Genomic DNA, 110,860 nt, shown 5'->3' on the forward strand with positions numbered 1-110,860 from the left:
GTAACCCTGCCGGAAGGCACGGAAATGGTTATGCCCGGCGACAACATCTCTGTTGATGTGACGCTGATCGTGCCGATCGCAATGGAAGAGAAGCTTCGCTTCGCTATCCGTGAAGGTGGCCGCACCGTAGGTGCCGGCATCGTCGCTTCGATCATTGAATAATATTAAGGTTTTATGCAGGGACGCCTGTTATAGGCGTCTCCGCTAAACAAGGAAAAGATGAAATGAACGGTCAAAACATCCGCATTCGCCTCAAGGCGTTTGATCATCGGATCCTTGACGATTCGACGCGGGAAATCGTGTCGACTGCCAAGCGTACCGGTGCCAATGTGCGCGGACCGATCCCGCTTCCTACGCGGATCGAGAAGTTCACGGTTAATCGCTCGCCGCACATCGACAAGAAGAGCCGCGAACAGTTCGAGATGCGCACTCATAAGCGTCTTCTCGATATCGTAGACCCAACCCCGCAGACAGTAGACGCGCTGATGAAGCTCGATCTTTCCGCTGGTGTTGATGTCGAGATCAAGCTGTAAGGCTTGAGGACGGAAGGACGAACCGATGCGTTCAGGTGTAATTGCACAGAAACTGGGCATGACTCGCGTCTACAATGACGCAGGTGAGCATGTGCCGGTGACAGTACTCCGGATGGAGAATTGTCAGGTTGTGGCTCAGCGTACAGTCGAGAAGAATGGCTACACTGCCGTTCAGCTCGGTGTTGGCCTGGCCAAAGTAAAGAATACAACACAGGCACTGCGCGGTCATTTCGCGACGGCCTCTGTTGAGCCAAAGGCGAAAGTGGCTGAGTTCCGCGTTTCTGCTGACAACCTCTTGGATGTCGGTGTTGAGATCACGGCCGAGCATTACGTCGTTGGTCAGAAGGTTGATGTGACGGGTACATCGATCGGTAAAGGTTTTGCCGGTTCGATGAAGCGTCACAACTTCGGTGGTCACCGCGCCACACACGGTAACTCGGTAACTCACCGCGCTCACGGTTCGACCGGTCAGCGTCAGGACCCGGGTAAAGTGTTCAAGGGCAAGAAGATGGCCGGTCACATGGGTCAGACCCGCGTGACGACCCAGAACATCGAAGTTGTTTCGACTGATCTGGATCGTGGTCTTATTCTGGTTCGTGGTGCTGTTCCTGGTTCCAAGGGTGCATGGATTTTGGTTCGCGATGCCATGAAGGTAGCGCTGCCAGCTTCTGCTCCCAAGCCAGCTGGTGTTCGCCAGGCCGCAAACACCGCAGCAGCTGTGTCTGATGCAGAAGTAGCTCAGACAACCGAGGGAGCCGAATAATGGATCTCACAATTACAACACTTGAAGGCAAAGACGCCGGCAAGGTCAAACTCTCGGAAGAGATTTTCGGTCTTGAGCCACGCGACGATATCCTTCAGCGCATGGTCCGTTACCAGCTCGCCCGCAAGCAGCAGGGAACACACAAGGCAAAGGGTCGTTCGGAAATCGCACGCACCGGCGCCAAGATGTACAAGCAGAAGGGTACGGGCCGCGCCCGTCACCATTCGGCACGTGCTCCGCAGTTCCGCGGCGGTGGTAAGGCTCATGGTCCGGTTGTTCACAGCCACGATCATGACTTGCCGAAGAAGGTTCGCGCTCTTGCGCTCCGTCATGCCCTGTCTGCCAAGGTAAAGGCTTCAGAACTCATCATCATCGATGATCTGGCCTCTGCTGACGCAAAGACAAAGGTACTTGTTTCGCAGTTCGCCAAGCTGGGCTTCGAAAATGCGCTTCTCATCGGCGGTGCCGAGATTGATGCGAATTTCCGTCGCGCTGCTTCGAACATCCCGAACATCGATGTTCTGCCAATTCAGGGCATCAATGTTTACGACATTCTGCGTCGCGGCAAGCTCGTGCTTTCCAAGGCTGCAGTTGAAGCTCTCGAGGAGCGTTTCAAATGACCGATCTTCGCCACTACGACGTGATCGTCAGCCCGGTTATTACGGAAAAGTCGACCCTGGTTTCTGAACATAACCAGGTCGTCTTCAACGTAGCCCGCAAGGCAACGAAGCCGGAAATCAAGGCCGCAGTCGAAGCGCTGTTTCGCGTGAAGGTTACTGCAGTCAATACAGCTGTGCGCAAAGGCAAGGTGAAGCGGTTCCGCGGCATCGTCGGGCGCCAGAGTGATGTCAAGAAAGCAGTCGTGACGCTTGCCGAAGGGCAGTCGATCGATGTTTCGACTGGTCTCTGAGGGGCCGTGGAGTAAAGACAATGGCACTCAAACATTATAATCCAACCACACCAAGCCAGCGTCAGCTGGTGATTGTGGACCGTTCGGAGCTCTACAAGGGCAAGCCTGTCAAGGCTTTGACTGAAGGTCTTCATTCAAAGGGTGGTCGTAACAACTCCGGTCGCGTGACTGCACGCTATCAGGGTGGTGGTCACAAGCGCACATACCGCTTTGTAGATTTCAAGCGCCGCAAGCATGACGTGGCTGCCAAGGTTGAACGCCTTGAATACGATCCGAACCGGACCGCATTCATTGCTCTCATCCGCTACGAAGACGGTGAGTTGAGCTACATCTTGGCTCCGCAGCGTTTGGCTGTTGGCGACAGCGTTATTGCTGGCGCGCAGACAGACGTTAAGCCAGGCAATGCGATGCCATTGTCGTCGATCCCGGTCGGCACCATCATCCACAATGTGGAGATGAAGCCAGGCAAGGGCGGTCAGATTGCTCGCTCCGCCGGTACCTATGCGCAGCTCGTTGGCCGCGATCAGGGCATGGCAATCCTTCGCCTGAACTCAGGTGAACAGCGCCTCGTCCACGGTTCGTGCTTTGCCACGGTCGGTGCAGTATCCAATCCTGACCATGGCAATATCAGCCTTGGTAAGGCAGGCCGCAGCCGTTGGCTTGGCAAGCGCCCGCACGTTCGCGGTGTTGCCATGAACCCGGTTGATCACCCGCACGGTGGTGGTGAAGGTCGTACGTCCGGTGGTCGTCATCCAGTTTCTCCGTGGGGCAAGCCTACGAAGGGCAAGAAGACGCGCTCCAACAAGTCGACGGACAAGTTCATCGCTCGTTCGCGTCATCAGCGCAAGAAGTAAGAGAGGTAGTCTGAAATGGCTCGTTCAGTTTGGAAAGGCCCGTTCATCGATGGCTATCTTCTCAAGAAAGCTGAGAAGGTACGTGAGGGCGGTCGCAGTGAAGTTATCAAGATCTGGAGCCGTCGCTCCACGATCCTGCCACAGTTCGTCGGTCTGACCTTCGGTGTGTACAATGGTAACAAGCATGTGCCGGTCTCGGTCAACGAAGAGATGATCGGTCACAAGTTTGGTGAATTCGCTCCGACGCGTACCTATTACGGTCATGGCGCGGATAAGAAAGCGAAGAGGAAATAAAGATGGGCAAGGCTAAGGCTCCGCGCCAGCTTAAGGACAACGAGGCGAAAGCCGTTGCCCGTACGCTCCGTATCAGCCCTCAGAAGCTAAATCTGGTGGCGGCTATGATCCGTGGCAAGAAGGTTAACGCCGCTCTTGCCGATCTGGAATTTTCGCGCAAGCGGATTTCAGGAACGGTGAAAAAGACTCTCGAATCAGCTATTGCCAACGCAGAAAACAACCATGACCTGGATGTTGATGCTCTGGTTGTTGCTGAAGCCTATGTTGGCAAGTCAATCGTGATGAAGCGTTTCCACGTTCGTGGTCGCGGTCGTGCAAGCCGGATCGAGAAGCCATTCTCGCATCTGACGATCGTTGTCCGCGAAGTTGAGGAAAAAGGGGAGGCCGCATAATGGGCCAGAAGATTAATCCGGTTGGCTTCCGCCTTGGCATCAACCGGACCTGGGACTCGCGTTGGTACGCGAACACAGGTGAATACGGCAAGCTGCTGCATGAAGACCTGAAGATCCGCAAGTATCTGATGGACGAATTGAAGCAGGCTGCCATTTCCAAGGTGGTGATCGAGCGTCCGCACAAGAAGTGCCGCGTTACGATCCATGCTGCACGTCCAGGTCTGATCATCGGCAAGAAGGGCGCCGATATCGAGAAGCTGCGCCGCAAGCTGTCAGAAATGACAAACGCGGACACAACTCTCAATATCGTTGAAGTCCGCAAGCCGGAAACAGACGCAGTACTGGTTGCGCAGTCCATCGCTCAGCAGCTGGAACGCCGTGTTGCATTCCGCCGTGCCATGAAGCGTGCCGTTCAGTCGGCCATGCGTCTTGGTGCAGAAGGCATTCGTATCAATTGCTCGGGTCGTCTTGGCGGCGCGGAAATTGCGCGTATGGAATGGTACCGTGAAGGCCGTGTGCCTTTGCATACACTTCGTGCCGATATCGATTACGGAACTGCTGAAGCACACACCGCCTACGGCATCTGCGGCGTCAAGGTCTGGGTATTCAAGGGCGAGATCCTTGAGCATGACCCAATGGCCTCCGAACGTCGCGCTGTTGAAGGTGATGGTCATCAGGGTCAGAACCGTCGCCGCGAAAACGCTTAAAATAGCGTCTTTCCGGAAAGAGAATTTTGGAGTAGAGAACAATGCTGCAGCCTAAGCGCACAAAGTTCCGCAAGCAGTTCAAGGGCCGTATCCACGGCGCGTCGAAAGGCGGCACGGATCTTAATTTTGGTGCTTTCGGCCTGAAGGCCCTCGAGCCGAACCGCGTTACCGCGCGTGAGATCGAAGCCGCTCGCCGTGCAATTACCCGTCACATGAAGCGTGCGGGCCGTGTGTGGATCCGGATTTTCCCGGATGTGCCAGTAACATCGAAGCCTACCGAAGTCCGCATGGGTAAAGGTAAGGGTTCCGTGGACTACTGGGCTTCCCGTGTAGCACCAGGCCGCGTCATGTTTGAACTCGACGGCGTTCCGGAAGACGTGGCTCGTGAGGCTCTTCGCCTTGGTGCTGCCAAGCTTTCGGTCAAGACGCGCTTTATTCAGCGCATCGCAGAATAAGGGGTGGATGTTATGAAATCCGCAGAAGTCCGGGCCTTGAGCCTCGATCAGTTGAATGAAGAGTTGGCTGGCCTGAAGAAAGAGCAGTTTAATCTGCGCTTCCAGAAAGCAACCGGTCAGTTGGAAAAAACCGCTCGTGTCAGGCAGATCCGCCGTGATATAGCGCGCATCAAGACAGTCGCCCGCCAGAAAGCGGTCGAGAGCAAGGCTTAAGGAAGAAAACCATGCCTAAACGCATTCTGCAGGGCGTTGTCGTCAGCGACAAAAACGACAAGACCGTCGTGGTCAAGGTCGAGCGGCGCTATTCGCACCCGCTCCTCCAGAAGACTGTGCGCCAGTCCAAGAAGTACAAGGCGCACGACGAGAGCAACCAGTTCAAGGTCGGCGATGCCGTTTCCATTCAGGAATCGAAGCCGATTTCGAAAGACAAGCGTTGGGTTGTCGTAACAGACGCCCCGGCGAGTTAATTAACTATCTGTATGTAAGTACGCAACAATCGCGAGGGGCAAGGAAAGCCCAGTCCGGTTGAACAAGAAGAAGGCGGCTAGTCATGATTCAGATGCAAACAAACCTCGACGTCGCGGATAATTCCGGCGCCCGTCGTGTCATGTGCATCAAGGTGCTGGGCGGCTCGAAGCGGAAGTATGCTTCGGTCGGCGACATTATTGTCGTTTCGATCAAGGAAGCAATTCCGCGCGGCCGTGTTAAAAAGGGTGACGTGATGAAGGCTGTGGTTGTTCGCACAGCCAAGGACATCCGTCGCGCAGATGGTAGCGTTATTCGTTTCGACAAGAACGCTGCAGTCCTGATCGACAACAAGAAAGAGCCTATCGGCACGCGTATCTTCGGACCGGTTCCGCGCGAACTTCGCGCAAAGAACCACATGAAGATCATCTCGCTGGCTCCAGAAGTACTCTAAAGGAGCAGACGATGCAGAAAATCCGTAAAGGCGACCGCGTTGTCGTTCTTGCTGGTAAGGACAAAGGTCGTACCGGCGAAGTAATCAAAGTTTTGCCGAAGGATGAGCAGGCGCTTGTTCGCGGCATCAACGTTGTCAAGCGTCACCAGAAGCAGACACAGACTCAGGAAGCTGGCATTATTTCGAAAGAAGCGCCGCTCCATCTGTCCAATCTTGCTATTGCCGACCCGAAGGATGGCAAGCCGACCCGTGTTGGCTTCAAGGTCCTCGAGAACGGCGACAAGGTACGTGTAGCAAAGCGTTCGGGAGACCAGATCGATGGCTAATCCAGCTGCAAAGATCGAACCACGCTTGAAGAAGCAGTACCTTGAAGTGGTACGTAAGGATCTTCTCGAGCAGTTCAAATATGACAACGAGATGCAGATTCCACGCATCACCAAAGTTGTTCTTAACATGGGCGTTGGTGAAGCGACTGCTGATTCCAAGAAGCCAACTGTCGCAGCTGAAGATCTGGCATTGATTGCTGGTCAGAAGCCGGTTATTACCCGGGCGCGTAATTCGATCGCTACCTTCAAGGTACGTGAGAATATGCCGATCGGCACGAAGGTTACACTTCGTAAAGAGCGTATGTACGAATTTCTGGATCGTCTGATCACGATCGCGCTGCCGCGCGTTCGAGATTTCCGCGGTCTGAACCCAAAGAGCTTTGATGGTCGTGGCAACTTTGCCATGGGTATCAAGGAACACATTGTGTTCCCGGAAATCAACTACGATAAGGTTGATCAGATCTGGGGCATGGACATCATCGTTTGCACGACTGCAAAGACGGATGATGAAGCACGCGCTCTTTTGCGCGCCTTCAACTTCCCCTTCCGCCAGTAACGGCAAGCGTAGCGAGGTATTTGAAATGGCAAAGACTAGCGCAGTCGAAAAGAACAAGCGCCGTGGTTTGCTCGTCAAGCAGTTTGCTGCAAAGCGTGCTCGTTTGAAGGCAATCGTGATGGATCAGTCGCTTCCTCTGGATGAGCGCTTCCGCGCGACTATCCAGCTGGCAGAACTGCCACGCAATTCCACCAAGGTTCGTATTCGCAATCGTTGTGAAGTATCGGGCCGTCCGCGCGGTTTTTACCGCAAACTGAAAATGTCGCGTATCGCATTGCGCCAGCTGGGTTCGCTCGGCCAGGTGCCTGGCATCGTGAAGTCGAGCTGGTAAGGGAGAAGACAGATGTCTATGACAGATCCTCTCGGCGATATGCTGACACGTATCCGTAACGCAATCATGCGCAAAAAGGGCAAGGTTTCTACACCTGCTTCCAAGCTGCGCGCACGCGTTCTGGATGTTCTTCAGTCCGAAGGTTATATCCGCGGATACAGCCAGGTTGATTTCGAAAACGGCAAGTCCGAAATCGAAATCGAACTGAAGTATTTTGAGAATGTACCAGTAATCCGTGAGATTACCCGTATTTCGAAGCCTGGCCGTCGCGTTTACGTTTCGGTCAAGTCGATCCCGCAGGTTGCGAACGGTCTTGGTATTTCGATCCTGTCGACACCGAAGGGTGTGATGGCAGACCACGAGGCACGTGAACAGAATGTCGGCGGCGAATTGCTCTGCCGTATATTCTAAGCGCTGGCTGGAAAAGGTTTGAAAAATGTCTCGTATCGGTAAAAAACCAGTGGCAGTCCCAGCCGGCGTAACCGCCAGCGTTGACGGCCAAACCATCAAGGCCAAGGGCCCCAAGGGTGAACTGAGCTTTGTCGCCAATGACGAAGTTCTGGTCAAGTTCGAAGATAACGCCGTTCGCGTTGATCCGCGTGACAGCAGCAAGACCGCACGGTCGAAGTGGGGCATGAGCCGCACGATGATCGTCAACATCTTCACAGGTGTTAAGGACGGTTTTGAAAAGCGTCTCGAGATCAATGGTGTTGGTTATCGTGCGGCTATGCAGGGCAAGAATGTCCAGCTGTCGCTCGGTTTCAGCCACGAAGTGGTCTACCAGGTACCGGAAGGTATTACAGTTGCTGTGCCGAAGCCGACGGAAATCGTCATCACCGGCATCGACAAGCAGCAGGTTGGTCAGGTTGCCGCTGAGATCCGCGAATATCGTGGTCCAGAACCCTATAAGGGCAAGGGCGTGAAGTATGCGGGCGAGAAGATCGTTCGCAAAGAAGGTAAGAAGAAGTAAGGAATTCGTGTCATGGCATCGCCGAAAGAAATCATTCAGCGTCGCGCTTCGCGTGTTCGCCGCCAGCTCAAGGCGGTTGCCGGTGACCGTCCGCGGCTCAGCGTCCACCGTTCTTCGAAGAATATCTATGCGCAGATCATTGATGATGCGCGTGGTCACACTATTGCATCCGCATCCACTCTCGAAGCTGACCTTAAGGGCAAGCTGAAGACCGGTGCAGATTCGGATGCTGCGGCCCTGATCGGCAAGCTCGTTGCAGAGCGCGCTGTCAAGGCTGGCATCAAGGAAGTTGTCTTTGATCGTGGTGCCTATATTTACCACGGCCGTGTAAAGGCACTTGCTGAAGCTGCTCGCGAAGCTGGTCTCAGCTTCTAAGGCAAAAACTTTCGAGATCCGGGACTGCAGGGGCTTGTCTCCTGTAAGCCGGATTTCGCTACTATCATTCGTGCTACCGGAAAAGAAAAAGGAATTAGGAGCATGGCACAGGAAAAACGGAACCGCGAGGATCGCGGCCGCAACGAAGAGCGCGATAGCGAATTCGTTGACAAGCTAGTTCACATCAACCGCGTCGCCAAGGTCGTCAAGGGCGGCCGGCGTTTTGGTTTCGCAGCTCTCGTCGTCGTTGGCGATCAGAAGGGCCGCGTTGGTTTTGGTCATGGCAAGGCACGTGAAGTGCCGGAAGCTATCCGCAAGGCCACTGAAGCTGCCAAGCGCGAGATGATTTTCGTACCGCTGCGTTCAGGCCGTACACTTCATCACGATGTTCATGGCCGTCATGGCGCCGGCAAGGTTCTGCTTCGTGCAGCAACAGCTGGTACAGGTATCATCGCCGGTGGTCCAATGCGCGCTGTCTTCGAGACACTGGGCGTACAGGACGTTGTTGCCAAGTCGCTCGGCTCGTCGAACCCATACAACATGGTTCGTGCGACATTCGATGCCTTGAAGCACCAGATGCATCCCAAGGACATCGCTGCCCAGCGCGGTATCAAGTACTCCACACTGCAGGCTCGTCGCCGCGACGTGGTCGGTTCGGAAGAATAGGCCAGAAGCTGGCGCAGCAGGGCAGGGATCTCGGTCCCGCTGGCTGTAGACTAAAGGATATAAGTCATGGTTGAGAAGAAGAAGGGTAAGACGGTTACGGTCGAACAGATCGGCAGCCCTATCCGCCGTCCGGCAGAACAGCGTGCAACGCTTGTTGGCCTGGGCCTCAATAAAATGCATCGTCGCCGGGTTCTGGAAGATACACCTTCCGTCCGTGGCATGATTGCGAAAGTTCAGCATCTCGTCCGCGTTGTGGACGAGGCTTAAGAACTCCGGAGATTGATCAAATGAAACTCAATGATCTGAGTGAAAACGCAGGCGCCACCAAGGCTCGCAAGCGCGTTGGCCGTGGTATCGGCTCCGGCTCCGGCAAGACTGCCGGTCGCGGTGTGAAGGGCCAGAAGTCCCGTTCCGGCGTTGCCATCAACGGCTTCGAAGGCGGACAGATGCCACTTTACCGTCGCTTGCCAAAGCGCGGTTTTACCAACATCTTCATGAAGAACTTCAATGAAGTATCTGTTGGCCGCATCCAGACTGCTATCGATGCCAAGAAGCTCGATGCCAAGGTTGCAATCACGATTGAAACCCTGAAGGCTGCTGGCATTATCCGCCGTGCAAAAGACGGTGTCCGTCTGCTTTCCGGCGGCGATATCAAGGTTGCAGTGACGGTTGAAGTTGCTGGCGCTTCCAAGGCCGCGATTGAAAAGATCGAAAAGGCTGGCGGTTCGGTCAAGCTTCCTGCTGTTGCAGCAGCTGCAGAATAAATCTATGAAATGAGCGGCGGCCTTCCGGGTCGCCGCTTGTATCTTGTCTTGCCCGATCATATTTACCAAAAAAATCCCGCATTGTTCTTTTGGTAAATATGATGGGAAAATCCTGGTGCTGATGCATTCCTTATTCCGATTGGGAATGCTCGGCGCAGTAACGGCACATATCTGGGTAGGACCGTCAGTGCCTGACGGGCGCAGACCGGAGACTACTTATGGCATCAGCCGCTGAACAGCTCGCCTCCAATCTTAATTTCTCTGCTTTTTCCAAAGCCGAAGAGCTCAAAAAGCGCATTTGGTTTACATTAGGCGCATTGCTGGTTTACCGGCTCGGAACCTATATTCCGCTTCCCGGCATTAATCTTGGTGCCTATGCCCAGGCCTTTAATCATCAGGCGCAGGGCATTCTGGGCATGTTCAACATGTTTGCTGGTGGCGCGGTCGCTCGTATGGCGATCTTTGCGCTCGGCATCATGCCCTACATTTCTGCGTCGATTATCGTTCAGCTGATGACGTCGGTTATTCCGGCGCTTGAGCAGCTCAAGAAAGATGGCGAGCAGGGCCGCAAGGTCATCAACCAGTATACGCGCTATGGCACGGTGCTGCTGGCGACGGTTCAGGCTTATGCCATTGCTGTTGGTCTGCAGGGCAGTCAGGGCATTGTCACCAATCCCGGACCATTCTTCCTGTTTTCGACCGTTATCACCCTCGTTGGCGGAACCATGTTCCTGATGTGGCTGGGTGAACAGATTACAGCGCGCGGTATCGGCAATGGTATTTCGCTGATCATCTTCTCCGGTATTGTTGCAAACCTTCCACAGGCCATCTCTGGCACGCTGGAACTTGGCCGTACCGGCGCTTTGTCTACACCTATCATCCTTGCAATCATTGTTCTGACGATTGCAGTTATTGGTATCATCGTCTTTGTTGAACGTGCGCAGCGCCGTCTTCTGATCCAGTATCCGAAGCGTCAGGTGGGCAATCGCATGTTCCAGGGCGATACATCGCACCTGCCGCTGAAGCTCAATACGGCTGGTGTTATTCCTCCGATCTTCGCGTCTTCGCTGTTGCTTCTGCCTGCCACCATTGCCGGTTTTGCCAACAACCAGAACCTTCCGGGCTGGGCGACGACGATCCTTTCTTCGCTTGGTCATGGCCAGCCGCTCTACATGGCTTCCTACGCTGCGATGATCGTGTTCTTTGCCTTCTTCTACACGGCACTTGTCTTCAATCCCAAGGACACTGCCGATCAGCTGAAGAAGCATTCCGGCTTCATTCCCGGCATTCGTCCCGGTGAACGTACAGCCGAATATATCGACTACGTTTTGACCCGCATCACGGTTCTCGGCGCAGCCTATCTCGTATTGATCTGCATGCTGCCGGAGTTCCTGATTTCCTGGGCTGGCGTTCCTTTCTATCTCGGCGGTACATCGCTGCTGATTGTCGTGAGCGTCACGCTCGATACGGTTGCACAGATCCAGGGTCACCTGATCGCGCATCAATATGAGGGGCTTATCAAGAAGTCTAAGCTCCGTGGAGGGAAGCGGAACAGATGAGATTAATACTTCTCGGACCACCGGGGGCAGGTAAGGGAACTCAATCTCAGCGCTTGGTAGAGAAACTAGGGATACCGCAGCTCTCCACTGGAGACATGTTGCGGGATGCAGTCAAAGCCGGAACCGATGTCGGTTTGCGCGCCAAGGCTGTCATGGATGCCGGCAAGCTGGTATCCGACGAAATCGTCAATGCGATCGTTTCAGAGCGCATTGATCAGCCCGATGCAGCCAATGGCTTTATTCTTGATGGTTATCCCCGGACACTTGTCCAGGCCGATGCTGTGGGGGACATGCTGTCGGATAAGGGATTTGAGCTTGATTGTGTTATCGAGCTTGAGGTCGACGACAATGTGCTCGTCGAACGAATCTCTGGTCGTTATACCTGCGCCAAGTGCGGTACGGGTTATCACGACACCAACAAGCAGCCCAAGGTACCGGGAGTGTGCGACAAATGCGGTTCGACGGAATTCAAGCGGCGTCCCGATGACAATGCTGAAACGGTCCGCACGCGGCTCGAAGCATACTACAAACAGACTTCGCCCCTGATTGGCTACTACTATGCCAAGGGCAAGCTGAAGAAGGTCGATGGGATGGCAGACTTCGAAGAAGTCACCAAATCGATCGAGAAGATTTTGGCGGAACTTTAGATTCCGACAAAAATGTACGGGAGGAGTTGACTTTTCGAAGCGATTCCTTCAAAGACGGCGGAAATTCGCTTGGATATGAAGCGATCGGCGCCGATCCGGTAAAGCAGGTTCGGGGCTGATCGTTTGTGTTTGTCCCGGATATCATTTTCATCCCGTCATCTGGCCGGTCGCGTTGACTGCCCAGCTCTGCCGGTTAACAAGGAGAACAGACGTGGCTCGTATTGCTGGCGTCAACATCCCGACGAATAAGCGCGTTGTTATCGCGCTTCAGTACATTCACGGGATTGGTCAAAAATTTGCACAGGAAATCGTCGCTAAAGTCGGCATTCCTGCAGAGCGTCGTGTCAATCAGTTGACCGATGCCGAAGTGCTGCAGATTCGTGAAACCATCGATCGTGATTACCAGGTAGAAGGTGATCTGCGTCGTGAAGTTTCCATCAACATCAAGCGTCTGATGGATCTGGGCTGCTACCGCGGTCTGCGTCATCGCCGCTCCCTGCCAGTTCGTGGCCAGCGTACGCACACCAATGCGCGTACCCGTAAGGGTCCTGCCAAGGCAATCGCCGGCAAGAAGAAGTAAGATCACTCCGGCGCGGTTCGCTGCGCCGGTTCTGCTTTTGCAGAGACACAGTGCCGGTTTCGCACTTTAACTGAAACCATGGTGGAGCCTCTGGAAATACGGAGGCGTCGAGATCAACTGAAAGGACTACTATGGCCAAGGAAGCCACACGCGTTCGCCGCCGCGAGCGTAAAAATATTTCGTCGGGCGTTGCCCACGTTAATTCGACATTCAACAACACGATGATCACCATCACGGATGCGCAGGGCAATGCAATTGCCTGGTCCTCCGCCGGTGCGCAGGGCTTCAAGGGTTCACGTAAATCCACGCCTTTCGCTGCACAGATGGCTGCTGAAGATTGTGCCAAGAAGGCACAGGAACATGGCATGCGTTCGCTCGAAGTTGAAGTTTGCGGACCGGGCTCCGGCCGTGAATCTGCTCTGCGCGCACTCCAGGCTGCTGGTTTTACGATTACATCGATCCGCGATGTGACACCGATCCCGCACAATGGTTGCCGCCCGCGCAAGCGTCGCCGCGTCTAATCTGTTTCGACAAGATTTGGCCGTATGAGCTGAAATTCAGTTCCTCTACGGTTTCCACGCTTCATTGCCACGATTGGATGGTGGCATGGCAAGGATAGGGAAAAACTAGATGATCCAGAAAAACTGGCAAGAATTGATCAAGCCGAACAAGGTCGAGTTCCAGACCTCCGGCTCGAAGACAAAGGCAACTGTTGTCGCTGAGCCGCTTGAACGCGGCTTTGGCTTGACGCTCGGCAATGCTCTGCGCCGTGTGCTTCTGTCTTCACTGCGCGGCGCTGCCGTGACTGCCGTTCAGATTGATGGTGTTCTGCATGAATTCTCATCGATCCCCGGCGTTCGTGAAGATGTGACGGACATTGTCCTCAACATCAAGGAAATCGCTATCCATATGGAGAGCGACGGTCCGAAGCGCATGGTCGTCCGCAAGGAAGGCCCCGGCGTTGTAACGGCTGGCGACATTCAGACGGTTGGCGATATCGAAATCCTCAATCCGGAACACGTTATTTGCACGCTCGATGAAGGCGCTGAAATCCGTATGGAATTCACCGTTAACACCGGCAAGGGTTACGTTCCGGCTGACCGCAACCGTGCAGAAGATGCGCCAATCGGCTTGATCCCGGTTGATAGCCTCTACTCACCGGTTCGCAAGGTGTCCTACAAGATCGAAAACACCCGTGAGGGACAGGTTCTCGATTATGACAAGTTGATCCTATCGATCGAGACTGATGGTTCGATCTCCGGTGAAGATGCTGTTGCTTATGCAGCACGCATTCTGCAGGACCAGCTGGCGATCTTCGTCAACTTCGACGAGCCGCAGAAGGAAGTACAGCAGGAACAGGTCACTGAACTTGCATTCAATCCGGCTCTGCTCAAGAAGGTCGATGAACTCGAACTTTCCGTACGCTCGGCAAACTGCCTGAAGAATGATAATATCGTCTATATCGGCGATCTTATTCAGAAGACAGAAGCAGAAATGCTGCGCACACCAAACTTTGGTCGCAAGTCGCTGAACGAAATCAAGGAAGTTCTGGCTTCCATGGGTCTCCATCTTGGTATGGAAGTCCCATCCTGGCCGCCAGAAAACATTGAAGATCTCGCGAAGCGTTACGAAGACCAGTATTAAGAACCCGGGCTTTTGCCCGACAACAAAGCCCGGGCCGTGAGCCCGAAAAGAGAAATTGAAGGAGAAGGCTCATGCGCCACGGTAATTCAGGCCGCAAGCTTAACCGGACTGCCAGCCATCGTAAGGCGATGTTTGCCAATATGGCTGCATCATTGATTGAGCATGAGCAGATCGTTACAACGCTGCCCAAGGCTAAAGAAATTCGTCCAATCGTTGAAAAGCTTGTCACACTCGGCAAGCGCGGTGATCTGCATGCTCGTCGTCAGGCGATCTCGGCAATCCGCGATGCCAAGCTCGTAGCAAAGCTGTTTGACACGCTTGCTCCGCGCTATGGCCAGCGCAATGGTGGCTACATCCGCATCATGAAGGCAGGCTTCCGTACCGGTGACAATGCACCGCTCGCAGTGGTCGAATTCGTTGATCGTGATGTCAGCGCCAAGGGTTCCAAGGATTTGGCCCGCGTTGCTGCTGAACAGGCAAGCGAAGCTGAAGCCGCATAATCTGCGCTTTGCATTTGTGGATTTAAGGATAGGGGCCTTTACGGGCCCCTTTTCTGTTTTGCTATAACCTTCGCATAATTGAATTTTTGCACGGCCCGCGTTATATATGACCAGTTAAATGGTCAGGAGCGAGTGATGAGCACGGTTAATCTTGTCGAAGCAAAAGCGCATTTGAGCGATTTGATTGATCAGGTGGAAGCCGGGGAAACAGTGGATATTTTGCGTCGAGGCAAGTTGGTGGCCCGGTTGGTGCCAGCCAAGGCAGCGCGTAAACCTGTCGATGTTGCGGTTTTGCGGAAGCTTACGGAAAAGATGCCTGTACAGACAGAACCGGCTAGTGAGTTTGTGCGCAAAATGCGCGACGATGATCGCTACTGATGCTCTATATTGATACGTCGGTTCTTGTTGCAGCATTGACTGCGGAAAGCCAAACCGAGCGAATGCTTGATTTTCTCGGCGCACGGCACGCAGAGCCTTTGGCGGTGAGTGATTGGACCATCACCGAGTTTTCTTCAGCACTCTCGCTCAAGGTGCGTATGAAACAGCTGGAAGTGCAGCACCGGAACAGTTCCCTTGCAGCCTTTCATCGTCTGGTTCGTGAGTCATTTGAGACTTTGCCTATCGCGGGGGCACAGTTTCGCTCCGCTGCTCAGATAGCTGATCAATATGCTGCCGGGATAAGAGCCGGTGATGCATTGCATTTGGCTGTTGCTATTCATCATGGGGCCACCATCTATACTCTGGACCGCAAATTTGCCGAGGCGGCTGAAAATATGGGCGCAATGGCCAAGCTGCTTTGAATGTCTCAAATTTGCTTTGTTTCATGGCTGGTATCTCCTATGAAATTCAGCACATTGGATTGACAAGCTTTACTGATTCATCAGTACAGGAGATCGATATGAGTTCTTCCAGAATTGCACTATCAGCACGGACGCTTCTTATTTGCTCGGCACTTGTGTCCGGTATGACAGCGCCAGTTTACGCGCAAACGGCTGTTGATACGACAAAGCAGGTTCCGGCAACCCGTGCGGATACGCAATTGTCCTTTGCGCCGCTTGTCAAACAGACTGCGGGAGCGGTTGTCAATGTTTACGCGGCGCGTGAAGTGCAGCAGCGCTCGCCTTTCTCCGGTGATCCCTTCTTCGAACAGTTCTTCGGCGGCAAATTCAATGGCCCGCCACGTATTCAATCCTCGCTCGGTTCCGGTGTGATTGTCGATCCGTCCGGTATCGTTGTCACCAACAACCACGTTATCCGCGATGCGGAGACCGTGAAGATCGCGCTGTCAGACGGGCGTGAATTTGAATCGCGGGTTCTTCTCAAAGATGAATCGACCGATCTTGCCATTCTGAAGATTGATGCGAATGAGCAGTTTCCCGTCCTGCAACTTGCCGACTCCGATAAGGTCGAGGTCGGTGATCTCGTTCTGGCAATTGGCAACCCTTTTGGTGTTGGTCAGACGGTGACGAGCGGCATTGTCTCGGCACAAGCCCGCACCCGGGTCGGTATTTCTGATTTTGACTTCTTCATCCAGACCGATGCCGCGATTAATCCCGGCAATTCCGGCGGTGCCTTGATTGGCATGGATGGTAAGCTTGTCGGTATCAATACAGCGATTTTCTCCCGTTCCGGCGGTTCTGTCGGTATCGGTTTTGCCATTCCATCCAACATGGTGCGCGCCGTTGTCGACACGGCAAAGCAGGGCGGCGACACATTTCAACGCCCATATATTGGCGCGACGTTCCAGAACGTAACGTCTGATGTCGCCGAAGGTCTTGGAATGAAGCAGCCTTATGGTGCCTTGGTAACAAGTGTGGTCAAGGATGGACCGGCTGAAAAGGGCGGACTTCTGGTTGGTGATGTGGTTTTGTCCGTGGACGATTTCCGTATCGAAAATTTTGATGGACTTGGATATCGCCTGTCGACCGCAGGAATTGGCAAGACTGTGAAGCTTGGCGTTCTGAGCAGGTCCAAGGAAAAAGTGATTTCTCTGGTTCTGGAGAAGCCAAGGCCAGATGATCCAAGCAGCAAGGCGGTGATTCAAGGCAAGAACCCGCTTTCCGGCGCGCAGGTTATTACGCTCACACCAAGCAGTGCGACGCGCCTGCGTCTATCCGGCGACACCACAGGTGTTGCGGTCGAGAAGATTTTCCCCAATACCCCGGCGGCTCGCATTGGTTTGCAACCAGGCGATATTGTGCGCAAGGTCAATGGTCGCGATATCACCACGGTCGCAGATTTGACCGCAGTGATGTCCAGCTCGCCCGTATTGTGGCGTTTCGAGTTTGAACGCGGCGGTGCCATCATCCGCCAGATCATTCGCTAGATGAGGCTTGCAGGGCAATGACGGATCTATTTTCGGCGAAGGACGATCCGGCTTCGGACCGGAGCAGGCCGCTTGCCGACCGTTTGCGTCCGCGATCTCTTGGTGAAGTGACCGGTCAGGAGCACCTGACCGGAGCCGAAGGTGCCCTGACGCGCATGATCGCATCGGGCTCGCTGGGATCGATGATTTTCTGGGGCCCGCCCGGCACCGGCAAGACCACCGTCGCGCGTTTGCTTGCGGGCGAAACCAATCTTGCCTTCGAACAGATATCGGCGATTTTTTCCGGTGTGGCTGACCTGAAAAAGGTTTTCGAGATGGCGCGGGCACGAAAAATGTCCGGTCGCCAGACATTATTGTTCGTCGATGAGATTCATCGTTTCAACCGTGCCCAGCAGGATTCTTTTTTGCCAGTCATGGAAGACGGGACGATTGTTCTCGTGGGTGCCACGACGGAGAACCCATCATTTGAGCTTAATGCCGCTCTTTTGTCGCGGGCGCGTGTCCTTGTTTTTCATCCGCATGACGAAGCCAGCCTTATAGCACTGATGCAGCGCGCCGAGGAGCACGAAGGCAAGCCATTACCTCTTGATGAGGAAGCACGGGCGAGCCTCGTGCGCATGGCCGATGGCGATGGCCGGGCAATCCTGACGCTGGCCGAGGAAGTGTGGCGCGCGGCACGCGAAGGGGAAGTTTTCAATGTAGAGCGCGTGCAGCAGATCGTACAGCGCCGTGCTCCCGTTTATGACAAGGGGCAGGACGGCCACTACAACCTGATCTCAGCCCTGCACAAATCGGTGCGCGGTTCTGATCCCGATGCGGCGCTATATTATCTCTGCCGTATGTTTGATGCGGGGGAAGACCCACTGTTCATCGGCAGGCGTCTGGTGCGTATGGCAAGCGAGGATATCGGTCTCGCCGATCCGCAGGCTTTGGTTATCTGTAACGCTGCCAAGGACGCCTATGATTATCTGGGCTCACCCGAGGGTGAACTGGCTCTGGCGCAGGCTTGCGTCTATCTGGCCACTGCGCCCAAGTCGAATGCTGTTTATACGGCGTTTGCCACAGCGATGCGGGTGGCCAAAGAGAATGGGTCGCTTGTGCCGCCCAAACACATTCTGAATGCGCCGACAAAGCTTATGAAGGGTGAGGGTTATGGCAAAGGCTATGCCTATGATCATGATCAGCCCGAAGCATTTTCCGGCCAGAACTATTTTCCCGATGCCCTTGGCCGTCAGACTTTCTACAATCCACCCGAGCGCGGCTTTGAACGCGAAATCCGCAAGCGTATCGAATATTGGAACCGGCTGAGAGTTGAGCGCGGTGAGTAGTACCCTGCCAAATCGGTGATGTGTGGGGTCTTGGTTCGTGGTTCGTGGTTCGACAAGCTCACCATGAGGGAGAGGGGTGGTGAAGGGGAGCTATATTCTGCAACCTTTTGATCAGCAATCTCCGCGATTAGCCTTGCATCCTCGCTCTCCCTCATGGTGAGCTTGTCGAACCACGAACCCACGAACCACTGGTTTTGCAGCAAATCTTCCATTTGAGAATCAACAAAAAAGGCCGCTTCAGATGAAGCGGCCTTTTGCTTTTAAGTGCCCAGGTAAGCTTTTACGCGGCAGCTTCCGGCTTGCGGGGGAAGGGCGTGACATTGGTTGTGTCGTCGTCCAATTTGAGGCCACCGGCCTTGAGCAGCGCAGTGAAGCGACCGTTCTGATGAGCCAGCTCGTCAAAGCTGCCGGACTCAACGATTTCGCCGCGGTCCATGAAGAGCACAAGATCAGCATCACGAACCGTCGACAGACGGTGTGCGATAATGAACGTCGTGCGGTTCTGGCACAGCTTGTCAACCGCAACCTTCACGCGTGCTTCCGTTTCAACGTCGAGCGCGCTTGTTGCTTCGTCAAGTACGAGGATCGGCGCGTCCTTCAGGATGGCGCGGGCAATAGCCACGCGCTGACGTTCACCGCCGGAAAGCTGCGAACCACGCTCACCGACCATCGTATCAAAACCGGATGATTTCGACAGAATGAAATCGCTTGCATCGGCAGCAGTCGCTGCAGCTGCAACATCTTCATCGGTCGCATTCGGACGACCAACGCGGATATTATCCTCGATGCTGCGGTTAAACATGCCGGCATCCTGAAACACCGTAGCGATGGCATTGCGCAACGAGCGACGGCTAATCGTGCGTGTATCGATACCATCAACAAGCACACGGCCTTCCTTCGGGTCATAAACGCGCTGGAGCACGTTGATGAGCGTTGTCTTGCCAGCGCCCGTTGGGCCAACGATAGCGATTGTCTGACCAGCCTTGGCCTTAAACGAGACGTTCTTCAGGCCCTGAGTCGATTTGGCAAAATCGAATGACACGTTCTGGAATTCAACTTCGCCGCTGACATTGTCGATGTCGTGTACAGCCTTTGGCTCAGCCTGATAAGCAGCGGAGTCTTCCATCTCATAGAAGTCTTCGAGCTTGGCGCGAGCAGCAAAAATCTGGTTCACAAACGCGCTCAGCTGGTCAAGACGGCTGATCAACAGGGCAGCAAAACCGGTGAATGCGACGACCTGGCCAACATTCAACTGGTTCTGAATGACGAAATAGGAACCGAGGAACAGGACCACCACCATCGAAATTGTCGAGGCCATGCGGTTGATACCGGCAGCCAAAGCCCACCAGTTGAGAACCGGGTACTGCGAATCCAGCAACTGCTTCGTGTAGGACTGCAGCGCGCGCGTTTCTTCATCAATGCGGTTATAGCTCTGCAGAACAGAGATATTGCCCATCGAGTCCGTGACGTGGCTGAATGCCTGAATATGATGGCGCTCGACCTGTGCCTGACCATCCTTGGTCTTTGCTGTTACAACGCGGCTGACAATGACATAGACAACACCAAGAACAGCAAGAACCGAAGCCAGACGCCAATCCTGTGACAGGGCCATGGGAACAAGGCCCACGAGCGCAACAGCGGTTGCAAGATGTGTGCGCATGAATTCAAGCCAGAGGCTGAACAGGGTTTCAATAGCGCGCAAAAGCGTATGCATCGCATTGGAGGTGCCGCGCTGATGATGCCAGGCAAGCGGCATGCTGATCACGCGATTATAGGCTTCCGTCAACACTGACAGTTTACGGCGGTGTGCGAGCCTGTCAGCTTCACGCGATACCAGCACATTGGCAACGATGTGGAACAGGCCAACACCGGCCAACTGGCTGAGAGGCGGCCAGATATTGGATTTGACTGTAATCGCCTGAATGACGCGGCCCACAAGAACAGGCTCGAACAGCATTGTCAGGGCCAAGGCAACGTTGACCAAGCAGATAAACGTGGTCGCACGCTTTTCCGCCCCGAGATATTGGAGAGATTTCCAATAGATCTGTATCAATGACACTTTGCCACTCCGCTCGTTATGCCCGCTTCTGCGCACATTCCTCAATTTTTGACTCTGCATGAGGTGCTTGTGCGCTGCAATATTCAATGCTCTAAAGTTGTGTCAGTTCCGCGTCTGTTCAAGGAACATTTTTCTACGTCTGTTAACGTCCCGTGATGAGTCAAATATTTGACTTCAAAGAATAAACCGCCGGAGGTGAGGTAAAGTGAGCGCAATATTACTGGTTGCATCAGGTGGAGCTATCGGTTCGGTTGCCCGCTATCTCGTAGGCCTGCTGATGACCAGGATTTTGGGTGCAGCTTTTCCTTGGGGAACACTGACTGTCAACGTGGTCGGTGGCTTGTTGATGGGGCTGTTTATCGAGCTTCTGGCGCGGCGTTTCGATGGTTCGAATGAATTGCGCCTGTTTGTAGCCGTCGGTGTTATGGGGGGCTTCACCACCTTTTCCTCTTTCTCGCTGGATGTTGCGCTCCTATGGGAGCGCGGTGAAGTGTTTTCAGCGCTGATTTATGTGCTCCTAAGCGTGATATTGAGCATTGGTGCGCTGTTTTTAGGATTATGGCTCGCAAGAGCGGTCGCTTAGTGCTAAGCGCATGCCTGATTAGACAAGGTATGAATTATGGCAGTGGTAGAGCAGAAGACAGTTGACACCGGCGAGGCGGAAATGCGCCTCGATCGATGGTTCAAGGTACATTATCCGGGGTTGGGTTTCGGACACCTGCAGAAATTGCTGCGGTCGGGGCAGATCCGGGTTGATGGCTCACGCGCCAAATCGGATACACGCCTGCAGGCAGGCCAGTCGGTGCGTATTCCTCCTTTACAGGTGGACGCCAAGGCCGATGGCCAGCATTTGACTGGCAAGAGTATTCGTGGCCGCGAAGATGGCGATGTTCTATCCCAGATGCTGCTCTATGAAGACCCGAAGGTTTTTGTGTTCAACAAGCCTGCCGGTCTGGCAGTGCAGGGCGGCTCCGGCGTTAACAGGCATGTGGATGACATGCTTGAAGCCTGGCGCAACAAGAAGGGCGAAAAGCCGCGGCTTGTGCATCGGCTCGACCGCGATACGTCGGGCGTTCTTGTGGTTGCGCGCACACGTGGTGCCGCACAGGCACTGACTGCGGCTTTCCGCGAGCGTGAAACCAAGAAGACCTATTGGGCCCTCGTCAAAGGCATTCCGCGCAAGCGCGAGGACAAAATCACCACATGGCTGGTTAAAGAAACCACTCCCGATGGCGACCGCATGCGTGTTGCCCAGCACGGTGAACCGGATTCCGATCATGCGGTTTCCTATTACCGCGTCATTGAATCCGCGGGCCAAGTGCTGACATGGCTGGAAATGGAGCCTTATACGGGACGCACACACCAGCTGCGTGTTCACGCTGCCCATATTGGCTGCCCTATTATTGGCGATCCGAAATATTTTGAAGCTGATACAAACTGGTCGTTTCCCGGTGGCATTCAGAACCGCCTGCATCTGCATGCGCGCCGTATCCGTATTCCCAATCCGTCCGGTGGCGGTGTCATCGACGTTACGGCGCCTCTGCCGCCGCATATGGTGCAGACCTGGAATCTTCTCGGCCTTGATGAAAGTGATGGCGACGAAGAAAATTAAGCCGGGTTGGCCACAATTTCCGGTGGATCAGTATCAGGGCTTTGAGCCATTCAGACCAAATAGACGGACTTTGATCATGCGAAATGATGTTTTCAATCTGGACACTCAGGACGGCCTTTCCGATCCAGATCCGGTACGCCGGGCCCAGATAACATCCAAGCTGCCATTGCCCAAGCGGTTCTATAAACTTGCAGCCGTGGCTGAGCAGGATGGGCTGTTTGCCGTTGAACTGGATGGCCGCGCCGTCAAAACACCCGCCCGGCAAAATCTTGTGTTGCCAACCCGGGATGCGGCCCAGCTGATCGCCGACGAATTCGCGGCACAGGAAAAAGAGATTGATCCAGCCAGGATGCCGGCAACACGGCTAGCCAACACGGCGATTGATGGCATTGTCAATGATCCGCAGGCGGTGCTGGAGGACGTACTGCGTTTCGCCTCCTCGGATATGCTTTGTTACCGTGCCGGTTCACCGGAACGGCTGGTTGAGCGCCAGACCGAGCTTTGGGACCCGATTATTGATTGGGCGGCATCGGAACTCGGTGCGCGGTTCATCCTCGCGGAAGGTGTGATGCATGTGGAGCAGCCGCGTGAAGCGCTTGCCGCCTTTGGTGTGCATCTTGGCCAGTTCAAAGATGCTTTTGCCATTGCCGCTTTGCATACAATCACAACTTTGACCGGTTCTGCCATTCTGGCTCTTGCTATCGCGAAGGGTGAAATTTCCGGCGACGATGCGTGGAAATTGGCGCATGTGGATGAAGATTGGACAATTGAACAGTGGGGCGAGGATGCGGAAGCTGCGGCCCGCCGTGCCATCCGCGAGCGCGAGATGATTGCTGCTGTCAAAATGCTTGAAGCTGTCGCTGCTTCTTAAGCTTCGCGCCAGAATTCCCATCAAAGACTATCAGAAACCTGCTTTATCTTATTGATTCAACTCTACGTTTATTGCACGCCGCGCGTTCGTACCGCAATAAAATTGTGACAGTGGTTTCAAGGGTAAAGCAGGATGCACTGAGCCAGCAGTGCGTCGGGAAGATAGGCTTCCCGACCATGGCAATGACCTTGCCTTTGAACTTGGAGGTGACGTGATGTGGCGTAAACCACTGACCAGCACCCTGGAAGTGAAAAGAACCGGACAGGCTGGCAAGGTCGTGTCCGGGTTCAATTCACGCTCTAGGACACGAGAGGTGGACGAAAGCTCGGCTCTCACTCCAAGAACAATATAACATTGGTCCCCGATATTCCAAGTCTCGCTGCCATCAAAAGCAAAAACCCCGGGCAAGCCCGGGGTTTTCTGTTCTTACAAAACAGGTCTGATCAGACCGAGTAGTACATGTCGTATTCGACCGGATGCGGGGTCATTTCATAGCGCATCACTTCCGCCATCTTGAGGTCAATGAAGCTGTCGATCTGGTCGTCATCGAACACGCCACCAGCCTTGAGGAAGCCGCGATCCTTATCGAGGCTCTGGAGCGCTTCACGCAGCGAGCCGCAGACAGTCGGGATTTTCTTGAGTTCCTTTGCAGGAAGATCATAGAGATCCTTGTCCATTGGCTGGCCGGGATGAATCTTGTTCTTGATGCCGTCGAGACCGGCCATCAGCATCGCGGCAAAGCCGAGATATGGGTTGGCTGTCGGATCAGGGAAGCGGATTTCAACGCGCTTCGACTTCGGCGAAGAGCCGAATGGAATACGGCAGGAAGCCGAGCGGTTGCGCGCCGAGTAAGCCAACAGAACTGGAGCTTCGTAACCCGGAACCAGACGCTTGTAGGAGTTGGTAGACGGATTGGTGAAGGCGTTGATTGCCTTGGCGTGCTTGATGATACCACCGATGAAGAACAGGCAGTTTTCGGAAAGACCAGCATATTCATTGCCAGCGAAGGTCGGCTTGCCTTCTTTCCAGATCGACATATGCACATGCATACCCGAGCCATTATCGCCGAAAATCGGCTTCGGCATGAAGGTTGCGGTCTTGCCATAGGCATTGGCAACCTGATGCACGACATACTTGTAGATCAACATTTTGTCGGCGTTGCGGGTGAGGGCGTCGAACTTGATACCCAATTCGTGCTGTGCAGCGGCCACTTCATGGTGGTGCTTTTCAACGCGAACGCCCATTTCGGTGAGAACCGTGAGCATTTCCGAACGCATGTCCTGGCAGGAATCGATAGGAGGAACCGGGAAATAGCCACCCTTGACGCGCGGACGGTGACCGAGGTTGCCAGTCTCGTAATCGGTGTCGTCGTTGGATGGCAATTCTGTCGAATCGAGCTTGAAGCCTGTGTTGTAGGGATCAGCCTTGTACTTGACGTCGTCAAAGACAAAGAATTCAGCTTCTGGACCAACGAAAATGGTGTCGCCGATGCCTTCCGCCTTCATATAGGCTTCGGCCTTCTTGGCTGTACCACGCGGATCGCGGTTATAGGCTTCGCCGGAGACCGGATCGAGAATGTCGCAGAGAATAACCATGGTCGACTGCGCAAAGAACGGGTCCATATGAACCGTGTCAGTGTCTGGCATAAGAACCATGTCGGATTCATTGATGGCTTTCCAGCCGGCAATGGAGGAACCGTCAAACATGACGCCATCGGCGAACATGTCTTCGTCAACTTCGGCAACGTCCATCGTCACATGCTGCAGCTTGCCCTTCGGATCAGTGAAGCGAAGGTCAAGGAACTTTACATCATTGTCCTTGATCTGTTTGAGAATGTCTTTTGCGGTCGTCATGTCAGTTTTCCTTGTTCAGCGACGATGATAGCGGATGAGCTGGCGGGTTCAGCGCCGGTAAAAAATGGGATAGCAGGGTCAGATTGCGTCGATACCGGATTCGCCGGTACGGATACGCACGACTTCTTCAATATTGGAAACGAATATCTTGCCGTCGCCAATACGACCTGTTTGAGCGGCCTTGCGGATCGCCTCGATGGCAGCTTCGACGGACTCGTCGCCCAGAACGATCTCGACTTTCACCTTTGGCAGAAAGTCGACAACATATTCAGCGCCGCGATACAGTTCCGTATGACCTTTCTGACGGCCAAAGCCCTTGGCTTCAGTCACGGTAATGCCCTGAAGCCCCACTTCCTGCAGTGCCTCTTTCACCTCATCCAGCTTGAATGGTTTGATGATGGCTTCAATTTTCTTCATCAGAGAATAAACTCCCTATGTATGGCAGACGGACCTCTTGCCCGCTTGCCCCAACAAAAAGCAGGAAGCATGCCAAGTCGACCCCTAAAGTGAATTAATTCGAGGAATGTGATTTTACCCATGCTGACGCAGGGAGTTTTCTGAACTCCCTGCCATTGCCTCGGCGACAAAAGAAATGCGCCGCACTGATTGTGATTAAAAAATAGTCACGTTGCCTAAAATTAATGCCGATCTATTCTTCCGGTGGGTATGTCAGGCTCAAAGCCGCTGTTTGAGGGCCTGAGCTGCCTGCGGAGCGCGCACTTTGCCTTCATGAATGAAGTAGACAAAAACATCTCTGGGTTTTTTCTCTGGTTTGCTCGCTGGCGCTGCCAGCGGTAGATCATCAGGCGCATCACCTTTGGCCCAGAGTTTGGCCCGTTCTGCCCATTGATCAAGCTCCTTGGCGGGGTAGGCGGTTTCCACCGCATCATCGCCCTTCTGCAAGCGCGCATAGACAAAATCCGCCGTTACATCGGCAATTTCAGGATAATCGAAATGGTGGGCGTAGACGACAGCGACATTCTTTTTGCGCAGAAGCGCAATGAAATCGGGATCAATAAAGGAGGGGTGGCGCACCTCGACCGTATGGCGCAGTGGAATACCACCTTCCTTCTCAGGAAGAAGATCAAGAAATGCGCCAAAATCCTCGGCATCAAATTTTTTGGTCGGTGCAAATTGCCAGAGCAATGGGCCAAGCCGGTCGGCAAGTTCGGCAATGCCGGATTTGATGAAACGTTCCATGGACTCGCCAGCTTCTGCCAGCACGCGGCGGTTGGTGACAAAACGATTGCCCTTGACCGAGAAAATGAAACCATTGGGAACCGAACTTGCCCATTTGGCAAAGGTTTCCGGCTTCTGCGTGCCGTAATAGGTGCTGTTGATCTCGATGGTGCTCAAATGCTGACCGGCATATTCAAGCTCTTTGGTCTTCGACAGTCCCTTTGGATAGAAGGTGCCGCGCCATGGCTCGAAAATCCAGCCGCCAATCCCTGTTCTGATTGTTCCGCTTGTGGTCATGATGGTTGCCTCCCGTCAATCCGTCTTTGTTCCAGCCCATAAACAAAACCCGCCGTCTCCGGCGGGTTTGTCAGCTATTCCGCCGCGGCCTGCGCCCGGTTGCCCGGGCGGCGTTGCAGCAATTCCTTCAGGAACTTGCCCGTATAGGAGCGTGGCTCTTCCACAATCTCTTCGGGGCGTCCGACAGCAACAATCTCGCCGCCGCCATCACCACCTTCCGGTCCTAGATCAATGACCCAGTCGGCTGTCTTGATGACTTCAAGATTGTGCTCGATAACCACGACCGTATTGCCTTGGTCCACAAGCTCATGCAGCACTTCAAGAAGTTTTGCTACGTCATGGAAATGCAATCCGGTTGTCGGCTCGTCAAGGATGTAGAGTGTGCGGCCTGTTGCCTTGCGCGACAGTTCCTTGGCAAGCTTGATGCGCTGTGCCTCACCACCTGATAGGGTATTGGCCTGCTGCCCGACGTGAATATAACCAAGCCCGACCTTTGCCAGCGTCTGCAACTTGTCACGCACGGCGGGAACAGCGGCAAAGAACTCGGCGCCTTCCTCAACAGTCATATCCAGCACATCGGCAATGGATTTGCCTTTAAACAGCACTTCCAATGTTTCTCGGTTATACCGTTTGCCGTGGCAGACATCACAGGTGACATAGACATCGGGCAGAAAGTGCATCTCGATCTTGATCACGCCGTCGCCCTGACAGGCCTCACAGCGCCCGCCCTTGACGTTGAAAGAGAAGCGTCCCGGCTGATAGCCGCGTGCCTTGGCTTCCGGCAGGCCGGCAAACCAGTCACGGATCGGCGTGAAAGCACCCGTATAGGTCGCGGGATTGGAACGCGGCGTGCGGCCAATCGGCGACTGGTCGATATCGATAACCTTGTCGAGGAATTCCAAGCCATCAATCCGGTCATGTTCCGCCGGTTGTTCGCGCGAACCCATAATGCGGCGCGAGGCTGACTTGAAGAGGGTTTCGATCAGGAATGTCGACTTGCCACCACCGGACACACCCGTCACAGCGGTAAAGGTGCCAAGCGGAATTTCCGCGGAAACATTTTTCAGATTGTTGCCGCGCGCACCGACAATCTTGATGCGCTTCTTGTTCAGCTTGCGCCGCTCTGCAGGTACGGCCACCTCAATTGCACCAGACAGATATTTACCTGTCAGGGATTTCGGGCTTGCCATAATATCGGCAGGCGTGCCCGAGGCGATGATCTCCCCCCCGTGAATACCGGCGGCTGGACCAATATCAACCACATAATCGGCGGTCAGGATCGCATCTTCGTCATGTTCGACCACGATGACCGTATTGCCGAGATCGCGCAGATGACGCAGCGTCTTCAAAAGCTGCTCATTATCGCGCTGATGCAGACCGATGGATGGCTCGTCGAGAACATAAAGTACGCCAGTGAGGCCCGAACCGATCTGCGATGCCAGACGAATGCGCTGGCTCTCACCACCGGATAGCGTGCCGGAGTTGCGTGACAGCGCCAGATAGTCGAGGCCAACATCATTGAGGAAGCGCAGGCGTTCGCGAATTTCCTTGAGGATACGCGCGGCAATCTCCCTCTGCTTCTCGTTGAAACTCTTGTCGATATCGCTGAACCAGGCATCGGCATGACGGATCGATTTTTCGGTGATCTGGCCAATATGCAACCCGCCGATCTTGACGGCAAGCGCTTCCGGCTTCAGGCGATAACCGCCGCATGCCGGGCAGGGTGTGCCGGACATGAAGCGCTCGATCTCTTCACGCGACCAAGCGGAGTCGGTTTCCTTCCAGCGCCGTTCCAGATTGGGAATGACGCCTTCAAACGGCTTTGTTGTCTTGTAGGAACGCAGGCCGTCATCATAGGAAAAATGAATCTCGCGGCTGCCGGTGCCATAAAGGATGGCGTTCTGTGCCTCTTCATTGATATCGCGCCAGCGGTCAGCGAGCTTAAAGCCATAGCTGCCGCCCAGCGCTTCCAATGTCTGGTTGTAATAGGGAGAACTTGACTTTGACCAAGGTGCAATCGCGCCGCCCTTTAACGTAAGGCTTTCATCCGGGACGATCAGATTGGGATCAATTGCCTTCTGGGTGCCGAGACCATCGCAGGTCGGGCATGCACCAAACGGATTGTTGAAGGAGAACAGGCGCGGCTCGATTTCGGCAATAGTGAAGCCGGAAACCGGACAGGCGAATTTTTCTGAGAACATCAGACGTTCATGCGTCTCGTTCTTGGATTTGTTGGCGGATTCTCCTGAGGTCTCGTCTGCGGGTAGTGGCTTATCGGCAAATTCCGCAAGAGCAATGCCATCGGCGAGCTTGAGTGCGGTTTCGAGACTGTCGGCCAGACGGGCCGAAATATCCGAACGCACGACAACGCGGTCCACCACCACATCAATGTCGTGCTTGTATTTCTTGTCCAGCGCCGGAACATCGGCAATTTCGTAGAATATGCCGTCAACTTTTACGCGCTGAAAGCCGCGCTTTTGCAGATCGGCCAATTCCTTGCGGTACTCGCCTTTGCGACCGCGCACGATGGGCGCGAGAATAAAGAGCCGTGTGCCTTCATCCTGCGCCAGAACGCGGTCAACCATCTGGCTTACGGTCTGGCTTTCAATCGGCAGGCCTGTTGCAGGCGAATAGGGAATGCCGACGCGCGCATAGAGCAGGCGCAGGTAATCGTAGATTTCCGTCACAGTGCCGACCGTGGAACGCGGATTACGGCTCGTCGTCTTCTGTTCAATGGAAATAGCCGGAGAAAGTCCGTCAATCTGATCGACATCCGGCTTTTGCATCATCTCCAGAAACTGCCGGGCATAGGCCGACAGACTCTCGACATAACGCCGTTGGCCTTCGGCATAGATCGTATCAAATGCGAGGGACGATTTGCCCGAACCCGACAGGCCCGTCATGACAATAAGCTTGTCGCGCGGCAGGTCGAGGTCGACATTCTTCAAATTGTGTTCGCGGGCACCACGAATGGATATAAATTTCTGATCGCTCATGACTGTCACGCCGTTATGGGGGAGGAACTGGCTCGCTGGCCGGAGTCTTTCCCTTATTTAGAAAGTTTCCTGCAAATTACGAGGCTGTACCTGAGTTGGAATCACCATAGCCATGTTGACATCCATAGAGCAAGTGATAGAACAAAAAAAGAACAAATATTGCAGGCAAGGTGAAATCAGCGCAAAACCTGTTGGTTCCGTGTCTGATAAACCAGACAAGCGCAGGAAAGTTGCATCGGTGAAATGCGACGAGGGCAAGGCTCCTGACAGATTTGTCAGGAGAATGTCAGTTGCCAGTTCATCCGGCCATGCGTTTCACGGCAGTTGGATGCGGGATTTGAGCAGTATTTTGTGGATAGAGCCAGACAGTTGCCCGCCGGGTGTGCGGCTCCTGTATGATGGCGCAAAATCGAAAAGCTAATTTTGTGGAGTATTTTTATGGCCGGCAGTGTCAACAAGGTGATTTTGGTGGGCAATCTGGGCAAGGACCCGGAAGTTCGGAAAATGGGTTCAGGTGATCCTGTTGTCAGTTTCAGCCTTGCCACGTCAGAAAGCTGGCGCGACAAGAACAGCGGCGAACGCAAGGAAAAAACCGAGTGGCATAATATCGTTATTTTCAACGATAATCTGACGAAGGTTGCCGAGCAGTATCTGAAAAAAGGCATGAAGGTCTATATTGAGGGCTCCTTGCAGACCCGCAAATGGCAGGACCAGACCGGCAATGAGCGTTACACGACGGAAATCGTGTTGCAGAAATTCCGCGGCGAATTGCAGATGCTCGATTCACGCGGTGAGGGCGCCGGTTCCGGCGGCGGGCGTTCGTTTGACAATTCGGGCCGTGGTCAGGTTTCCGATAATGGTGATTATGGTTCCGATTTCGGTCGTTCCAGCGCGTCCTCGTCAAACAATAGCGGCGGCGGCAACAATGCAGGCGGCAATTTCTCGCGTGATCTTGATGACGAGATTCCGTTCTGATCCAGTTTTGTAATCAATTGCCGGTTATTGCCTGATCATGCTTGATTTTGGTGTTTATGCCGGATTGTTCGCGGCCGCTTTTGCGGCCGCAACCATTTTACCCATGCAATCGGAAGCGCTGCTTGCCGGGCTGCTTCTGAGCCATTCCTACCCCGCATCCGCTTTGATTGCTGTTGCAAGCGTGGGCAATGTCCTTGGTTCCATGGTCAACTGGTTGCTGGGACGCGGGATTGAACAGTTTCGCGGCAGAAAATGGTTCCCGGCAAGCGAGGCGCAACTGGACCGCGCTACGCGCTGGTATCAGCGCTATGGCAAGTGGACATTGCTTTTAAGCTGGGTGCCTGTCATTGGCGATCCGCTGACGGTGATTGCGGGCGTCTTGCGCGAACCAATATGGAGTTTTGTCCTGCTGGTCGCGATTGCCAAGACGGTGCGTTATCTCGTCGTGTTTGCGCTCGTATCAGGTTGGTAGGCTCATGGATGCATTTTTGCGCCCTTGGTGATCTTGTCGACAATCTTCTTTTCCGCGCGCAGCGCAATACCGACAACTTTGGCATCATCAGGTGCAAACCGGGCAAATGTCGCGCGATTGAGCTGGTCATAGCCGGTTGCAAACATTTCCTCGACATAGAGACAGGATTTGACCTCGCGCTCCAGTGAACGGCGATGGATCGCCGACAGGGTGACTTGATCCGCCGTCAGTATGATAATGGGCTGGATGGGTAGAGCGTGATAGTGATTGCCGACACGATCTATATAGGGCTCGCCGATCAAACCAGAGGTTTGCGCAACAAGGCCACCGGTCAGGAATGACGACACGTTGAGTTTCTGCCACGTCGCCAAATCATCGCGCACAACAATTGCAATTTTTGTATCAAACACCAAATCTAGGTCTCCAGTCATGGGTCGGGAATGCGGATGTCGGAAAATCTAAGAGAGGAAGCGCGGCGCGGTCTTGGACGTTTGTGCGAACGTCCGGTGCATGATGCGATTTTGTCAGCACCTTCCAATCCGGGCCTTGAACGTATGGAAGCGCGCTTTACCGGCGATGCATTTGAGCCGCACCGGCATGATACCTATGCTATTGGTGTCACGCTGCATGGCGTGCAGACATTCCAATATCGCGGCGAAAAGCGGCAAAGCCTTCCCGGTAATATTCTGGTTTTGCATCCCGATGAAGTGCATGATGGCGGTGCTGGCACGGATGATGGCCTGCGCTACCGGATTATCTATCTCGAACCTGCGCTGGCAATAGAGGCACTTGGCGGCAATCGGGGCTCATTGCCCTTTGTCAGCGATCCCGTCTTTGCCGATGCGCCGCTTGTTCAGGCCATTTCAATGGCTTTCAACAATCTGGACGAGGAAATGGATGAACTTCTGGCTGATGATATTATAGCGCAGTTGGCGCAGGGGCTGTCCCGACATGCCGGGCAACCACTGAAGCCGATGGGCAAACCGGCAGTAAGGCAGGCGGGAATGGCGCGTGACTATCTGGCCGATAATGCCTTGCGCGTGGTGCGTTCACAGGAACTGGAAACAGTCAGCGGTCTTGATCGTTATGCGTTATCGCGGCATTTTCGTACGCTTTATGCCACAAGTCCGCATCGGTTTCTGTTGATGCGCCGCCTTCAGCGGGCAAAGGATCTCATGAAAATGGGCGTACCGCTGGCGGAAATTGCAGCGGAAACGGGTTTTTCCGATCAAAGTCATCTCAATCGGCAGTTCAAGAAAGCTTTTGGTATCACACCGGGCCGATGGGCTGCACTGACGGCGGCAAACCGGGCGTTTTGACCTTTTCGCCCGGCGTGTTAGATGCTCTAAAGGAACAGGGAGGCTTTTGCTCAAGGAGCCTGATATGACTGATACTGCGAAGCCCTCGAACACCCGGCGCCGGGTGGTCATTGTCGGGGCAGGATTCGGGGGATTGGAAGCGGCCAATTCCTTGCGCAATGCGGATGTTGCCGTCACTGTCGTCGATCAGCGCAACCATCATCTGTTCCAGCCTTTACTCTATCAGGTTGCCACTTCGACACTCGCCACATCCGAAATTGCCTGGCCGATCCGGCATCTCCTGCGTAAATACAGCAATATCAAGACATTGCTTGGCACTGTTAAGAGCGTTGATACAAATGCGCGAACCATTTCAACAGCGGATGGCGAGGTTATTCCCTACGACACGCTGGTGCTGGCGACAGGCGCGCGCCATGCCTATTTCGGCCATGATGATTGGGAGCCGTTTGCGCCCGGCCTCAAGACGCTTGAAGATGCCACCACAATCCGCAGACGTATTCTCACTGCCTTCGAAAAGGCCGAACGCGAGCCTGATGCGAAGCGCCGCGAGGCTTTGCTGACATTCGTGATCATCGGCGCGGGACCGACAGGCGTTGAAGTTGCCGGAACCATTGCCGATCTTGCCCGCGATACGCTGAAAGGTGAATTCAGGGTCATTGATCCGGCCACAGCAAAGGTGATCCTGATCGAGGGCGGAGACCGGGTGCTTGGCGCTTTTGCGCCTGATCTGTCTGCCTATGCGCAGCGGGCGTTGGAAAAACTTGGCGTGCAGGTGCATCTGGGCAATCCGGTGATGAAATGTACTGCCGATGGTGTGGAATATGCCGGTAAATTTGTGGGTGCCGCGACCATCATCTGGGCTGCGGGCGTTCAGGCGTCTCCGGCGGCAAGGTGGCTGGATGTGGCGGCAGACCGGGCAGGACGTGTTGTGGTCAATGATGATCTGACGGCACCCGATCATCCGGATATTTTCGTCATCGGCGATACGGCGACCGTCAAGAATGGCGATAAGGGTATGGTTCCCGGTATTGCACCTGCGGCCAAACAGCAGGGCATCCATGTCGCAAAGACAATCAAAGCAAGATTGGCAGGAGATAATACGCCAAGGCCATTCCGCTACCGCCATGCGGGTGATCTGGCAACGATCGGCAAGCGCGCGGCAGTTACCGATTTTGGCTTTATCAAGCTTAAGGGCTATGTCGCCTGGTGGTTATGGGGACTGGCGCACATCTACTTCCTGATCGGTGTGCGCAATCGCCTTGCTGTCGCGATGAGCTGGCTGTGGATTTCAGTCAGCGGTGCGCGCAGTGCGCGACTGATCACGCAAAAAGATGCGGCAGAGGAAGATCATCTCAAATAATCACGTGGTGATGAAGGTCTTGATACCATCCGCCACGAATTGCACCGCCAGCGCCGCAAGGATGACGCCCAGAAGGCGTGTGAGGATCGATCGGCCTGTTTCACCCAAAAACCGGTCAACGCGCTCAGCAAGGAAAAATACGAGATAGGATGCAGCGATACAGATCAGAATGATACCGATCAGCGCCAGCCGCGATACCGGCTCGGATAATGTACCCGCAAGCAGGATTGTTGCCGAGATCGCGCCGGGACCGGCAATCAGCGGAATGGCCAGCGGAAAAGCAGCGATATTGCGGATATGATCCTTGGTAATGGCAATCGTCGCGCTCTTCTCGTGACGCTCTTGTCGCTTCTCAAAGATCATTTCGAACGCAATCCAGAACAGGAGCAGACCACCCGCAATGCGGAAGGCGCCGATGGTGATGCCGAACAGCGCCAATATCTGCGCACCGGCGACGGCGAAAATCGTCAGGACGATGAAAGCAGTGATGCTGGCGCGCAAGGCGACCTGACCGCGTTCCTTGCGATTCATGCCCCGTGTCAACGCCAGAAAGAGCGGCGCCAGTCCCGGTGGATCGATCGTGACCATCAAGGTAACGAGCGCATTGAGCAGGGTGTCATAAAGCGCCACGATTTTGCTTTTCTTCTCTGATTGAAGCTGATGAACAGTACCGGATTCGCGGTGAAGCGTCGATAAAGTTGAGATTTTGCAACCAAGTTTTTCACTGATTGAAATGAACTGTTGTATCCTATTGAAAACAAAGGGTTTTCAACTGTGCATTGCGGTGCCGTTGGTTGGCTTTTGCGTTGAAAAGCCGCTATAAGATGAAGATTGATTCTATACGAAAGATGAGTGCCTCGTGTCTGAACTAACCCCACCATCCGGCCCAGAAGACGATAAACCAGGCGGAAATTTCGGTATCGAGCCGATTTCCATTATCGAGGAGATGCAAAGCTCCTATCTCTCCTATGCCATGAGCGTGATTGTCAGCCGTGCATTGCCTGACGTGCGCGACGGCTTGAAGCCAGTGCATCGGCGTATCCTGCATGCGATGAACGAAATGGGCCTGTCATGGAACAGATCCTATCGTAAGTCTGCCGGTGTCGTCGGTGAAGTGATGGGTAAATACCATCCCCATGGCGATGCTTCGATCTATGATGCGCTGGTTCGTATGGCGCAGGACTGGTCGTTGCGCGATCCGCTGGTTGACGGGCAGGGCAATTTTGGTTCCATCGATGGCGATTCTCCTGCCGCGATGCGTTACACCGAGTGCCGCCTTGAGAAAGTTACGGAGTCGCTCCTTGAGGATATCGACAAGGAAACTGTCGATTTTCAGGACAATTATGACGGCCGTGAGCAGGAGCCGGTGGTTCTTCCGGCCCGTTTTCCAAATCTTCTGGTCAATGGCTCCGGCGGTATCGCCGTTGGCATGGCCACCAATGTACCCCCGCACAATCTTGCTGAAGTCATCAATGGCTGTATTGCCCTGATCGATAATCCTGCCATCGACCTGCCGGAGCTGATGGAAATCATTCCCGGACCGGATTTCCCGACGGGCGGCATTGTTCTTGGCCGGTCGGGCATCCATTCGGCCTATAGCACCGGTCGTGGTTCGATCCTGATGCGCGGCAAGGTTGCTGTCGAGAGCATGCGCGGCGACCGCGAAGCCATCATCATCACCGAAGTGCCCTATCAGGTTAACAAGGCGACGATGATCGAAAAGATGGCCGATCTCGTGCGTGAAAAACGCATTGAGGGCATTTCGGACATTCGCGATGAGTCGGATCGTGATGGTTATCGCGTTGTCGTGGAACTGAAGCGCGATGCGGTTGCGGACGTTATCATCAATCAGCTTTATCGCTTTACCCCGCTGCAATCGTCATTCGGTGCCAATATGGTGGCGCTCAATGGCGGCAAGCCGGGTCTTCTGAACCTGATGGACATTTTGCGCGCCTTTGTTGCCTTCCGCGAGGAAGTTGTCAGCCGCCGCACAAAGTTCCTGCTGCGCAAGGCGCGTGACCGCGCGCATGTCTTGGTTGGTCTGGCGATTGCCGTTGCCAATATTGACGAGATCATTGCGCTGATCCGCCGGGCGCCAGACCCAGCGACGGCGCGTGACCAGTTGATGGAACGTCGCTGGCCAGCCAATGATGTGGCTCCGCTGATCACGCTGATCGCTGATCCGCGCCACACGCTCAATGATGACAATACCTACAATCTGTCGGAAGAGCAGGCTCGCGCCATTCTTGACCTGCGTCTGCAGCGTCTTACGGCGCTTGGACGCGATGAAATTGCCGACGAACTCAACAAGATCGGCGTCGAGATCAAGGATTACCTTGAAATCCTGGCGTCACGCCTGCGCATCATGACCATCGTCAAGGACGAACTTGCCGCCATTCGCGACGAATTCGGAACGCCACGCCGCACGGAACTGACCGATGGCGGCGCGGATATGGACGATGAGGACCTGATCGCCCGCGAAGACATGGTCGTGACTGTCAGTCATGCGGGTTATATCAAACGCGTTCCACTGACGACCTATCGCGCACAGCGTCGCGGCGGCAAGGGCCGTTCCGGCGTGACCATGAAGGACGAAGATTTCGTCACAAGGCTGTTCGTGGCCAATACCCACACGCCGATGCTGTTCTTCTCCTCGCGCGGTATTGTTTATAAGGAAAAGGTCTGGCGTCTGCCAATTGGCACACCTCAATCACGCGGTAAGGCGCTGATCAACATGCTGCCGCTCGAACAGGGCGAACGCATCACCACGATCATGCCATTGCCGGAGGATGAGGCAAGCTGGGCAAATCTCGATGTGATGTTTGCAACGACGCGCGGCACCGTGCGCCGGAACAAGCTCTCCGATTTCGTTCAGGTCAATCGCAATGGCAAGATCGCCATGAAACTCGAGGAAGAGGGTGATGAAATCCTCGGCGTCGATACATGCGATGAATTTGACGATGTGCTTCTGACGGCAGCCGGTGGCCAGTGTATCCGCTTCCCGGTTACTGATGTGCGCGTCTTTGCCGGCCGTAATTCCATCGGCGTGCGTGGTATCACATTGGCGCCCGGCGATACGATTATTTCAATGGCTATTCTTGGCCATGTCGAAGCAACGCCTGCCGAACGGACGGCCTATCTGAAGCAGGCTGCTGCAGAGCGGCGTGCGCAGGGTGCGGATGATGTCGAGGAAATTGCATTGGTCGGCGAAGAGGCGACTGACGTGACGGATCTTGGTCCGGAACGTTATGCCGAGTTGCGTGACCGCGAGCAAACGGTTCTGACCGTCAGCGAATACGGCTACGGCAAGCGCTCATCGTCCTACGAGTTCCGCGTTTCTGGACGTGGCGGCAAGGGCATCCGTGCAACGGATACGTCGAAGACCGACGAAATCGGCAAGCTGGTATCGCTGTTCCCGGTCGAGGCTTCTGACCAGATACTGCTCGTCTCGGATGGGGGGCAGCTGATCCGTGTGCCGGTCAATGGCATCCGCCTCGCGGGACGCTCCACGAAGGGCGTGACGATCTTCAATACTGCAGATGGTGAGAAGGTTGTTTCGGTCGAGAGGATTTCAGAAACCGACAGCGAAGACGAAGAACTCGAGGCAGTTGCGCCTATCGACGGTGAGGCAGATACACCAGCCCCAGAGGGCGGTTCTGACGAAAGTTAGAACCGCTGGCGGTCGATGCGACCGTTCATAGGATAAACACCGAAGCGGGATGTCTTTACTTTGGCTTCCCGCTTTTTGTTTTCTTCAATCATCATGACGACGGCGGAAACCATCATCGCGATCATCATGCCAACGCTAAGAAGAATAAACATCTCTGGTCCCTTCAATCTTCAGCTTTCTTATGGTTAACAACGCCCTAAGAGCCAAAAGGTTTCATTTTCAGAGTTCTTTATAGTTAATGACAACTGAATGCTTGCTGATTGCCTCGTTCATCTTCCGTTCATTTAAGAATGAGAGGGCCATGTTTGCGGCCATTGAAAGCTGCGGGCAAAACGGTTAGGAGACGGTATGACAATCGCAATTTACGCCGGATCATTTGACCCGATCACCAATGGACATATGGATGTCCTGAAGGGCTCGTTGCGCCTTGCCGACAAGGTTTTCGTGGCCATCGGCATTCATCCGGGAAAGGCGCCGTTGTTTTCCTTTGCCGAGCGTATGGACCTGATCAATAGGGTTGCGGCGGATGTTTTCGGCAAGGATAGCCAGCGGCTTGAAGTCATTTCCTTTGACGGATTGGTGATTGATGCTGCCCGTAAACATGGTGCTTCACTATTGGTGCGGGGCCTGCGTGACGGTACCGATCTTGACTATGAAATGCAGATGGCTGGCATGAACGGCCAGATGGCGCCGGAACTGCAAACCGTATTCCTTCCGGCCGATCCTTCGGTTCGCACCATTACTGCCACATTGGTCCGCCAGATTGCGGCCATGGGCGGTGATATCAGGCACTTTGCTCCTGCTCTTGTCGCCGAGGCGCTCAAGGCCAAATTCAAATAGGGCTCTCTTTTTAACCCGATCCTTTGGAGACTTTCATGTCCGTATTTCGCACTGCGCTTCTTGTGGCGGCCGTTTCTTCCCTGTCTTTCGCATCGCTGAGCCCAAGCTGGGCCGATGACCAGAACACAATGATCATCAAGCTCAAGGATGGCGACGTAAAGATCGAACTGCGCCCCGATCTTGCTCCAAAACACGTTGAGCAGATCAAGGCACTTGCCAAGGAAGGCGCCTATAACAGCGTCGTGTTCCATCGTGTTATTCCGGGCTTCATGGCCCAGACTGGCGATGTGCAGTATGGCAATACCGAGAAGGGCTACAATCAGGCCGCGGCTGGTACCGGTGGTTCCAAGCGTCCTGACCTGCCTGCCGAGTTCTCGAAGGAACCCTTCGTGCGCGGCACCGTTGGCATGGCGCGTTCATCCAACCCCAATTCGGCCAATTCGCAGTTCTTCATCATGTTTGACAATGGTTCGTTCCTGAACGGCCAGTATACGGTTGTCGGCAAGGTGACGAGCGGTATGGAAACCGTCGACAAGATCAAAAAAGGCAACGAAGCGCAGAACGGCGCTGTCGATAGCCCGGACAAGATGATCAAGGTCACTGTCGGTCCGGCAAAATAACTCACATACAACAGGAGATGCCTGATATGGCTTACAAAGATCCAGAAAACACGATTTTGCTCGAAACCACCAAGGGCAATGTTGTTATTGAACTCTATCCTGATCTCGCCCCCGGCCATGTCGAGCGCATCAAGGAACTGGCACGCGAAGGCGCCTATGATGGCGTTGTGTTTCACCGCGTTATCGACGGTTTCATGGCGCAGACTGGCGATGTGAAGTTCGGCAAGCAGGGCGGTTCGTCCTTCAATCCATCGCGCGCCGGCATGGGCGGTTCGGAAAAGCCTGATCTGAAGGCTGAGTTCTCCAATGCAAATCATGGCCGCGGTGCTTGCTCCATGGCCCGTTCGCAGAACCCGAATTCTGCCAATTCCCAGTTCTTCATCTGCTTTGACGATGCAGGCTTTTTGAACCGCCAGTACACGGTTTGGGGTCAGGTCATCGAAGGCATGGACAATGTTGACAAGATCAAGCGCGGCGAGCCAGTGCAGGACCCGGATTCGATCGTGTCCATGCGTGTTGCCGCAGACGTCGAATAAGATCGCATTGATACATCATGCGTGTTGATCTTTTCGATTTTGATCTGCCGGAAGAAAACATCGCATTGAGACCTGCAGAGCCGCGCGATTCAGCGCGGCTTTTGCTTGTGAAGGCGAGTGCTTCAGGATTTGAGGAGAGTACAGTACAGCATCTCGGTGATTTTCTGCGGGCTGGTGATGCACTTGTTTTCAATGATACCAAGGTGATACCAGCACAACTTGAAGGTTTTCGCGAACGCGAAGGCGTGAAAGCTCAAATCAGCGCGACCTTGCACATGCGCACCGGGCCGGATCGCTGGAAAGCCTTTTTGCGTCCTGCAAAACGCATCAAACAAGGCGAGCGGATTGATTTCGGCCATGGCAATAATGCCTGTCTGCTGGGATCGCTTCAGGCAACCGTCGCGGAAAAAGGCGAAGCGGGCGAAGCATTGCTGGTCTTTGATTTCAGTGGCGCCGATCTCGATCAGGCGATAGCTGCCGTCGGACATATTCCCTTGCCACCCTATATTGCCTCCAAGCGTGCCGAGGATGGCCGTGATAAAGAGGACTATCAGACCATCTATGCCCGCGAAGAAGGCGCCGTTGCTGCGCCCACTGCAGGACTGCATTTTACGCCTGCACTGCTGGAAGACCTGAAGAAACGCGGTATCGAAGAGCATTTCGTAACGCTGCATGTGGGCGCGGGTACGTTTTTGCCTGTTAAGGCGGATGACACTGCCGATCACAAGATGCATGCGGAAATTGGCTACGTTGATCAAGCCACTGCTGATGCCTTGAACGCCGTGAAAGCGCGGGGTGGGCGTATTGTCAGCGTTGGCACAACGTCATTGCGACTGCTCGAAAGCGCGACGGGGGAAGACGGCATTATCAAAGCATGGTCTGGGCCGACGGATATTTTCATTACGCCCGGCTATCAGTTCCGCGCGGTTGATCTGCTGATGACCAATTTTCATCTGCCCAAATCGACGCTGTTCATGCTGGTTTCCGCCTTCGCCGGCTTTGAGCGGATGCACGCGGCCTATGCACATGCGATCAAAAATCACTACCGCTTCTATTCCTATGGCGATGCAAGCCTGTTATGGCGATCCGCATCATGACAGAAAACTTTGAATTCAAACTGATCGCAACCGATGGCAAGGCCCGGCGTGGTGAAATCACCATGCCGCGTGGCACCGTGCGCACGCCCGCATTCATGCCTGTCGGCACGGCTGGCACCGTCAAAGCCATGTATATGGATCAGGTTGCCGATCTGGGTGCCGATATCATTCTTGGCAATACCTATCACCTGATGTTGCGTCCCAGTGCCGAGCGCATTGCCAAGCTGGGTGGTCTGCACGATTTCGCCCGCTGGCCGGGACCGATCCTGACGGACTCCGGTGGTTTTCAGGTCATGTCTCTGGCGCAATTGCGCAAGCTCGACGAAAAAGGCGTGACCTTCCGCTCGCATATCGATGGGCGCGCCTATGAAATGAGCCCGGAACGTTCGATCGAGATACAGGGCTTGCTGGATTCCGATATTCAGATGCAGCTTGATGAGTGTGTGGCTTTGCCTTCGACGCCGAAGGATATCCAGCGCGCTATGGAATTGTCGCTGCGCTGGGCTGAACGGTGCAAGACGGCCTTTGGCAGTCAGCCGGGCAAGGCGATGTTTGGCATTGTGCAGGGCGGCGACGTGCCGGATTTGCGTATTCGGTCCGCACAGGCGCTCAAAGCCATGGATTTGAAGGGCTATGCGGTCGGTGGTCTTGCCGTGGGTGAACCGCAGGACGTCATGCTCGACATGCTTGATGTGACCTGTCCGGAACTTCCAGCGGAAAAGCCGCGCTATCTTATGGGTGTCGGCACGCCTGACGATATTCTGAAATCTGTGGCGCGCGGTATCGACATGTTTGACTGTGTGATGCCGACACGGGCAGGGCGGCATGGTCTTGCCTTTACCCGGCGCGGCAAGGTCAATTTGCGCAATGCCCGTCATGCGGATGATCCGCGTCCGCTCGATGAAGAGTCGTCATGCCCGGCCGCGCGTGATTACAGCCGCGCTTATCTGCATCATCTGGTCAAATCAGGCGAAGCACTCGGCGGCATGCTGCTGACATGGAACAATCTGGCCTATTACCAGCAGCATATGCAGGGCATCCGCGATGCCATTGAGGCCAAACGCTTCGAGGCATTCAGCGAAGAGACCCAAGGTGCTTGGGCTCAGGGTGATATTCCGGTTTATGCCTGATCAGCCCGTTGCGGGCTGGGATGGCTTATCGGGATCACAGGGCGCAAAGAGCTGACGCAACCCGTCAATCGCCGTGATCTGATCTTCGTGGGTCAAGGTATCCATATCCAATAGTTTCAGGCTGCGCAGGCCTTCTATGGTCAGAAATGCGATCAGCGCCATGGTCGGATCTTCCGAGTTCTCCTTCATGCGATCGAGCAACTGTTTGTTGTAGCGCCTGATGGGATCAATGAAGCTCGGATCATTGGCAATCGCTGCCAATATGCCTGATGGTTCAGGCTCATTGAGTACAAATTCAGCGCGATAAACCTCGATACAGGCTTGAACCACGCTGTTCACCTTGTGGTTCCGCTTGGCCTCCTGCATGCGTAGCGATTCGTCAAACTCCGCCACATGGTGCTCAACCAGTGCTTCGAGCAATTTGGCCTTGGTGGGGAACGTATAGAGCAAACCGCCTTTTGAAAGTCCCGCTCGCCTTGCGACCGCATCAAGAGAGAGGTGGACTGGGCCGACCTCCATGGCGATTTCTGCAGCTGCCTGCAGGATTTTATCTTTGGTTGTTAGAACGGCCGCCCGCATTGTGCTCTTTCTTCAAAACTTTAGTCCCATAAGGAATCCTGTTTCTATTGACTTTACCGTCCGGACGGTACAGTAAATGGCACGTGGCAATCAAGTCCACATCACGTTATTCTCATTTGACAGGCTGGCAACAAACTTTGCTGGCCATTGTTTTGTTCCGGAGCGGTTCCCCATGATAAAGCGCTACATTCTACCCGTGATCATTCTACTTCTGGTCGTGGTGCTTGGCGGAGGCTTGGTTTGGTTCAATTATTTCAAAGAGGGAATGATCAAGCAGTTCTTTGCCACCATGCAGCAGCCTGCCCAAGCTGTCTCGACCTATAAGGTTGAACCCAGCGTATGGACACCAAATATCGAAGCGATCGGCTCCGTCAGCGCTATTCAAGGCGTTAGTCTGGCTGTTGAGGTTGCTGGTATCGTCAAGGAAATCCCTTTCACAGCAAATCAGGTTGTGGAGCAGGGTGCCTCGCTCCTGCAGTTGGATGATGCCATCGAAAAGGCCGATATTGTAGCTGCCAAGGCTCAGGATGTTCTGAACGATCAGACATTGGCGCGCGCACGCACGCTGAATACGCGTGGCGTCGGCGCTGAATCCAATGTGGATACGGCACAGGCCGCATCACTGGCCAAGAAGGCTGAAATCGCCAAATTGCAGGCTGTTATGGAGCAGAAGCTGCTCAAGGCGCCTTTCAAGGGCACAGTTGGTATTCCGCAGATCGAACAGGGACAGTATCTGAAGCCGGGCGACGTTGTTGTCTCGCTGCAGGACCTTGCCACCATGCGCGTCGATTTCACGGTTAACGAGCAAAATCTCAATCAGGTTCATATCGGACAACAGATCAAGATGAGCCTGTCAGATACCAACCAGAGCTATAATGGCGAGATCACGGCTGTAGAGCCACGGATCGACCCGGCAACGCGGCTGGTTTCCGTGCGTGCGAAAGTCGACAACTCGGATGGTAAGTTGCGTCCGGGCCAGTTTGCTCAGGTCTATGTCACGCTTCCAAAGGAAGATGCGGTGTTTACACTGCCGCAGACCGCGCTCGTCTCCAGCCTTTACGGCGATTACATCTTCGTTCTTCGTCCTGAGGTGAAGAAGGAAGACCCGGCCAAGCCGGCAGATGCTGCTAAGCCGGCAGATGCTGCCAAGCCAGCCGATGCAGCAAAGCCAGCAGACCCTGCCGCCGCTAAGAAGGAAGAAAGATTTGTTCTTGCGCAGGTTTTCGTTACGCCGGGTCGCCGCTCAGGTCTTTTGGTTGAAATCACCAAAGGCATCAAGGCAGGCGATATTGTTGTGACTGCAGGTCAAAATCGCTTGAACGCTGGCGGAGCCGTGACAATTGCCAATGCCGTCAATCCAGCCAACACCACTGATGCGGGACTGCCCACAAAATGAATTTCTCAGATGTATTCATTCGCCGTCCAGTTCTGTCGACGGTTGTCGCCTTGATGATTATCCTGCTCGGCGCCCAGGGCGTGTCGAACCTTGCGGTTCGCCAGTACCCGAAGGTTGACGAAACGGCCATCACCATCACCACGTCCTATGCGGGCGCCAGCGCCGATCTGATGCAGGGGTTCATTTCTGCACCGATTGCCAAGGCTGTCACCACAACGGAAAATATTGACTATGTGACATCATCATCGGTGCCGTCATCCAGCACGGTCACTGTGCAGATGAAACTCGGCGCCGATCCCGACGCGGCGCTGACCGAAGTCATTTCCAAGGTCAATCAGGTTCGCGGCGATCTGCCAACGGAAGCCGATGATCCCGTGATCAAGAAGGGTACAGGTCAGGAGTTCGCGACCATGTATCTGGCTGTGCAAAATCCCAATATGACCAGTGTGCAGCTTACCGAATATCTGCAGCGCGTTATCCAGCCGCGTATGTCGACGATTCAAGGTGTTGCCGATGCGCAGGTTCTGGGTGGTCAGGTGTTCTCGATGCGTGTGTGGATCGATCCGATTCAGCTTGCTGCACGCAAGACCACGGCATCGGAGGTTTTGACCGCCATCAAGCAGTCAAACTTCCTGTCCGCGCCGGGTAAGATCGAAAATCTCTATGTTGCATCGCCAATTACGCTGAAAACAACCTTGCAGACACCTGAGGCCTTTGGTGCGATGCCCATCAAGTCGGATGGCACCAATATCGTTCGTCTGCGTGATGTGGCCCGCATTGAGCTTGGAGCCGTTAATACGGACACACGGGTTACTTTCAACGGATCAAGCGGTACATTCCTCGGTATTTTCCCAACGCCATCGGCAAACCCGCTGGATATGACGGCTGCTGTGCGCAAAGAACTGCCTGCGATCGACGCCACGCTTCCAGAAGGCATGTCTATCATCATGCTTTACGATTCGACGGAGCAGATCAGTTCGTCCATCGAGGAAGTGTTCAAGACAATCGGTGAAGCGGTTCTCATTGTTGTTCTGGTGATTTTGCTTTTCCTTGGATCATTCCGCTCGGTCATCATTCCGGTCGTGACTATTCCAATTTCACTGGTCGGTGTCTGTTTCTTCCTGTTCCTTCTGGGGTATTCGATCAATCTGCTTTCGCTGCTCGCGATGGTTCTGGCGATCGGTCTCGTCGTTGACGACGCGATCGTGGTTCTGGAAAACATCCATCGTCACATCGAAGAGGGGCTCAAGCCAATCGACGCCGCGCTTAAGGGCATGAAGGAAATCACCGGCCCGATCATTGCGATGACGATTACACTGGCGGCTGTGTTTGCGCCGCTCGGGTTTACCGGCGGTCTCACCGGTGCGTTGTTCCGCGAGTTTGCGTTCACGCTGGCTGGTGCGGTTATCATTTCTGGCGTAGCTGCTTTGACGGTCTCGCCCATGATGTGCGCCTTGCTGCTGAAAAGTGGCAATCACAGCCGTTTCCAGCGTATTGTTGATAACAGCTTCAGCTGGCTGGAAGGTGCCTATGAACGACGGGTTGCGGGATCGCTGGCTTTCCGGCCGATAACCCTGTTCATTGTTATCGCGCTGGTGGCTTTGACGGCCTTCCTGTTCAACAAGACGTCATCCGAACTGGCACCGGAAGAAGATTCCGGCTTCCTGGTTTCGCTTGTCAATGCACCGCAATATGCGACAACTGACTATACGCAGCTCTATGCCAATCAGATTGATGCCTTGACCAAGGATCTGCCTGAACTTAAGGCCCGCTTTAATATTGCGGGTCTGGGCACCACGAATTCGGCGTTTGCGATCTGGGTTTTCAAAGACTGGGCGCAACGCGAAAAGTCGCAGAAGCAGCTTCAGCAGGAGTTACAGGGCAGAATCAGCCCGGTAGCCGGTGCGCAGGCCTATATTTTCGCACTGCCAACTCTGCCCGGCACGGGTGGTGGCTTGCCGATTTCGGTCGTCATCCAATCGACGGGTCCCGCCGACAAGGTTTTCGAAGTGGCTGAGGAGATCAAGAACAAGGTGCAGGCTTCGGGCAAGTTCATTGTCGCGCAGAATTCACTGTCGTTTAACGCGCCACAGGTCACGGTGACGATTGATCGTGATCGTGCATCGGCTCTGGGTATTCCTGTCAGTGAAATCGGCCAGACAATCGGGCTTCTGGTTGGTGGCGGCAAGATCGCGAAATTTGACCGCGATTCCAACAGCTACGATATCATTCCGCAGGTGCCGCAAGATTTCCGCTCCAATCCGGAAAACCTTGGCAAATACTTCGTCAAGAGTTCATCCGGCGACATGGTGCCGTTGTCAGCGGTTATCAAAGTGACGGAAAATGCATCTCCGGCAGCTATCGAGCAGTTCAACCAGCTGAATTCGGCAACGATTTCCGCATTGCCCATGCCGGGCGTTACAACGGGTGAGGGCCTCAAGGCCGTGGTTGATACGGCACGTCCGCTGATGCCAAACGGCTTCTTCCTGGATTACACAGGCCAATCGCGTCTGGAGGTTACACAGGGCAACACAATCCTGATTGCTTTCGTACTCGCTATCGTCGTGATCTACCTTGTGCTTGCAGCGCAGTTCGAAAGCTTCCGCGATCCATTCATCATCATGATGTCGGTTCCGCTGTCGATTTTCGGCGCAATTGTTCCGCTCAATATGGGACTTGGTACGCTGAACATCTATACGCAGGTGGGGCTGATCACCCTTGTGGGGCTGATCACCAAGCATGGTATTCTCATGGTGGAGTTTGCCAACCAGCAGCGTGAACTGCATGGAATATCGCGGCACGATGCGATTATTCTGGCGGCCAAGACGCGTCTTCGTCCGATCCTGATGACCACAGCAGCCATGGCGCTCGGCGTTATTCCGCTGATCACGGCAACAGGCGCGGGTGCGGCAGCACGCTACTCCATCGGTCTGGTGATCTTCTCGGGTATTCTGGTGGGTACGATCTTCACGCTCTTTGTGGTGCCGATGTTCTACACCTTCATTTCCCACAAGGATCATAAGGTTGAGACAGCGACCAAACCGCAGCCGGGTGCAGAGCCTCAGCCGAGCCATACATGACCGGTTGATGATCGCTCAAAAAGAAAGCCTCCGAACCTTGCCAGGTTCGGAGGCTTTGTCATGTTTGGTGTTCTATAACGTCAGGCTCGTTTAACAGCGCGAAGAATGACGAGCAGTATAACGGCGCCAATTGTGGCTGCGATGATCGAGCCCAGAATTCCGGCTCCCAGCGATATGCCCAGACGCGGAAAGAGATATCCCGCTATGAACGCGCCGATGACGCCGACAATCAAGTCGCCGATGAGGCCAAAGCCGCCTCCACGAACGAGCTGACTCGCCAGCCATCCAGCGATCAGTCCCACTAACAGGAAAATAAGTAGTGATTCTCCACCCATAGTCATCTCTCCACGTGCCGGTTGCGTTACGATGGTCCAGACCGTGGATGCCGCTCTTCATGGGCGATCCGTGATCGGCCGTAGAATCATCACAATGATTTTACGATGGGAAATGCGTTTTGGGTAATTAAACTTGTATGGATCGGGTCAAATACCACAATATCTAGCGTCTTTGAGCTAGTGTGAGGCTATCCAGCAGAAATCATTGATCTTTTTTACTACTTAAAAACAATATCGCGGAAACGGCAGCTATAAAAAAGCTATGCCGGCTATGGTTTCCCATGTCCGGCATAGTTTTGAGACTAGTCAAGAATAGCGCATTAAGAAGATTAGACCTTCTTGGCAGCTGCCTTCTTGTGAGCCTTGTGCTTGACGGTCTTCTTGACGTGATGCTTTGCCTTTGCAGCGTGCTTAACAGGGGTGGTTGCTGCGGCAGCTGGTGCAGCTGCAGTTGCTGCGTTGGCACTGGAAACGGTCAGAACTGGAGCCGAAACAGCGAGAGCGATGGCAAGGCCGAGAGCTGTATAGAGGGACTTTTTCATAGGTCAGTTTCCTTTTGATATGGGCTCATGGGACACAGTCGATCAATCATCAATCGGCTGCACACCGAGCAGTTTCAACGCTTGGGCGAATGTCCTGATGCCCTGCGCCTGCTTGTTGCTGGCACAAAACCTGGTTGCCTTACGTTGAAGTGCTCTCGCCTTGGCAGCCCGTTTTGCCTCGGCGTGTTCGGTGATGGCTTGTTGAGTTTGCTGCTGAAGTTTGCCGCAAAGCACGGTACGGGTTGGCGTCTCATCAGCCATGGACGTCTCAATCGGCCCGGCGAAATACAGAGCGCCGGTCAGAATGAGTGTCGATATGGTCAAAATGTTACGCATAGGACCCTTTGTGAATGCTTGTTCTGTTTCCGTAGTGGGGCAGAACCGATGTGCTTGTTATCGGACACGACTATTGCGGGCGTTTTTCCGGTCTGTAGAGTTTTGTTTCTGGATTGTTTCTGAATTGGGAAGCGATGCTGAATCGCCCAAAGGCGCATATGTTCCGGCTGGTCAATGCGGATTTCGGACACTATCTTGTTGCCGGATAAGCAAATCAGAGCCTGTTATCGTTGAAAGATTCGCATGAAGTCCGAGCCACATATCCTGATTGTCGATGATGACGAGGCTATTCGTGATTTGCTGCATGAATTTCTGAAAAAGCGCGGCATGCGGGTTTCAGTCGCCAGAGATAATGACGAGATGCAGGTCATTTTTTCGCGCACGCCCGTCGACCTGCTGATTCTCGACGTGATGCTGCCGGGCAAAAGCGGCATGGAGATTTGCCGTGACATCCGCATGCACTCGCGCGTGCCGATCATCATGTTGACAGCAATCACTGAAACCACCGATCGCGTTGTCGGACTGGAAATGGGCGCAGATGACTATGTTTCCAAGCCATTTGATCCGCGCGAACTGCTGGCACGGGTGAGGGCTGTTCTGCGCCGACTTGACGGACCGGGGACGGATCGACGTCTTGAGCCACAGGTTTATAAATTTGCCGGGTGGACCATGGATTGTTCACGGCGCCGGCTCGTATCGCCTGACAATGTGCGCGTGGAATTGACCAGTGGAGAGTTCAACCTGCTTGAAACACTGGTCAAGAGCGCACAACGCATGCTGAGCCGTGATCAGCTTCTGGAACTGGCAGGAAGCAATGTGGCCTATGGCTATGATCGCAGCATTGATATTCTTATCAGCCGTCTGCGCCGCAAGATGGAAGATGATCCGCGTTCGCCCAAGCTGATCCTGACAATTCGCGGTGGCGGATATCAGTTTGTGCCGGAAGTCATAGCGGAATGAAGCGCTTTTTCCCCCAGTCCTTGCCAAGCTGGATATTGCTGATCCTGATTGCCGGGTTGATCACCACACAGATTGCCACGCTGTCCATCGTCTCGCGCGATCGCAATGAGGGCAATAATATCCTTGAATTGTTTCGTCTGAGCGAGCGCGCCTATACGCTGGTGAAGCTGCTCTATGCTGCACCGCCGCCAGAGCGTATCCGACTTGCGGCTGTAATGTCGAATGCTTCAAGTCCGCTTTATATGTCAGATGATCCGGCAGTGACATCGGCGATCGCATCCGATGACAATCTGGCGGAGCTTGAAGATGTGCTTGTTGCACGTTTCTCGGCGTTTGGCGTCACCGATGCCCGCGTTCGCCGGGATTTACCCAATAAGGTTTCGCCAGGTACCGAGATAAGTTCGAGCGCCCTCAACCCTGATGTCGGCGTGGTGGAAAAACAGCTGTCAGATCTCGCGCAGGATTTTAGCCAAAGCGGCGGCCTTGCGGCATCTATCGAATTCAATGATGGGCAATGGCTGAACTTTGTAACACCGGTTTCGCCGATTGATCCTATTCTTACGCTGCAGACCCTTCCATTGTTCGGGGCGGTCGCAGCCATCGTCATCATCCTGTCGATCTGGGCCATGCGCAGGCTGACAGCGCCATATCGCGCACTGGAAAGTGCGGTGAAACGCATCGGTGAGGACGTAAAAATTCCGCCCTTACCCGAATATGGCAGCTCGGAATATAAATCCGCGGCAAGGGCGGTAAATGCGATGCAGGAGCAATTGCGTGATTATGTTGCCGACCGCGAGCAACTGGCGGCGGCATTGGCCCATGATTTGCGCACGCCATTGACCCGCATCCGCTTGCGGCTTGAACTTTTGCGCAAATCGCAGTTGCGCCAGTCATTGATGCAGGACCTCAATGATATCGAAGCAATTTCGCGTTCAGTCATCGATTTTGCCACCTATGAGGTGGTGGATGAGGAACAGGAGAAGATCGACTTCTGGTCGCTCGTCGACTCTATTGTCGATAACTATCCTGAGGTTACGTTTGACAAGAAAAGTGCGGCTTCCCGCAAATTCATCTGCTTCGGCCGACCAATCGCATTGCGCCGTTGTGTTACAAATCTCATCGACAATGCCGTAACCTATGGTGAAAAAGCCAATGTCAGCCTGAAACAGGTGGGAAATGACATTGTTCTTGCGATCAAGGACAAGGGGCCGGGCATACCGCAAGCCAAACTGGATGAGGTTTTCCAGCCCTTCCGGCGTGTGGAGGGTTCACGCAACAGGCAAACCGGCGGTTTTGGGCTGGGGCTTACCATCGCGCGCAATATTGCACAGCGCTGCGGTGGCGACATCAAACTTGAGAATGATCCGGAAGGTGGTCTAAGGGCCGAACTGAGAATCCCGCTTGCAACCTGAGAGGGGATTATGTTCCGGGCTTTTCTTTGTTCAGTACAAATGACTCAATGTCATCAAAGATGGCGTTCCAGTCCTGCTCATTGATTTCCATGAAGCCGAAGAAGCGCAGCATGAAAACGCCTTCCGTGGCGATGAATGCGGTTCTTGCCCTCCGTCCTTCTTCCGTCGTCAGGTCGAAATCCGCCATTCTCGTGCGATACCATTCACGGGTGCTGCCAAGATGTTCGGGCGTCTGGATAAGTGATGCCATCAGGCTTGCGGCTTTGGCGTTAGAGCTTTCATCGCCTTTGCGCGTGGCCTCCAGATGGGCGTGGATAGGCGAGGCGGATGCATTTTCGGTCAGTTGCACCACTTCCGTATCATAATCCTGCCCCCAGCGCTCCAGCATGGCGTCAATCAAAGCGCCTTTCGTGCCGAAACAATATTGCACGCCGCCTTTGGTAATACCCGCAGCCTTTGCAACGGCATCGATGGTCAGTGCAGCGGCGCCGACCTTGCTCACTACGGCTTCCGCCGCGTCGAGAACCATATCCCGATCAATCGTGCGTTTCCGGCCCAAATCGATCTCCCTCTTCCATTTCAATACGATCGTATTTATATATGTATTGCGGATCGATGAACAATCGGTCCGCGATTGCAATTATAACGGGAGCGCAGAACGCTCCAATGGTGAAAAAAATGCTACCCCAAAACCGCTGGCTGGTCCTTGCGATCGTCTCCAGCGCTCTGTTCCTCGTCGTCATTGACATGACAGTTCTTTACACGGCTTTGCCACGCCTAACCCATGATCTTCATGCTTCGGCCTCCGCCAAGCTGTGGATTGTCAATGCTTATCCCCTTGTTGTTGCGGGTCTACTGCCCGGTGCCGGTGCGCTTGGCGACCGGTTTGGCAACAAGAAACTCTTTTCCGCCGGCCTGGTCGTATTCGGTCTGGCCTCTCTGGCGGCTGCCTTTTCTCCAACAAGCGGCGTTCTCATCGCTTCACGCGCTTTGCTCGCCGTCGGCGCGGCCATGATGATGCCCGCTACGCTTTCAATCGTGCGGCAGACATTTTCCGATGAAAAGGAACGCGCCTTTGCCATTGGCATCTGGGCGGCAATTGCCTCAGGCGGTGCCGCTATTGGCCCGGTCCTCGGTGGTGTCCTGCTGGAGTATTTCTGGTGGGGTTCGGTCTTTCTGATCAACGTTCCGATTGTCGTTGTCGCGCTTGCCTTCACGCTCTGGGTCATTCCTAACCGGGCGGGTGATGCGACGCGGCCATGGGATATTGTTGCCTCGGGGCAGATCATGGTCGGCCTTATCGGCGTGACCTATGCGATCAAGGAGTTTGGCAAACAGGCGCCTGTCTACGCAGCTGCATTGATAGCCGCTGTCATCGGCATTGCCTTTCTTTGGCTGTTCGTTCGGCGTCAGGGGCGTTCGGCGCAGCCGATGATTGACTTCAAACTCTTCCGTAACAGGCGGTTTTCAGCCGGTGTTGCTACCGCCTTCATTGCTTCGCTTGCCCTTGTTGGCATGGAATTGGTACTGAGCCAGCGCTTTCAGCTGGTCATGGGATTGTCGCCACTGGAGGCCGGGCTGCTTATTTTGCCGGTTCCACTGGCTGCTTTTGTTGCTGGACCGATTGCCGGATTGGCGCTGCCGCGCCTTGGATCGGAACGCATCATGTGGGTCAGTCTCGTTGCAGCCGGACTTGGCGTTGCCAGCTTGCTCTACGTGTACGATGCAAAACCCCTCGTGCAGATTTCAAGCCTCGTGGTTCTTGGCTTCGGCTTCGGCGCGGCGATGACTGCTGCATCAAGCGCCGTCATGCTCAATACGCCGGAAGAGAGCGCCGGAACGGTGGCTTCGATCGAGGAAGTTTCCTATGAACTTGGCGGCGCGATGGGCGTTGCGCTGCTCGGCAGCCTTATGTCGACGATCTACAGCGTGACATTGGTGTTGCCCGATACGATGAATGTATCGGCATTGGTTTACGACAGTCTTGATGAGGCATTGATCATGGCGCAGGGGCTCGCGCCTGAAACTGCTTCGACCCTGATTGGTTTGGCCAACGCTGCATTCGAACAGGCGTTTACATCAGTCATCATGGTCGCTTCGGCATTGCTGCTGCTGACAGCTGTAATCATCAAGGTCACGACACGGATAGGCAGGGCCTGACTGATTTAATAAAAATCAACCCGGGGTTTAAAGCCGGGTTGATATAAGCCGATACCATGCTTGCTAGATAATAGCGCGCGACAAGCCCCCATCAACAGGGATGGCCGCTCCGGTTACATAAGATGCCTGCTCGCTGGCGAGAAAAGCCGCTACGGCCCCGAACTCCTCAGCCGTACCGTAGCGGCCAACCGGAATTTCAGCTTGGCTTTGTGCCGCTATGACGGAAACATCCACACCTTGCGCGTCCGCATCCATTCGGTCGAGCTTGTCCGTCCGTGCCGTAGCCAGACGCCCGGCAAGCAGCAAGTTGACGGTTACACCGTCTGCTGCGACTTCCCCCGCAAGGCTCTTTGCCCAACCGGCAACGGCAGCCCGCAGCGCGTTTGACGCGGTCAGGCCCGCAATCGGCTCCCGGACACTGGTCGATGACACCACAATGATTCGGCCCCAGTGCCGTTCGCGCATTCTGGGGAGAAAATGCGCTGCAATGCGCACACCAGAGAGAAACATCGTCTCGAACTGTGTTCGCCACTGCACAACATTGAGCGAAGATGCGGAAAATGGTGGTGGCCCCCCACCGTTCAAAAGCAGAATATCGACACCGTCCATGTCCCGGTCAATGCGGTCGAGCATGGCTGCCAAAGCCACCGGATCAGCAAGATCGGCATTGAGGGCAAGGGAGCGGGGAGAATGGACACGAAGCTCACTCACTGTGTCATTCAACGCTGCTTCGTCCCGACCTGATATCGCAACGATTGCGCCATTTTCAGCGAGAGACTTTGCCACGCCGCGACCAAGCCCCTTATTGCCGCCCAGCACAAGCGCGCGTTTTCCATCCAATCCGAAATTCATGATGATGATCTCACTCTTATTGACGCCTAGCTGATATGGATGATTGCATCGACTTCGACAGGTACATTGAGTGGCAGTCCCGCCATGCCGATGGCTGCACAGGCGTGTTTTCCCCTGTTACCCAGGATATTCAGGAGCAGCTCGGATGCACCATTCCCGACAGCAGAAAATTCACTGAAGCCAGCAACCGCATTGATGTAAACAGTGACTTTGGCGATCTGCACCACGCGCGAGATATCGCCAGCGAGTTCTTCGCTGAGCCAGAACAGAATATTGGCTGCGCAAATTTCTGCTGCCTTTTTGGCATCTTCAATGCTGACCGCGTCGCCGACTTTGCCTGTGAAAGCTATGTTGTCGCCGATCTCCGGTATTTGCCCCGAGATATAGACAATGTTGTCGATACGTATGGCCGGCTCGAAGGGGAAATCTGCTGGTGTGATAGCGGCCAAGTCAGGCCGATTTCCTCAAAACGTTCGCGAAATGTGGTCAAGATCAACTCCTTGGTTCAGGAGTGTTCCTTGCCATATCACCAAACCATAATGTATCTTGATATTTATTATATCAATATAAGGAATCTTGATGGACTTGAATCTTGATCCGCATCTTTTGCGAGCACTCATTGTCGTTGCTGAAACCGGCACTGTCAGCGGGGCAGCCGAACGTTTGTCACGCACGCAGGCGGCGGTGAGCATGCAGATCAAGCGATTGGAGGTTGATCTCGGCGTGCAACTTCTCAACCGCACTTCGCGCGGTGTCTCACTGACGGATTCCGGCGAGGTTCTCGTGGCTTATGCACGCAAGCTCATCGCGCTTGGTGAAGATGCACGTCTGCAAATCGAAGGACGGCAGCTTGTTGGCCGTGTAAGGCTTGGGCTGATTGAAGATCTCGTGGTGACGCGCCTTCCCATCCTTCTGGCGGAGTTTCGCAAGCGGTTTCCGCAGGTTGAGCTTGATCTGGTCACGGCACATAGTGGCGAACTCAGCCTAACCTTGCAAAACGAGAAACTCGATATCGTTATTGCCGACCCATCGCGGTTTTCGATTGTGCCGTTCTTTCATTGGTCGCGACAGCTGGTTTGGAGTGGAAGCCGGTTGATCGATGTGGGTGAGGGCGACGCAGTGCCTCTCATTGTGTTTGAGGGGTCATGCACATGGCAGGATAAGACAAGTGTGGCTTTTGCCAGTGCCGGTGTTGAATGGTCTGTGGCTTGCCGGGTGTCGAGCTATGGCGCTCTGATCGGAGCATTGCGGGCCGGGCTTGGATATAGCCTGATGTTGCCCGAGAGTATTCCAACCGATTGCGAAACGATCGACTCAGGACACAACCTGCCGTCGGCGCCAAGCGCCGACTTTGGCCTGTTCATGGCCAAGGAGCCCTCCAAGATTACCAGGGAATTGGGGCTCTTCCTGCGGGAAAAGCTTGTGCAGTAACCTTGTCGGCACCGATACTGCGGTAAAGTTTTATCAAAGGAATTTGCGATAAACCACGAACCCTGAATGCTCGGCCACCTTGTTGTACAGCTCCATGGCGGTGTGGTTGGTTTCATGTGTGAGCCAATATACACGCGGCGATCCTGCCAACTGCGCGCGCTCATAAACGCCGTTGATCAAAGCCCTGCCCACACCCTTGCCGCGCGCGGCTTCGTTGGTGAAGAGGTCTTGTAGATAGCAATTCGGCGCAATGGAAATGGTGCTGCGGTGGAAAATGTAATGTGTCAGACCCACAAGATTTCCATCGCTTTCGGCGACGAGCGCGTTCACGGGCTCGTAAGCATCGAAGAATCGCTCCCATGTCATCCGCGTGATTTCCGGCGCCAGAGCAGTCGGACCTGAACGGCCATAGAATGCGTTATATCCATCCCACAGCGGTAGCCATTGCGCGTAATCCTGACGGCTAACGGGGCGGACGAGGAGATCACTGGTCATTATTCATCCTGTGCTTTGGGGAAATCATGATTGCTGGAGTGCCGGAACCACGAAAATCTAGAGCAAAGATGGATAATTCGACAGAGTGCGAGACAGATATTTTCAGTGCGGCCTATGAAAACTGAAATCAGCGGGATTTAACGCCGTTGATTGCGTTTCACATGCTTTGCCGCCGTTTGACCAGCATCAGGCGCTCATAAAGCTGCAATCGCTTTGGCCGTTTTCTGCGCGCTGACAATATCGGAGCTGACAGAAGACTGGGTTGTAGACAAACGGAATTCAGATGAGTGACCTTATCGCCGCTAATTGTCCATGTATGGAGGAAAGGTACGGTGGCGTCACCTTCATGCATCTTGAGGTGAACGAGAGCGTGTACCTCGTCATCCTGAGAATTCAGCGTTTCATAGACGACGGATGTCGGTTCAAGATACAGCGAATACTGCCGGACGCATGTGCCAAGATAATGATCCGGGCCCCTGTAAACACCACCCCAAGGTACGCTATCGCCAATACGGGCGACGAATTCGCTATCGAGCAAAGGCGCGGTTGATTGTGGCCCGCCGCTTCGTGTCTTCTCGTAAACGAGCCTGATCAGTGCTTTATTCTTGTCTTTGGTGTTCCCGTTCATTTTGTTTTGACCCTCAATGGCCGCGTCATTCACGGTACACCTTGCATATTACCGCTGCCGGTTCGTCCGGTATAGGCCCACGCTTGTCCCCCCGGAAACAGCGATCGCAAATCGGCGCACAGAACTGCACGCTGAATAGTCGCCAAAATTTCAGGAAATTGTCTGGTGAGGTGGTGAGCGCGCAGGGATTCGAACCCTGGACCTACTGATTAAAAGTCAGTTGCTCTACCGGCTGAGCTACGCGCTCCCAGTCAGGGAAGACGCTTGCGCTAACCCTTGGGAAGTGCGGCGGAACATAGGGATGACTTTGGCATCGGTCAACAGCTATTCTGCACTGTTTTTGCAACATTGAGCCTTGTTTTTACAGGTTCCACGGTTTTTTTGAGCAATGAAGCCGTTTCGCACGGATATGACGCCATTAAAATCGGACGTGAAGGGAGGATTGTGCGCAGAACTGGCGAAAAGGTGATTGGAATTTGCGGGGGATTCGGCCTATGGCACCACGAGTTGAAATTGCAATGCCAAACGAGGAGCGCATATGGCGCTTGATGTCTCTTATCTGACCGCGGCCGGTGCCGGTGCGCTGTCCTTCCTGTCTCCCTGCGTCCTGCCATTGGTACCGCCTTATCTCTGCTATATGGCTGGCGTTACCGTGGAGGATTTCCGTTCGGACCAGCCCACAGCGCGTGTTTCTCCGGTTCGGCAGGCCCTGCTGCTGTCGTCATTCTGCTTTGTCCTTGGTTTTTCGACTGTGTTTGTATTGCTGGGAGCGGGCGCATCGACGATTGGTGGATTGCTGCGCATGTGGCAGCAGGAAATCGCAATTGTTGCGGGTATCGTGATTATCCTGATGGGGTTGAATTTTCTCGGCGTGTTTCGCTTGGCCTTCCTGTCGCGTGAAGCGCGATTCCAGACGAAGGGCAAGCCGGCCAATCCGCTGGCAGCCTATGTGATGGGCCTTGCCTTTGCATTTGGCTGGACACCCTGCATCGGGCCTGTTCTTGGACCAATCCTCGCGCTTGCGGGTGGTCGCGATACGGTCTCGGATGGAGCACTGCTGCTCGCGATCTATTCGCTCGGTCTTGGTATTCCGTTTATTATTGCAGCCTTGTTCTCCGGCTATTTCATGCGCTTCCTCACGCGTTTCCGTATGCATCTTGGCAAAGTGGAAAAGGTAATGGGCGGGCTGCTTGTGGCAACAGGTGTCCTGTTCCTGACCGGTGGATTGCAGACATTCTCCTTCTGGCTGCTTGAAACATTTCCAATCCTTGGCCAACTCGGCTAAAGAAGCGGAAATTGTTCATGCATTGGCAACCGGGATTATGCCACGATCAGGCATAAGACTGTGTTTAGCCAAAACGGATTCGGAATTCTGACAATGACATCACGTACCTGCCTCTCGGTTATTCTTGCCGCCGGTGAGGGCACGCGCATGAAATCAGCGCTACCGAAAGTGCTTCACCCGATTGCCGGGCTGCCTATCGTCGCCCATGTGGCCAAGGCAGTTCATAGTGCTGGCAGTGGTGACATTGCGCTTGTGGTTGGCCGCGAAGGCGACGCTGTTCGCGACGCAGTGAAATCAGTTGTTTCAAATGTGACGGTCCACGAACAGAAGGAACGGCTAGGAACAGCCCATGCCGTGCTTGCCGCACGTGATGCCATAGCGCGTGGCTATGATGATATTCTTGTCTTGTTTGGCGATACACCACTCATCGAAACGGCAGCGCTGGATCAGGCACGCGCCAAGCTTGATGATGGTGCTGACGTGGTTATCATGGGCTTCCGGCCGGAAAATCCAGCCGGTTATGGTCGTCTCATCGAAGAAAACGGTAAACTTCTTGCCATCCGCGAAGACAAGGATGCCAGCGAGAACGAGAAGAAAATCGGTTTCTGCAACGGCGGCTTTATGGCCCTGCGTGGTGACAGCGCCCTGCAACTTCTGGACAAGGTTGGGAATGCCAATGCCAAGGGCGAGTATTACCTGACCGATGTGGTGGAAATCGCCAATGATGCTGGGAAACTGGCAGTCGCGATTGAAATTCCGGTTGAGAACATCATTGGCATCAACACGCGTGTGGAACTGGCCGAAGCCGAAGCGATCTGGCAGAACCGCAAGCGCCGCGCCATGATGCTGGCCGGGGTGAGCATTCAGGCACCGGAAACAGTGTTTTTCGCCCATGATACGTTGATTGACGCGGATGTGGTTCTTGAGCCGAACATCGTGTTCGGTCCGGGTGTTTCGATTGCGACGGGTGCCGTCATTCATGCATTCTCGCATCTGGAAGGCGCAAAGGTTGGTCCGGGAGCGACCGTCGGGCCGTATGGCCGTCTGCGTCCGGGTGCCGATATTGCGGCAAACGCCAAGATCGGCAACTTTGTGGAAGTGAAGAATACCAAGGTGGGGGCAGGTGCCAAGGTGAGTCATTTGACCTATCTTGGCGATGCGACCGTCGGCATTGACGCGAATATCGGTGCTGGCACCATTACCTGCAACTATGACGGATATAACAAGGCTTTGACCGAGATCGGGGCAGGTGCCTTTATCGGCTCCAACAGCTCGTTGGTCGCACCTGTCTCTGTTGGTGACAATGCCTATGTGGCGTCGGGCAGTGTGATTACGCAGAATGTACCCGATGACGCGCTGGCATTTGGCCGGGCACATCAGGTCATCAAGGAAGGGCGGGCTGTGCTATTGCGCGAGCGTTATGCCGCACAAAAAAAAGCCAAGAAGGCTGAATAGGCCCCTTTTTAATTCATGCAAGAGACTGAAACGTAATTTGACTTCCTGCCGTGGCAGATTCGCCTTAGGCAGGAAGAAATCGAGACCCTGAGCCATCGGAGCTTTCTATGTGCGGGATTGTTGGAATTATCGGACGCGAACAGGTTGCGCCATTGCTGGTGGATGCGCTGAAACGCCTGGAATATCGCGGTTATGATTCCGCTGGCGTTGCGACACTCGACAAGGGCGTGCTTGACCGGCGCCGTGCCGAAGGCAAGCTCGTTAATCTGGACAATCTTCTGAAGGAAGAGCCACTCAGCGGCACAATCGGTATTGGTCATACGCGCTGGGCCACGCATGGTGCGCCGACTGTCCGTAATGCGCATCCGCATACGACGCCGCGTCTTGCCGTAATCCACAATGGCATTATCGAGAATTTCGCCGAGCTGCGCAGCATGCTTGAGAAAGACGGCTATGTCTTTGAAACCGAAACCGATACGGAAACCGTTGCCCATCTTGTGACGCGTGCGCTTGATCGCGGGCTTTCTCCTGTTGAAGCGGTTCGCCAGAGCTTGCCGGAACTGCGTGGCGCCTTCGCCATTGCAATCATGTTCAAGGGCGAAGAGGATCTGCTGATTGCCGCTCGCAATGGTCCGCCACTTGCTGTGGGTTATGGTGACGGCGAAATGTATCTGGGCTCGGACGCCATTGCGCTTGCGCCGTTTACCGACAGATTGTCCTATCTTGAAGACGGTGACTGGGCTGTGCTGACGCGCAACAGTGTGGCGATCTATGACGAAAGCGGCATGGCCGTTAAGCGCCGGATCGAGAGATCTGCTGGCGCCGCGTTTCTCGTCAGCAAGGGCAATCGCCGCCACTTCATGGAAAAGGAAATCCATGAGCAGCCGGAGGTTATTTCCCATACGCTGGCCAATTACCTGGATTTTTCCAAGGGCACCATTCGCACCGATGCAGTTCCGTTTGATTTTGCCAAGATCGACCGGATCGCGGCATCCGCATGCGGCACAGCCTATTATGCCGGCCTGATCGGTAAATACTGGTTTGAGCAGATTGCCCGGCTCCCGGTTGATATCGATGTCGCATCGGAATTCCGCTATCGCGAAATGCCATTGTCGAAAGATAGTCTTGCTCTGTTCGTTTCACAGTCGGGCGAAACCGCGGATACTTTGGCATCGCTGCGTTATTGCAAGCAGCAAGGGTTGAAGATCGGCTCTGTGGTCAATGTCAAGGAATCGACCATGGCGCGCGAGTCCGACTCTATTTTCCCGACACTAGCCGGTCCGGAAGTCGGCGTTGCCTCGACGAAGGCGTTCACATGCCAATTGGCAACGCTTGCGTCATTGGCGGTGACCGCAGGCAAGATGCGCGGAACTATCTCGGCTGATGATGAGCGCCGTCTTGTGCATGAGCTTTCCGAGATTCCGCGCTATGCGACGCAGGCATTGAAGCTGGAACATCAGATGGAGGCGATCAGCCGCGATCTGTCACAGGTCAAACATGCGCTTTATCTCGGCCGTGGCACGAGTTTTCCGCTGGCTCTTGAAGGTGCGCTGAAACTCAAGGAAATTTCCTATATTCATGCGGAAGGCTATGCGGCGGGCGAGTTGAAGCATGGTCCCATCGCCCTCATCGATGAACACATGCCTGTCATCGTCATTGCGCCCTATGATCGTTGGTTTGAAAAAACCGTCTCGAATATGCAGGAAGTGGCGGCGCGCGGTGGCAAGATCATTCTGATTACCGATTCACGCGGCGCTGCGGCCAGCACGTTGAAGACCATGCATACGGTTATTCTGCCTGATATGCCCGAGATCATCACACCGATCATTTACGCCCTGCCGATCCAGATGCTGGCTTATTACACCGCCGTGTTCATGGGCACGGACGTGGATCAGCCGCGTAATCTGGCGAAATCGGTAACGGTGGAGTAATTACCCGGCGCGAAGGAGCCGCACGGCCTCGTCGCGCTCGAAGAGATAAAGCAGAACGCGCAAAGCTTCGCCGCGCGCGCTCTGCAATTCCGGGTCGCGCCCGAGAATGTAACGCGCATCCTTGCGGGCGATTTCCAGAAACTCCTGATGAGCTTCGATACTCGCAAGCCGAAAACCCGGTGTGCCGGATTGCCGGGTGCCCAGCAATTCACCTTCGCCGCGCAGTTTCAGGTCTTCTTCAGCGATTCTAAAGCCGTCTTCCGTCTCGCGCATGATCTCCAGCCGCGCACGGGCAACTTCGCCCAGTGGACCCTTGTAGAGAAGGAGACAGGTGGAAGGCTTGTCACCTCGGCCAACCCGCCCGCGCAACTGATGCAACTGGGCAAGGCCGAAGCGTTCAGCATGCTCAATAACGATAATCGTGGCATCGGGCACATCAACACCGACTTCAATGACCGTGGTTGCAATCAGAAGCCGCGTTTCGCCATTCTTGAACGCGAGCATTGCCGCATCTTTTTCTGGCCCCGTCATGCGGCCATGCACCAAACCGATCTGATCGCCAAGCAAAGGTTGCAGCGACTGAAAGCGCTCTTCGGCGGAAACCAGGTCAACCAGTTCGGATTCTTCAACCAGCGGGCAGATCCAGTAAATCTTCTGGCCGTCGGCTATGGCTCGGCGCATACGGTCAACCAATTCGCTAAGGCGTTCCATCGGCAGAATCGCGGTGGTGATTGGACGGCGACCCGCGGGTTTTTCTGTCAGTTTTGATACATCCATGTCACCGAAGGCAGTCAGAACCAGCGTGCGCGGGATGGGCGTTGCGGTCATGACCAGCATGTCAGGAGCCGAACCCTTCGATTGAAGCAGCAGCCGTTGATGAACGCCAAAGCGGTGCTGTTCATCAATGATTACAAATACTAAGTCGTGGTAGCTAACCTTTTCCTGAAAGAGCGCGTGGGTGCCGATGATGATATGAATCGCTCCGGTGCGCAGGCCTTCCAGTATATCCTCGCGTTCACGGCCCTTTTCGCGGCCTGTCAACAATGCGGTGCGCAGGCCAGCTTTTGCTGCCAGTGGTGCTATGGTCGTATAATGCTGGCGCGCCAGAACTTCAGTGGGAACCATAAGAGCCGATTGCCCACCTGACTCCGCCGCATGGGCCATGGCAAGCAGACCAACGATGGTTTTGCCCGATCCCACATCGCCTTGCAGCAATCGGAGCATCCGTTCCGGTTCGCGCAGGTCGGCGATGATTTCCTTGATTGCCTGTTGCTGGCTGCCAGTCAGCGCATAGGGCAATGCGGCAATAATCTTTGCCTTGAGACTTCCATCGCCTTCCAGTTTGCGGCCTGACAGACGCCGCGTTTTGAGGCGAACCAAGGCGAGTGCCAGTTGACCGGCCAGAAACTCGTCATAGGCGAGCCGCTGGCGCGCCGGATGATCCAGCGCGATATCTGTGGGGTCTTGCGGTCGATGAATCGTTTCCAGCGCCTGCCGGTGCGTCGGAAAGGCATGTTTGGCAAGAACCGGTTCCTCGATCCACTCAGGCATGTCAGGTGCCCGCGCCAAAGCTTCCTGTACGCCCCGCGCCAGCACTTTGGGCGAAAGGCCAGCGGTCAGGGGATAAACAGGTTCGACCAGTGGCAGCGATGCGGCGTCGGCAATAGCGGCGATATGATCCGGGTGGACCATGGTCGGTCTGCCGTTGAACCATTCGATGCGCCCGGAAACGATGACTGTCTCGCCAACCGGCATGATGTTCTCAAGCCAAGCCAGCTTTGCGTGAAAGAAGACAAGGCCGATTTCACCGGTGTCGTCATGGGCAAAAACGCGGTGAGGGACATTACTGCGTCCCTTTGGTGCCGGCTGGTGGCGATCAATACGGACTTCCAGCGTGACAATGGCACCTTCCGGTGCATAGGCGATTCCCGGGCGATTGCGCCTGTCGATAACACTGTTGGGCGGCAGATAAACGAGATTACCGACGCGCGGTTCGGTTCCGGGTGGCTGCGTGCCGAGCAAAGTGGCAAGCAGGCCCGTCACTTTCGGTCCGATACCGGGAAGCGAGCGTACGGAAGCAAACAGGGGATCAAGCAAAGATGGACGCATTCCTTAGGTTTAACGTCTTCAAAGCGCGTTGCAAGGCTGACAGCGGCGTCAATGCACGCTATACCCAGCCGCAATCCTATGGCTTCCCGCCCAGCCGAAGCCTTTTCATGATATTCCAAGGGAGACTGTCCATGACCGGAAGCAGTCGTTCAACAGTTGATCTGCCACCAAGACAGCGCAAAATCCTGTTCCGTTCCTGGCATCGCGGCATGCGCGAGATGGATCTGATTCTCGGACAATTTGCCGATGCACATATTGAAAGCCTGACGGAAGCCGAGCTTGATCAGTATGAAGAACTGATGGAAGCGCTTGACCGTGACCTGCTCAAATGGGTCACAGGGGAGGCTGAGGTTCCCGCCGAATATGACACGCCGATCTTTCACAGGATCGTGGCTTCTCGCAACACAATGAAATTCTGATCAGACATGACTGCCTTTTCCAAACTCGGACTGAAACCGGATATCAACGGACATGTCGTCATTGACGGCGTGGTCGATGGCTATGAAGCCTTTACGCTGGCCAAAGTGGTTGCCGAAGCGGGCGCGGGCGGTCCGGTGCTGTTCATCGCCAGTGATGGCCAGCGCGTTGCTGATATCGAGCAGGTCTTGAATTTCGTGCAGCCTGATCTGCCGGTGCTGCAACTGCCCGGCTGGGACTGTCTGCCCTATGATCGGGTATCGCCCGGTTCCGATACGGCAGCACGGCGGCTGGCGGCGTTGGCTGGCCTTGCTTCCCTGCGCGATCAGAAACATCCGGGTGTCATTCTGGCGACCGCCAATGCGGTGCTGCAAAAGCTACCGCCGCGCAAAGTACTGGCTGAGCAGCTGTTTCTCGCCAAGCCCGGCAACAGAATTGACATGAATGCACTGGTTCAACGCCTTGAAAACAATGGATTTGAGCGCGTTTCGACCGTGCGCGATGTTGGCGAATACGCGGTGCGCGGTGGTATTCTTGATCTTTTCGTTCCGGGAGCGGAAGAGCCACTAAGGCTTGATTTCTTCGGTGATACGCTCGAATCCATCCGCACCTTCGATGCCGCGTCCCAGCGTACATCAAGCCAGAAAACCGAATTTTCCATGCAGCCGATGAGCGAAATCACGCTCTCGCCCGAGACAATCAGCCGGTTCCGCTCGCAATATGTGCAGAAATTCGGCGCGCCTTCGCGTGATGACGCTCTTTATCAGGCGATATCCGAAGGCCGCCGCTTTGCCGGCATGGAGCATTGGTTACCGCTCTTCTATGAGCGTATGGAAACCGTATTTGATCATGCGGGCAACATGCCTGTTATTTTCGATCATCTGGCACATGAAGCCATGGCCGAACGCCATAAGATGGTGGTGGATCACTATGAGGCGCGCAAAAAGCAGTCCAATGGTACTGAACCGGGTGAAGCAGTGCCTTACAAGCCGGTCGAACCGGGCTCACTCTATCTGACACCGGCGGAAGTTGAGGCTGCGGCGATTTCATCGGGGATGCGGATTGATTTTTCGCCCTTCGACGCACCGTTTGTTACGGGCCGGTCAGTGATCCATGCGGGTGCCCATCGTGGACGGACATTCGTTGAGGAGCGCACCGCCAAGGATGCCAATGTGTTCGACAGTGTGGTCAAGCACATCGCCGATGAACGCGCGGCGGGCAAAAAAGTGCTGCTGGCCGCATGGAGCGAGGGATCGCGCGACCGGCTGATACAGGTTCTGAACGAGCATGGCCTCGAAAAGATCGAGTTGGTCGAAGACCTGCGCACGGTCAAGGCACTGGCTCGCGACAAGATCACCGCTGGTATTTTGTCGCTGGAAACAGGTTTTGATGCGGGCGATCTCGTTGTGGTCGCCGAGCAGGATATTCTGGGTGATCGGCTCATTCGCCGGTCCAAGCGGCGTAAGCGCGATCAGGATTTCATCAGCGAAGTGGCTGCCCTGAATGCGGGTGATATTGTTGTCCATGTGGATCACGGTATCGGCCGGTTTATCGGTTTGCGCACGATTACAGCGGCGGGTGCGCCGCATGACTGTCTCGAAATCCATTATGCGGGCGATGATCGCCTGTTCCTGCCGGTTGAAAATATCGAACTTCTGTCACGCTTTGGTTCGGAAAGCTCGACGGCGGTTCTCGACAAGCTTGGCGGCGGTGCCTGGCAGGCGCGCAAGGCCAAGCTGAAAAAACGGCTGCTTGAGATTGCCGGGCATCTGATCCGCATTGCTGCGGAGCGGCAGATGCGCGGGGCACCGGTGCTTACGCCACCCGATGGGCTGTATGGAGAGTTTGCGGCACGTTTCCCCTATGACGAGACGGAAGATCAGGACCGGGCCATTGAGGCTGTCATTGATGACCTTTCACTCGGCAAGCCGATGGATCGCCTGATCTGCGGCGATGTGGGGTTTGGCAAGACGGAAGTGGCACTGCGTGCAGCCTTTGTTGCGGCGCTCAATGGGGTTCAGGTGGCCGTCGTGGTGCCAACCACACTGCTTTCGCGTCAGCACTACAAGACATTTTCGACGCGGTTTCAGGGTTTGCCTGTGAATGTGGCACAGGCGTCGCGACTTGTTGGTTCCAAGGAATTGGCGGAGAACAAGAAAGGCATTGCGGAAGGTCAGATTGATATTGTTGTTGGCACGCACGCGTTGCTCGGGTCGGGTATCAAGTTCAAGAATCTCGGCCTTTTGATCATCGATGAAGAACAGCACTTTGGCGTCAAGCACAAGGAACGGCTGAAAGATCTCAAATCTGACGTGCATGTGCTGACACTGTCAGCCACACCGATACCGCGCACATTGCAGCTGGCACTGACAGGCGTTCGTGAATTGTCGCTGATCACCACGCCGCCGGTGGATCGCATGGCAGTGCGCACATTCGTGTCGCCATTCGATCCTCTGGTCATCCGCGAGACATTGCTGCGCGAGCGTTATCGAGGCGGTCAGAGCTTTTATGTCTGCCCGCGTATCTCTGACTTAAGCGAAATCAAGGACTTTCTGGATTCGCAGGTACCGGAGTTGAAAGTGGCGACTGCGCATGGGCAAATGCCGCCCGGCGAACTCGACGACATCATGAATGCTTTCTATGACGGGCAATATGATGTGCTGTTGTCGACAACCATCGTGGAATCCGGCCTCGATATTCCGACGGCCAATACGCTGATCATCCACCGCGCCGATATGTTCGGTCTTGCCCAGCTTTATCAGTTGCGCGGCCGGGTTGGACGTTCGAAGCAGCGTGCCTTTGCGTTGTTCACGCTGCCTGCAAACAAAATGCTGACGCAGATGGCCGACCGCAGGCTGAAAGTGTTGCAGTCGCTTGATACGCTCGGTGCCGGTTTTCAGCTGGCGAGCCACGATATGGATATTCGCGGTGCTGGCAATCTGCTCGGCGAAGAGCAGTCAGGCCATATCAAGGAAGTTGGTTTCGAACTCTATCAGCAAATGCTTGAGGAGGCCGTTTCCGAGATCAAGGGGACAGGCGAGGTCGATGATGGTCACTGGTCGCCGCAGATTGCTGTGGGCACAGCCGTGATGATCCCGGAAACCTATGTGCCTGACCTGCAATTGCGTCTGGGTCTCTATCGCCGTCTGGCTGATCTGGAAGAGTTGCAGGACATTGACGGCTTTGGTGCAGAGCTTATCGACCGGTTCGGACCTTTGCCGGATGAAGTCCAGCACCTGCTCAAGATCGTTTATATCAAGGCGCTTTGCCGCCGCGCCAATGTCGACAAACTTGATGCGGGGCCGAAGGGCATTGTCATCCAGTTCCGCAACAAGACGTTCAACAATCCGGCAGCATTGGTGAAAATGATCGGCGAGCAGGGCTCAATGGCGAAAATCCGCCCGGATCAGAGCATTGTATTCGTGCGGGATTGGCCAACGGCGGAAAAGCGCCTGAATGGCGCAGCTGTAGTGATGACCCAATTGGCAAAACTGGCCGCCGCATAAGCGGCCAGTTTTTTGGATCAGACTGGTCGAGGCTCGAACCCATCGGCCGTCTGGCGAATGGCATCAGCCAGTGCATCAGCGGATTGCGCACCCATAACCGCGTATTTCTGGTCGAGGATGAAGCAGGGAACGCCGCGAACGCCAATCTGGTTGGCGGTGTCGATCTCCTGACGCACGCCAACGCTGTCCGCATCGGTTGGCAAAAGGCTCGCCACGATGGCACTGTCCATGCCTGCCTCTTCGGCAGCTTCAATCAGCACCTGATGGTCGCCAATATTCTTTCCCTGTTCAAAATAGTAGGAAAACAGAATGCCAACGATCTTGTCCTGAACATCGGGACCGGCTTGTGACGCCCAACGGATCAGACGATGTGCATCAAGCGTATTCGGAGCGATTTCGATCGCCTCGAAATCAAACTCAATGCCTTCTTCCTTGCCAAGTTCGATCAATTGCTGATGCACTTCAAAGATTTTATCGCTGCTGCCGAATTTTTCAGTCATGTAGCGATTGCGATCCTTGCCCTGTTTGGGAAGGGTGGGATCAAGCTGAAATGGCCGCCAATTGACTGTCACATCCAGTTCAGGGTTAAGGGAGAGAGCACTTTCAAGCCGCTTGCGACCGACAAAACACCAAGGGCAGACGACATCCGATACAACGTCGATCGTGAATTTCTTTTCGCTCATGATTTCAACCTATCGTTTATCGGACCACCAGGTCGGGAGCTGGTAGCCAATGAGGGATGTCTTGTCCGGATGCTTGATATAGGACCACCGGGCAACCCATTGCGCGGGCTGGTAGTAAATAGGTACGAAATAATTCCCCGAAATCAACACCCTGTCGAGTGCCCGCACAGCGCTCTCGAACTTCGTCTGGGTGCGGACAGCCAGCATCTCGTTGATCAAAGCATCGACGGCAGGATCAGCCACGCCGGCATAATTGAAACTGCCGTTCACATCCCGGGATACGCTGCTCCAGCGGCGCGTCTGTTCAAAACCGGGCGAAAGGGAGCCGGAATAGGCGCCGAGAATGATGTCGTAGTCAAAGGTTTCCAGACGCTTTTGATATTGCGCATCATCGACGGTGCGAATTGTAACGCCGATGCCAAGGCGCTCAAGCGTACGTTTATAGGCAAGGCCCAGCCGTTCTTCGGCCACGGAACGGGTGAGAATTTCAAACGTCAGCGGCATCCCCTTGGGGTCCAGCATCACTTCGTCTTTAATTGAATATCCCTTGCTGACGAGAGTGTCGTAAGCGCGCTTCATTTCCTTGCGGTCGCGTCCGGAACCGTCAGTCTGGGCTGGCACGTATGTTCCATCCATCACATCCGGTGAAACGGCATTTGGATAGGGTGCAAGAAGAGCCCGTTCGGTAGCGTCAGCTGGTTTGCCGAGAGCAGATAGGTCAGAACCCTGCCAATAACTGCCAAGTCGCTGGTATCGACCTGCGTAGAGATTGCGATTAGTCCATTCGAAATCAAACATCATCGAAAGCGCACCGCGTACGTCCCGATCAGCGAATTTTTCCCGCCGTGTATTGAATGCAAAGCCAAATACATTGGATGGTGATTTGGTTTCAAACGTTTCCTGAACGACGCGCCCGTCTTTGAATGCGGGAAAATTATAGGACGAGGCCCATTTGTTTGGATCGCCTTCCATGAAGATATCAAAGACACCCTTTTTGAACGCCTCAAACTGTGATTGCTCAGTACGGAAATATTCGATGGTGACTGTATCGAAATTATTGAAACCGCGACGGCTAGGAATATCGGCTGCCCAATAGGCGGGGTTGCGTTTGTAGACGATACGTTGACCCGGCTGAATTTTTGCAATGGTGTAAGGGCCGCTGCCAATAGGCGGTGTCAGTGGTGAACTGTCGAATTTTTCTGGATCAATGGCGTGTTTGGGAAGAATCGGCATCAGAGCCAGAACGAGTGGAAACTCGCGGTCAGCCTTGTCGTTGAAGGTAAAACGAATACCGCGTTCACCGATTTTCTCAATATTCGAAATTCGGTCCATGCGCTGCTTGTATTGAGGCAGACCCTTTTCAGCCAAAAGGTTGAACGTAAAAATAACATCCTCAGGCGTGATTGGCTCACCATCCGACCATTTTGCCTTCGGATTCAGTGTGAATTCAACCCATGTCCGCTCATCATTGGTTTCCACGGTCTCGGCAAGCAGACCATACATGGTGAAGGGTTCATCGGCGCTGCGCTGCATGAGCGTTTCATAAATCAGATTGCCGAATTGAAGGTCATTGAAGATGCCGCGCGCTGTGGTGCGCAGGCTTTTTACGAGAAACGGGTTCAGGCTATCGAATGTACCGACGACGCCATAGGTGATCGAGCCGCCCTTGGGCGCGTCAGGGTTCACATAGGGGAAATATTGGTAATCAGCGGGCAGGGCGGGCTCACCGCGCATGGCGATTCCATGTTTTGGCTCGGCAAAAGCTGCACTTGTTGCCGAACAAGCCACGGCCAGCAGCGCCAAAATCTGGAAACTTCTCTTCAACATCGTCTCAACCTTGCGTCCCCTTAGCGGGATTTCCCTTTGATTCGCCCACAAGATTACCATCTCGTGACGATTCTGCGGCCAAACGGGTGTAATCATCTTCGCGAAATGACAACAGTGCTAAAAGTAGTCTGGATTTGCATTAACATGCAGTGTAACACGACGTTCGAGACCAAGGGTCACTCTGTTGCCTTATTTGGTAACCAAGCCAGATGGAGCAATTCTTAGTGATCAAGTTACACTTCGGATAAGTGCGCTGAAAGGAACCAGTTGACCATGTCCAACCCGAAGACATTCGCTGCAACCGCATCCATTGCGGGTGCAATTGCATTACTCGCCGCCGCGGCAGTACCAGCATCAGCCCAGCAGCAGCAGAGAACGCCGCAGGGTTGGTTCAAGGTTTGCTCCAAGCAGGAAGAAAACGATATCTGCAACACGCAGAACATCGTAACGGCCGATAGCGGCCAGCTTCTGACCGCGGTCAACCTCATTGAAATCAAGGGCAAGGTGAATCGCAAGATTTTCCAGGTCTCCGTCCCAACCGGTCGTCTGATTGCTCCGGGCGTCGGACTTCAGATCAATGGCGGCAAGACACAGAAGATCGATTTCGCCATCTGCTTCCCGGATCGCTGCATTTCGGAAGTTCCCATGTCCGACGAATTGGTTGCTTCCTTCAAGAAGGGCAATCAGCTGACTTTGACTTCGGTTAATTTCCAGAACAAACCGAACCCGATCAACGTTGCGCTGACCGGTTTCAGCCAGGCTTTTGACGGCCCCGGCCTGCAGCAGTCGGAAATCGAAAATCGCCAGAAGACACTTCAGGAAGAAGTCCAGAAGCGTCAGAAGGAATTCGAAGACAAGATGAAGGCCGAACAGGCGAAAGCCAAAGCCGGCAACTGATCGCCATCTCTACAAAAAAGGGACGCTTTGCGTCCCTTTTTTATTGCGCTGATTTCAGTTGATGTGCGGACTCTTGACGCGATAGATACCATTTTGCGGATTTTCGAACATGTCCTTGATCTGCGGATGCCGTAAAGGCACGCCGGTTGTGTCTGGAACAAGATTCTGTTCCGAAACATAGGCTACATATTCGCTATCCGCATTTTCAGCGAAGAGATGGTAGAATGGCTGGTCACGGCGTGGCCGGATATCTTCGGGAATGGATTGATACCATTCCTCCGTATTGTTGAATTCCGGATCGACATCGAAGATTACGCCGCGAAAAGCGAATATCCGGTGGCTCACAACCTGGCCAATCTGAAATTTTGCGTGGCGTATTTGTTTCATCATTATCATTCATTATAGATATCAGAGACATACCTGTCTCCATCAAATCGTGCGAGCATCTATGGCGTCTTGCCATTTCCGGTCGCGTTCCAATGGTCAAAGCTCGTCATGCTCAGCGTTTTCAATCTTGTTCTTCCATTTTTCGGCCTGATCTTTCTTGGATTTGTGGTTGCCCGCGTCAGTCGTCAGCCGCTGGAGGCCATGGGGTGGATGAACGTTTTCATTGTCTATGTGGCGTTGCCGGCACTGTTTTTCCAGATCCTCTCAAAGACACCCGTCGCTGAACTGACTCAATGGGCTTTCATCATTGGTTGTACGGCATCAACACTTTGTGTTTTTCTGGTGATGTTCGGTGTGGCTTTCTACCGAACGCGCAAAATTGACGAGAGCACAATTCAAGGATTGGCAGCCGCCTATGGTAATATCGGCTATATGGGGCCGGGACTGGCAATCATGGCTTTCGGCGCTCCTGCTGCCGTCCCTGTCGCCCTGATATTCTGTTTCGACAATACGCTGCATTTCATCATGGCACCGCTGATGATGGCACTATCAGGCAAGGAGAAACGCCAGCCGCATGAACTCGTGATCAGCGTTCTCAAAAAGATATTGCTGCATCCCTTTATCATAGCGACAATTCTCGGTGTTGCTGCGGCTATTGTCGGGTTTGAACCACCGTCCTCCATCGACAAATTGATTGATCTCCTGGCAAAAGCCGCTGCGCCATGCGCATTGTTTGCCATGGGTGTGACGCTGGCCTTACGGCCGCTGAAGCGAGTGCCGCCGGAACTCTACATGATCGTGCCGATCAAGCTGATTTTCCAGCCGCTGCTCATATACGGCATGCTTCACCTTGCCGGTGATTTTCCGCCTGTTTGGGTATATACCGCCATGTTGCTGGCGGCATTGCCAACGGCGACGAATGTCTTTGTCATTGCCCAGCAATATGGCGTGTGGGTTGAACGCGCATCGAGCAGCATTCTGGCAACGACGCTGTTTTCGGTCGTAACCCTGACCTTGTGGCTATATGTGATGACGCATGGGTTTATTCCCTGATATTGATATCCCGCACCCGGCGATTGGCTGGGCTGCTATTGTGTTTCCGGAGCGTTGTTGGCGATAGATCGAGCGAAATTCATTCAGGCGAACATGCCTGTTGCGGAAGTACCATCGCTTCCGGAAATCCTGCTTCACACGTCTCATCCGGCAAGTGGGCTCTGGCGTCTGGCGGAATCGATTGATGGCGGCGATCCCGAGCCACCCTATTGGGCCTATCTCTGGGCGGGTGGTGCTGCGCTTGCGCGCTATATCCTTGAACAGCCGCAGAGTGTGAGGGGCTTAAAGGTTCTCGACCTCGGCGCGGGTTCCGGGATTATCGCCATTGCGGCAGCCAAAGCAGGCGCAAGTCATGTCCTTGCAGCAGAAATTGATCAGAACGCGATTGCCGCTTTGCAGTTGAATGCAGCGATCAACAATGTCGCTCTGACCCTCATAGGGGATGATTTGACCTCCGGATCGCCACCGGCGGTCGATCTGGTCGTTGTCGGCGATCTTTTCTACGGGCCTGAACTCGCCAGCCGGGTGATTGCGTTTCTTGACCGATGCCTTGATGCGGGAATCAATGTACTGATCGGTGATCCGGAGAGGGCGCATCTTCCGGTTGATCGCCTTGAGCTGATTGCCGAATATTTTGTTCCCGATGTCGGGCAAGTGAAAACATCCACTGTGAAATCGAGCGTCTTCAGGCTTCGCCCCCGCTGATCACAGCCCCAACGCCTGTCTTCCCCTGAAAATCTGCACCATCAAGCCGCCACGCTGCAATATGGGCTGTTTCGTCGCAGCAAACCCGTACTTGTGGTTGCAATCTTTGTGTGTACTATTGCGAATGATTTGCAATTGCGACTAGGATTAGAGGTATTTCATGGATTCCTTGCGGCAGGCAGCCGATACGGACGATGGCTGGCGGCGCGAACGGGGCGATGCATCGCTTTCAGATGTGCATCGCTCAATAGCAGTCAGAACAACGGGACCGGGTTGGCGCAGGGCCGCAGCCTTTGTGGGGCCGGGTTATCTCGTTGCTGTTGGCTATATGGACCCGGGAAACTGGGCGACATCGCTCGCGGGCGGGTCGAAGTTTGGTTATACGCTGCTTGTTGTCGCGCTGATTTCCAACATCATGGCAATCGTGCTGCAGGCACTTTGCGCCCGTTTAGCCATCGGTTCGGGCAGGGACCTTGCCCAAGCCTGCCGCGATGCCTTTCCAAGGCCCGTGGCCTACACGCTCTGGCTTATGGCGGAAATCGCGATTATCGCAACGGATATCGCGGAGGTGATCGGTACAGCGATTGGCCTCAATCTTATTTTCGGTGTGCCGCTTGAGATCGGTGTTCTGATCACGGCACTTGACGTATTTCTGATTCTTTATCTGCAAAAACTTGGATTCCGTTGGGTAGAAGCGCTGATCATCACGCTGCTGGGCGTGATTGCTCTCTGTTTTGGTATCCAGATTTTCTTGGCCGACCCCGATTGGGCTGCGGTTATCAAGGGATTCGCGCCAACCACGCAGATTGTTACCAATCCGGAGATGCTTTACCTCGCCCTTGGTATTCTTGGTGCGACGGTGATGCCGCATAATCTTTACCTGCACTCCGGTATCATTCAGACGCGCGACTATGGCCACACAATGCCGGAGAAGCGTCAGGCTTTGAAATATGCCACATGGGACTCGACCATCGCGCTGATGTTTGCCTTGCTGATCAATGCGGCGATCCTGATCCTTGCTGCGGCGACTTTCAACAAGACGGGCCAGACTGAAGTTGCGGAACTTGGTGAAGCGCATTCACTGCTCGCACCGCTGCTTGGCTGGGCCTTTGCACCAACGCTGTTCGGTATCGCGCTGCTGTGCTGCGGTATCAACTCGACTGTAACGGCTACATTGGCTGGTCAGATCGTCATGGAAGGCTTTCTCAAGATCAGGCTGGCACCTTGGCTGCGCCGGTTGATCACCCGAGCCATCGCCATCATTCCGGCGGCAATCGTCACCGTCTGGTATGGCGACAGCGGAACAGCCAAGCTTCTGATCCTGACGCAGGTCGTCCTCAGCCTTCAGCTTTCCTTTGCGGTGTTCCCATTGGTTATCTTCACGGCCAGCAAGACGAAAATGGGCGCTTTGGTTTCACCCAAATGGCTCACGGCTCTTGCCATGTTCATTGCGGTGGTGATCGCCGTGCTCAACGTCAAACTGTTGATGGATTTCGTTCTCGTCTAGACGCGATCCGCTTCCCGGCGCGGCCAGCGAAAGCCGCTGCCGGGGCGCAGGCCTTCGCGCATAAGAAAGCTGCGCAAGGGCGAGAAGGTGCGCAGCAGCTCCAATCCGCCGCTACGAACCATCTGTACAGGCAGGAAATCAGAGAGCAATGACCTGTTCAGCGCGTCAACAGCACCGGTGCGGGCAATGATGTCAGGGCTGCGCTTGCGGTTGTAAGCAGAAACGACCGTTGCAGCGCCAAGGTCGCTACCATCCGCCGGCAAGGTGTCGAGCAATGTTTCGACATCCCTGACGCCCAGATTAAGCCCCTGTGCGCCGATTGGTGGAAAGACGTGGGCTGATTCACCCGCCAGAAACACGCGATTGCGGGCGAAGGCGGTTGGAACAAGCCCTGATAGTGGCCAGGCCTGTGGTTCAACGTCAATCGTAACAGCCCCAAGCATGGACTGCATGCGTTCCTCAACACGCATTGCCAATTGCTCTGCGGTCAGATCAAGCAGTTCAGCAGCGTGCGCAGGTGTCGTTACCCATACGAGGCTCGAGCGCTTTCCGGCCAGCGGCACCTGCGTGAAAGGTCCATGCTCCGTGTGAAACTCCGTAGAAATATCATGATGTTCGCGGGTGTGGCTAAAGCTGAGTACAAGAGCGGTCTGGTTGTACTGCCATGTGCGCGCAGAAATGCCCGCAGCCTCGCGTGCCAGAGACGACCTGCCATCGGCAGCGATAACAATATTGGCGGAGAACATTGAGCCGTCGCTGGCTTCGACCGCCGTGGCGTTCTCAACGGGATGGTAGCGGGTGGCCGATGCCGCCACATGACGAACCGGTACCTGCTTTAGCGCGGCATTGAGCGTTTTGGTCAATGTGGCGTTGGGGATGTTGTAGCCAAACGCTTCTTCATCGATCTCGCTGGCTTCAAATGTCACTGCCGGGCTGCGGACCAGCCGGTTTGTGCCATCAAGAATGCGCATGGAGCCGATGGGTGCGGCGTGCGGCGCGATGCTGTCCCACAGCTCAATACGCTGGAGAAAGCGAATGGCGGGCATCATAAGGGCAGTCGTGCGTTTATCTGTACCATTAGGAATAACCCCAAGACTGATGACGTTCTCAAAACTCCGGCCAAGGGCAATGGCTGCAATCAACCCCACATGACCGGTTCCGGCCACAATGATCGGATCTGTTCTGGTGCTGGTCATCATCTCACTCCGCTTCCAAGCCATTTAGGCTTTCAACAGTTTATATCAAGAACTTTGCTTGCGCTTTGAGCCATTTTCAAGAAAAGCTGCTCGCAAATCGTTTGTCCTTGATAACATATAGGGACAAGCGGATGAGTATCATGCAGCAGATTGGCGCGGACCGTGAAAAAACCAACTTTGCCCAAAGGCGTTAAGCCCAAAAAAGTAACGGCACCACAAGCCAAAGCGTTCTCAGTCCACTTGTTGACCGCTTCCGGTTCATTTCTTGCATTCCTGTCGGTTGTCGCCGCCAGCGAACAAAGCTGGACGGCGATGTTCTGGTGGCTGGGCCTCGCACTTTTCGTCGATGGCATCGATGGTCCGATCGCACGCAAGCTTGAAGTCAAATATGTCCTGCCCAACTGGTCGGGAGAACTCCTCGACAATATCATAGATTACATGACCTACGTGCTCATTCCGGCCTTTGCGCTCTACCAGCGCGGCTTCATGGGTGAGGGCCTGTCATTTCTGGCAGCGGCAATCATCGTGGTATCGAGCGCGATCTACTATGCCGATACGGGTATGAAGACGAAGGAAAACTTCTTCAAAGGCTTTCCTGTCGTCTGGAATATGCTGGTTTTCACACTGTTTATCGTCAAACCGGGTGAATGGGTGGCATTTGCCATCGTTCTCGGCGCTGCGATTGTTTCCTTCCTGCCGATCTATTTCCTGCATCCGGTACGCGTACAGCGGCTGCGGCCACTCAATCTGACGATATTCTTCCTGTGGTGTGCATTCGGCGTGCTGTCGCTGTACCAGCATCTGGATTCGCCCCTCTGGGTGCGTATTGGCATTTCGGTGACGGGTATTTATCTGTTTCTAATCGGTGCAGTAATGCAGGCATTTCCCAATCTTGGACGGACGGAGAAGGCATGATGGTCAAAGCAATCCGCATTCATCAAACGGGCGGCCCGGAAGCTCTTGTTTATGAAGACGTTGAGGTCGGTGAGCCTGGCCCCGGTGAAGTGCGTATGCGCAACGAGGCCATCGGGCTGAATTTCATCGATGTTTATTTCCGCACCGGCCTTTATCCGTCGCCCGGCGGTTTGCCGCTGATTCCTGGCAATGAAGGTGCAGGCGTTGTCCTGTCCGTTGGTGCAGGTGTTACGGATTTTAAGGCGGGAGATCGCGTCGCCTATGTCAATCCGATCGGTGCCTATGCGGAAGAACGCCTCATGCCGGCGGATCGTCTGGTGAAAGTTCCGGATGCCATTTCATCGGAGCAAGCCGGCTCGATGATGCTGAAAGGCATGACCGCCTATTATCTGTTGCGGGAGACATATCCCGTAAAGAAAGGCGATACGATCCTGTTTCATGCGGCGGCTGGTGGTGTCGGGCTTATCGCCGGACAATGGGCCAAACATCTGGGTGCGACTGTTATCGGCACTGCCGGTTCAGATGAGAAGGTAAAGCTGGCGCTTCAAAATGGGTTTGATCACGTCATCAACTATCGCACCGAGAATTTTGTCGAGCGGGTGAAGGAAATCACCGGCGGCAAAGGAGTGGATGTTGTCTATGACTCTGTCGGCAAGGACACGTTCGATGGATCGCTGGATTGTCTGCGTCCGCGTGGCATGATCGTTTGTTTTGGCCAATCCTCGGGTCCCGTCCCACCGTTCGATCTTGGTATTCTGTCACGCAAGGGTTCGCTTTATCTGACGCGGCCAACCTTGTTTGTCTATGTCGCCGCGCGGGCCGCTCTTGAAAATGCTGCACGCGAGCTTTTTGCTCAGGTGGAAAGCGGCGTTGTGCGCATTGATATCGGCCAAAGATACGCACTGAAAGATGCTGCAACGGCCCATCGCGATCTTGAAGCACGCAAAACAACCGGGACAACTGTGCTTATTCCTTAAGCCACTGAAAATAATGCTCGAATAATGTGCGCAAATGGCCGCAACCTCAGGTTTTGCACTTCCCAAATCGATACTGCCCGACATAGGATCGAAAACGGTTAGGGGACACCTTATAATAATCGTCCCGGGCCGTGGGGTACTATGACAAGCATAAGTGATAAAGGCGGGGCGGGGCGTCCACTTCTGGAAGCAAGCGCTCTCACGAAAATTTTTGGCTCTCTGAAAGCCTGTGACGGGATCGATCTGACAATCGGCACCGGCGAAATCCACGCACTTCTGGGCGAAAACGGCGCCGGTAAATCGACACTGGTGAAGATGCTGTTCGGCGCCTTGCAGCCGAGTTCCGGTGATATTGGCTGGAAGGGTGACACTGTTGCAATGGCCAATCCAGCTTTCGCAAGATCGCTGGGTATCGGCATGGTTTTCCAGCATTTTTCCCTGTTCGACGCTTTGACAGCCGCTGAAAACATCGCCCTGTCACTTGATGTGAAGACCGACCTGAACACCATTGCAACCAGAGCGCGGGAAATTGGCCAGACCTATGGTTTGCCTGTTGATCCGGATGCGCTGGTCGGCGATCTTTCTGTCGGCGAACGCCAACGCATTGAGATTATTCGCTGTCTGCTGCAAAATCCTGATCTGATCATTCTCGACGAGCCGACGTCGGTGCTGACACCGCAGGAAGCCGACCTGCTGTTTGTGACACTCGAACGGTTGCGGTCGGAAGGGAAGTCAATTCTCTACATCAGCCACAGGCTTGAAGAGGTCCGGCGCTTGTGTGACCGGGCGACGGTGCTGCGTCATGGCAAGGTTGTTGGCCAGTGTGATCCACGCAAGGAAACATCAGCCTCGCTTGCCCGCATGATGGTGGGCAGCGATATTCATGTCATTGAGCGGCGCCCGAATGATGCGCCTGCCACCCAAGCGGCCTTGATTGAGGTCAATGGCCTGTCGCAAAAACCGCGAGGCCCGTTTTCTGTATCGCTGCATGATGTCCGACTGTCCGTCAAACCGGGTGAAATTCTCGGTATTGCGGGCGTTGCTGGCAATGGGCAAGGTGAACTCTTCGAAGCCATATCGGGAGAAGCCTTGCAGGAACGGGCAGATATTGTCCGCATTCGGGGCAAGGATGCGGGGCGCTCGGGTATTTCTGCACGGCGCAGGCTTGGCGCCGCTTTTGTTCCCGAAGAGCGCCTTGGCCATGGGGCGGTTCCGGATATGTCATTGACGAACAACCTGCTGCTGTCGCGTTATTCGACGGATGGAAAAGTCTTTCTCGGCGGCGGACTTTTAAGGCTGTTACAGCAATCGAGTCTTACCCTTGCTGCAAAGCGTATCGTTGCGCAGATGGATGTCCGCAAAAGTGCAGAAAATCCAGATGCATCAGCACTATCCGGCGGAAACCTGCAGAAGTTTCTCATCGGCCGCGAGTTGGATAGAAACCCTTCTGTTCTGGTCGTTAATCAGCCTACATGGGGCGTCGATGCGGGTGCCGCGGCGCATATAAGGCAGGCGCTTGTCGATCTTGCCCGCGGTGGTTCTGCAGTCATTGTCATCAGCCAGGATCTTGATGAACTCTTTGAAATTTCCGATCGCATTGCCGCTATGGTGCATGGGCATCTTTCGGAATCAGTGCCAATTGAAGCAATGAACATGGAGCGTGTCGGCCTGATGATGGGCGGCGCAGATACTGCTTCGGCACATGTAAATGCAGGGGCGGTCTGATGCGTATTGAACTGGTCAAACGTCCGCAACACTCAGCGCTGTTCAGTGCGCTTTCACCTTTCATTGCACTTTTCCTGACGCTGATTGCTGGAGCTATCCTGTTCTCGCTATTGGGCAAGAATCCGGTTTCGGCGCTCTATGCCTATTTCGTCGAGCCCTTGACCGAAATCTGGTCATGGCATGAATTGCTGGTGAAGGCGGCGCCACTGATCCTGATCGCTGTCGGGCTTTCCGTCTGCTTTCTGTCCAACAACTGGAATATTGGCGCGGAAGGGCAATTGATCATGGGCGGTATTGCCGGATCGATCCTGCCCGTTGTTTTCCCGGGTTTTCAGGGCTGGTATGTCCTGCCGATCATGCTTTTGCTCGGCATGGCGGGTGGTATGGCCTATGCCACCATTCCGGCCTTTCTGAAGGTGCGGTTCAATACCAACGAAATTCTGACCAGCCTGATGCTTGTTTATGTGGCACAGCTGTTCCTTGACTGGATCGTGCGTGGCCCCTGGCGTAATCCGCAAGGCTTCAATTTCCCTGAAACCGTGCAGTTCAATTCGAGCGCCATACTCCCGGAGATTTGGGCTGAATCGGGCCGTGCGCATTGGGGGTTCATTTTGGCTATCGTCGCTGCGCTGCTCGTCTGGTTCATGCTGTCGCGCACATTGAACGGCTTTGAAATCAAGGTGCTTGGACGCAGCGCAAGGGCAGGGCGTTTTGCCGGTTTTAGCGCCGGACGCCTGACATTCTTCGCGTTTCTCGTGTCGGGTGCGCTTGCCGGACTGGCTGGCATTGCCGAGGTTTCTGGTGCTGTCGGACAACTGCGCACGACGATCACACCGGGCTACGGTTTTACCGCGATCATTGTTGCCTTTCTTGGCCGTCTCAATCCGCTCGGCATTGTTGCTGCAGGGCTGGTTCTGGCGCTGTCCTATCTTGGTGGTGAAGCGGCGCAGGTTTCGCTTGGTATTTCGGAGAAATCAGCGCGCATCTTTCAGGGCATCATCCTGTTTTTCGTGCTGGCGAGTGACACGCTCATCTATTACCGCATCCGCTTCGTGACCCGTCACAGCGAAACCGCAGCAAAGGGCGCGTAATATGGGCATGTTTGAAGCCATTCTTTTGACTGTTGCCACCGCGGCAACGCCTTTGCTGATCGCCGCGATGGGCGAACTGGTGGTGGAGAGATCCGGCGTCCTCAATCTCGGCGTTGAAGGCATGATGATCATGGGTGCCGTTGCGGGTTTTGGTGTGGCGCAAGTAACGGGATCGGCGTGGCTTGGAATGTTCGCAGCCATTCTTGCGGGTGCAGCCTTTTCCCTGTTGTTCGGTTTTCTGACACTGACGCTTGTTACCAATCAAGTGGCAACGGGGCTGGCGCTGACACTGCTCGGGCTCGGCGCGTCGGCGATGATCGGGGAAAGCTTTGTCGGGTTGCCCGGTGTGCGGATGCAGTCCCTGTACATTCCCGTCCTCACTGATCTTCCCGTGGTTGGCAAGTTCCTGTTCGGACAAGACCCGATTTTCTATATCTCGATCCTTCTTACCATCGGGGTTACGTGGTTCCTGTTCCGCACCCGCGCCGGACTGACACTGCGTGCTGTCGGTGACAATCACACATCAGCCCACGCGCTTGGTGTCCCTGTTGTGCGGGTTCGCTATCTCGCTGTCATGTTTGGGGGCGCTTGCGCCGGGCTCGCCGGTGCGCAACTATCGCTCGTCTATGTGCCGCAATGGGTGGAAAACATGACGTCGGGCCGGGGATGGATTGCACTTGCACTGGTGGTGTTCGCTTCATGGCGGCCATGGCGCATTCTCGCTGGTGCCTATCTCTTCGGTGCTGTGACCATTGGCCAGTTGCATGCGCAGGCTTTGGGTATCGGCATACCCTCGCAGTTCATGTCGTCCTTGCCCTATCTGGCAACAATTGTCGTTCTTGTGCTGATTTCGCGCAACAAGCGGCTGACCCTTATGAATACGCCGACATCCCTCGGCAAACCCTTCGTGCCCGACCGCTGAGCGGCTGGACGAGAATAAAAAGACAATGCATTTGGTTTAACAGAGAGGTGAACACGAATGAAAAAACTGCTTATGGCGCTGTCCATGGCCGCCAGCTTTGCTGTGACGGGAGCGGCGCATGCCGAGGAGAAGCTGAAGGTTGGCTTCATCTATATCGGACCACCCGGTGATTTCGGCTGGACCTACCAGCATGATCAGGGCCGCAAGGAAATGGAAAAGGCGCTTGGTGACAAGGTTGAAACCACGTTCCTTGAAAGTGTACCTGAGGGTGCCGACGCAGAACGCTCCATCGAGCGTCTGGCTCGTGCGGGCAACAAGCTGATTTTCACAACATCGTTCGGCTATATGGATGCGACAATCAAGGTTGCGCAGAAATTCCCGAATGTGAAGTTCGAGCACGCAACCGGTTACAAGACTGCGGACAATGTCGCGGTTTACAATTCGCGCTTCTATGAAGGCCGTTATGTGCAAGGCGTGATCGCGGCCAAAATGTCTAAGGTTGGCGTTGCCGGTTACATCGGTTCCTTCCCGATCCCGGAAGTGGTGCAGGGCATCAACTCCTTCATGCTGGGCGCGCAATCGGTCAATCCAAATTTCAAGGTCAAGGTGATCTGGGCCAATTCCTGGTTTGATCCGGGCAAGGAAGCCGATGCTGCCAAGGCTCTAGTCGATCAGGGTGTTGATATCATTACACAGCACACGGATTCGACTGCACCGATGCAGGTGGCTGCCGAGCGCAAAATCAAGGCATTCGGTCAGGCTTCCGATATGATCAAGTTCGGTCCGGAAACCCAGTTGACCTCTATCGTTGATAATTGGGGCCCTTATTACATTGAACGGGCCAAGGCTGTGATTGACGGCACATGGAAAACCCACAATGTTTTCCATGGTATGCATGAAAATCTTGTTGTGATGGCGCCGTATACCAACATGCCTGACGATGTGAAGAAGCTGGCCGAGGAAACGCAGGCCAAGATCGCTTCTGGCGCGCTGAAGCCGTTCACGGGCCCAGTCAAGAAGCAGGATGGTTCGGAGTGGTTGAAGGCTGGCGAAACTGCCGATGACAAGACCATTCTCAGCATGAACTTCTACGTAGCCGGCGTAGACGATAAGCTGCCGCAATAAGATTTGTCTTCAGACAAAGGAAAGGGCGCCAATGGCGCCCTTTTTTATGCATGCAAAATGATTGGCTTATTCAGCGGCGTCAGCAGGTGCAGCATTGAGCTGACCGTAGTTCTCGACGCCAATGCGGCCCAGCAGATCAAGCTGTGTCTCGAGGAAGTCGATGTGGCCTTCTTCGTCCTTGAGAAGCTCATCGAAGAGTTCCTTGGTGACGTAGTCGCCAACTTCGGCGCAGATTTCGCGTGACTTCTTGTAAGATTTTACAGCGTCATATTCACCAGCAAGATCGGCTTCCAGCACTTCCTTGATGTTCTGACCAATGCGGAGAGCGCCGATCGATTGTAGATTTGGATGGCCTTCGAGGAAAATAATGCGCTCGATGATGCGATCAGCGTGCTGCATTTCTTCAATGGATTCAGCGCGCTCTTTCTTGGCGAGCAGCTTGTAACCCCAATCGTCCAGAAGGCGATAGTGCAACCAATACTGATTGACTGCTCCCAATTCGAGGAACAGCGCTTCGTTAAGCCGCTCGATGACCTTTTTGTCGCCTTTCATGCCGTGAACTCCCGTATTCGTGACGCAATGCCCGCACACGATCAATAAACGAGACTGCATCAGAATCGTTGGAACCGCTGCGGAGGTGATATTCTTCCGTCACCTTTATGATGGTTTCAACGACGTTTGGGAAGCAGCCGCAACAGCGGCCGCGCTTCTGCATGGCATGGTAGACTTTTGCCGGGACAATCAGTTGCCACGGGTCAATATCGAGAAGTTCAACAATAGTATTCTCGATCTCTTTTTGGGTAATGATATTGCAATGACATACAAGCATATTGTCTACGCGCCGTATCTGGAAGAATAAATACCTACAAATCCTGACGCCATCAAATCGTCAAAACTTTCCCTGGTGGCAGGGCAGGCGGCGCTTCGCTGAAAATGGCCAAGGAATATTGTCCCGTGGCCTGATAATACTTTCGAACCAGACAAAGGTTCCTCCAATCGCAAGGGTTCAAGGCCCTAACATTAAAGGTCATGCGTTATTCGCAATACTGGTTGTATAAGACCGGTTTGTCGGAATTCTGTCAAATGGCCAACGCTGAATATGTCGTGATATCAATAAGTTAGAATAGTTCTAAACTAGGAAAATAACATAACCAATTCAATCATGTTTGGCGTATTTCATTACAGAAACCGGCAAAACTAATTGCCGGTTTTACGTGTGTCAAAACGTCTCATTTGTCGTGAAAAGACTAAATCAGACGCCTTCGACCACCGAGAATCCTTCGAATTGGGGATGTCCGATATAGCTTGGCTTGCTATCGCCTGCGTTGCGATGCGCGGCACGGAAATGTTCGGACTGAGTCCATGCGGTAAAATCCGCCTGCGTGCGCCAGATGGTATGCGAGGCGTAGAGGGTATAGTTCTCTTCCTCGTTCTTGGAACCGCGCAATAAATGAAACTCGACAAAACCAGGAACCGACGCCAAACGGGAGTCGCGTGTTTTCCATACGGTCTCAAAGGCTTCTTCGGACCCGGACTGAACTTTGAAACGATTCATGGCTATATACATGGTGAAAACTCCATTTGAAAAATAAGACTGGTGATTAATCTTTTAAACGGGTCATCCCGGAAGTGGGGCGACTGGATCAGCTGGCGGTAGCGAGGCGCGGGGCCAGATTGTCGATACCGAGGAGGGCGCGCACATCCCTTGTCTTGACGATATCGTCAATGGAGTACTGGGCCAGTACTTCGAAGAATGCATTCAATGCCTTACGCAAGGCAGCGTTCAGGCCGCAACTGTCGATCAACGGGCATTCGGCAGCATCGTTCTCAAAGCACTCTGCCATGGCAAAGTTTTCTTCGGTCACGCGCACAACATCAAAAAGCGTGATGTCCTTTGCAGGTTTGCCAAGCTTCACACCGCCATTGCGCCCACGTACGGTTTCAACGAAACCGTTTTCAACGAGTGGCTGCAGAATCTTGAACAGGAAAAGTTCGGAGACCGTGTAAGCCTGCGCAATTTCAGCAATCCGGCTCAGATTGCCATCATTGGCGGCGCAATACATCAGAATGCGAATGGCATAATTTGTCTGTCTGGTTAGGCGCATGGGAATATCTCTCTCAACCTGAAATCAGGGCATGCCTTGGAAACGAGACTCTAGTTTAGAATTATTCTTGATAAAGTAAATAATAATATGAGCTAAAGTTTCATATTTTCGAACAAGAGATATCGGGCGCCAAATTGCTGGGAATCAGCGAACGAGAACGACAATAGACGCCGTGATAAAACCGGCAGCGACAAGCAGCAGGAAACCATAGACCCGGGGCTTGTCGAAGAGAACGGCAAATCCGGCAGCCCAGACAACGACAGCGGCGCTCAACGCGTAGAGAAATCCGGCCTTGTGCACCCAGGCAATATGGACTGCCATCAGGCCGCCAATGATAAGGGCACCGAATACGACCATCAAAGCCAGTGCGTATTTCTCAAAATTGTCCATTCAGGCAGCTCGCTCTAAACACCCCGGCACGGAATCAAGGGGCTCACTCTCACTGTAAAACCCGATCCAACATGATCAAGGCTATATTCCCGTCTTTCATAGATGTTCCGCCTCGCGGGTGCAACAGAAGACCGGCTCAAGTCTGGCTGATAAACGCTGCCTTGGTGCAAAAAGGCAATAAAAAAGGCCGGGAAATCCCGACCTTTCCAAACTCGGCTCGACACCAGTGCCAGTACATCCGTGGTCAAAGACGGAACCGAATTTCTGAAGCTGATATAGGCAGCCGTATTACCCGTTTCAAGACCCGTCCGGTTTACCGGCGATAGGCGCTAAGACCCGCAAGCAAGCCGATACCCGCAATTGCAGAAATGACGGCAACAGTGATCAGCGGGTTTTCCTTCGCTTTATCGGCGACAACCTGTGCTTCATCTCCCACAAAGCGTGCTGCCTTGCGACCATGGCGTTTCACAGTGTCATAGGTCGAATTTGCCTGATCAAGCAGATCATAACCCTGATCGGAAAGGGACTGGGTGATCCCTGAAAGTTCCTTGCGCAGGACCGCAATCTGACTTTCCAGATCACCCTCAACTGCGTCACGTGCTTTCGATACGTTCGTTGCCATTTCGAGAATTCCTTTCATCTTAAGCGAAGGAATAACGGTGGGAGCAGCTTTTGGTTCCCGAAAACCCAGAACGTTTCCGACGCTGTTTACCGGAAAGGATTCTGGAAAGTGATCAATTCCAGCAGCCGTGCGACTGTCCATTCAGGTTGTGGGAGTCGATGTCTATTCCGGCGGAAAAATCATTCCGGGCAAGATAAACAGCAGTTTCCGGCTTGATGCGGATTTTGTTCCAGCCTGCGCATTTGGAAGATCCTGTCGATTTGGAGGTTTCATCCATCCAACGCATCGCGCTGCAATTGCTGACGGCCAAAATGCATGGCAGGAGAATGGCAAGAGCCAATTTGCTTTTCACAGGAAACCTTCTTGCTGTCGCAGCCATAGCGGGTACTTCAAGATTATTCATTGCACATTTCGATGCCCAACAACATTAGACGTTAGGCAAAGCCCCTCAATCGTCATTGCTGGCATTCAGTTCCATCGTGGTCATGCCTTCGGCCGGTTTGGCGCTCAGGGATTTGGCGAGGATCAAACGGCTGGATTTGAGCAATGGTGCATTGGCTGCACGGACTTTGACCAGACGCGGATTGTTTTCATGGGCTGTAACGGCTGCCTCATTGGCATAAAGCTCGTTGACCATAACCTTGTTGGGAATAGGCGTACCGTCACGCTCGATTGGTTTGATGACTTCGAAGCGCAGGCAGCCCGGTTCTTCGTCAAGTGTTTTGCGTGCATGCTCGCGAATGAGCGCCGTAAACTCTTCCTCCCGGCCTTCATGTGTTTCGAATTCAACAATAATCGCCAGTTCAGTCATAAAAACTCAAGCCTCCCGCTTTTCTCTCACGGTTCTATCAGCGACCTCCTGACAAATCCAGACGTAAGGTGCTGATAGGGCAGGTCAAAGCCTTGTAAAATCTCGATTCCTTATGGGAAGTGACGGTTGCGCGCACGATCAAATCATTCGTGCCGGAATACACCGTTGAGGGGTCAAAGCGAGCGTGGGACTGGAATATGAAGGACTGGTGAGTGCTCGCGCTTTATTTTTGCGAAGCAGCAAATGCCAGCAGAACGGCACCTGCAACGATGGTCGCCAACCCGATATAGAGCCAGCGGGTTTGCCCGACCATGAAACTACCGCCAATAAGGCTGAGGCCCTGCAAAGCCCATACTCCGCCCAGAATGATCAGAATTATCGCAACAATCGACAGAATGATTTTCATGGCGTGCCCGTTCTCACAAGCAAAACCCCTGCCGAAACGGTAGGGGTTTCACGGGTTGAGGCTTGATTTGGCTCTAACAAACTGGACTCTGGATAAGAATATCACGCATCGTTTCAGTGCGGCGCAGGCTCAAGGTACCGCTACACTCAACTTGCCAAAACCTTAACATAGCCAACTTTCATTTCAAAGAACGAATGGCTCAGCGTCAGTTCACTTTTGCTTTCAACTGGGCAATTTCCTCTTCCATTTGTCGGATTCGATCTTCCAAAGCATTGATTGCCTTGAATACGGCAACACCCATGCTTTTAAAATCACCGCGATGGATTGCAGTCTCGATGGCTTGTTTGGCGCTATCAATGGACATTGCTTCCTCCGTTTCAGGTTTTCTTATTCTGCAATGCTAGAGCCTTTCCTGCCGAAATTGAACCAGTTCTGTTCGGACAAAGGAAGCGCAATGAAAAAAGCCCAATCCTCAAGGGGTATGAGGATTGGGCTGTGTTGGCTTGTGGGGGGAAAGCCAAGGCTGGTTGGGGTACCAGTACCCATATAATGTGTCAGCGGGGGATTGGTTCCATGACAATTGAAAATATTTCTGGCGCCACGGGAGCGCCGTTGAGATGCTGAACTTCGACGAAAACAGGGCGATCAGGATAATATCGGTAACAACTTATGCGGGCAGGAGATTAAACAGCACGGCCAGATGGAACGCAAAAGCGCCCGCGAAAATCAGGGCGAGGATGGCCCGCTCTTTGTCTTTGAAAATACGTTGGAATGCCGAAGCGCGTACGTTGTGCGTGGTCGTATAGTCAGTGGACGCCATCGGAATTGTTCTCTCTGTGCAGATGGTGGCCATCATCAGGCATCCAATAGACGATTAACACGATAGAGATTACAATTTTCGCGAAAGGAAGAGTATGATTTTGCGCGCAGCGGCCTTGTTGTGGAAATAAATCCCGCATTTGAGTTGAGCGTGGCATGCAGGTTGAAAAGTGCGCCATTATCAATGTCTGGATGAGCTGGTGATTAATGGCCGATCAATAGACTCATTGCTGCTGTTTCCAACTGGCAACTGTTCAATCCATCTGGTGCCGTGAAGTCGCTATACGACCCGTTTTAGATTTGGTTTCTCGAAATTACCGCGAACGGCAAAACAAAATTGCCGAAAGGTCGCAGGTTGAGCAAAGCACAATCTGGTTTCGCGCTATACGAATGTGCTGCAATGCGATTGTGAGCAGCTATTTGCGTTTGATCTCGAGGAGATTGAAATCGAGTGGATGGATACTCATCTGAAACCGGTCACTAGTCTATTCATCGAAAGTCGAATGACGAAGACCTCTTGCACACCAAGCGAAGTGATCCTTCCGTAGCTGAAAGCCCGGACTTTGACGGTCCCACCTGCCAGAGTGATCCAATGAATGAGGAAAAAATGTCCGTCTTTCAGACAGGGGCGCGTGCCGCCCAGCACGAATTGACTGTGGAAGCCGATTTGTTCAAGGATTCCATGCGTCACCTCGCGGGCGCGGTGAGTGTTATCACGGTAGGGCGTGGCAATGACCGGACAGGCTTTACTGCAACCTCGGTTTCGTCGCTGGCCATTGACCCGCCATCGGTGATTGTCAGCCTCAACAGGGATTCCTCATCATGGCCGGTGTTGCAGCGTCATGGCAGTTTCTGTGTCAATGTGTTGGCACATGATCAGCGCCATGTTGCAGACAGTTTTGCCGGGCGGGGCGGGCGCAAGGGGATTGATCGCTATCTGGATAGCGAATGGCATGAGCTTACGACAGGAACGCTTGCTTTGAAGAATGCCCTGACGGTTCTTGATTGCGAACTTGATGACGCCATTGAACGGCATTCGCATGGCATACTCATTGGAAGGGTGCGCGCGGTCACTGTGCGCAAGAATGCTGAACCCTTGCTCTACTGGCACGGCGCTTACAGGCACATTACGCCGCCGGTTGAGTGATGGACTAAGTCACGATTGCGGTTATCGAACAACCAACAAGAATGATCGTGGCCAGCAAAATGAGGCCATATATCTTGGGTTGATTGAAAACCACGGCAGCGCCCAGAAAAAATGTGGCGCAAGACGCCGCAATCGTAAACAAAAACGCCTGCCTGTCGCCAGTGGCAATCGAGAACGCCATCAATCCTGCCAGTATCACCACGCCGAATGCGATAAATATCCAGGTTGCGAATGTTTCGTAGCGATCCATGGGCTGCGTTCCTAGTCGGGCATGCTGTGTTTTCATGGCAGATTACATCGAAATAAAGACGGACAGTCAAATTGCGTTGACTGGTTGGCAAATGCCCTCGCGGCAATGCTCAACCTAATGCAGTTTGTGGGGTAGTACACCTGAAAGCGATGGTTCAACGTTTTTTTGCTCGCCGGATGCAGTGCCGATGAGCCAGACACCGATAAGAATCAGTGTACTGCCGATGATCTGGAGTGTGCTGATATCTTCCCGGAAAATAAGCCAACTCGTTGCAAGGATCATCACGTAGCTAATACCGGTCAGGGGAAATGCCTTGCTCAGGTCAAGCTGGGCCAATGCCTGCAGCCAGAACACGAAACAGATCACTTCGGCGGCAATAGCAGCCAGCATCCATGGTGATTTAACCGCATGGATAAGCCAGGCCATATCGAAGCCAAGTCCGGTCATCTGTTCTGCGGCGAGCTTGATAAAGACCTGAAACAGCGTGTTGAGAACTGGAATGGCAAACCAGACAAGGTTGATCGGCTTCATGCGCCATCCTTCAATGTTTCATCAGCCGCAAACAGCGGTGAGGCGAGGCGCAATGCCCATTGAATGACTGGATTGCGATGCTTGAAATACATGGTGTTGCGTGTCAGCTGACTGCCGAGGCGTATCTTGTTTTCGTAGTAGGCTTGTCCGCTCTGATAACGCGTCATGCCATGATCAAGACAATGGCGCAGATTGGTGAACCAGCTTAGATAGTACAGATTATAGGCACGGCCTTCGGCACTGTTCATGCAGAAGAACTTGTCGATCAGCGTATTACCATCATGAACCAGCAGATTGGCAGCCAGTAGCTGATCACCTGCGTAGTAAAAGGTGCAGAACGAACGTCCCTGCATCTGGCTGAGAATGCCACTGAAATAATCAGACGTCAGTTCTTCAAACTGCCATTCGCTGCGATTGCGCGTGTCGTGATAAAGCGCCATGACCTGCGGCAGCAGGTTCGCGAAATCAGTGCGTTTTTCCACTCTGATTTTGTCGAAGGATTTCATTTTCCGTCGCATGTCCTTACGCGTTCCGGATGAAAGCCTGAGCATATATGTTTCGATTGAGTCAAAATCGATGTCGAGCCAAGCGGTTGGCAGGCCGGGGATACCTGCAAATTCATGATCCGAAAACACCGTCGCAAAAGCATTTGTCGCTGGCTCCGGCACATCCTTGATACCGATAAGCGAGCAGCCGTTTGCCTTGGAATAATGTTCAAAGCCCGATAGCAATTGTGAGTACAGATCGGCCTTGCGCCGTTCAAGCACATCAGGATGAAACCCAACAATGCCATTTTCAGTGCATGGCGAACCGAGGCAAGCCAGTTTGAGCGTCAGAAATCGGGAAAACGTCTGTCTGATACGGCGCAGAACCTGACGCAACCGGCCTTCTTCGAGCGTTGTATCCAACTGGTAATCTGTCAGAAATGCGGGCATGGCTGCAAGCAATTGGCCATTTTCGATGACGGTGACATAACGGAAGGCAAAACCTGCAATTCCAGCGTCCTCAATGGCAAGCAGGCAACCATAATCCTCTACTTCGTTGGCAAAGCATTTATCCCATGCATCCCGGCCGATATCGCGGATCGATTCAAATATGCGTGTTTGCGCCACCACAGCGATCTTTGCTGAAACGGGCGCGTGCTGTAGAACATGATCATGCATAGGCTGGGGCATTGTTAGCCTCGAAGAATGCCGCTGTGTAGTCGCCAACTTTCTGGCGCTGCCGGTCGACATGGATCATATGGTAGCTGTCTTCGATCCATGTCAGTTGATGCGGTCCGCCGATGTGGCGGCTGATATAACGGGCGTGTTTTGGGCTGCTCAAATCATCTTCCTTGGCATGCAGGATGAGTGTCGGCGTGCGCATTTGCGGTAAGTTCCGTTTCAACTCCTTGCCAAGACGGTACATCTCGGCGATGCCCTTTCCGGGGAATTTATCGATAACGCCCTCTGCTTCCATGCTTACCATCATGCGCCTGATGCGCTCGTCCTTGATACCAAGTGCCGAGGTTTCGCTGAAATTCAGCTTAGCGATTGACGGAATATGCGACAACAGCTCGATAAAGGGTGAAAGCAGCCAGTAATAATGCGGTACATTCCAGCCGTCATAGTGGAAGCAGGGCGAATAGATGGCCACGGCCTTGATGCTGTTTGGCCTTTGATGGGCAGCCATCATCGATAATTTGCCGCCGATACAGATGCCGGCCGCAAATGTTTCATCGGTATAGGGGGCAAATTTCTCTGTTGCCTCATGTACACTTTCCAGCCAGTCCTGCCAGCGTGACCGCGTCAATGTTGCCATGTCAACGCCATGACCCGCCAGAAGCGGGGCATAGACGCTGTAGCCTTTCCGGTTTAGCTGCCGGGCCAGCATTTTCATTTCCGCAGGCGCGCCCGTCAAACCATGGACGAGCAATACGCCTTTGCCATTTGAGCCTTCAAGGAAATAGCTCAATCCATCAGACATCTGCATCGATCATATCCGGGTTTCTGTTTTCCGGGGCCATGAACCCAAGTGCGTGGCACGTACTGATGACGTGTACACCGGCCTTGTCCTGCTCTTCCTTGATTTTCTCATGGAAGTTGCGCAGTTCAGTCCAATGGGTTTTTGGGCGGTAGTGATGTTCAGCGTGGTAGCCATTGCCGAACCACAGCCAATTATAGAAGGTGTTATGGCTGCTCACGCCCCATGCGATAGGCTGATCTGGATCGCCATGGAGGTGCTCATAATAGCCGTTAAGCGAAGAGAGGCAGTTTCCAAGATAATAGAAGGGCGCGAAAAAGAGCATCGCCTTCCAGTCCCAGAGAAAACCGATCGCAGCCAGACCGAGAAACGCATAAAGCTCGAAGCGGCCCCATTTGGCATCAAATGGCCGGTTCTTCGAGATGGCCTTGTGAATATCGCCGAGGCTATCGCGGAAGAAGCTCAGAAACGTATAGCTCCAGACGTTCTCAGGCTCACCATTCTTGCCGTGGCGATAGATCGACAACCAGTCGATGGTTTCGCCCTTCTCGTTCGGGCGGTCGCTATTACCCGAGTGATGGCGCATGTGAATCCACTGATAATAGGTCTGGGAGAAGCCGATTGTCACCGATTCCAGCAGGCTGAACGCGTAGTTCATTGCACGGGACTTGAAATAGGGGGTGTGGATGAAGTTGTGCGAAATGCTGTTGATGTTCCACGAGATCGAGACCGCGTAGAGCCCACCAAGCACAAGCGAGAGCCACAAAGGGCGGCTTTCGAAACCGACGACGAGATAGATATTGAAGAGAAGGTGAGCAATAGCTGCGAGTATGGGCGCGATATCCCACCTTGTATGAGCGAAGAGTTTCATAATCCTGTTGCTCCTACACAAGCCACACCGGCTGTGATGAACAGCACACCGGCTGCGTGGCGAAGGTTGATTTGTTCTTTGAATATCCATGCTCCTGCGAGCACGATGATGACATAGCTGAGAGCCATGAGCGGGAAGGCGATCGACAGCGGCACATGCTCCAGCACGATGGTCCAGCCAACGAGTTCCAGCGCCCAGAAGATCACGCCGAGCCAGGTCACAGGTTTGATTAAAGCGGCGGCCAGTGCCTCGTTATCGGCGGAATATTTGAAGCAGACTTCCCGCGCGGTTTCCGTGAAAACGCAGAAGGCAATCAAGGCAAGCATGTGGGGTGTCAACGTGCCGGTCATCCCATCGCCTCCGACAGGACTTCGAGCAGCGCGTGATTGGCGGCGCTGTTGATGTTGGTTGTTATCGTAGGGTCAGGCGTTGCGTGCGGCTGATCAATGAAAATCTCGGCGCGTTTGGTAAATTGTGTCCACAGATTGCCGGAATAGGATGGTGTTGAATAGTCACCGGTCACATCGGCACCAACGATCCGGTGATGCCTGCTGATTTCCGTGATCAGTGACAGGACGTAGGGCAGGCGCATTCGCCCCTGATCCCAGTTGGTAATCGCATCGTCGCGGACGAGAACATCCTTGTCGATCGTAAAATATACAGCCTCGGTTTTGATCCGCGACAGCAACTGATCAATGAAGTTTTCTTCACCGATCTCCGCGATGGTCTTCCAGCTCAAAACACCATTCTTCTGTTCATAGCTTGCACCGCTGCCATAGTCTTTACGGACACGGCTTGGCGCATGGCTATAGGGGTACAATTCCAGCTGTCCCTGCGCGAGCAATGACAGGTTTGCCCCTTTACGCTCAGGGCTTGTCAGATCATCGCTGCATACGCCCACGGTCACGATTTTTTCGAGATCAGGATGCTGCAGGGCACGATTGATCCATGAGCCGCAATGCATGCCGTTGCCGAAATGCACCCAATCAGGATGGTTATCGAAATGGATGAGCGTTGCCGGGCCCGGATTGTTTTCAAGCGCAGCAGCCACAAGAAGCGCGGTGACGTGGTGAAAATCACCTGACCCCATAAAACAGAGATGCGGTTTCTTCTGATCACCAATGATGTAGCGGGAGATATTGCCGCTGAGGGCATCTATTGCGGGCTGATGCCCCCACAGACGGACCACGCGGCCATGATCTTCTGCATGTATCTGGCGCGCGCCTGTTCGCATACAGGCGCGCACGAAGTCTGGTTGCAACTCCAGCGCATCATCAAGGTGAAGAAGGAGGAGTTGCATGCGATTATCTCTTGGCTGCGCGCACGAAAAGCTGATCGAGCAGGTTCAGAGCCAGATCGATTTCTTCGCGTGTGATCAGAAGGTTTGGCGCCAGCGTGATAACGTTCTTGTAGTAACCGCCGACATCCAGCACGAGACCGTACTTCTTGCCGTCGACAAGCAGATTGCCCTTCATGCCTTCATCGGACATCCAGTCGAGGGTTGCCTTGTCAGGTGTAAAGCCGTCTTCCTTGCAAATCTCGACACGCAGCGCGAGACCAAGCCCGTCAACATCGCCGATGGTTGGATGACGCTTCTGCAACTCTTTGAGGCCATCAAGGAAGTAAGCACCCTTTTCCATGATCGCTGCGCCAAAATCTTCTTCCTCGAGCATTTTCATGGTCTCGAGGGCAATGGCTGTGCCCATTGGGTTGCTGGCAAAGGTCGAATGCGTCGAACCGGGCGGAAAAATACCCGGGTTGATCATCTCTTCCTTGGCCCAGACACCGGAAAGCGGATTCAGGCCATTGGTGATTGCCTTGCCGAAGACGAGCGCATCGGGTGTTACGCCGAAATGTTCGATCGACCACAATTTGCCGGTCCGGTAGACGCCCATCTGGATTTCGTCGACCACAAGCAGGATGCCGTGATCATCGAGAACCTTCTTCAGTTCCTTGAAGAAATTCATTGGCGGGATGACATAACCGCCCGTGCCCTGAATTGGTTCAACATAGAATGCGGCATATTCTGCCTTGCCGGTCTTCGGGTCCCATACGCCATTATATTCGGTTTCAAACAGACGCGCGAACTTCTGCACGCAATAATGGCCGTACTCTTCCTTGGTCATGCCCTTCGGGCCGCGGAAATGGTAAGGGAATTCGATAAACTGGGCGCGATCACCGAAATGGCCATAACGGCGGCGATAGCGATAGCTCGAGGTGATCGCCGATGCGCCGAGGGTTCGGCCATGATAGCCGCCTTCAAAGGCAAACATCAGGCTCTTGCCGCCAGTATAGTTACGCACCAGCTTAAGTGAATCTTCAACAGCCTGCGAGCCGCCGACATTGAAATGGACACGACCCTTGGCGCCGAACTTACGCTCGGCATCCTTGGCGATCATGGCAGCCAGCTCAACCTTTTCGCGATGCAAATACTGCGACGCAACCTGGGGCAGTGTATCCAACTGGCGGTGTGCAGCGGCGTTCAGACGCGGATTGCGGTAGCCGAAATTGACAGCCGAATACCACATCTGCAGATCAAGGAACGGCGTGTCTGTCGCATCGTAGACATATGAGCCTTCGCAGCGATCGAAGAACATGGGGTGGTCGGTGTAATGGACCGTATCACCGTGGGAGCAATATTCCTGCTCGAGGGCACGAAGTTCAGCTTCGGATGTCTGCTGCGAGGCAGCATTGTCATTCTGCTTGATAGCAAGGTTGATGTTCATGAAGATTCTCTTCTGTTGTAGATTTACGCCGTGGCGTAACGTGGGACGCTCACTGGACGGCTGTTAAAGCCGGGGAGTGCATTCTTCAGGCTCTGGGTAAGGTCGGAAAAATTCTGATAGCCAACGAAGGGAATGGCCCTTTCGGTGCAAAATTCAGCAAGTTTGTCTTTGGCAAACACCAGTTCCGGCTTGTCAGAGACGCAGAAATCGGAACGGCCGTCACCGATATAAACGCGTGTATCGAAAGCCTCGACCGAGCGGCATTTGCAGACGCCGGCAGCCGATGAACAATCGGCATCGCTGTAAGGCGAGCTTAATTGATAGCGCGTGCGGCCGTTAATGCCCGATATCGTCAGTTTGTTGGCGATAACAGGCAGGTAATCGAGATTGTAGCGGGCAAGGATGCGTTTGATGAAATAGTCAACGCCATCGCTTATAATGGTGACAGGGATAGCCTGTGCCCAGCAAAAATCGACGAAAGCGGGGAAGGTGGGATCAATGGCAATATCGTCAAGTGCGCGGTCCAACTCCTGATTCGTAGCCTGGATCAGGGCGATTTGACGTGCCATACATTCCGCGGAACCAATAAGACCCTGCTTCCATTCCTGTTCGATTTCCTCCCATTTCGGGCTGGCCAATCGTTCCAGAATGAAATCTGTGGCGTCTTCGAGGGAAATGGTCCCGTCGAAATCACAAAATACATGCATGCAGACACTCCTCGTGCAATGTGAGGAGCTTCTAGCATTCAGGACTGATCGCTAAATTATGCCAAGATGATGCCAAACTGAAATCAGCAAAGGCCTTCAGGCTTACTTGGAAACAGCAAAATTAAGCTTTTGGTAGAAGCACTTCCACGAGTAGACCCTTGCCTGAGGCCGGAGACTTCAAAGCGATCGTGCCGGACAACCGCTTGATAATATCCGCAACAATCGTCAATCCGAGACCGGTTCCTTCGATCTGCGGTGTATCGATGCGGTAGAATCGCTGGAAAACAGCTTCCCGGTGATGCTCGGCGATACCAGGACCACTGTCGGAAATGGACAGTTGCCAGAAATTGTTGGCGAGAGTAACGCCTACGCGAATGCGGCCACCTGCGGGTGTATATTTCACGGCGTTCTCGATCAGGTTGCTGACCATCAGTCGTAACAGAGGGTCGTCAGCCCTTACCAGTGCTTTTTCGTCACCGTCGAGCGACATATCCAATCTTTTGGCCGTTATCAAATTGCCCATTTCCGCGACGATTGATGCCACGGTGCTATAAAGTGCGACAGGTTGAAGTTGCATCGGTTGATGGCCAACGCGCGCTGCGCGCAGCAATTGCTCAATGAGATAGGTGGCTTTTTCATTGCTGATAACGAGGTCGGCGAGAATGGCCTGACGTTCTTTCTCACTGTCGGCTTGCGACAACATCTGCAAAAGCAGTTTCAGCGCTGCCTGTGGCGTGCGCAACTGGTGCGCCGCATGATCGGCAAAACGCCTTTCGGCTTTTAGCGAATCATCCAGATCTTCAAGAAGCTGGTTGATCGACCGGCCAAGCGGTGAAAGATCCCTTGGCAGTGTATCGACTGGAATCGCCGAAAGATCATCGGGCGAACGGCTGCGGATTTGCTGCACCAGCATGCGGATTGTGCTGAGACCGCTATTGATACCAAACCATATCAACAGCGCGATCAGCGGAATGAGGATAAGCAGCGGGAAAATGAGATTGAGCAGAATGTTTGACACCAGCGTCTGGCGCATGGCGATCTTTTCCGCCACTTCGATCACGATCTGCGTTTCAGGAATCGGCAACGAGTAAATCCGCCACTGTTCGCTGTCGTAGTGAACATTGGTGAAACCGGCCCGTTGCAGTGGAATTTCCGCCGGAAAGGTCGATCCCGAAAAGAGAACGATCTTATTCTCCTTCCATGCCCGGAACATATGCGCATCGGCATAATCATCCGCATCTTCATTCAGAGCGAGCTGGTTGCCCATGTTGAAATCGATGTCGGCGATCTGCTTGGGCGGAGCGTCTCCGGGTTCCTCGTCAAATTGATTGTGCAGCAGCATCCACAACACATTGGCATCGTTGATCAGCTGCGCGTCATAGACATTGTTGATTTCGCGGGTGGCACTATTAAAGGCAAATCCGCCGATGATTGCCATGGTGATGAGAATTGTTGGCGTAATCCGGAAAAAGAGCTTCCGGGTGAGGGTGGGACGGCTCATGCATCCACCATATAGCCCACACCGCGGATGGATTTGATGAAATCGCTGCCCAGCTTTTTGCGCAGATTATAGATTGTCACTTCGGTCGTATTGCTCTCAACGGCACTCTCCGCGCTGTAAAGTGCATATTCAATATCGCTTTTTGTGACGTATTTGCCGGATCGCTCCATCAGGAGCTTCAGGAGCTGAAACTCCTTGGCGGTCATCATGACCTGCGTGGATGCTTTGCGCACGACCTTGGCGGCTGGGTCCACTTCCACATCTGCGCATCGCAGAACAGTGTCGACCCGTCCCTCACTGCGGCGCACAAGCGCGCGCAATCGCGCCAGCAGTTCATCAAGATCAAACGGCTTGACCAGATAATCATCCGCCCCGTTGTCGAGGCCTTCAACCTTATGAAGCGGGGTATCGCGTGCGGTCAAAAGGAGAATGGGAACGAGGTTTTTGTCACGCCGCGCCGCCCGCAGTACTTCAAGTCCGCTCATTCGGGGCAGATTGACATCAAGAATGACCACCGCAAAACTCGAATCTTGCAGCGCTGCCAGTCCGGACTCACCGTCCTGCATCCAGTCCACGCCATAGGCATGCTTTTCCAGCGCCTTCTTTAACGAAGAGCCAAGCATCATGTCATCTTCAACAAGCAGCAGTCGCATTTTTCAGATCATTACTTTGAAATTTCGAGGCATCGCATCACAATACGGTGGCGGGGCAGATAAGATCAAATCTCGGTTTTTTGCGGGCAGTTCATCTTCAACGCACAACGAATTCTAATAACCAATACGCTGTTTTCGTCTCGTTACCAATCGTCTCAATTGTTGTTTGTTTTTTGCTCAACCCTGCCTCAATTCGGATCAGAATGGGTCGCATCGTCATGAATAGCGAACGTCGTTCGCGTAAAACGGCAATGCCGGTGCTTCACCGGTCAAACCGATAAGGGAGTGAAAACAATGAAAACACTTGTGATTGCAATGAGTCTTCTGGCTGCCACGACCCTGTCCGCCTATGCTGCAGAGCCAGCAAAAACGGTGGAAACCAAACTCGGCAAGGTGCTTGCCACGGAAAAGGGCCTGACGCTCTATACATTCGACAAGGATGCAAAAGGCAAATCCAATTGTGATGCGGATTGCCTGAAAAAGTGGCCGGCCTTCCATGCGGATGCCAAGGCGAAGGCCGAAGGCAAATGGTCGCTTGTCAAAGCTTCTGATGGTAAAGATATGTGGGCCTATGATGGCAAGCCGCTTTACACATTTGCCAAGGATACAAAAGAAGGCGAGACAACGGGCGACGGCGTCGGTGGCGTCTGGCACGTTGTGAAATAATCGAAAATCAATTCCCCAGAAGCAATTCCTCAGAATCAATTTCGGCGCAGAAGCGAGGCTCCTGCGCCGAAATTACAAACTGAATAGTGTTCAATTGATCCTACGCGGCTTGAATAGCTGACAGTTTCCAGCCGTCGCCATTCTTGCGGACAAAAGTCCAGACCTCAGTGCTTTCACTTGCCTTGGTGTTATCACCATCGACAAGCTTGCCTGTCGTGCGGTCGAGCATTGTGTCAACGCTCGAATAGCGCATGGCCAGTGTTGCGTATTCAGCATTGTCTTCGCGCCATGATTCCGCAATGTCACCCTGAAGCAGTTTGACGTCGGAAACGCTGTTACGCACGCCCTTCGTTGCGTTCTCACCCAGTTCTTCGGCAAGATAGGACATGGCTTCAGGCGTGGTCAGCGTCCGCAGGACCGCATAATTTTCGCTGCCGTAAGCTGTCTGCACTTCGGTCAGAAGCTGTTCAAACTTGTCCAGATCCTGCTGCGAAATGCCAAGCTCATCGGATGCCTGCGAAGACTGGGCCGGTGCTGGCTTTGGAGCCGCAGAGCCGGAACCCATCGCCGCACCAATGCTTGGAATACGGAACGAAGGCGATGTGGACGGATCAGCCGGGCGGCCGAATGCCTGATTGAATGAGGGACCTGATGCCGTTGCGGATGATTGTCGGCGCTGGGCAAAGAAGCGCATGGCCAGCATGACCGCACCGATAACAAGGCCGATCTGCAAGAGCATGCCGAGGAAGCCGAAGCCGCCGCCAAAACCGTTGCCGAGCAACGTGCCGATAAGGCCGCCAACCAGCAAGCCACCGATCATGGAACGGCCGAAACCGCCAAAGAAGCCCGGACGTTGTGTATTCATCTGCGGCTGCATGGCGGAAGGCTGGTTTGTCTGCGGGCGCGGCGTCATAGAGCGTTCGATCGGGGCAGCGGGAGAGGGCGCGGTCCGTGTGGTTGCAGGCGCATCAAACGTGCGTGTACCACGGCTGCCAAATCCGCCACCTGCCCGCCGTGCGTCGGCGATATCAAAAGCACTCAGCGTCACCGCCAAGGCCAGAACGAGCAACACAGCGATGCGAATGATGCGGGAAGCAGTGCCAGACATAAGTTTCTCCTGTTACGCACCCGGCCAATTTGGGGACGCGGAATGCATATAGAGAGCGCGGCGGGCAATTTTAAGTCCCGACACCAATGTGATGGACAATTTTGGTGGGATTTTTTGCTTTGCGGAAATTTTATTCTGGCCCGGATCAAAATTCTGCGGACGGGCCGAATAAAATGAATAGTTGGCGTGTTCTCTCATTGCAGTCGTTTTGATGCAGGAGAGAACGTCATCATGAACAAAGCCAATTCACTATCCGTTACCGCAGCCTTGTTTGGCGCATGCCTTGCGGTTGCTGCATTATCGAGCCCCGCCTATGCGGCCGGCGAAGATAACAGCGCGACCCCAACCTGTCCGAAAGGTGAGGTGTGGAACCCAAAGACCAAGAAATGCGTCAAGCAGGAAGGCAGCCTGCTTCCCGATTCCGACCTGACAACCTACGCTTATGCACTTGCAGAAGCCGGGCGTTATGAAGAAGCTCTTGCTATCCTTGATACGCTGAAGAATCCGAATACCGCTATTGCCCTCAATTATCGCGGCTATGCGACGCGCAAGCTTGGGCGCACCGACGAGGGCATCGGCTATTATATGAAATCGGTTCAGCTTGATCCGCAATATGCCAAGGTGCGTGAATATCTTGGCGAGGCCTATGTCATCAAAGGTCATCTCGATCTTGCCAAGGATCAACTCGCCAAGATCAGGGCCATTTGCGGCACAGACTGTGAGGAGTATCGCGATCTGGCCGAAGCGATCGAAAACCCGGCAAAGATGTGAGGAAGGAAGCGCCTGATTGAAGCGTGATCGGCGGATGACCATGACAATTCAAACCGGATTCATCATGTCTGTCGCATATCCAGCGGTTCCTGCTTATAGTCAGGCAAAGCGTAGCAGAGAGTCATCGGACCGTGTTGCCCGGTCCGATGCGGAGGCGACCATCGCAAACGAGCAGGAAATCAGGGCGGGTCTTTCCCAAAACCTTACGAGGCTCTGGCGTTATGCTGTGGTGTTATCGCACCAGCGCGACGTTGCCGATGATCTGGTGCAGGCAACCTGTGTGCGTGCATTGGAGCGGGCAGGCCAGTTTACTCCCGGCACCCGGCTCGACCGATGGTTGTTTTCAATCTTGCATTCCATCTGGCTCAATGAAGTCCGCTCCCGGCGCGTACGCATGGGGCAGGGTTTCGTTGATGCCGATGAGACCCTTGTTTTTGATGGGGCACGAAATACCGAAACACATATTTTTGCCAATCAGGTGCTCCGGCAGGTTCAGGCTTTGCCGGAAGCGCAGAGAACTGTAGTTTTCCTTGCCTATGTCGAAGAACTTTCCTATCGCGAGGTCGCCGATCTGCTTGAAATACCGATTGGCACTGTCATGAGCCGGCTTGCTGCGGCACGCGCAAAGCTGGCCTCCGCCGGATCAGACAAAATGGAAGGGAGCGCGCCATGACCGATCCCAACCGAGAGACAATTGGAAGCGATGAGATGCTGGTGGCGTTTCTGGACGGGGAACTCGATTCAGAAACACGCAAGGAAGTAGAAAACCTCATTGAAAGCGACAAAAACGTTGCCGATCGTCTGCGTTTCCTGTCTTCCAGCAGCTTGCCGTTCCGCGACGCCTTTAATCCATTGCTCGATAGTGCGCCAAAGGCCAAGCTTGATGCGATGCTTGCCGAGGTTCTGCCTTCAGAGCCGATCAGGAAACAGGCAAATGGCTGGAACCGCCGCGGTTTTCTGGCCGCTGCAATTGGTTTCATCGCTGTAGGTATTGCAGCAGACCGGACTTTCCTTGGCGTTCAGTCAAGCCTTCATGATGATCAGGAAGGTAGTGACTGGCGCTCGGTCGTTGCGCAGTACATGTCGCTCTATACCAGCGATACGTTGGGTAACGCTCCCGCTGACGTGGCAATGCAAACTGAACAATTGCGTGGTGTTGGCGTCAAACTTGGTCTCAATCTCACGCCTGAATTGGTGCAACTGCCGGGAACCACGCTCAAACGTGCCCAGATGCTCGCCTATGATGGCAAGGCGCTGGGGCAAATCACCTATCTGGATGCGGCGCAGGCACCAATGGCTCTTTGTATTGTTCAATCCTCCAAGGGCGCAAAAGCTCCTGATAGCGAACGGCGTCACGGCATGAATGTCATATACTGGTCCAGTGACACCCATGCCTTCATGCTGATCAGCCACGAACCGCTTGCCAATATAAAGGCAATGAGCGACCGGCTCCGCCAAGTTCTGACGATATAAGCAATGATCATTTCATTTTGGCATCAGGTTCGCGTAATCCTGTGATCATCGCCGCATGATAGGAGCCTGACACGCATCGCCTCAGGAGTGTCTGCATGCCTCTATCGTTCGTGGACCGGATTCTTCGTTTCGCTTTTTCCCGCATTGTGACCAAGGGCTCGCTGACTGTCCTGACGGCAAGCGGTGTCCGTCTTGTTTTGGCGATGAAACCGGCGATCCGGTGGTGGTGCGTTTTGCCGACCGGTCGGCGCAACTTCTGTTTCTCATGGATGCCGACATGCAACTCGGCGAGCTGTTCATGGACGAGCGTTTCATCGTCGAGCAGGGCACGATCTATGATTTTCTTTGTCTGGTGCTGCGCGAGGCGCAGAACGAAACACACCCGCTTCCCGCCCGCCTGATCGACAGTTTGCGGGCTCGTTTCAGAGGCTTTCGCCAGCGCAATCTGCCCGCACGCTCGAAACGCAATGTCGCCCATCACTATGATCTGGACGGCAGGCTATATGGTCTGTTCCTCGATGCAGACCGGCAATATTCCTGCGCTTACTTCGAACATCCCGAACAGAGCCTGGAAGAGGCACAACTTGCCAAGAAAAGGCATCTGGCTGCCAAGCTTCTGGTGCAACCGGATAGCCGGGTCCTCGATATTGGCTGCGGATGGGGCGGTTTGGCGCTGCATCTGGCTGATGAGACACCGTCGGGTGAGGTGCTTGGTGTTACCCTATCAGAAGAACAGCTTGAATTTGCCAGAAACAGGCCGGGGACAAAGAGCCATTCCAATCGCGTGAACTTCGCCCTGCAGGATTATCGTAGCCTGAATGGGACATTTGACCGTATCGTTTCGGTCGGTATGTTCGAGCATGTCGGCGCTGCATCCTACGGACAGTTTTTCAGAAAGTGCGCGGAACTGCTGGATGAGGATGGCGTAATGGTCCTGCATACGATCGGTTGTTCGGCAGTGCCTGGCTTCACCACGCCGTGGCTCGACAAGTATATTTTTCCCGGTGGCTATATCCCGTCCATGTCGGAAATCATTCCGGAAATCGAGAAAGCCGGATTGATGGTCACGGATGTGGAAATTCTGCGTCTTCACTATGCCTCGACCTTATCCGCCTGGCGCGAACGCTTCATGGCCCGGTGGCAGGACGCAGCGGCGCTCTATGATGAACGCTTCTGCCGGATGTGGGAATTCTATCTCGCCGCTGCCGAGTCTGCGTTTCGTTATGAGGATCTCGTGGTTTTCCAGTTCCAGATTGCGAAAAGAAACAATGTTATCCCTTTGACGCGGACCTATATTGGTGAACATGAGCAGAACAGACCGAAGGTTCTGCAGGCGGCCAATGCCTAGCATCCAACAGGTCTGATGTTTGATTTCGACCTGATATGACTATTTATTGTCGTTTACGGTGTCGCTTTTTGCCCGTCATCGCCCGAATGGACTCCTTAATATAGCGCAAAGTGTGGGCTTGACCGTGGTGATCACTCAACCATAGTCTGGTTTCACTACGCGGCCTCGGAGGGGACCATGGTAACGCTGCAAAGCGGTTTGCACGCTGAATACATTGAATCAGCGCTCTCGTCGGGCAATGCTGCTGCGCAATCAGCTTTGATTGCTTCCTGGCGGCGGTCGATGCGCCTCTATGGCCTCAATCCAATTGAAGGCCGCGGGCCAAACATTCTGACAGAGTATGAACTCAATCAGGCACGCGAGCGCATGGGCTCGTTGATACTCACCGCTCAAACCAGTCTGGACCGGCTTTATGCGGCTGTGGGCGGGGCAGGTTGCTGCATCCTGCTCGCAGACAAAGACAGTGTTCCGGTCGACCGGCGGGGCTATATTGGCGACGACGAAACCTTCTACCGAATGGGCCTTTGGACAGGCGCCGTATGGAGCGAGGAAACCGAGGGGACGAATGGTATTGGCACTGCTATTGTTGAGCAACGCGCGCTAACTATTCATCGTGATCAGCATTTTCGCAGTAAAAACACGGCGTTATCATGCACTGTTGCGCCAATTTTTGATCATCGCGGCCGTCTGGCTGCTGTCATCGACGTATCCTCGGCACGACACGATCTGACCGATGATTTCGTCAAGCTGATTTCCATTGCCGTGGCTGACGCTGCGCGGCGTGTAGAAGCGGAAAACTTCCGTCTTGCATTTCCCAAGGCACGCATTCTTTTGGCTCCTCCCGGTGATAATGTGATGAGCGAGCGGGCGCTGAACGCACTCATTGCTGTTGATGAGGATGATCTGGTGGTTGGCGCATCCCGATCCGCACGCCAAATGCTCGGTCTGACCGATGAGGTGCTGAGTGCGCCATTGCCGGCAGCCGATCTTCTGGGGCAGCATCAACCAACGTCGCGTGATTTTGCCACCGCTGAACGCGGTGCTATTCAACGGGCTCTGGCGCGAAGCGGTGGCAATGTGTCTGCTGCAGCCGCCGATATGGGTATCAGCCGCGCCACATTGCACCGCAAATTGAAGCGTCTTGGCCTTTCCTGAGCGATTTTGATTTTTTTTGCCATGGTTTGTCGCAAAACTGCGACAGTTGAAGCTCGCACCTGAGCAGACGGGGCTGACACACTGTAAATATTGGGTAACTCTGCCTGAAATGCCGCAGGAGTCGGTGTGAAATGGTGGAGATGAATTAACTGGGTGGATTTCAAACGCTGCCAGGCCCAATAGTCAGAAACGTCATGGCGCATTTCAGAACAGAAATCCGATAGCCGTAATCGGCAATACGCACTGTTCGACGCCAAGTCCGGTTCAAACGGGCACCTGTGGAGCGTTGGTGGAGAGCAAGTTCTTCGATCTTTTGTCGATGAATCAGGCTGTTAACGGCCATCCTTGGAAATTGGAAAAATGAATTCCCAAAAGCGGGCTCCTGACCAGGGCTTGCTTCGTCGGTGGCGCTGACCTTCATCCAGCGCCACCGACGGCCTTTTGGAATGCCATTCAGCCGTATTCTTCGCGGGGAACTGCGCAAGGTGTCATCTATCATCTGTAGAATGTGCATCAGTGCCGCGGAGCCGGTTGACGCAGCAATGCGAATAGATATAAAGGCCTCCGACCAGCTCGGATAGATGTGGCGGAATAACCGATCCGCCACGATGAATGTCGGTGCAAAATGGAGGGGTGGCCGAGCGGTTTAAGGCACCGGTCTTGAAAACCGGCGTAGGTGAGAGCCTACCGTGGGTTCGAATCCCACCCCCTCCGCCATTTCCAAAGTAAGTTATAGATATCAAAGCCTGACGAGAATTTGAGCGAATAGTGTGGAACTATTCGCGCCGGTCTGCGTTTCGCCCGAACGTGTCGCAAACTGGCGCGATCATCGTGTCAGCCTCAGAAATTCTTCAACGGGGATATTCGCCATGAAAAAGCTGACCTTAGGTATCCTGGGTTTGGTCATTCTTGCTTGCCTTGGGGCAGGTGGCGTCTACTTCTATTCGCAAGAGTCAGCAACAGTGTCTGTCAGCGAGGGATATGGACCCAATCCCACGTTGCCAGCACCCAACCCCCGACCAATTCCAACCGTGAATGTGGCACAGGCCGCCAAATGGCCTGATGGTGTAACCCCCATTGTTGCTTCAGGGCTGAAGGTTAATGTTTATGCGAAGGATTTGGCGCATCCGCGCTGGCTGCATGTCCTGCCGAACGGAGACATTCTTGTTGCGGAAACCAATGGTCCTGCAGAGGAGCAAACCGGTTTCAGTATTCGAGGCTGGGTGATGGGCGTTCTGATGAACCGGGCTGGCGCTAAAGCTGCCAATGCTAACCGGATTACGCTGCTGAGGGATGCGGACAAGGATGGTGTCGCCGAAATAAAAGAGCCGTTTATCGAAGGTCTGAACTCGCCTTTTGGCATGACGCTGGCCAATGGGAAACTTTACGTTGCCAACACCGACGGCATTGTCGCGTTTCCCTATAAGGATGGCGACGCCAAGATCACCACAGCTCCCGAGAAGATCGCTGACCTGCCGGGCGGCCCTATCAACCATCACTGGACAAAGGATGTTATCGCAAGCTCGGATGGTAAGAAGCTTTTTGCGACCGTGGGCTCAAACAGCAATGTTGGAGAAAACGGTCTTGATGCCGAGAAGAACAGAGCAGCCGTTCTTGAGATCGATCTGGCAACAGGACAGGAGCGTGTGTTTGCATCAGGCCTTCGCAATCCCAACGGACTTTCGTGGAATCCCGATAGCGGCGAATTATGGGTTGCGGTGAATGAGCGTGATGAAATCGGCAGCGATCTCGTTCCGGATTATATGACATCGGTCAAGGACGGTGCGTTCTATGGATGGCCTTACAGCTATTACGGCCAGAATGTTGACGTGCGCGTCAAACCGCAAAATCCTGAGCTTGTGGCAAAGGCGATCAAGCCAGACTACGCGCTTGGACCGCATACAGCATCGCTCGGTCTTACATTCAACACTGGAACGCTTTTGGGGGCAGACTATCAAAATGGTGCATTCGTCGGCCAGCACGGATCATGGAATCGCAAACCGCGCAGCGGCTATAAAGTTATCTTCGTTCCCTTTGAAAACGGTAAGCCCAGCGGTCCGCCGAAGGATATACTGACGGGCTTCATCAATGATCAGGATAAAGCCCTTGGCCGTCCAGTGGGTGTTGCAATCGACAAATCAGGTGCGTTGCTGGTTGCTGATGATGTGGGCAATACGATTTGGCGTGTGACGCCAGCGGGTGCCCAATGACCCCGTTATAATCACATTGCTGAATGTTTTCACGGTTGGGAATGAAATACACATCTTCCCAATGAAGCCTTTATCTGCGGTGTGTGCCGTCAGCGATTTCGGGATCTGCTTTCGATCTTGCCCAAGATGAGACTGACAGCTTCATCCAGACCGGTTGTGAAGGTATCAATGACCGTCGTATCTCTGTCCCATTTCTCGTAGAACCTCTCTGCGACTTCTTTCCATGTGGGCAGTATCATATCTTCGATGTCGGAGACTCTTGTTTCGACACGTCGCCTGTGTTCCTCGGCGTCCGAACACGTAACGTGTATTTCGAATGCTTCGACATGGGCTCGGGACGCCACGTTGCGCCATGCTTGGCGCGTTATCGTGATGGCATTAACGGAGTCAGCGATAACTGTTCCTCCGTTTCGCAAGTTTTCTTCCGCCAGAGCATAGGCAACGATATAGTCTGCCGGACCTACCTCATCCCTCAACATTTCGGATGAAATTAACGCCTGCGCGATGGTGTCAACCCGCAAATGCGTTGCCTTTAGACGGCGAGCAAGCTCGCGAGCGATTGTGGTCTTACCAGTTCCAGGCAAGCCACTCATAATAATAAGCATGATGACCTTCACAGCTGTTGGTTGTCGCTTTTACAATTTTAGACGCAGGTCTATCCAGTGCAAAAGCATTGATTGGTGCTGGCGAGACCATTGCTATCGGACGTTTCTTGACTATGTGATTGACTATGGACGCGAAAAACCCCGGCACCACCCCATCCTCGGTCGAGCTTGAGGATATGATCTCAAAGGGCCCAATCATTGTGTTTGATGCGCTTTGTGTGATGTGCTCCGCCAATGCCCAGTTCGTCCTTCGTCATGATCATCAACATCGCTTTCGCCTCGCATCCATGCAGGAGCCTGTCGGGATGGGACTTTACCGGCTCAATGGCATTGATCCCGCTGACCCCGAAACAATGATCGTCGTCGAGCAGCAGGGCGTTTTCAGGAATTCGGATGCGGTTCTGGCAATTTATGCCGGTCTTGGATGGCCATGGCGGATTGCCGGTCTTCTTAAAGCTGTGCCGCGTTTTATCCGTGATCCAATTTACCGCTTCATTGCGCGCAACAGGAACTTTCTTTTCGGACGCCGTGAGACATGCTGGCTGCCGGAGGCTGCCGATCGGGATCGTCTGCTTTGATGGGCCGGTAAGTAAGCTGGCCATTTTCACAGGCGAAAATTGTGCGCTTTCCATCAGTGGGGCGTTGGTAGTACGTTCTCTCTCTGTTCCAAGCGATTCTTTTCCCGATTCGCGCGCTCGGAGAGTCTATGGCTGCCTATCTCGAAAAACTGAATGATGCACAACGGCGCGCTGTTGAATATGGAGTTGGCACCGGGGGGAGTGCGGGACCATTGCTCATTATCGCCGGTGCGGGTTCAGGCAAGACCAACACGCTTGCCCATCGCGTTGCTCATCTGATTGTCAACGGTACGGACCCCCGACGTATTCTTCTGATGACGTTTTCCCGGCGAGCGGCCGCTGAAATGGCGCGACGTGTGGAGCGCATCTGCAATCAGGTACTCGGTGCGAATGGCGCTGCCTATAGCAATGCCCTTGAATGGTCTGGCACGTTTCATGGGATAGGCGCGCGCCTTCTGCGCGAATATTGCGACCAGATATCACTCGACAGGAATTTCACCATCCACGACCGTGAGGACTCGGCGGATTTGATGAACCTCGTCCGCCATGAACTCGGCTTCTCCAAGATGGAGAACAGGTTTCCGACCAAGGGCACATGCCTTGCCATTTATTCGCGCGCAATCAATTCCGAACGCCCGCTTGAAGAGGTTCTGAAGGAACATTTTCCATGGTGCGCCGTGTGGGGCGCGCAATTGCGCCAATTGTTTGCGGGATATGTGGAAGCCAAGCAATCGCAGAACATTCTCGATTACGACGACCTGCTGCTTTACTGGTGCCAGACGGTAACGGACCCGCTTTTGGCTGAGGATATCGGGGCGCGGTTTGATCACGTTATGGTCGACGAGTATCAGGACACCAACCGGCTACAATCCTCGATCCTTTTGGCGCTGAAACCCATGGGTACGGGGCTGACTGTCGTCGGAGACGATGCGCAATCAATCTATTCTTTCAGGTCGGCAACTGTCCGCAACATTCTCGACTTTCCGGCCTCTTTTACGCCAGCGGCTGATGTCATCACGCTGGACCGTAATTACCGTTCCACGCAGCCAATCCTCACCGCTGCCAATGCCGTTATCGATTTGGCATCCGAGCGTTTTACGAAGAACCTCTGGACGGAGCGGCAATCTGCCGACAGACCGCAACTGGTTACCGTGCGTGATGAGAACGAACAGGCGCGCTATATCGTCGAACAGGTTCTCGACAGGCGAGAAAATGGCGCCTTGCTAAAACAGCAGGCCGTGCTTTTCCGCACATCAAGCCATAGTGGTGCGCTGGAAGTCGAGTTGACGCGGCGAAACATCCCGTTCGTCAAATTTGGTGGCCTCAAGTTTCTCGACAGTAGCCATGTCAAGGATTTGCTGGCAACTTTGCGTTTCATCCAGAACCCCCGCGACCGTGTAGCGGGTTTTCGCCTTATGCAGCTTTTGCCGGGTGTCGGCCCGGCGTCGGCTCAAAATGTCCTCGACAAGATGGCCCTGCATGCAGACCCGGTTACTGCGTTGTCCGAGATTCCCGCACCGCCGCGGGCAGGCGAAGACTGGGCGACATTTGTTGAAATGCTTCAAGGCGTGCATGCCCGCAAGAGCGAGTGGCCCGGCGATCTGGAGCACATTCGCACCTGGTATGAGCCGCATCTGGAGCGGCTTCACGATGATGCATCCACGCGGCAAGCTGATCTTCTGCAGCTTCAGCAAATCGCGAGCGGCTATCCATCGCGTGAACGTTTTCTGACCGAGCTTACCCTTGATCCACCCGATGCAACGAGCGACCAGTCTGGCGTTCCTCTGCTCGATGAAGATTATCTGATCCTCTCCACAATCCACTCCGCCAAGGGACAGGAATGGAAGTCTGTCTATGTATTAAATGTTGTCGATGGCTGTATGCCATCGGATCTTGGGGTAGGGTCAAAACCTGAAATTGAGGAGGAAAGGCGGCTGCTCTATGTCGCCATGACCCGGGCAAAGGATGATTTGCATCTGGTCGTTCCGCAACGCTTTTTCACGTATGGCCAGAACGCGCAAGGTGATAGGCATGTCTATGCTTCGCGCACGCGGTTCGTCCCGGCAACACTTCTGCAATATTTCGAATGCACCACTTGGCCGAAAGTTCGGCAGGAATCTCCAAGACAGGCGGAAGCACGCAATGTCCGTGTAGACATCGCCGCGCGAATGAGAGGTATGTGGGGATAGTCTTTAGGATTGACGGAAGACGGGCGCCAATCTGCGCCCGCCTGATGTATCGTCCGGATTAATCCATTTGGACGTTGGCGTCTTTGACGACTGGTGTCCACTTGGCGATCTCCGCCTTCACATGTGCAGCGAGTTCTTCAGGCGTAGAGCCAACGATGGTGGCGCTGAATTCTTTCATGCGTTCGATTACCGCGGGATCTTTCATCGCCTTGTTAGCAGCTTCATTCAGCTTGGCGATAACTTCCGGCGGTGTACCTGCCGGCGCGAACAGCGCATTCCAGGTATAGGTTTCATAACCGGGGATCGTTTCGCCTATTGTGGGCACATCGGGGAAGGATGCGGCCCTTTCCTTGGTGGTTACGCCAAGCGCCCGTAACGTGCCGCCCTTCATATGCGATGATGATGAGGGGAGGTTGTCAAACATGATCGGCACCTGATTGCCAATGACATCATTGAGCGCAGGGCCCGCGCCCTTGTACGGAATGTGCTGCATCGAGACGCCAGCCATCTTCTTGAACAACTCGCCGGATAGATGCAGTGGTGTGCCATTGCCCGAAGATGCATAGCTATACTTTTCCGGATTGGCCTTCAGCAGATCGACCAGCTCCTTGACATTCTTTGCCGGCAGGTCCGGATTGACCACGAGAACATTGGGAACGATCACGAGTAATGAAATCGGCGCGAAATCCTTTTCGGCATCGTATGGTTTTGATTTCAGGATGAGCGGGTTAAGCGCGTGCGTTGCCACCGTGCCCATGAGGATCGTGTAGCCATCAGGATCGGCCCGCACCACATTCCCTGCACCAAGACTGCCACCCCCGCCGCCAATATTCTGGACGATCACCTGCTGGCCAAGCAGATCAGACATCTTGTTGGCGATCACACGCGCCACAACGTCGGTTGATCCACCGGCGGCAAAAGGCACGACCATCGTCACAACGCGGTCCGGAAAAGTCTGGGCTTGTGCCAGCCCGCCAAACGTTACTGCTGATAGAATTGAAAGGCCAAGGGCGAGACTAGCGCGCCGGGTGATCCCAGATAGTGACATTCATTTTCCTCCCGATGTCGTTTTATGTTCCGCCAACATTAAAGCATGCGATGGCGAAGGACGGAAGCGGGAGGCATTTAATCAAGAGGGTTCAGGTGGTGCGTACCGTCAGCCAATATGGTCTGAACAGCTTCAAGGGTTTCCTCCCGGCTTTGTCCCGCCGTTTCAATGACATGGCGCTCAAGCCCATCAAGTGCGGAAAATTGCCGGTGCAACTCGCTGATAGGACCCGGATCGGTGAGCGTATTGCCGCCACGATGCTGGCATCGTGTAATGGCTTCACTGAGTATGGGCCGCAATATGATGTAATGGAGTGGCAGAGAAAGAGAGCGGAAAGGATCGAGAAACCAGGGACCAATAATGCCATCCACCACGACAAAAAAGTTACCCTTGGCATATCGTTCTGCGGCACCAGCCAGAACATCAATGACAGTCTTGTTCTGTGCATGAGCTTCCGGCAGGTGGGGCTGGATAAGGCCATTCCTGATATAATGCCAAAAATCGTCTGAATGCAGATGCACCGCGGGAACCCCTGAATTCGCAACCAGAGATGCAGCAGTCGTGCTTTTTCCAGAGCCCGGAGGACCGGTTAAAATCAGGATATGGCCGGATAAATCGATCATGGGATGCCTATAAACGTTCTATGATGGCGTTTCCAGATTGGTTCTTGCCTCCGATTGGAACTTTCTTCGCTGGCCGGGGTTCAAGAAAGCTGGCGAAACCCCGTTGGCAGGGCTCGGTCGACAAGAAGTGTGCAGCTTCCGATTGGCCGGGCCCACCCAAAAGGGCAGTGCAATGATCGACGATTTTGACGAAGATGATGAAGATGCCTGGCCGACGCACAACTCGTATGGCTGGTATCTGGCCATATTTGTCTGTGGTGTGATTGCAGCGGCTGTCTTTACCTATTTTCTCGCCGGATAGTGCTGTTCAATTCAAAGGTCCGCCTGCACATTTCCTAGTACCGAGCTTTTCCTCGCCTCAAGGCGATTCCTTGCCGA

The 110,860-nt window shown here is 54.0% G+C and carries 126 protein-coding genes, 2 tRNA genes and 1 pseudogene (1 of these 129 cut by a window edge); 79 read left to right on the forward strand and 50 right to left on the reverse strand.

Annotated elements, in window-relative coordinates; genetic code table 11:
* From tuf to FHW17_RS16800, 32 genes and pseudogenes are all read left to right on the forward strand, one after another.
* Positions 1-162: pseudogene (tuf, locus tag FHW17_RS16645) on the forward strand (elongation factor Tu); the annotation flags it as partial.
* 62 nt (positions 163-224) lie between these two features.
* A complete protein-coding gene (gene rpsJ / locus FHW17_RS16650; RefSeq protein ID WP_008124902.1) occupies positions 225-533 on the forward strand; it encodes a 30S ribosomal protein S10 in 309 nt (102 codons plus the stop codon).
* Positions 534-558: 25 nt separating this feature from the next.
* On the forward strand, positions 559-1,296 hold the full coding sequence (gene rplC / locus FHW17_RS16655) for a 50S ribosomal protein L3 (protein WP_091877010.1): 738 nt from the start codon (positions 559-561) through the stop codon (positions 1,294-1,296).
* The gene (rplD, locus tag FHW17_RS16660) at positions 1,296-1,916 is read left to right on the forward strand and encodes a 50S ribosomal protein L4 (RefSeq protein WP_091877008.1); all 621 of its coding nucleotides are present in this window, start codon (positions 1,296-1,298) and stop codon (positions 1,914-1,916) included. The genes rplC and rplD overlap by 1 nt, the downstream gene beginning before the upstream one ends.
* The gene (locus tag FHW17_RS16665; RefSeq protein WP_091877007.1) at positions 1,913-2,206 is read left to right on the forward strand and encodes a 50S ribosomal protein L23; all 294 of its coding nucleotides are present in this window, start codon (positions 1,913-1,915) and stop codon (positions 2,204-2,206) included. Before rplD ends, FHW17_RS16665 begins: the two co-directional genes overlap by 4 nt.
* A gap of 20 nt (positions 2,207-2,226) precedes the next feature.
* Positions 2,227-3,060, forward strand: a complete 834-nt coding sequence (rplB, locus tag FHW17_RS16670) for a 50S ribosomal protein L2 (RefSeq protein WP_112526650.1) — start codon at positions 2,227-2,229, stop codon at positions 3,058-3,060.
* Positions 3,061-3,075: 15 nt separating this feature from the next.
* The gene (gene rpsS / locus FHW17_RS16675) at positions 3,076-3,354 is read left to right on the forward strand and encodes a 30S ribosomal protein S19 (protein ID WP_008124912.1); all 279 of its coding nucleotides are present in this window, start codon (positions 3,076-3,078) and stop codon (positions 3,352-3,354) included.
* Between the two features lie 2 nt (positions 3,355-3,356).
* Positions 3,357-3,746 carry a 50S ribosomal protein L22 gene (gene rplV, locus FHW17_RS16680; RefSeq protein WP_091877004.1) on the forward strand — a complete coding sequence of 130 codons (390 nt, stop codon included), beginning with the start codon at positions 3,357-3,359 and terminating at the stop codon, positions 3,744-3,746.
* On the forward strand, positions 3,746-4,453 hold the full coding sequence (gene rpsC / locus FHW17_RS16685) for a 30S ribosomal protein S3 (protein WP_091877002.1): 708 nt from the start codon (positions 3,746-3,748) through the stop codon (positions 4,451-4,453). Before rplV ends, rpsC begins: the two co-directional genes overlap by 1 nt.
* 41 nt (positions 4,454-4,494) lie before the next feature.
* Positions 4,495-4,908, forward strand: a complete 414-nt coding sequence (gene rplP, locus FHW17_RS16690; protein WP_091877000.1) for a 50S ribosomal protein L16 — start codon at positions 4,495-4,497, stop codon at positions 4,906-4,908.
* Between the two features lie 12 nt (positions 4,909-4,920).
* On the forward strand, positions 4,921-5,121 hold the full coding sequence (gene rpmC / locus FHW17_RS16695; protein WP_091876998.1) for a 50S ribosomal protein L29: 201 nt from the start codon (positions 4,921-4,923) through the stop codon (positions 5,119-5,121).
* Between the two features lie 11 nt (positions 5,122-5,132).
* Entirely contained in the window at positions 5,133-5,375 is a 243-nt protein-coding gene (gene rpsQ, locus FHW17_RS16700; RefSeq protein WP_091876997.1) for a 30S ribosomal protein S17, read from the forward strand.
* An 83-nt stretch (positions 5,376-5,458) separates the two neighbouring features.
* On the forward strand, positions 5,459-5,827 hold the full coding sequence (gene rplN / locus FHW17_RS16705) for a 50S ribosomal protein L14 (RefSeq protein WP_068881785.1): 369 nt from the start codon (positions 5,459-5,461) through the stop codon (positions 5,825-5,827).
* A gap of 11 nt (positions 5,828-5,838) precedes the next feature.
* Positions 5,839-6,153, forward strand: coding sequence for a 50S ribosomal protein L24 (rplX, locus tag FHW17_RS16710; RefSeq protein ID WP_091876995.1), 315 nt, complete (start codon positions 5,839-5,841; stop codon positions 6,151-6,153).
* A complete protein-coding gene (rplE, locus tag FHW17_RS16715; protein ID WP_112526652.1) occupies positions 6,146-6,709 on the forward strand; it encodes a 50S ribosomal protein L5 in 564 nt (187 codons plus the stop codon). Before rplX ends, rplE begins: the two co-directional genes overlap by 8 nt.
* A gap of 25 nt (positions 6,710-6,734) precedes the next feature.
* Complete coding sequence (gene rpsN / locus FHW17_RS16720) at positions 6,735-7,040, forward strand: 30S ribosomal protein S14 (protein ID WP_112526654.1); 306 nt, start codon at positions 6,735-6,737, stop codon at positions 7,038-7,040.
* A 12-nt stretch (positions 7,041-7,052) separates the two neighbouring features.
* Entirely contained in the window at positions 7,053-7,451 is a 399-nt protein-coding gene (rpsH, locus tag FHW17_RS16725) for a 30S ribosomal protein S8 (RefSeq protein WP_091876988.1), read from the forward strand.
* Between the two features lie 25 nt (positions 7,452-7,476).
* On the forward strand, positions 7,477-8,010 hold the full coding sequence (rplF, locus tag FHW17_RS16730) for a 50S ribosomal protein L6 (protein WP_091876986.1): 534 nt from the start codon (positions 7,477-7,479) through the stop codon (positions 8,008-8,010).
* A 12-nt stretch (positions 8,011-8,022) separates the two neighbouring features.
* On the forward strand, positions 8,023-8,385 hold the full coding sequence (rplR, locus tag FHW17_RS16735; protein WP_091876984.1) for a 50S ribosomal protein L18: 363 nt from the start codon (positions 8,023-8,025) through the stop codon (positions 8,383-8,385).
* 102 nt (positions 8,386-8,487) lie between these two features.
* Entirely contained in the window at positions 8,488-9,051 is a 564-nt protein-coding gene (rpsE, locus tag FHW17_RS16740; protein ID WP_091876982.1) for a 30S ribosomal protein S5, read from the forward strand.
* A gap of 66 nt (positions 9,052-9,117) precedes the next feature.
* Positions 9,118-9,318: a 50S ribosomal protein L30 gene (gene rpmD / locus FHW17_RS16745; protein WP_091876981.1), complete on the forward strand. Its 201-nt coding sequence runs from the start codon at positions 9,118-9,120 to the stop codon at positions 9,316-9,318.
* Positions 9,319-9,338: 20 nt separating this feature from the next.
* A complete protein-coding gene (rplO, locus tag FHW17_RS16750; protein ID WP_112526656.1) occupies positions 9,339-9,815 on the forward strand; it encodes a 50S ribosomal protein L15 in 477 nt (158 codons plus the stop codon).
* Positions 9,816-10,033: 218 nt separating this feature from the next.
* The gene (secY, locus tag FHW17_RS16755) at positions 10,034-11,374 is read left to right on the forward strand and encodes a preprotein translocase subunit SecY (protein ID WP_091876978.1); all 1,341 of its coding nucleotides are present in this window, start codon (positions 10,034-10,036) and stop codon (positions 11,372-11,374) included.
* Positions 11,371-12,021 carry an adenylate kinase gene (locus tag FHW17_RS16760; protein ID WP_112526658.1) on the forward strand — a complete coding sequence of 217 codons (651 nt, stop codon included), beginning with the start codon at positions 11,371-11,373 and terminating at the stop codon, positions 12,019-12,021. Before secY ends, FHW17_RS16760 begins: the two co-directional genes overlap by 4 nt.
* A 211-nt stretch (positions 12,022-12,232) precedes the next feature.
* Positions 12,233-12,601, forward strand: a complete 369-nt coding sequence (rpsM, locus tag FHW17_RS16765; RefSeq protein ID WP_112526660.1) for a 30S ribosomal protein S13 — start codon at positions 12,233-12,235, stop codon at positions 12,599-12,601.
* 131 nt (positions 12,602-12,732) lie between these two features.
* Entirely contained in the window at positions 12,733-13,122 is a 390-nt protein-coding gene (gene rpsK / locus FHW17_RS16770) for a 30S ribosomal protein S11 (RefSeq protein WP_008124952.1), read from the forward strand.
* Between the two features lie 109 nt (positions 13,123-13,231).
* Positions 13,232-14,245, forward strand: coding sequence for a DNA-directed RNA polymerase subunit alpha (locus FHW17_RS16775; protein ID WP_112526662.1), 1,014 nt, complete (start codon positions 13,232-13,234; stop codon positions 14,243-14,245).
* A 71-nt stretch (positions 14,246-14,316) separates the two neighbouring features.
* Positions 14,317-14,745: a 50S ribosomal protein L17 gene (gene rplQ / locus FHW17_RS16780; RefSeq protein WP_091876971.1), complete on the forward strand. Its 429-nt coding sequence runs from the start codon at positions 14,317-14,319 to the stop codon at positions 14,743-14,745.
* A gap of 135 nt (positions 14,746-14,880) precedes the next feature.
* A complete protein-coding gene (locus FHW17_RS16785; protein ID WP_182510376.1) occupies positions 14,881-15,123 on the forward strand; it encodes a type II toxin-antitoxin system prevent-host-death family antitoxin in 243 nt (80 codons plus the stop codon).
* Complete coding sequence (locus tag FHW17_RS16790; protein ID WP_182510377.1) at positions 15,123-15,545, forward strand: type II toxin-antitoxin system VapC family toxin; 423 nt, start codon at positions 15,123-15,125, stop codon at positions 15,543-15,545. Before FHW17_RS16785 ends, FHW17_RS16790 begins: the two co-directional genes overlap by 1 nt.
* A 98-nt stretch (positions 15,546-15,643) precedes the next feature.
* A complete protein-coding gene (locus tag FHW17_RS16795; protein WP_182510378.1) occupies positions 15,644-17,071 on the forward strand; it encodes a DegQ family serine endoprotease in 1,428 nt (475 codons plus the stop codon).
* 17 nt (positions 17,072-17,088) lie between these two features.
* A complete protein-coding gene (locus FHW17_RS16800; RefSeq protein WP_112526667.1) occupies positions 17,089-18,399 on the forward strand; it encodes a replication-associated recombination protein A in 1,311 nt (436 codons plus the stop codon).
* Between the two features lie 280 nt (positions 18,400-18,679).
* Here the strand turns inward: FHW17_RS16800 and FHW17_RS16805 are convergent, their stop codons facing one another.
* Entirely contained in the window at positions 18,680-20,458 is a 1,779-nt protein-coding gene (locus FHW17_RS16805; protein ID WP_112526669.1) for a glucan ABC transporter ATP-binding protein/ permease, read from the reverse strand.
* 205 nt (positions 20,459-20,663) lie between these two features.
* Between FHW17_RS16805 and crcB the strand changes: the two genes are divergently transcribed.
* The 3 genes from crcB (at position 20,664) to FHW17_RS16820 (ending at position 22,941) form a co-directional block, all read left to right on the forward strand.
* Positions 20,664-21,041: a fluoride efflux transporter CrcB gene (gene crcB / locus FHW17_RS16810; protein WP_182510379.1), complete on the forward strand. Its 378-nt coding sequence runs from the start codon at positions 20,664-20,666 to the stop codon at positions 21,039-21,041.
* A gap of 36 nt (positions 21,042-21,077) precedes the next feature.
* A complete protein-coding gene (locus FHW17_RS16815) occupies positions 21,078-22,070 on the forward strand; it encodes an RluA family pseudouridine synthase (RefSeq protein ID WP_113097183.1) in 993 nt (330 codons plus the stop codon).
* Between the two features lie 76 nt (positions 22,071-22,146).
* Positions 22,147-22,941 carry an ATP12 family protein gene (locus FHW17_RS16820; RefSeq protein WP_182510380.1) on the forward strand — a complete coding sequence of 265 codons (795 nt, stop codon included), beginning with the start codon at positions 22,147-22,149 and terminating at the stop codon, positions 22,939-22,941.
* Positions 22,942-23,384: 443 nt separating this feature from the next.
* Here FHW17_RS16820 and glnA read toward each other — a convergent pair whose 3' ends face one another.
* From glnA to uvrA, 4 genes are all read right to left on the reverse strand, one after another.
* Positions 23,385-24,794 (reverse strand): type I glutamate--ammonia ligase, encoded by a 1,410-nt coding sequence (glnA, locus tag FHW17_RS16825; RefSeq protein WP_091876959.1) that lies wholly within the window; start codon positions 24,792-24,794, stop codon positions 23,385-23,387.
* A 78-nt stretch (positions 24,795-24,872) separates the two neighbouring features.
* A complete protein-coding gene (locus FHW17_RS16830; RefSeq protein ID WP_008123000.1) occupies positions 24,873-25,211 on the reverse strand; it encodes a P-II family nitrogen regulator in 339 nt (112 codons plus the stop codon).
* A gap of 258 nt (positions 25,212-25,469) precedes the next feature.
* Complete coding sequence (locus tag FHW17_RS16835; protein ID WP_113097182.1) at positions 25,470-26,270, reverse strand: DUF72 domain-containing protein; 801 nt, start codon at positions 26,268-26,270, stop codon at positions 25,470-25,472.
* A gap of 74 nt (positions 26,271-26,344) precedes the next feature.
* Entirely contained in the window at positions 26,345-29,266 is a 2,922-nt protein-coding gene (uvrA, locus tag FHW17_RS16840; RefSeq protein WP_182510381.1) for an excinuclease ABC subunit UvrA, read from the reverse strand.
* Positions 29,267-29,378: 112 nt separating this feature from the next.
* On the opposite strand from uvrA, the gene FHW17_RS16845 reads away from it, so the two are divergent.
* Genes FHW17_RS16845 through FHW17_RS16855 form a run of 3 tightly spaced genes read left to right on the forward strand, consistent with a single transcriptional unit; the run spans position 29,379 to position 30,713 of the window.
* On the forward strand, positions 29,379-29,687 hold the full coding sequence (locus FHW17_RS16845) for a hypothetical protein (RefSeq protein WP_162700299.1): 309 nt from the start codon (positions 29,379-29,381) through the stop codon (positions 29,685-29,687).
* 17 nt (positions 29,688-29,704) lie between these two features.
* Positions 29,705-30,241: a single-stranded DNA-binding protein gene (ssb, locus tag FHW17_RS16850; RefSeq protein ID WP_112526678.1), complete on the forward strand. Its 537-nt coding sequence runs from the start codon at positions 29,705-29,707 to the stop codon at positions 30,239-30,241.
* Positions 30,242-30,278: 37 nt separating this feature from the next.
* Positions 30,279-30,713: a YqaA family protein gene (locus FHW17_RS16855; protein WP_112526680.1), complete on the forward strand. Its 435-nt coding sequence runs from the start codon at positions 30,279-30,281 to the stop codon at positions 30,711-30,713.
* 2 nt (positions 30,714-30,715) lie between these two features.
* Here the strand turns inward: FHW17_RS16855 and FHW17_RS16860 are convergent, their stop codons facing one another.
* Positions 30,716-31,123 (reverse strand): DUF2000 family protein, encoded by a 408-nt coding sequence (locus FHW17_RS16860; RefSeq protein ID WP_112526904.1) that lies wholly within the window; start codon positions 31,121-31,123, stop codon positions 30,716-30,718.
* A gap of 36 nt (positions 31,124-31,159) precedes the next feature.
* Between FHW17_RS16860 and FHW17_RS16865 the strand changes: the two genes are divergently transcribed.
* Complete coding sequence (locus FHW17_RS16865; protein WP_112526682.1) at positions 31,160-32,032, forward strand: AraC family transcriptional regulator; 873 nt, start codon at positions 31,160-31,162, stop codon at positions 32,030-32,032.
* 64 nt (positions 32,033-32,096) lie between these two features.
* Positions 32,097-33,392, forward strand: coding sequence for an NAD(P)/FAD-dependent oxidoreductase (locus tag FHW17_RS16870; protein ID WP_112526906.1), 1,296 nt, complete (start codon positions 32,097-32,099; stop codon positions 33,390-33,392).
* Here the strand turns inward: FHW17_RS16870 and FHW17_RS16875 are convergent, their stop codons facing one another.
* Positions 33,393-34,022 carry a MarC family protein gene (locus FHW17_RS16875; protein ID WP_091876942.1) on the reverse strand — a complete coding sequence of 210 codons (630 nt, stop codon included), beginning with the start codon at positions 34,020-34,022 and terminating at the stop codon, positions 33,393-33,395. It lies immediately after the preceding gene.
* 229 nt (positions 34,023-34,251) lie between these two features.
* On the opposite strand from FHW17_RS16875, the gene gyrA reads away from it, so the two are divergent.
* Positions 34,252-37,062 (forward strand): DNA gyrase subunit A, encoded by a 2,811-nt coding sequence (gene gyrA, locus FHW17_RS16880; protein WP_348643751.1) that lies wholly within the window; start codon positions 34,252-34,254, stop codon positions 37,060-37,062.
* Here gyrA and FHW17_RS16885 read toward each other — a convergent pair.
* Positions 37,059-37,214 (reverse strand): hypothetical protein, encoded by a 156-nt coding sequence (locus FHW17_RS16885; RefSeq protein ID WP_162700300.1) that lies wholly within the window; start codon positions 37,212-37,214, stop codon positions 37,059-37,061. The genes gyrA and FHW17_RS16885 overlap by 4 nt on opposite strands.
* Positions 37,215-37,410: 196 nt before the next feature.
* On the opposite strand from FHW17_RS16885, the gene coaD reads away from it, so the two are divergent.
* The 5 genes from coaD to tgt are packed head-to-tail and all read left to right on the forward strand — an operon-like array spanning position 37,411 to position 41,285.
* Entirely contained in the window at positions 37,411-37,902 is a 492-nt protein-coding gene (coaD, locus tag FHW17_RS16890; RefSeq protein WP_091876940.1) for a pantetheine-phosphate adenylyltransferase, read from the forward strand.
* 35 nt (positions 37,903-37,937) lie between these two features.
* Complete coding sequence (locus FHW17_RS16895; RefSeq protein ID WP_091876938.1) at positions 37,938-38,522, forward strand: peptidylprolyl isomerase; 585 nt, start codon at positions 37,938-37,940, stop codon at positions 38,520-38,522.
* Between the two features lie 26 nt (positions 38,523-38,548).
* Complete coding sequence (locus tag FHW17_RS16900; protein WP_112526910.1) at positions 38,549-39,058, forward strand: peptidylprolyl isomerase; 510 nt, start codon at positions 38,549-38,551, stop codon at positions 39,056-39,058.
* Between the two features lie 17 nt (positions 39,059-39,075).
* The gene (gene queA, locus FHW17_RS16905; protein ID WP_112526684.1) at positions 39,076-40,155 is read left to right on the forward strand and encodes a tRNA preQ1(34) S-adenosylmethionine ribosyltransferase-isomerase QueA; all 1,080 of its coding nucleotides are present in this window, start codon (positions 39,076-39,078) and stop codon (positions 40,153-40,155) included.
* A complete protein-coding gene (tgt, locus tag FHW17_RS16910) occupies positions 40,152-41,285 on the forward strand; it encodes a tRNA guanosine(34) transglycosylase Tgt (RefSeq protein WP_112526912.1) in 1,134 nt (377 codons plus the stop codon). Before queA ends, tgt begins: the two co-directional genes overlap by 4 nt.
* Here tgt and FHW17_RS16915 read toward each other — a convergent pair whose 3' ends face one another.
* Positions 41,286-41,864, reverse strand: a complete 579-nt coding sequence (locus FHW17_RS16915) for a TetR/AcrR family transcriptional regulator (RefSeq protein ID WP_091876932.1) — start codon at positions 41,862-41,864, stop codon at positions 41,286-41,288.
* 172 nt (positions 41,865-42,036) lie between these two features.
* Between FHW17_RS16915 and FHW17_RS16920 the strand changes: the two genes are divergently transcribed.
* Positions 42,037-43,260 (forward strand): efflux RND transporter periplasmic adaptor subunit, encoded by a 1,224-nt coding sequence (locus FHW17_RS16920; RefSeq protein WP_112526686.1) that lies wholly within the window; start codon positions 42,037-42,039, stop codon positions 43,258-43,260.
* Positions 43,257-46,340 carry an efflux RND transporter permease subunit gene (locus FHW17_RS16925; protein ID WP_112526688.1) on the forward strand — a complete coding sequence of 1,028 codons (3,084 nt, stop codon included), beginning with the start codon at positions 43,257-43,259 and terminating at the stop codon, positions 46,338-46,340. The genes FHW17_RS16920 and FHW17_RS16925 overlap by 4 nt, the downstream gene beginning before the upstream one ends.
* An 80-nt stretch (positions 46,341-46,420) precedes the next feature.
* Here the strand turns inward: FHW17_RS16925 and FHW17_RS16930 are convergent, their stop codons facing one another.
* The 3 genes from FHW17_RS16930 to FHW17_RS16940 all read right to left on the reverse strand — a co-directional run bounded on the left by FHW17_RS16930 (position 46,421) and on the right by FHW17_RS16940 (position 47,553).
* The gene (locus FHW17_RS16930; protein WP_091876926.1) at positions 46,421-46,675 is read right to left on the reverse strand and encodes a GlsB/YeaQ/YmgE family stress response membrane protein; all 255 of its coding nucleotides are present in this window, start codon (positions 46,673-46,675) and stop codon (positions 46,421-46,423) included.
* A gap of 329 nt (positions 46,676-47,004) precedes the next feature.
* Positions 47,005-47,217, reverse strand: coding sequence for a hypothetical protein (locus tag FHW17_RS16935; protein ID WP_112526690.1), 213 nt, complete (start codon positions 47,215-47,217; stop codon positions 47,005-47,007).
* A gap of 42 nt (positions 47,218-47,259) precedes the next feature.
* Positions 47,260-47,553 (reverse strand): hypothetical protein, encoded by a 294-nt coding sequence (locus FHW17_RS16940; RefSeq protein ID WP_182510382.1) that lies wholly within the window; start codon positions 47,551-47,553, stop codon positions 47,260-47,262.
* Between the two features lie 243 nt (positions 47,554-47,796).
* Between FHW17_RS16940 and FHW17_RS16945 the strand changes: the two genes are divergently transcribed.
* Positions 47,797-48,513 carry a response regulator transcription factor gene (locus tag FHW17_RS16945; RefSeq protein ID WP_091876922.1) on the forward strand — a complete coding sequence of 239 codons (717 nt, stop codon included), beginning with the start codon at positions 47,797-47,799 and terminating at the stop codon, positions 48,511-48,513.
* Positions 48,510-49,925: a HAMP domain-containing sensor histidine kinase gene (locus tag FHW17_RS16950; RefSeq protein WP_113097177.1), complete on the forward strand. Its 1,416-nt coding sequence runs from the start codon at positions 48,510-48,512 to the stop codon at positions 49,923-49,925. The genes FHW17_RS16945 and FHW17_RS16950 overlap by 4 nt, the downstream gene beginning before the upstream one ends.
* A gap of 7 nt (positions 49,926-49,932) precedes the next feature.
* Here the strand turns inward: FHW17_RS16950 and FHW17_RS16955 are convergent, their stop codons facing one another.
* Complete coding sequence (locus FHW17_RS16955; protein WP_112526697.1) at positions 49,933-50,484, reverse strand: TetR/AcrR family transcriptional regulator; 552 nt, start codon at positions 50,482-50,484, stop codon at positions 49,933-49,935.
* A 119-nt stretch (positions 50,485-50,603) separates the two neighbouring features.
* On the opposite strand from FHW17_RS16955, the gene FHW17_RS16960 reads away from it, so the two are divergent.
* Entirely contained in the window at positions 50,604-52,085 is a 1,482-nt protein-coding gene (locus FHW17_RS16960) for an MFS transporter (RefSeq protein WP_182510383.1), read from the forward strand.
* Between the two features lie 63 nt (positions 52,086-52,148).
* Here FHW17_RS16960 and FHW17_RS16965 read toward each other — a convergent pair whose 3' ends face one another.
* Both FHW17_RS16965 and FHW17_RS16970 read right to left on the reverse strand, forming a co-directional pair.
* A complete protein-coding gene (locus FHW17_RS16965) occupies positions 52,149-52,937 on the reverse strand; it encodes an SDR family oxidoreductase (RefSeq protein WP_182510384.1) in 789 nt (262 codons plus the stop codon).
* Positions 52,938-52,963: 26 nt separating this feature from the next.
* The gene (locus FHW17_RS16970) at positions 52,964-53,386 is read right to left on the reverse strand and encodes a RidA family protein (RefSeq protein WP_182510385.1); all 423 of its coding nucleotides are present in this window, start codon (positions 53,384-53,386) and stop codon (positions 52,964-52,966) included.
* Positions 53,387-53,516: 130 nt separating this feature from the next.
* On the opposite strand from FHW17_RS16970, the gene FHW17_RS16975 reads away from it, so the two are divergent.
* A complete protein-coding gene (locus FHW17_RS16975) occupies positions 53,517-54,368 on the forward strand; it encodes a LysR family transcriptional regulator (protein WP_182510386.1) in 852 nt (283 codons plus the stop codon).
* Positions 54,369-54,401: 33 nt separating this feature from the next.
* On the opposite strand, the gene FHW17_RS16980 is transcribed toward FHW17_RS16975, so the two are convergent.
* The 3 genes from FHW17_RS16980 to FHW17_RS16990 all read right to left on the reverse strand — a co-directional run bounded on the left by FHW17_RS16980 (position 54,402) and on the right by FHW17_RS16990 (position 55,738).
* Positions 54,402-54,863 carry a GNAT family N-acetyltransferase gene (locus FHW17_RS16980; RefSeq protein ID WP_112526705.1) on the reverse strand — a complete coding sequence of 154 codons (462 nt, stop codon included), beginning with the start codon at positions 54,861-54,863 and terminating at the stop codon, positions 54,402-54,404.
* A 157-nt stretch (positions 54,864-55,020) separates the two neighbouring features.
* Entirely contained in the window at positions 55,021-55,491 is a 471-nt protein-coding gene (locus FHW17_RS16985) for a hypothetical protein (protein ID WP_112526707.1), read from the reverse strand.
* A gap of 171 nt (positions 55,492-55,662) precedes the next feature.
* A tRNA-Lys gene (locus tag FHW17_RS16990) sits at positions 55,663-55,738 on the reverse strand.
* 291 nt (positions 55,739-56,029) lie between these two features.
* On the opposite strand from FHW17_RS16990, the gene FHW17_RS16995 reads away from it, so the two are divergent.
* From FHW17_RS16995 to glmS, 3 genes are all read left to right on the forward strand, one after another.
* Positions 56,030-56,776, forward strand: a complete 747-nt coding sequence (locus FHW17_RS16995; RefSeq protein ID WP_182510387.1) for a cytochrome c biogenesis CcdA family protein — start codon at positions 56,030-56,032, stop codon at positions 56,774-56,776.
* A 93-nt stretch (positions 56,777-56,869) separates the two neighbouring features.
* Complete coding sequence (gene glmU / locus FHW17_RS17000; protein WP_182510388.1) at positions 56,870-58,231, forward strand: bifunctional UDP-N-acetylglucosamine diphosphorylase/glucosamine-1-phosphate N-acetyltransferase GlmU; 1,362 nt, start codon at positions 56,870-56,872, stop codon at positions 58,229-58,231.
* Positions 58,232-58,338: 107 nt separating this feature from the next.
* Positions 58,339-60,162 carry a glutamine--fructose-6-phosphate transaminase (isomerizing) gene (glmS, locus tag FHW17_RS17005; protein ID WP_182510389.1) on the forward strand — a complete coding sequence of 608 codons (1,824 nt, stop codon included), beginning with the start codon at positions 58,339-58,341 and terminating at the stop codon, positions 60,160-60,162.
* Here glmS and recG read toward each other — a convergent pair whose 3' ends face one another.
* The gene (gene recG / locus FHW17_RS17010; protein WP_182510390.1) at positions 60,163-62,271 is read right to left on the reverse strand and encodes an ATP-dependent DNA helicase RecG; all 2,109 of its coding nucleotides are present in this window, start codon (positions 62,269-62,271) and stop codon (positions 60,163-60,165) included.
* Between the two features lie 131 nt (positions 62,272-62,402).
* On the opposite strand from recG, the gene FHW17_RS17015 reads away from it, so the two are divergent.
* Both FHW17_RS17015 and mfd read left to right on the forward strand, forming a co-directional pair.
* Complete coding sequence (locus FHW17_RS17015; RefSeq protein ID WP_112526717.1) at positions 62,403-62,690, forward strand: succinate dehydrogenase assembly factor 2; 288 nt, start codon at positions 62,403-62,405, stop codon at positions 62,688-62,690.
* Between the two features lie 6 nt (positions 62,691-62,696).
* Positions 62,697-66,194, forward strand: coding sequence for a transcription-repair coupling factor (mfd, locus tag FHW17_RS17020; RefSeq protein ID WP_112526718.1), 3,498 nt, complete (start codon positions 62,697-62,699; stop codon positions 66,192-66,194).
* Between the two features lie 17 nt (positions 66,195-66,211).
* Here the strand turns inward: mfd and FHW17_RS17025 are convergent, their stop codons facing one another.
* Together FHW17_RS17025 and FHW17_RS17030 are read right to left on the reverse strand one after the other, a co-directional pair.
* Complete coding sequence (locus FHW17_RS17025; RefSeq protein ID WP_112526720.1) at positions 66,212-66,877, reverse strand: DsbA family oxidoreductase; 666 nt, start codon at positions 66,875-66,877, stop codon at positions 66,212-66,214.
* A 9-nt stretch (positions 66,878-66,886) separates the two neighbouring features.
* Positions 66,887-68,611 carry an extracellular solute-binding protein gene (locus FHW17_RS17030; protein WP_246706896.1) on the reverse strand — a complete coding sequence of 575 codons (1,725 nt, stop codon included), beginning with the start codon at positions 68,609-68,611 and terminating at the stop codon, positions 66,887-66,889.
* Positions 68,612-68,977: 366 nt separating this feature from the next.
* Here FHW17_RS17030 and FHW17_RS17035 point away from each other — a divergent pair, with 366 nt between their 5' ends.
* Positions 68,978-69,601, forward strand: a complete 624-nt coding sequence (locus FHW17_RS17035; RefSeq protein WP_112526724.1) for an invasion associated locus B family protein — start codon at positions 68,978-68,980, stop codon at positions 69,599-69,601.
* 54 nt (positions 69,602-69,655) lie between these two features.
* Here FHW17_RS17035 and hspQ read toward each other — a convergent pair whose 3' ends face one another.
* Positions 69,656-69,994 carry a heat shock protein HspQ gene (hspQ, locus tag FHW17_RS17040; protein WP_175540525.1) on the reverse strand — a complete coding sequence of 113 codons (339 nt, stop codon included), beginning with the start codon at positions 69,992-69,994 and terminating at the stop codon, positions 69,656-69,658.
* A gap of 102 nt (positions 69,995-70,096) precedes the next feature.
* Between hspQ and FHW17_RS17045 the strand changes: the two genes are divergently transcribed.
* From FHW17_RS17045 to FHW17_RS17055, 3 genes are all read left to right on the forward strand, one after another.
* Positions 70,097-71,041: an AEC family transporter gene (locus FHW17_RS17045; RefSeq protein WP_113097168.1), complete on the forward strand. Its 945-nt coding sequence runs from the start codon at positions 70,097-70,099 to the stop codon at positions 71,039-71,041.
* 93 nt (positions 71,042-71,134) lie between these two features.
* Positions 71,135-71,746, forward strand: coding sequence for a 50S ribosomal protein L11 methyltransferase (locus FHW17_RS17050; RefSeq protein WP_182510503.1), 612 nt, complete (start codon positions 71,135-71,137; stop codon positions 71,744-71,746).
* 160 nt (positions 71,747-71,906) lie between these two features.
* Positions 71,907-73,253, forward strand: coding sequence for an Nramp family divalent metal transporter (locus FHW17_RS17055; RefSeq protein WP_091876884.1), 1,347 nt, complete (start codon positions 71,907-71,909; stop codon positions 73,251-73,253).
* On the opposite strand, the gene FHW17_RS17060 is transcribed toward FHW17_RS17055, so the two are convergent.
* Complete coding sequence (locus FHW17_RS17060) at positions 73,250-74,449, reverse strand: UbiH/UbiF family hydroxylase (RefSeq protein WP_182510392.1); 1,200 nt, start codon at positions 74,447-74,449, stop codon at positions 73,250-73,252. The genes FHW17_RS17055 and FHW17_RS17060 overlap by 4 nt on opposite strands.
* A gap of 162 nt (positions 74,450-74,611) precedes the next feature.
* Between FHW17_RS17060 and pcsA the strand changes: the two genes are divergently transcribed.
* The 6 genes from pcsA to FHW17_RS17090 all read left to right on the forward strand — a co-directional run bounded on the left by pcsA (position 74,612) and on the right by FHW17_RS17090 (position 81,204).
* Positions 74,612-75,364, forward strand: a complete 753-nt coding sequence (pcsA, locus tag FHW17_RS17065; protein ID WP_091878347.1) for a phosphatidylcholine synthase — start codon at positions 74,612-74,614, stop codon at positions 75,362-75,364.
* Positions 75,364-76,341, forward strand: a complete 978-nt coding sequence (locus tag FHW17_RS17070) for a quinone oxidoreductase (RefSeq protein WP_113097166.1) — start codon at positions 75,364-75,366, stop codon at positions 76,339-76,341. Before pcsA ends, FHW17_RS17070 begins: the two co-directional genes overlap by 1 nt.
* Before the next feature lie 141 nt (positions 76,342-76,482).
* Positions 76,483-78,066: an ABC transporter ATP-binding protein gene (locus FHW17_RS17075; protein ID WP_182510393.1), complete on the forward strand. Its 1,584-nt coding sequence runs from the start codon at positions 76,483-76,485 to the stop codon at positions 78,064-78,066.
* On the forward strand, positions 78,066-79,157 hold the full coding sequence (locus tag FHW17_RS17080; RefSeq protein ID WP_182510394.1) for an ABC transporter permease: 1,092 nt from the start codon (positions 78,066-78,068) through the stop codon (positions 79,155-79,157). Before FHW17_RS17075 ends, FHW17_RS17080 begins: the two co-directional genes overlap by 1 nt.
* A gap of 1 nt (position 79,158) precedes the next feature.
* Positions 79,159-80,079 carry an ABC transporter permease gene (locus FHW17_RS17085; protein WP_175540490.1) on the forward strand — a complete coding sequence of 307 codons (921 nt, stop codon included), beginning with the start codon at positions 79,159-79,161 and terminating at the stop codon, positions 80,077-80,079.
* A gap of 57 nt (positions 80,080-80,136) precedes the next feature.
* Positions 80,137-81,204 carry a BMP family ABC transporter substrate-binding protein gene (locus tag FHW17_RS17090; RefSeq protein WP_091876873.1) on the forward strand — a complete coding sequence of 356 codons (1,068 nt, stop codon included), beginning with the start codon at positions 80,137-80,139 and terminating at the stop codon, positions 81,202-81,204.
* 66 nt (positions 81,205-81,270) lie between these two features.
* Here FHW17_RS17090 and bfr read toward each other — a convergent pair whose 3' ends face one another.
* The 11 genes from bfr to FHW17_RS17145 all read right to left on the reverse strand — a co-directional run bounded on the left by bfr (position 81,271) and on the right by FHW17_RS17145 (position 86,394).
* A complete protein-coding gene (gene bfr / locus FHW17_RS17095) occupies positions 81,271-81,756 on the reverse strand; it encodes a bacterioferritin (protein ID WP_112526734.1) in 486 nt (161 codons plus the stop codon).
* Positions 81,722-82,033 (reverse strand): (2Fe-2S)-binding protein, encoded by a 312-nt coding sequence (locus FHW17_RS17100; RefSeq protein ID WP_112526736.1) that lies wholly within the window; start codon positions 82,031-82,033, stop codon positions 81,722-81,724. Before FHW17_RS17100 ends, bfr begins: the two co-directional genes overlap by 35 nt.
* 423 nt (positions 82,034-82,456) lie before the next feature.
* Positions 82,457-82,771 (reverse strand): antibiotic biosynthesis monooxygenase, encoded by a 315-nt coding sequence (locus tag FHW17_RS17105; protein ID WP_112526738.1) that lies wholly within the window; start codon positions 82,769-82,771, stop codon positions 82,457-82,459.
* Between the two features lie 76 nt (positions 82,772-82,847).
* The gene (rirA, locus tag FHW17_RS17110; RefSeq protein ID WP_091876866.1) at positions 82,848-83,309 is read right to left on the reverse strand and encodes an iron-responsive transcriptional regulator RirA; all 462 of its coding nucleotides are present in this window, start codon (positions 83,307-83,309) and stop codon (positions 82,848-82,850) included.
* Positions 83,310-83,453: 144 nt separating this feature from the next.
* Entirely contained in the window at positions 83,454-83,699 is a 246-nt protein-coding gene (locus FHW17_RS17115) for a hypothetical protein (RefSeq protein WP_091876864.1), read from the reverse strand.
* Between the two features lie 313 nt (positions 83,700-84,012).
* On the reverse strand, positions 84,013-84,321 hold the full coding sequence (locus FHW17_RS17120) for a hypothetical protein (RefSeq protein WP_182510395.1): 309 nt from the start codon (positions 84,319-84,321) through the stop codon (positions 84,013-84,015).
* A 112-nt stretch (positions 84,322-84,433) separates the two neighbouring features.
* Positions 84,434-84,724, reverse strand: a complete 291-nt coding sequence (locus FHW17_RS17125; protein WP_182510396.1) for a hypothetical protein — start codon at positions 84,722-84,724, stop codon at positions 84,434-84,436.
* A 45-nt stretch (positions 84,725-84,769) separates the two neighbouring features.
* Positions 84,770-85,132, reverse strand: coding sequence for an antibiotic biosynthesis monooxygenase (locus tag FHW17_RS17130; RefSeq protein WP_112526744.1), 363 nt, complete (start codon positions 85,130-85,132; stop codon positions 84,770-84,772).
* A gap of 223 nt (positions 85,133-85,355) precedes the next feature.
* On the reverse strand, positions 85,356-85,538 hold the full coding sequence (locus tag FHW17_RS17135) for a hypothetical protein (RefSeq protein WP_182510397.1): 183 nt from the start codon (positions 85,536-85,538) through the stop codon (positions 85,356-85,358).
* A gap of 205 nt (positions 85,539-85,743) precedes the next feature.
* Positions 85,744-85,902, reverse strand: a complete 159-nt coding sequence (locus tag FHW17_RS17140; protein ID WP_162700303.1) for a hypothetical protein — start codon at positions 85,900-85,902, stop codon at positions 85,744-85,746.
* 303 nt (positions 85,903-86,205) lie between these two features.
* Positions 86,206-86,394 (reverse strand): hypothetical protein, encoded by a 189-nt coding sequence (locus FHW17_RS17145; RefSeq protein WP_182510398.1) that lies wholly within the window; start codon positions 86,392-86,394, stop codon positions 86,206-86,208.
* Positions 86,395-86,964: 570 nt separating this feature from the next.
* Here FHW17_RS17145 and FHW17_RS17150 point away from each other — a divergent pair.
* A complete protein-coding gene (locus FHW17_RS17150; protein ID WP_112526748.1) occupies positions 86,965-87,504 on the forward strand; it encodes a flavin reductase family protein in 540 nt (179 codons plus the stop codon).
* Positions 87,505-87,508: 4 nt separating this feature from the next.
* On the opposite strand, the gene FHW17_RS17155 is transcribed toward FHW17_RS17150, so the two are convergent.
* The 11 genes from FHW17_RS17155 to FHW17_RS17205 form a co-directional block, all read right to left on the reverse strand.
* Positions 87,509-87,754, reverse strand: coding sequence for a hypothetical protein (locus tag FHW17_RS17155; RefSeq protein ID WP_112526750.1), 246 nt, complete (start codon positions 87,752-87,754; stop codon positions 87,509-87,511).
* A 114-nt stretch (positions 87,755-87,868) separates the two neighbouring features.
* Entirely contained in the window at positions 87,869-88,285 is a 417-nt protein-coding gene (locus FHW17_RS17160) for an SMR family transporter (protein WP_112526752.1), read from the reverse strand.
* Entirely contained in the window at positions 88,282-89,460 is a 1,179-nt protein-coding gene (locus FHW17_RS17165; protein ID WP_246706886.1) for a GNAT family N-acetyltransferase, read from the reverse strand. Before FHW17_RS17165 ends, FHW17_RS17160 begins: the two co-directional genes overlap by 4 nt.
* Positions 89,441-90,259: an alpha/beta fold hydrolase gene (locus tag FHW17_RS17170; RefSeq protein WP_227986633.1), complete on the reverse strand. Its 819-nt coding sequence runs from the start codon at positions 90,257-90,259 to the stop codon at positions 89,441-89,443. Before FHW17_RS17170 ends, FHW17_RS17165 begins: the two co-directional genes overlap by 20 nt.
* Positions 90,246-91,121, reverse strand: a complete 876-nt coding sequence (locus FHW17_RS17175) for a fatty acid desaturase (protein ID WP_182510399.1) — start codon at positions 91,119-91,121, stop codon at positions 90,246-90,248. Before FHW17_RS17175 ends, FHW17_RS17170 begins: the two co-directional genes overlap by 14 nt.
* Positions 91,118-91,471, reverse strand: coding sequence for an EamA family transporter (locus tag FHW17_RS17180; RefSeq protein ID WP_112526756.1), 354 nt, complete (start codon positions 91,469-91,471; stop codon positions 91,118-91,120). Before FHW17_RS17180 ends, FHW17_RS17175 begins: the two co-directional genes overlap by 4 nt.
* Complete coding sequence (locus tag FHW17_RS17185; RefSeq protein WP_182510400.1) at positions 91,468-92,421, reverse strand: arginase family protein; 954 nt, start codon at positions 92,419-92,421, stop codon at positions 91,468-91,470. The genes FHW17_RS17180 and FHW17_RS17185 overlap by 4 nt, the downstream gene beginning before the upstream one ends.
* A 4-nt stretch (positions 92,422-92,425) precedes the next feature.
* On the reverse strand, positions 92,426-93,847 hold the full coding sequence (locus FHW17_RS17190; protein ID WP_182510401.1) for an aminotransferase class III-fold pyridoxal phosphate-dependent enzyme: 1,422 nt from the start codon (positions 93,845-93,847) through the stop codon (positions 92,426-92,428).
* Between the two features lie 23 nt (positions 93,848-93,870).
* Positions 93,871-94,554 (reverse strand): MtnX-like HAD-IB family phosphatase, encoded by a 684-nt coding sequence (locus FHW17_RS17195; protein WP_182510402.1) that lies wholly within the window; start codon positions 94,552-94,554, stop codon positions 93,871-93,873.
* A 121-nt stretch (positions 94,555-94,675) separates the two neighbouring features.
* Entirely contained in the window at positions 94,676-96,055 is a 1,380-nt protein-coding gene (locus tag FHW17_RS17200) for a HAMP domain-containing sensor histidine kinase (RefSeq protein WP_182510403.1), read from the reverse strand.
* Positions 96,052-96,708 carry a response regulator transcription factor gene (locus FHW17_RS17205; RefSeq protein WP_112526766.1) on the reverse strand — a complete coding sequence of 219 codons (657 nt, stop codon included), beginning with the start codon at positions 96,706-96,708 and terminating at the stop codon, positions 96,052-96,054. Before FHW17_RS17205 ends, FHW17_RS17200 begins: the two co-directional genes overlap by 4 nt.
* 294 nt (positions 96,709-97,002) lie before the next feature.
* Between FHW17_RS17205 and FHW17_RS17210 the strand changes: the two genes are divergently transcribed.
* The gene (locus FHW17_RS17210) at positions 97,003-97,374 is read left to right on the forward strand and encodes a hypothetical protein (RefSeq protein WP_091876830.1); all 372 of its coding nucleotides are present in this window, start codon (positions 97,003-97,005) and stop codon (positions 97,372-97,374) included.
* Positions 97,375-97,474: 100 nt separating this feature from the next.
* Here FHW17_RS17210 and FHW17_RS17215 read toward each other — a convergent pair whose 3' ends face one another.
* The gene (locus FHW17_RS17215; RefSeq protein WP_182510404.1) at positions 97,475-98,482 is read right to left on the reverse strand and encodes a Tim44 domain-containing protein; all 1,008 of its coding nucleotides are present in this window, start codon (positions 98,480-98,482) and stop codon (positions 97,475-97,477) included.
* A gap of 231 nt (positions 98,483-98,713) precedes the next feature.
* Here FHW17_RS17215 and FHW17_RS17220 point away from each other — a divergent pair, with 231 nt between their 5' ends.
* The 7 genes from FHW17_RS17220 to FHW17_RS17250 all read left to right on the forward strand — a co-directional run bounded on the left by FHW17_RS17220 (position 98,714) and on the right by FHW17_RS17250 (position 105,439).
* Positions 98,714-99,253, forward strand: coding sequence for a hypothetical protein (locus FHW17_RS17220; RefSeq protein ID WP_182510405.1), 540 nt, complete (start codon positions 98,714-98,716; stop codon positions 99,251-99,253).
* Between the two features lie 64 nt (positions 99,254-99,317).
* A complete protein-coding gene (locus FHW17_RS17225; protein ID WP_182510406.1) occupies positions 99,318-99,926 on the forward strand; it encodes an RNA polymerase sigma factor in 609 nt (202 codons plus the stop codon).
* Positions 99,923-100,726: an anti-sigma factor gene (locus tag FHW17_RS17230; RefSeq protein ID WP_210275931.1), complete on the forward strand. Its 804-nt coding sequence runs from the start codon at positions 99,923-99,925 to the stop codon at positions 100,724-100,726. The genes FHW17_RS17225 and FHW17_RS17230 overlap by 4 nt, the downstream gene beginning before the upstream one ends.
* Before the next feature lie 277 nt (positions 100,727-101,003).
* Complete coding sequence (locus FHW17_RS17235; protein ID WP_348643752.1) at positions 101,004-102,074, forward strand: cyclopropane-fatty-acyl-phospholipid synthase family protein; 1,071 nt, start codon at positions 101,004-101,006, stop codon at positions 102,072-102,074.
* A 177-nt stretch (positions 102,075-102,251) separates the two neighbouring features.
* On the forward strand, positions 102,252-103,229 hold the full coding sequence (locus tag FHW17_RS17240; protein ID WP_091876821.1) for a GAF domain-containing protein: 978 nt from the start codon (positions 102,252-102,254) through the stop codon (positions 103,227-103,229).
* Between the two features lie 627 nt (positions 103,230-103,856).
* Positions 103,857-103,946 (forward strand) — tRNA-Ser (locus FHW17_RS17245).
* Positions 103,947-104,098: 152 nt separating this feature from the next.
* Positions 104,099-105,439, forward strand: coding sequence for a sorbosone dehydrogenase family protein (locus FHW17_RS17250; RefSeq protein ID WP_182510407.1), 1,341 nt, complete (start codon positions 104,099-104,101; stop codon positions 105,437-105,439).
* 89 nt (positions 105,440-105,528) lie between these two features.
* Here FHW17_RS17250 and FHW17_RS17255 read toward each other — a convergent pair whose 3' ends face one another.
* On the reverse strand, positions 105,529-106,044 hold the full coding sequence (locus FHW17_RS17255) for an AAA family ATPase (RefSeq protein ID WP_182510408.1): 516 nt from the start codon (positions 106,042-106,044) through the stop codon (positions 105,529-105,531).
* 176 nt (positions 106,045-106,220) lie between these two features.
* Here FHW17_RS17255 and FHW17_RS17260 point away from each other — a divergent pair, with 176 nt between their 5' ends.
* A complete protein-coding gene (locus FHW17_RS17260; RefSeq protein ID WP_182510506.1) occupies positions 106,221-106,622 on the forward strand; it encodes a DCC1-like thiol-disulfide oxidoreductase family protein in 402 nt (133 codons plus the stop codon).
* 128 nt (positions 106,623-106,750) lie between these two features.
* Positions 106,751-108,811 (forward strand): ATP-dependent helicase, encoded by a 2,061-nt coding sequence (locus FHW17_RS17265; RefSeq protein ID WP_182510409.1) that lies wholly within the window; start codon positions 106,751-106,753, stop codon positions 108,809-108,811.
* A 58-nt stretch (positions 108,812-108,869) separates the two neighbouring features.
* Here the strand turns inward: FHW17_RS17265 and FHW17_RS17270 are convergent, their stop codons facing one another.
* Both FHW17_RS17270 and FHW17_RS17275 read right to left on the reverse strand, forming a co-directional pair.
* Complete coding sequence (locus tag FHW17_RS17270; RefSeq protein ID WP_112526785.1) at positions 108,870-109,859, reverse strand: tripartite tricarboxylate transporter substrate binding protein; 990 nt, start codon at positions 109,857-109,859, stop codon at positions 108,870-108,872.
* A gap of 77 nt (positions 109,860-109,936) precedes the next feature.
* Positions 109,937-110,479, reverse strand: coding sequence for an AAA family ATPase (locus tag FHW17_RS17275; protein WP_112526926.1), 543 nt, complete (start codon positions 110,477-110,479; stop codon positions 109,937-109,939).
* A 175-nt stretch (positions 110,480-110,654) separates the two neighbouring features.
* Here FHW17_RS17275 and FHW17_RS25375 point away from each other — a divergent pair, with 175 nt between their 5' ends.
* Positions 110,655-110,783 carry a hypothetical protein gene (locus tag FHW17_RS25375; protein WP_281410751.1) on the forward strand — a complete coding sequence of 43 codons (129 nt, stop codon included), beginning with the start codon at positions 110,655-110,657 and terminating at the stop codon, positions 110,781-110,783.
* A 57-nt stretch (positions 110,784-110,840) separates the two neighbouring features.
* On the opposite strand, the gene FHW17_RS17280 is transcribed toward FHW17_RS25375, so the two are convergent.
* Positions 110,841-110,860 carry the end of a hypothetical protein gene (locus FHW17_RS17280; RefSeq protein WP_162700305.1) on the reverse strand. 142 nt of this gene lie beyond the right edge of the window, so 20 of the gene's 162 nt are visible here — the last part of the coding sequence; its start codon lies off the right edge, out of view; it ends in the stop codon at positions 110,841-110,843.

Origin of the sequence: Phyllobacterium sp. P30BS-XVII, from assembly GCF_014138335.1 — a bacterium.
GTDB classification, from domain to species: domain Bacteria; phylum Pseudomonadota; class Alphaproteobacteria; order Rhizobiales; family Rhizobiaceae; genus Phyllobacterium; species Phyllobacterium meliloti.

Bases quoted from the DNA above. Each gene is read 5' to 3' on its own strand.
- rpsJ (WP_008124902.1), top strand. From the start codon at position 225: ATGAACGGTCAAAACATCCGCATTCGCCTCAAGGCGTTTGATCATCGG.
- rplC (WP_091877010.1), top strand. From the start codon at position 559: ATGCGTTCAGGTGTAATTGCACAGAAACTGGGCATGACTCGCGTCTAC.
- rplD (WP_091877008.1), top strand. From the start codon at position 1,296: ATGGATCTCACAATTACAACACTTGAAGGCAAAGACGCCGGCAAGGTC.
- FHW17_RS16665 (WP_091877007.1), top strand. From the start codon at position 1,913: ATGACCGATCTTCGCCACTACGACGTGATCGTCAGCCCGGTTATTACG.
- rplB (WP_112526650.1), top strand. From the start codon at position 2,227: ATGGCACTCAAACATTATAATCCAACCACACCAAGCCAGCGTCAGCTG.
- rpsS (WP_008124912.1), top strand. From the start codon at position 3,076: ATGGCTCGTTCAGTTTGGAAAGGCCCGTTCATCGATGGCTATCTTCTC.
- rplV (WP_091877004.1), top strand. From the start codon at position 3,357: ATGGGCAAGGCTAAGGCTCCGCGCCAGCTTAAGGACAACGAGGCGAAA.
- rpsC (WP_091877002.1), top strand. From the start codon at position 3,746: ATGGGCCAGAAGATTAATCCGGTTGGCTTCCGCCTTGGCATCAACCGG.
- rplP (WP_091877000.1), top strand. From the start codon at position 4,495: ATGCTGCAGCCTAAGCGCACAAAGTTCCGCAAGCAGTTCAAGGGCCGT.
- rpmC (WP_091876998.1), top strand. From the start codon at position 4,921: ATGAAATCCGCAGAAGTCCGGGCCTTGAGCCTCGATCAGTTGAATGAA.
- rpsQ (WP_091876997.1), top strand. From the start codon at position 5,133: ATGCCTAAACGCATTCTGCAGGGCGTTGTCGTCAGCGACAAAAACGAC.
- rplN (WP_068881785.1), top strand. From the start codon at position 5,459: ATGATTCAGATGCAAACAAACCTCGACGTCGCGGATAATTCCGGCGCC.
- rplX (WP_091876995.1), top strand. From the start codon at position 5,839: ATGCAGAAAATCCGTAAAGGCGACCGCGTTGTCGTTCTTGCTGGTAAG.
- rplE (WP_112526652.1), top strand. From the start codon at position 6,146: ATGGCTAATCCAGCTGCAAAGATCGAACCACGCTTGAAGAAGCAGTAC.
- rpsN (WP_112526654.1), top strand. From the start codon at position 6,735: ATGGCAAAGACTAGCGCAGTCGAAAAGAACAAGCGCCGTGGTTTGCTC.
- rpsH (WP_091876988.1), top strand. From the start codon at position 7,053: ATGTCTATGACAGATCCTCTCGGCGATATGCTGACACGTATCCGTAAC.
- rplF (WP_091876986.1), top strand. From the start codon at position 7,477: ATGTCTCGTATCGGTAAAAAACCAGTGGCAGTCCCAGCCGGCGTAACC.
- rplR (WP_091876984.1), top strand. From the start codon at position 8,023: ATGGCATCGCCGAAAGAAATCATTCAGCGTCGCGCTTCGCGTGTTCGC.
- rpsE (WP_091876982.1), top strand. From the start codon at position 8,488: ATGGCACAGGAAAAACGGAACCGCGAGGATCGCGGCCGCAACGAAGAG.
- rpmD (WP_091876981.1), top strand. From the start codon at position 9,118: ATGGTTGAGAAGAAGAAGGGTAAGACGGTTACGGTCGAACAGATCGGC.
- rplO (WP_112526656.1), top strand. From the start codon at position 9,339: ATGAAACTCAATGATCTGAGTGAAAACGCAGGCGCCACCAAGGCTCGC.
- secY (WP_091876978.1), top strand. From the start codon at position 10,034: ATGGCATCAGCCGCTGAACAGCTCGCCTCCAATCTTAATTTCTCTGCT.
- FHW17_RS16760 (WP_112526658.1), top strand. From the start codon at position 11,371: ATGAGATTAATACTTCTCGGACCACCGGGGGCAGGTAAGGGAACTCAA.
- rpsK (WP_008124952.1), top strand. From the start codon at position 12,733: ATGGCCAAGGAAGCCACACGCGTTCGCCGCCGCGAGCGTAAAAATATT.
- FHW17_RS16775 (WP_112526662.1), top strand. From the start codon at position 13,232: ATGATCCAGAAAAACTGGCAAGAATTGATCAAGCCGAACAAGGTCGAG.
- rplQ (WP_091876971.1), top strand. From the start codon at position 14,317: ATGCGCCACGGTAATTCAGGCCGCAAGCTTAACCGGACTGCCAGCCAT.
- FHW17_RS16785 (WP_182510376.1), top strand. From the start codon at position 14,881: ATGAGCACGGTTAATCTTGTCGAAGCAAAAGCGCATTTGAGCGATTTG.
- FHW17_RS16790 (WP_182510377.1), top strand. From the start codon at position 15,123: ATGCTCTATATTGATACGTCGGTTCTTGTTGCAGCATTGACTGCGGAA.
- FHW17_RS16795 (WP_182510378.1), top strand. From the start codon at position 15,644: ATGAGTTCTTCCAGAATTGCACTATCAGCACGGACGCTTCTTATTTGC.
- FHW17_RS16800 (WP_112526667.1), top strand. From the start codon at position 17,089: ATGACGGATCTATTTTCGGCGAAGGACGATCCGGCTTCGGACCGGAGC.
- FHW17_RS16815 (WP_113097183.1), top strand. From the start codon at position 21,078: ATGGCAGTGGTAGAGCAGAAGACAGTTGACACCGGCGAGGCGGAAATG.
- FHW17_RS16820 (WP_182510380.1), top strand. From the start codon at position 22,147: ATGCGAAATGATGTTTTCAATCTGGACACTCAGGACGGCCTTTCCGAT.
- glnA (WP_091876959.1), bottom strand. From the start codon at position 24,794: ATGACGACCGCAAAAGACATTCTCAAACAGATCAAGGACAATGATGTA.
- FHW17_RS16830 (WP_008123000.1), bottom strand. From the start codon at position 25,211: ATGAAGAAAATTGAAGCCATCATCAAACCATTCAAGCTGGATGAGGTG.
- FHW17_RS16835 (WP_113097182.1), bottom strand. From the start codon at position 26,270: ATGACCACAAGCGGAACAATCAGAACAGGGATTGGCGGCTGGATTTTC.
- uvrA (WP_182510381.1), bottom strand. From the start codon at position 29,266: ATGAGCGATCAGAAATTTATATCCATTCGTGGTGCCCGCGAACACAAT.
- FHW17_RS16845 (WP_162700299.1), top strand. From the start codon at position 29,379: ATGTTGACATCCATAGAGCAAGTGATAGAACAAAAAAAGAACAAATAT.
- ssb (WP_112526678.1), top strand. From the start codon at position 29,705: ATGGCCGGCAGTGTCAACAAGGTGATTTTGGTGGGCAATCTGGGCAAG.
- FHW17_RS16855 (WP_112526680.1), top strand. From the start codon at position 30,279: ATGCTTGATTTTGGTGTTTATGCCGGATTGTTCGCGGCCGCTTTTGCG.
- FHW17_RS16865 (WP_112526682.1), top strand. From the start codon at position 31,160: ATGTCGGAAAATCTAAGAGAGGAAGCGCGGCGCGGTCTTGGACGTTTG.
- FHW17_RS16870 (WP_112526906.1), top strand. From the start codon at position 32,097: ATGACTGATACTGCGAAGCCCTCGAACACCCGGCGCCGGGTGGTCATT.
- FHW17_RS16885 (WP_162700300.1), bottom strand. From the start codon at position 37,214: ATGTTTATTCTTCTTAGCGTTGGCATGATGATCGCGATGATGGTTTCC.
- coaD (WP_091876940.1), top strand. From the start codon at position 37,411: ATGACAATCGCAATTTACGCCGGATCATTTGACCCGATCACCAATGGA.
- FHW17_RS16895 (WP_091876938.1), top strand. From the start codon at position 37,938: ATGTCCGTATTTCGCACTGCGCTTCTTGTGGCGGCCGTTTCTTCCCTG.
- FHW17_RS16900 (WP_112526910.1), top strand. From the start codon at position 38,549: ATGGCTTACAAAGATCCAGAAAACACGATTTTGCTCGAAACCACCAAG.
- queA (WP_112526684.1), top strand. From the start codon at position 39,076: ATGCGTGTTGATCTTTTCGATTTTGATCTGCCGGAAGAAAACATCGCA.
- tgt (WP_112526912.1), top strand. From the start codon at position 40,152: ATGACAGAAAACTTTGAATTCAAACTGATCGCAACCGATGGCAAGGCC.
- FHW17_RS16915 (WP_091876932.1), bottom strand. From the start codon at position 41,864: ATGCGGGCGGCCGTTCTAACAACCAAAGATAAAATCCTGCAGGCAGCT.
- FHW17_RS16920 (WP_112526686.1), top strand. From the start codon at position 42,037: ATGATAAAGCGCTACATTCTACCCGTGATCATTCTACTTCTGGTCGTG.
- FHW17_RS16925 (WP_112526688.1), top strand. From the start codon at position 43,257: ATGAATTTCTCAGATGTATTCATTCGCCGTCCAGTTCTGTCGACGGTT.
- FHW17_RS16930 (WP_091876926.1), bottom strand. From the start codon at position 46,675: ATGGGTGGAGAATCACTACTTATTTTCCTGTTAGTGGGACTGATCGCT.
- FHW17_RS16935 (WP_112526690.1), bottom strand. From the start codon at position 47,217: ATGAAAAAGTCCCTCTATACAGCTCTCGGCCTTGCCATCGCTCTCGCT.
- FHW17_RS16940 (WP_182510382.1), bottom strand. From the start codon at position 47,553: ATGCGTAACATTTTGACCATATCGACACTCATTCTGACCGGCGCTCTG.
- FHW17_RS16945 (WP_091876922.1), top strand. From the start codon at position 47,797: ATGAAGTCCGAGCCACATATCCTGATTGTCGATGATGACGAGGCTATT.
- FHW17_RS16950 (WP_113097177.1), top strand. From the start codon at position 48,510: ATGAAGCGCTTTTTCCCCCAGTCCTTGCCAAGCTGGATATTGCTGATC.
- FHW17_RS16960 (WP_182510383.1), top strand. From the start codon at position 50,604: ATGCTACCCCAAAACCGCTGGCTGGTCCTTGCGATCGTCTCCAGCGCT.
- FHW17_RS16965 (WP_182510384.1), bottom strand. From the start codon at position 52,937: ATGAATTTCGGATTGGATGGAAAACGCGCGCTTGTGCTGGGCGGCAAT.
- FHW17_RS16975 (WP_182510386.1), top strand. From the start codon at position 53,517: ATGGACTTGAATCTTGATCCGCATCTTTTGCGAGCACTCATTGTCGTT.
- FHW17_RS16980 (WP_112526705.1), bottom strand. From the start codon at position 54,863: ATGACCAGTGATCTCCTCGTCCGCCCCGTTAGCCGTCAGGATTACGCG.
- FHW17_RS16985 (WP_112526707.1), bottom strand. From the start codon at position 55,491: ATGAACGGGAACACCAAAGACAAGAATAAAGCACTGATCAGGCTCGTT.
- FHW17_RS16995 (WP_182510387.1), top strand. From the start codon at position 56,030: ATGGCGCTTGATGTCTCTTATCTGACCGCGGCCGGTGCCGGTGCGCTG.
- glmU (WP_182510388.1), top strand. From the start codon at position 56,870: ATGACATCACGTACCTGCCTCTCGGTTATTCTTGCCGCCGGTGAGGGC.
- glmS (WP_182510389.1), top strand. From the start codon at position 58,339: ATGTGCGGGATTGTTGGAATTATCGGACGCGAACAGGTTGCGCCATTG.
- recG (WP_182510390.1), bottom strand. From the start codon at position 62,271: ATGCGTCCATCTTTGCTTGATCCCCTGTTTGCTTCCGTACGCTCGCTT.
- FHW17_RS17015 (WP_112526717.1), top strand. From the start codon at position 62,403: ATGACCGGAAGCAGTCGTTCAACAGTTGATCTGCCACCAAGACAGCGC.
- mfd (WP_112526718.1), top strand. From the start codon at position 62,697: ATGACTGCCTTTTCCAAACTCGGACTGAAACCGGATATCAACGGACAT.
- FHW17_RS17025 (WP_112526720.1), bottom strand. From the start codon at position 66,877: ATGAGCGAAAAGAAATTCACGATCGACGTTGTATCGGATGTCGTCTGC.
- FHW17_RS17030 (WP_246706896.1), bottom strand. From the start codon at position 68,611: ATGCGCGGTGAGCCCGCCCTGCCCGCTGATTACCAATATTTCCCCTAT.
- FHW17_RS17035 (WP_112526724.1), top strand. From the start codon at position 68,978: ATGTCCAACCCGAAGACATTCGCTGCAACCGCATCCATTGCGGGTGCA.
- FHW17_RS17045 (WP_113097168.1), top strand. From the start codon at position 70,097: ATGCTCAGCGTTTTCAATCTTGTTCTTCCATTTTTCGGCCTGATCTTT.
- FHW17_RS17050 (WP_182510503.1), top strand. From the start codon at position 71,135: ATGCCTGTTGCGGAAGTACCATCGCTTCCGGAAATCCTGCTTCACACG.
- FHW17_RS17055 (WP_091876884.1), top strand. From the start codon at position 71,907: ATGGATTCCTTGCGGCAGGCAGCCGATACGGACGATGGCTGGCGGCGC.
- FHW17_RS17060 (WP_182510392.1), bottom strand. From the start codon at position 74,449: ATGACCAGCACCAGAACAGATCCGATCATTGTGGCCGGAACCGGTCAT.
- FHW17_RS17070 (WP_113097166.1), top strand. From the start codon at position 75,364: ATGGTCAAAGCAATCCGCATTCATCAAACGGGCGGCCCGGAAGCTCTT.
- FHW17_RS17075 (WP_182510393.1), top strand. From the start codon at position 76,483: ATGACAAGCATAAGTGATAAAGGCGGGGCGGGGCGTCCACTTCTGGAA.
- FHW17_RS17080 (WP_182510394.1), top strand. From the start codon at position 78,066: ATGCGTATTGAACTGGTCAAACGTCCGCAACACTCAGCGCTGTTCAGT.
- FHW17_RS17085 (WP_175540490.1), top strand. From the start codon at position 79,159: ATGGGCATGTTTGAAGCCATTCTTTTGACTGTTGCCACCGCGGCAACG.
- FHW17_RS17090 (WP_091876873.1), top strand. From the start codon at position 80,137: ATGAAAAAACTGCTTATGGCGCTGTCCATGGCCGCCAGCTTTGCTGTG.
- bfr (WP_112526734.1), bottom strand. From the start codon at position 81,756: ATGAAAGGCGACAAAAAGGTCATCGAGCGGCTTAACGAAGCGCTGTTC.
- FHW17_RS17100 (WP_112526736.1), bottom strand. From the start codon at position 82,033: ATGCTTGTATGTCATTGCAATATCATTACCCAAAAAGAGATCGAGAAT.
- FHW17_RS17105 (WP_112526738.1), bottom strand. From the start codon at position 82,771: ATGTATATAGCCATGAATCGTTTCAAAGTTCAGTCCGGGTCCGAAGAA.
- rirA (WP_091876866.1), bottom strand. From the start codon at position 83,309: ATGCGCCTAACCAGACAGACAAATTATGCCATTCGCATTCTGATGTAT.
- FHW17_RS17115 (WP_091876864.1), bottom strand. From the start codon at position 83,699: ATGGACAATTTTGAGAAATACGCACTGGCTTTGATGGTCGTATTCGGT.
- FHW17_RS17120 (WP_182510395.1), bottom strand. From the start codon at position 84,321: ATGGCAACGAACGTATCGAAAGCACGTGACGCAGTTGAGGGTGATCTG.
- FHW17_RS17125 (WP_182510396.1), bottom strand. From the start codon at position 84,724: ATGAATAATCTTGAAGTACCCGCTATGGCTGCGACAGCAAGAAGGTTT.
- FHW17_RS17130 (WP_112526744.1), bottom strand. From the start codon at position 85,132: ATGACTGAACTGGCGATTATTGTTGAATTCGAAACACATGAAGGCCGG.
- FHW17_RS17135 (WP_182510397.1), bottom strand. From the start codon at position 85,538: ATGAAAATCATTCTGTCGATTGTTGCGATAATTCTGATCATTCTGGGC.
- FHW17_RS17140 (WP_162700303.1), bottom strand. From the start codon at position 85,902: ATGTCCATTGATAGCGCCAAACAAGCCATCGAGACTGCAATCCATCGC.
- FHW17_RS17145 (WP_182510398.1), bottom strand. From the start codon at position 86,394: ATGATGGCCACCATCTGCACAGAGAGAACAATTCCGATGGCGTCCACT.
- FHW17_RS17150 (WP_112526748.1), top strand. From the start codon at position 86,965: ATGTCCGTCTTTCAGACAGGGGCGCGTGCCGCCCAGCACGAATTGACT.
- FHW17_RS17155 (WP_112526750.1), bottom strand. From the start codon at position 87,754: ATGGATCGCTACGAAACATTCGCAACCTGGATATTTATCGCATTCGGC.
- FHW17_RS17160 (WP_112526752.1), bottom strand. From the start codon at position 88,285: ATGAAGCCGATCAACCTTGTCTGGTTTGCCATTCCAGTTCTCAACACG.
- FHW17_RS17165 (WP_246706886.1), bottom strand. From the start codon at position 89,460: ATGCCCCAGCCTATGCATGATCATGTTCTACAGCACGCGCCCGTTTCA.
- FHW17_RS17170 (WP_227986633.1), bottom strand. From the start codon at position 90,259: ATGCAGATGTCTGATGGATTGAGCTATTTCCTTGAAGGCTCAAATGGC.
- FHW17_RS17175 (WP_182510399.1), bottom strand. From the start codon at position 91,121: ATGAAACTCTTCGCTCATACAAGGTGGGATATCGCGCCCATACTCGCA.
- FHW17_RS17180 (WP_112526756.1), bottom strand. From the start codon at position 91,471: ATGACCGGCACGTTGACACCCCACATGCTTGCCTTGATTGCCTTCTGC.
- FHW17_RS17185 (WP_182510400.1), bottom strand. From the start codon at position 92,421: ATGCAACTCCTCCTTCTTCACCTTGATGATGCGCTGGAGTTGCAACCA.
- FHW17_RS17190 (WP_182510401.1), bottom strand. From the start codon at position 93,847: ATGAACATCAACCTTGCTATCAAGCAGAATGACAATGCTGCCTCGCAG.
- FHW17_RS17195 (WP_182510402.1), bottom strand. From the start codon at position 94,554: ATGCATGTATTTTGTGATTTCGACGGGACCATTTCCCTCGAAGACGCC.
- FHW17_RS17200 (WP_182510403.1), bottom strand. From the start codon at position 96,055: ATGAGCCGTCCCACCCTCACCCGGAAGCTCTTTTTCCGGATTACGCCA.
- FHW17_RS17205 (WP_112526766.1), bottom strand. From the start codon at position 96,708: ATGCGACTGCTGCTTGTTGAAGATGACATGATGCTTGGCTCTTCGTTA.
- FHW17_RS17210 (WP_091876830.1), top strand. From the start codon at position 97,003: ATGAAAACACTTGTGATTGCAATGAGTCTTCTGGCTGCCACGACCCTG.
- FHW17_RS17215 (WP_182510404.1), bottom strand. From the start codon at position 98,482: ATGTCTGGCACTGCTTCCCGCATCATTCGCATCGCTGTGTTGCTCGTT.
- FHW17_RS17220 (WP_182510405.1), top strand. From the start codon at position 98,714: ATGAACAAAGCCAATTCACTATCCGTTACCGCAGCCTTGTTTGGCGCA.
- FHW17_RS17225 (WP_182510406.1), top strand. From the start codon at position 99,318: ATGTCTGTCGCATATCCAGCGGTTCCTGCTTATAGTCAGGCAAAGCGT.
- FHW17_RS17230 (WP_210275931.1), top strand. From the start codon at position 99,923: ATGACCGATCCCAACCGAGAGACAATTGGAAGCGATGAGATGCTGGTG.
- FHW17_RS17235 (WP_348643752.1), top strand. From the start codon at position 101,004: ATGCAACTCGGCGAGCTGTTCATGGACGAGCGTTTCATCGTCGAGCAG.
- FHW17_RS17240 (WP_091876821.1), top strand. From the start codon at position 102,252: ATGGTAACGCTGCAAAGCGGTTTGCACGCTGAATACATTGAATCAGCG.
- FHW17_RS17250 (WP_182510407.1), top strand. From the start codon at position 104,099: ATGAAAAAGCTGACCTTAGGTATCCTGGGTTTGGTCATTCTTGCTTGC.
- FHW17_RS17255 (WP_182510408.1), bottom strand. From the start codon at position 106,044: ATGCTTATTATTATGAGTGGCTTGCCTGGAACTGGTAAGACCACAATC.
- FHW17_RS17260 (WP_182510506.1), top strand. From the start codon at position 106,221: ATGATCTCAAAGGGCCCAATCATTGTGTTTGATGCGCTTTGTGTGATG.
- FHW17_RS17265 (WP_182510409.1), top strand. From the start codon at position 106,751: ATGGCTGCCTATCTCGAAAAACTGAATGATGCACAACGGCGCGCTGTT.
- FHW17_RS17270 (WP_112526785.1), bottom strand. From the start codon at position 109,859: ATGTCACTATCTGGGATCACCCGGCGCGCTAGTCTCGCCCTTGGCCTT.
- FHW17_RS25375 (WP_281410751.1), top strand. From the start codon at position 110,655: ATGATCGACGATTTTGACGAAGATGATGAAGATGCCTGGCCGACGCAC.